At 65.8% G+C, this 88,494-nt stretch carries 88 protein-coding genes, 10 tRNA genes and 1 pseudogene; 25 read left to right on the top strand and 74 right to left on the bottom strand.

The genetic code is table 11. From position 1 onward, the window contains the following. Window positions 1-27: 27 nt before the first annotated feature. Window positions 28-118, bottom strand: a tRNA-Ser gene (locus ABE472_RS14790). A 166-nt stretch (window positions 119-284) separates the two neighbouring features. On the opposite strand from ABE472_RS14790, the gene ABE472_RS14785 reads away from it, so the two are divergent. Continuing rightward, window positions 285-989, top strand: coding sequence for a protein phosphatase 2C domain-containing protein (locus ABE472_RS14785; protein ID WP_019185793.1), 705 nt, complete (start codon window positions 285-287; stop codon window positions 987-989). Window positions 990-1,034: 45 nt separating this feature from the next. Here the strand turns inward: ABE472_RS14785 and dnaQ are convergent, their stop codons facing one another. Genes dnaQ through ABE472_RS14770 form a run of 3 tightly spaced genes read right to left on the bottom strand, consistent with a single transcriptional unit; the run spans window position 1,035 to window position 2,879 of the window. After that, the gene (gene dnaQ, locus ABE472_RS14780; RefSeq protein ID WP_313212247.1) at window positions 1,035-1,766 is read right to left on the bottom strand and encodes a DNA polymerase III subunit epsilon; all 732 of its coding nucleotides are present in this window, start codon (window positions 1,764-1,766) and stop codon (window positions 1,035-1,037) included. Between the two features lie 4 nt (window positions 1,767-1,770). After that, window positions 1,771-2,223, bottom strand: a complete 453-nt coding sequence (gene rnhA, locus ABE472_RS14775; protein ID WP_121042991.1) for a ribonuclease HI — start codon at window positions 2,221-2,223, stop codon at window positions 1,771-1,773. 11 nt (window positions 2,224-2,234) lie between these two features. Continuing rightward, window positions 2,235-2,879: a methyltransferase domain-containing protein gene (locus tag ABE472_RS14770; RefSeq protein ID WP_346466527.1), complete on the bottom strand. Its 645-nt coding sequence runs from the start codon at window positions 2,877-2,879 to the stop codon at window positions 2,235-2,237. An 11-nt stretch (window positions 2,880-2,890) separates the two neighbouring features. Between ABE472_RS14770 and gloB the strand changes: the two genes are divergently transcribed. Both gloB and ABE472_RS14760 read left to right on the top strand, forming a co-directional pair. Beyond that, window positions 2,891-3,658 carry a hydroxyacylglutathione hydrolase gene (gloB, locus tag ABE472_RS14765; RefSeq protein WP_346466526.1) on the top strand — a complete coding sequence of 256 codons (768 nt, stop codon included), beginning with the start codon at window positions 2,891-2,893 and terminating at the stop codon, window positions 3,656-3,658. After that, window positions 3,655-4,869, top strand: coding sequence for a transglycosylase SLT domain-containing protein (locus ABE472_RS14760; protein WP_346466525.1), 1,215 nt, complete (start codon window positions 3,655-3,657; stop codon window positions 4,867-4,869). The genes gloB and ABE472_RS14760 overlap by 4 nt, the downstream gene beginning before the upstream one ends. Before the next feature lie 112 nt (window positions 4,870-4,981). Here the strand turns inward: ABE472_RS14760 and ABE472_RS14755 are convergent, their stop codons facing one another. From ABE472_RS14755 to ABE472_RS14680, 16 genes are all read right to left on the bottom strand, one after another. Continuing rightward, complete coding sequence (locus ABE472_RS14755; RefSeq protein WP_346466524.1) at window positions 4,982-6,955, bottom strand: peptidyl-prolyl cis-trans isomerase; 1,974 nt, start codon at window positions 6,953-6,955, stop codon at window positions 4,982-4,984. 212 nt (window positions 6,956-7,167) lie between these two features. Next, window positions 7,168-7,244, bottom strand: a tRNA-Asp gene (locus tag ABE472_RS14750). A gap of 90 nt (window positions 7,245-7,334) precedes the next feature. Continuing rightward, a tRNA-Asp gene (locus ABE472_RS14745) sits at window positions 7,335-7,411 on the bottom strand. A 28-nt stretch (window positions 7,412-7,439) separates the two neighbouring features. Continuing rightward, a tRNA-Val gene (locus ABE472_RS14740) sits at window positions 7,440-7,514 on the bottom strand. Between the two features lie 11 nt (window positions 7,515-7,525). After that, window positions 7,526-7,798, bottom strand: a complete 273-nt coding sequence (locus tag ABE472_RS14735; protein WP_019185801.1) for an HU family DNA-binding protein — start codon at window positions 7,796-7,798, stop codon at window positions 7,526-7,528. A 207-nt stretch (window positions 7,799-8,005) separates the two neighbouring features. Then, complete coding sequence (gene lon, locus ABE472_RS14730; RefSeq protein ID WP_346463622.1) at window positions 8,006-10,480, bottom strand: endopeptidase La; 2,475 nt, start codon at window positions 10,478-10,480, stop codon at window positions 8,006-8,008. Window positions 10,481-10,622: 142 nt separating this feature from the next. After that, entirely contained in the window at window positions 10,623-11,912 is a 1,290-nt protein-coding gene (clpX, locus tag ABE472_RS14725) for an ATP-dependent Clp protease ATP-binding subunit ClpX (protein ID WP_019185803.1), read from the bottom strand. 126 nt (window positions 11,913-12,038) lie between these two features. Further along, window positions 12,039-12,665, bottom strand: a complete 627-nt coding sequence (clpP, locus tag ABE472_RS14720) for an ATP-dependent Clp endopeptidase proteolytic subunit ClpP (RefSeq protein ID WP_019185804.1) — start codon at window positions 12,663-12,665, stop codon at window positions 12,039-12,041. A gap of 66 nt (window positions 12,666-12,731) precedes the next feature. Next, window positions 12,732-14,024 (bottom strand): trigger factor, encoded by a 1,293-nt coding sequence (gene tig / locus ABE472_RS14715; protein ID WP_121042977.1) that lies wholly within the window; start codon window positions 14,022-14,024, stop codon window positions 12,732-12,734. Between the two features lie 235 nt (window positions 14,025-14,259). Next, window positions 14,260-14,344, bottom strand: a tRNA-Leu gene (locus tag ABE472_RS14710). Between the two features lie 106 nt (window positions 14,345-14,450). Beyond that, complete coding sequence (locus ABE472_RS14705; protein ID WP_346466523.1) at window positions 14,451-14,723, bottom strand: hypothetical protein; 273 nt, start codon at window positions 14,721-14,723, stop codon at window positions 14,451-14,453. Window positions 14,724-14,912: 189 nt separating this feature from the next. After that, window positions 14,913-14,988: transfer RNA gene (locus tag ABE472_RS14700), tRNA-Lys, on the bottom strand. Window positions 14,989-15,149: 161 nt separating this feature from the next. Continuing rightward, a tRNA-Lys gene (locus ABE472_RS14695) sits at window positions 15,150-15,225 on the bottom strand. Between the two features lie 81 nt (window positions 15,226-15,306). Beyond that, window positions 15,307-15,383 (bottom strand) — tRNA-His (locus ABE472_RS14690). A gap of 35 nt (window positions 15,384-15,418) precedes the next feature. After that, window positions 15,419-15,495, bottom strand: a tRNA-Arg gene (locus ABE472_RS14685). 45 nt (window positions 15,496-15,540) lie between these two features. After that, window positions 15,541-15,617, bottom strand: a tRNA-Pro gene (locus ABE472_RS14680). A 178-nt stretch (window positions 15,618-15,795) separates the two neighbouring features. Between ABE472_RS14680 and ABE472_RS14675 the strand changes: the two genes are divergently transcribed. Beyond that, a complete protein-coding gene (locus ABE472_RS14675) occupies window positions 15,796-16,554 on the top strand; it encodes a Bax inhibitor-1/YccA family protein (RefSeq protein ID WP_346463626.1) in 759 nt (252 codons plus the stop codon). A 99-nt stretch (window positions 16,555-16,653) separates the two neighbouring features. Here the strand turns inward: ABE472_RS14675 and ABE472_RS14670 are convergent, their stop codons facing one another. From ABE472_RS14670 to grxC, 6 genes are all read right to left on the bottom strand, one after another. Further along, window positions 16,654-17,562 (bottom strand): LysR family transcriptional regulator, encoded by a 909-nt coding sequence (locus ABE472_RS14670; protein WP_070426713.1) that lies wholly within the window; start codon window positions 17,560-17,562, stop codon window positions 16,654-16,656. 57 nt (window positions 17,563-17,619) lie between these two features. Next, entirely contained in the window at window positions 17,620-18,363 is a 744-nt protein-coding gene (locus ABE472_RS14665) for an isochorismatase family cysteine hydrolase (protein ID WP_346463628.1), read from the bottom strand. Window positions 18,364-18,522: 159 nt separating this feature from the next. Beyond that, complete coding sequence (locus ABE472_RS14660; protein WP_346466522.1) at window positions 18,523-18,951, bottom strand: hypothetical protein; 429 nt, start codon at window positions 18,949-18,951, stop codon at window positions 18,523-18,525. A gap of 132 nt (window positions 18,952-19,083) precedes the next feature. Then, window positions 19,084-20,091: an isocitrate dehydrogenase gene (locus ABE472_RS14655; RefSeq protein WP_346463632.1), complete on the bottom strand. Its 1,008-nt coding sequence runs from the start codon at window positions 20,089-20,091 to the stop codon at window positions 19,084-19,086. Window positions 20,092-20,425: 334 nt separating this feature from the next. Further along, entirely contained in the window at window positions 20,426-20,818 is a 393-nt protein-coding gene (locus ABE472_RS14650) for a carboxymuconolactone decarboxylase family protein (protein ID WP_256776270.1), read from the bottom strand. Next, window positions 20,815-21,114, bottom strand: coding sequence for a glutaredoxin 3 (gene grxC, locus ABE472_RS14645; RefSeq protein WP_019185813.1), 300 nt, complete (start codon window positions 21,112-21,114; stop codon window positions 20,815-20,817). Before grxC ends, ABE472_RS14650 begins: the two co-directional genes overlap by 4 nt. 141 nt (window positions 21,115-21,255) lie before the next feature. Between grxC and ABE472_RS14640 the strand changes: the two genes are divergently transcribed. The 10 genes from ABE472_RS14640 (at window position 21,256) to ABE472_RS14595 (ending at window position 36,222) form a co-directional block, all read left to right on the top strand. After that, entirely contained in the window at window positions 21,256-22,896 is a 1,641-nt protein-coding gene (locus ABE472_RS14640) for a M48 family metalloprotease (protein ID WP_313209564.1), read from the top strand. Window positions 22,897-23,018: 122 nt separating this feature from the next. Beyond that, window positions 23,019-23,708, top strand: coding sequence for a phosphate regulon transcriptional regulator PhoB (gene phoB, locus ABE472_RS14635; protein ID WP_121042967.1), 690 nt, complete (start codon window positions 23,019-23,021; stop codon window positions 23,706-23,708). 98 nt (window positions 23,709-23,806) lie between these two features. Beyond that, a complete protein-coding gene (gene phoR / locus ABE472_RS14630; protein WP_313209568.1) occupies window positions 23,807-25,147 on the top strand; it encodes a phosphate regulon sensor histidine kinase PhoR in 1,341 nt (446 codons plus the stop codon). Further along, window positions 25,144-27,225: a polyphosphate kinase 1 gene (ppk1, locus tag ABE472_RS14625; RefSeq protein WP_313209570.1), complete on the top strand. Its 2,082-nt coding sequence runs from the start codon at window positions 25,144-25,146 to the stop codon at window positions 27,223-27,225. Before phoR ends, ppk1 begins: the two co-directional genes overlap by 4 nt. 122 nt (window positions 27,226-27,347) lie before the next feature. Then, a complete protein-coding gene (gene ppx, locus ABE472_RS14620) occupies window positions 27,348-28,874 on the top strand; it encodes an exopolyphosphatase (RefSeq protein ID WP_346466521.1) in 1,527 nt (508 codons plus the stop codon). A gap of 230 nt (window positions 28,875-29,104) precedes the next feature. Beyond that, window positions 29,105-32,014: a TonB-dependent receptor gene (locus tag ABE472_RS14615; RefSeq protein WP_346466520.1), complete on the top strand. Its 2,910-nt coding sequence runs from the start codon at window positions 29,105-29,107 to the stop codon at window positions 32,012-32,014. A gap of 147 nt (window positions 32,015-32,161) precedes the next feature. Then, the gene (locus tag ABE472_RS14610) at window positions 32,162-33,301 is read left to right on the top strand and encodes a glycosyltransferase family 1 protein (RefSeq protein ID WP_346466519.1); all 1,140 of its coding nucleotides are present in this window, start codon (window positions 32,162-32,164) and stop codon (window positions 33,299-33,301) included. Then, window positions 33,282-33,815 (top strand): phosphatase PAP2 family protein, encoded by a 534-nt coding sequence (locus tag ABE472_RS14605; RefSeq protein ID WP_313209580.1) that lies wholly within the window; start codon window positions 33,282-33,284, stop codon window positions 33,813-33,815. Before ABE472_RS14610 ends, ABE472_RS14605 begins: the two co-directional genes overlap by 20 nt. A gap of 88 nt (window positions 33,816-33,903) precedes the next feature. Then, a complete protein-coding gene (gene lpxH, locus ABE472_RS14600; protein ID WP_313217347.1) occupies window positions 33,904-34,647 on the top strand; it encodes a UDP-2,3-diacylglucosamine diphosphatase in 744 nt (247 codons plus the stop codon). Window positions 34,648-34,734: 87 nt separating this feature from the next. After that, complete coding sequence (locus ABE472_RS14595) at window positions 34,735-36,222, top strand: DUF2235 domain-containing protein (RefSeq protein WP_346466518.1); 1,488 nt, start codon at window positions 34,735-34,737, stop codon at window positions 36,220-36,222. Here ABE472_RS14595 and ABE472_RS14590 read toward each other — a convergent pair. The 7 genes from ABE472_RS14590 to ABE472_RS14560 form a co-directional block, all read right to left on the bottom strand. Continuing rightward, complete coding sequence (locus ABE472_RS14590; RefSeq protein WP_313217344.1) at window positions 36,195-37,055, bottom strand: ferritin-like domain-containing protein; 861 nt, start codon at window positions 37,053-37,055, stop codon at window positions 36,195-36,197. The two genes, ABE472_RS14595 and ABE472_RS14590, sit on opposite strands and share 28 nt — an antisense overlap. A gap of 9 nt (window positions 37,056-37,064) precedes the next feature. Beyond that, window positions 37,065-38,531 carry an amidophosphoribosyltransferase gene (gene purF, locus ABE472_RS14585; protein WP_019185825.1) on the bottom strand — a complete coding sequence of 489 codons (1,467 nt, stop codon included), beginning with the start codon at window positions 38,529-38,531 and terminating at the stop codon, window positions 37,065-37,067. A 30-nt stretch (window positions 38,532-38,561) separates the two neighbouring features. Further along, complete coding sequence (locus ABE472_RS14580) at window positions 38,562-39,293, bottom strand: CvpA family protein (protein ID WP_346466517.1); 732 nt, start codon at window positions 39,291-39,293, stop codon at window positions 38,562-38,564. Window positions 39,294-39,351: 58 nt separating this feature from the next. After that, the gene (locus ABE472_RS14575; protein ID WP_346466516.1) at window positions 39,352-40,374 is read right to left on the bottom strand and encodes an SPOR domain-containing protein; all 1,023 of its coding nucleotides are present in this window, start codon (window positions 40,372-40,374) and stop codon (window positions 39,352-39,354) included. Window positions 40,375-40,472: 98 nt separating this feature from the next. Further along, on the bottom strand, window positions 40,473-41,750 hold the full coding sequence (gene folC, locus ABE472_RS14570) for a bifunctional tetrahydrofolate synthase/dihydrofolate synthase (protein WP_346466515.1): 1,278 nt from the start codon (window positions 41,748-41,750) through the stop codon (window positions 40,473-40,475). A 51-nt stretch (window positions 41,751-41,801) separates the two neighbouring features. Continuing rightward, a complete protein-coding gene (locus ABE472_RS14565; protein ID WP_313209597.1) occupies window positions 41,802-42,446 on the bottom strand; it encodes a histidine phosphatase family protein in 645 nt (214 codons plus the stop codon). Window positions 42,447-42,792: 346 nt separating this feature from the next. Further along, a complete protein-coding gene (locus ABE472_RS14560) occupies window positions 42,793-44,955 on the bottom strand; it encodes a S46 family peptidase (protein ID WP_313209599.1) in 2,163 nt (720 codons plus the stop codon). A 220-nt stretch (window positions 44,956-45,175) separates the two neighbouring features. Between ABE472_RS14560 and tdh the strand changes: the two genes are divergently transcribed. After that, window positions 45,176-46,198, top strand: coding sequence for an L-threonine 3-dehydrogenase (gene tdh, locus ABE472_RS14555; protein ID WP_346466528.1), 1,023 nt, complete (start codon window positions 45,176-45,178; stop codon window positions 46,196-46,198). 182 nt (window positions 46,199-46,380) lie between these two features. Here tdh and ABE472_RS14550 read toward each other — a convergent pair whose 3' ends face one another. Then, the gene (locus ABE472_RS14550; RefSeq protein ID WP_137190938.1) at window positions 46,381-47,082 is read right to left on the bottom strand and encodes a TorF family putative porin; all 702 of its coding nucleotides are present in this window, start codon (window positions 47,080-47,082) and stop codon (window positions 46,381-46,383) included. A gap of 191 nt (window positions 47,083-47,273) precedes the next feature. Here ABE472_RS14550 and kbl point away from each other — a divergent pair, with 191 nt between their 5' ends. After that, the gene (gene kbl, locus ABE472_RS14545) at window positions 47,274-48,485 is read left to right on the top strand and encodes a glycine C-acetyltransferase (RefSeq protein ID WP_346466514.1); all 1,212 of its coding nucleotides are present in this window, start codon (window positions 47,274-47,276) and stop codon (window positions 48,483-48,485) included. 323 nt (window positions 48,486-48,808) lie between these two features. On the opposite strand, the gene ABE472_RS14540 is transcribed toward kbl, so the two are convergent. From ABE472_RS14540 to ABE472_RS14525, 4 genes are all read right to left on the bottom strand, one after another. Beyond that, on the bottom strand, window positions 48,809-49,153 hold the full coding sequence (locus tag ABE472_RS14540; protein ID WP_313209605.1) for a hypothetical protein: 345 nt from the start codon (window positions 49,151-49,153) through the stop codon (window positions 48,809-48,811). Between the two features lie 91 nt (window positions 49,154-49,244). Continuing rightward, window positions 49,245-50,096, bottom strand: a complete 852-nt coding sequence (locus ABE472_RS14535) for a pseudouridine synthase (protein ID WP_313217335.1) — start codon at window positions 50,094-50,096, stop codon at window positions 49,245-49,247. A gap of 19 nt (window positions 50,097-50,115) precedes the next feature. Further along, a complete protein-coding gene (locus ABE472_RS14530; protein ID WP_313209609.1) occupies window positions 50,116-50,625 on the bottom strand; it encodes a hypothetical protein in 510 nt (169 codons plus the stop codon). 226 nt (window positions 50,626-50,851) lie between these two features. Further along, window positions 50,852-51,943, bottom strand: a complete 1,092-nt coding sequence (locus ABE472_RS14525) for an OmpA family protein (RefSeq protein WP_088435197.1) — start codon at window positions 51,941-51,943, stop codon at window positions 50,852-50,854. A gap of 373 nt (window positions 51,944-52,316) precedes the next feature. On the opposite strand from ABE472_RS14525, the gene ABE472_RS14520 reads away from it, so the two are divergent. The 5 genes from ABE472_RS14520 (at window position 52,317) to ABE472_RS14500 (ending at window position 57,642) form a co-directional block, all read left to right on the top strand. Then, complete coding sequence (locus ABE472_RS14520; protein ID WP_346463654.1) at window positions 52,317-53,342, top strand: zinc-binding alcohol dehydrogenase family protein; 1,026 nt, start codon at window positions 52,317-52,319, stop codon at window positions 53,340-53,342. Between the two features lie 98 nt (window positions 53,343-53,440). Next, window positions 53,441-54,052, top strand: coding sequence for a hypothetical protein (locus tag ABE472_RS14515; protein ID WP_313209615.1), 612 nt, complete (start codon window positions 53,441-53,443; stop codon window positions 54,050-54,052). Between the two features lie 105 nt (window positions 54,053-54,157). After that, window positions 54,158-56,191 carry an NADPH-dependent 2,4-dienoyl-CoA reductase gene (locus ABE472_RS14510; protein WP_313217331.1) on the top strand — a complete coding sequence of 678 codons (2,034 nt, stop codon included), beginning with the start codon at window positions 54,158-54,160 and terminating at the stop codon, window positions 56,189-56,191. Between the two features lie 291 nt (window positions 56,192-56,482). Next, the gene (locus ABE472_RS14505; protein WP_088435200.1) at window positions 56,483-56,941 is read left to right on the top strand and encodes a cell wall hydrolase; all 459 of its coding nucleotides are present in this window, start codon (window positions 56,483-56,485) and stop codon (window positions 56,939-56,941) included. Window positions 56,942-57,030: 89 nt separating this feature from the next. Next, on the top strand, window positions 57,031-57,642 hold the full coding sequence (locus ABE472_RS14500; RefSeq protein WP_313217330.1) for a glutathione S-transferase N-terminal domain-containing protein: 612 nt from the start codon (window positions 57,031-57,033) through the stop codon (window positions 57,640-57,642). A gap of 80 nt (window positions 57,643-57,722) precedes the next feature. Here ABE472_RS14500 and ABE472_RS14495 read toward each other — a convergent pair whose 3' ends face one another. The 5 genes from ABE472_RS14495 to ABE472_RS14475 all read right to left on the bottom strand — a co-directional run bounded on the left by ABE472_RS14495 (window position 57,723) and on the right by ABE472_RS14475 (window position 63,388). Next, window positions 57,723-58,784, bottom strand: a complete 1,062-nt coding sequence (locus ABE472_RS14495; protein ID WP_346466513.1) for a suppressor of fused domain protein — start codon at window positions 58,782-58,784, stop codon at window positions 57,723-57,725. A gap of 72 nt (window positions 58,785-58,856) precedes the next feature. Then, on the bottom strand, window positions 58,857-59,351 hold the full coding sequence (locus ABE472_RS14490; RefSeq protein WP_313209629.1) for a hypothetical protein: 495 nt from the start codon (window positions 59,349-59,351) through the stop codon (window positions 58,857-58,859). A gap of 228 nt (window positions 59,352-59,579) precedes the next feature. After that, entirely contained in the window at window positions 59,580-61,457 is a 1,878-nt protein-coding gene (gene prpE, locus ABE472_RS14485) for a propionate--CoA ligase (protein WP_313217327.1), read from the bottom strand. A gap of 386 nt (window positions 61,458-61,843) precedes the next feature. Continuing rightward, window positions 61,844-62,830: a malate dehydrogenase gene (locus ABE472_RS14480; RefSeq protein WP_088435213.1), complete on the bottom strand. Its 987-nt coding sequence runs from the start codon at window positions 62,828-62,830 to the stop codon at window positions 61,844-61,846. A gap of 63 nt (window positions 62,831-62,893) precedes the next feature. Next, the gene (locus ABE472_RS14475) at window positions 62,894-63,388 is read right to left on the bottom strand and encodes a peptidylprolyl isomerase (RefSeq protein ID WP_121042904.1); all 495 of its coding nucleotides are present in this window, start codon (window positions 63,386-63,388) and stop codon (window positions 62,894-62,896) included. A gap of 340 nt (window positions 63,389-63,728) precedes the next feature. Between ABE472_RS14475 and typA the strand changes: the two genes are divergently transcribed. From typA to ABE472_RS14460, 3 genes are read left to right on the top strand one after another with little or no spacing between them, the layout of a single operon-like run. After that, window positions 63,729-65,576 (top strand): translational GTPase TypA, encoded by a 1,848-nt coding sequence (gene typA, locus ABE472_RS14470; protein WP_346466512.1) that lies wholly within the window; start codon window positions 63,729-63,731, stop codon window positions 65,574-65,576. A gap of 14 nt (window positions 65,577-65,590) precedes the next feature. Beyond that, on the top strand, window positions 65,591-66,076 hold the full coding sequence (locus ABE472_RS14465; RefSeq protein ID WP_121042900.1) for a DUF2127 domain-containing protein: 486 nt from the start codon (window positions 65,591-65,593) through the stop codon (window positions 66,074-66,076). A gap of 55 nt (window positions 66,077-66,131) precedes the next feature. Further along, complete coding sequence (locus tag ABE472_RS14460; protein WP_346464614.1) at window positions 66,132-67,748, top strand: amidase; 1,617 nt, start codon at window positions 66,132-66,134, stop codon at window positions 67,746-67,748. A 78-nt stretch (window positions 67,749-67,826) separates the two neighbouring features. Here the strand turns inward: ABE472_RS14460 and ABE472_RS14455 are convergent, their stop codons facing one another. Both ABE472_RS14455 and ABE472_RS14450 read right to left on the bottom strand, forming a co-directional pair. Further along, window positions 67,827-68,966 carry a mechanosensitive ion channel family protein gene (locus ABE472_RS14455; protein WP_313219142.1) on the bottom strand — a complete coding sequence of 380 codons (1,140 nt, stop codon included), beginning with the start codon at window positions 68,964-68,966 and terminating at the stop codon, window positions 67,827-67,829. Between the two features lie 112 nt (window positions 68,967-69,078). Beyond that, window positions 69,079-70,470 carry a 3-deoxy-7-phosphoheptulonate synthase class II gene (locus ABE472_RS14450; RefSeq protein ID WP_121042896.1) on the bottom strand — a complete coding sequence of 464 codons (1,392 nt, stop codon included), beginning with the start codon at window positions 70,468-70,470 and terminating at the stop codon, window positions 69,079-69,081. 213 nt (window positions 70,471-70,683) lie between these two features. Between ABE472_RS14450 and ABE472_RS14445 the strand changes: the two genes are divergently transcribed. Then, complete coding sequence (locus ABE472_RS14445; RefSeq protein WP_346466511.1) at window positions 70,684-72,810, top strand: TonB-dependent receptor; 2,127 nt, start codon at window positions 70,684-70,686, stop codon at window positions 72,808-72,810. A 114-nt stretch (window positions 72,811-72,924) separates the two neighbouring features. On the opposite strand, the gene ABE472_RS14440 is transcribed toward ABE472_RS14445, so the two are convergent. The 29 genes and pseudogenes from ABE472_RS14440 to ABE472_RS14300 all read right to left on the bottom strand — a co-directional run. Continuing rightward, the gene (locus ABE472_RS14440) at window positions 72,925-73,434 is read right to left on the bottom strand and encodes a disulfide bond formation protein B (protein ID WP_070426690.1); all 510 of its coding nucleotides are present in this window, start codon (window positions 73,432-73,434) and stop codon (window positions 72,925-72,927) included. A 386-nt stretch (window positions 73,435-73,820) separates the two neighbouring features. Continuing rightward, window positions 73,821-74,207, bottom strand: coding sequence for a 50S ribosomal protein L17 (gene rplQ / locus ABE472_RS14435; RefSeq protein ID WP_123728453.1), 387 nt, complete (start codon window positions 74,205-74,207; stop codon window positions 73,821-73,823). Between the two features lie 201 nt (window positions 74,208-74,408). Further along, entirely contained in the window at window positions 74,409-75,407 is a 999-nt protein-coding gene (rpoA, locus tag ABE472_RS14430; protein ID WP_121042890.1) for a DNA-directed RNA polymerase subunit alpha, read from the bottom strand. 54 nt (window positions 75,408-75,461) lie between these two features. Further along, window positions 75,462-76,091, bottom strand: coding sequence for a 30S ribosomal protein S4 (gene rpsD, locus ABE472_RS14425; protein WP_019186164.1), 630 nt, complete (start codon window positions 76,089-76,091; stop codon window positions 75,462-75,464). Between the two features lie 14 nt (window positions 76,092-76,105). Further along, window positions 76,106-76,495 (bottom strand): 30S ribosomal protein S11, encoded by a 390-nt coding sequence (rpsK, locus tag ABE472_RS14420; RefSeq protein ID WP_017355427.1) that lies wholly within the window; start codon window positions 76,493-76,495, stop codon window positions 76,106-76,108. A 12-nt stretch (window positions 76,496-76,507) separates the two neighbouring features. Further along, complete coding sequence (gene rpsM, locus ABE472_RS14415; RefSeq protein ID WP_019186163.1) at window positions 76,508-76,864, bottom strand: 30S ribosomal protein S13; 357 nt, start codon at window positions 76,862-76,864, stop codon at window positions 76,508-76,510. Window positions 76,865-77,209: 345 nt separating this feature from the next. After that, complete coding sequence (secY, locus tag ABE472_RS14410; protein ID WP_019186162.1) at window positions 77,210-78,565, bottom strand: preprotein translocase subunit SecY; 1,356 nt, start codon at window positions 78,563-78,565, stop codon at window positions 77,210-77,212. 3 nt (window positions 78,566-78,568) lie between these two features. Then, window positions 78,569-79,012, bottom strand: a complete 444-nt coding sequence (rplO, locus tag ABE472_RS14405; RefSeq protein WP_019186161.1) for a 50S ribosomal protein L15 — start codon at window positions 79,010-79,012, stop codon at window positions 78,569-78,571. 4 nt (window positions 79,013-79,016) lie between these two features. Beyond that, window positions 79,017-79,208: a 50S ribosomal protein L30 gene (gene rpmD, locus ABE472_RS14400; protein WP_259261111.1), complete on the bottom strand. Its 192-nt coding sequence runs from the start codon at window positions 79,206-79,208 to the stop codon at window positions 79,017-79,019. Then, on the bottom strand, window positions 79,201-79,740 hold the full coding sequence (gene rpsE / locus ABE472_RS14395; protein ID WP_313209665.1) for a 30S ribosomal protein S5: 540 nt from the start codon (window positions 79,738-79,740) through the stop codon (window positions 79,201-79,203). Before rpsE ends, rpmD begins: the two co-directional genes overlap by 8 nt. 158 nt (window positions 79,741-79,898) lie before the next feature. Then, window positions 79,899-80,252: a 50S ribosomal protein L18 gene (gene rplR, locus ABE472_RS14390; RefSeq protein ID WP_123728451.1), complete on the bottom strand. Its 354-nt coding sequence runs from the start codon at window positions 80,250-80,252 to the stop codon at window positions 79,899-79,901. 32 nt (window positions 80,253-80,284) lie between these two features. After that, complete coding sequence (rplF, locus tag ABE472_RS14385) at window positions 80,285-80,812, bottom strand: 50S ribosomal protein L6 (protein WP_121042880.1); 528 nt, start codon at window positions 80,810-80,812, stop codon at window positions 80,285-80,287. Window positions 80,813-80,830: 18 nt separating this feature from the next. After that, a complete protein-coding gene (gene rpsH, locus ABE472_RS14380) occupies window positions 80,831-81,229 on the bottom strand; it encodes a 30S ribosomal protein S8 (RefSeq protein ID WP_019186156.1) in 399 nt (132 codons plus the stop codon). Between the two features lie 241 nt (window positions 81,230-81,470). Next, window positions 81,471-81,776, bottom strand: coding sequence for a 30S ribosomal protein S14 (rpsN, locus tag ABE472_RS14375; protein WP_121042878.1), 306 nt, complete (start codon window positions 81,774-81,776; stop codon window positions 81,471-81,473). A gap of 18 nt (window positions 81,777-81,794) precedes the next feature. Further along, a complete protein-coding gene (gene rplE, locus ABE472_RS14370; protein WP_019186154.1) occupies window positions 81,795-82,337 on the bottom strand; it encodes a 50S ribosomal protein L5 in 543 nt (180 codons plus the stop codon). An 11-nt stretch (window positions 82,338-82,348) separates the two neighbouring features. Next, complete coding sequence (rplX, locus tag ABE472_RS14365; RefSeq protein ID WP_017355416.1) at window positions 82,349-82,666, bottom strand: 50S ribosomal protein L24; 318 nt, start codon at window positions 82,664-82,666, stop codon at window positions 82,349-82,351. 16 nt (window positions 82,667-82,682) lie between these two features. Continuing rightward, the gene (gene rplN / locus ABE472_RS14360; protein WP_017355415.1) at window positions 82,683-83,051 is read right to left on the bottom strand and encodes a 50S ribosomal protein L14; all 369 of its coding nucleotides are present in this window, start codon (window positions 83,049-83,051) and stop codon (window positions 82,683-82,685) included. Between the two features lie 13 nt (window positions 83,052-83,064). After that, the gene (rpsQ, locus tag ABE472_RS14355; RefSeq protein ID WP_121042876.1) at window positions 83,065-83,334 is read right to left on the bottom strand and encodes a 30S ribosomal protein S17; all 270 of its coding nucleotides are present in this window, start codon (window positions 83,332-83,334) and stop codon (window positions 83,065-83,067) included. A gap of 11 nt (window positions 83,335-83,345) precedes the next feature. Continuing rightward, window positions 83,346-83,531 carry a 50S ribosomal protein L29 gene (rpmC, locus tag ABE472_RS14350; protein ID WP_019186151.1) on the bottom strand — a complete coding sequence of 62 codons (186 nt, stop codon included), beginning with the start codon at window positions 83,529-83,531 and terminating at the stop codon, window positions 83,346-83,348. Continuing rightward, window positions 83,531-83,944, bottom strand: a complete 414-nt coding sequence (gene rplP, locus ABE472_RS14345) for a 50S ribosomal protein L16 (RefSeq protein ID WP_019186150.1) — start codon at window positions 83,942-83,944, stop codon at window positions 83,531-83,533. Before rplP ends, rpmC begins: the two co-directional genes overlap by 1 nt. Window positions 83,945-83,949: 5 nt before the next feature. Further along, window positions 83,950-84,684 (bottom strand): 30S ribosomal protein S3, encoded by a 735-nt coding sequence (gene rpsC / locus ABE472_RS14340; protein WP_019186149.1) that lies wholly within the window; start codon window positions 84,682-84,684, stop codon window positions 83,950-83,952. 17 nt (window positions 84,685-84,701) lie between these two features. Next, the gene (rplV, locus tag ABE472_RS14335) at window positions 84,702-85,037 is read right to left on the bottom strand and encodes a 50S ribosomal protein L22 (RefSeq protein ID WP_017355410.1); all 336 of its coding nucleotides are present in this window, start codon (window positions 85,035-85,037) and stop codon (window positions 84,702-84,704) included. A 12-nt stretch (window positions 85,038-85,049) separates the two neighbouring features. Further along, the gene (rpsS, locus tag ABE472_RS14330) at window positions 85,050-85,319 is read right to left on the bottom strand and encodes a 30S ribosomal protein S19 (RefSeq protein ID WP_019186148.1); all 270 of its coding nucleotides are present in this window, start codon (window positions 85,317-85,319) and stop codon (window positions 85,050-85,052) included. Between the two features lie 6 nt (window positions 85,320-85,325). Continuing rightward, entirely contained in the window at window positions 85,326-86,153 is an 828-nt protein-coding gene (gene rplB, locus ABE472_RS14325) for a 50S ribosomal protein L2 (protein WP_038690292.1), read from the bottom strand. A 10-nt stretch (window positions 86,154-86,163) separates the two neighbouring features. Then, a complete protein-coding gene (gene rplW / locus ABE472_RS14320) occupies window positions 86,164-86,463 on the bottom strand; it encodes a 50S ribosomal protein L23 (RefSeq protein WP_019186147.1) in 300 nt (99 codons plus the stop codon). Continuing rightward, a complete protein-coding gene (gene rplD / locus ABE472_RS14315; protein ID WP_346466510.1) occupies window positions 86,460-87,065 on the bottom strand; it encodes a 50S ribosomal protein L4 in 606 nt (201 codons plus the stop codon). The genes rplW and rplD overlap by 4 nt, the downstream gene beginning before the upstream one ends. A gap of 12 nt (window positions 87,066-87,077) precedes the next feature. Further along, the gene (gene rplC, locus ABE472_RS14310) at window positions 87,078-87,728 is read right to left on the bottom strand and encodes a 50S ribosomal protein L3 (RefSeq protein ID WP_019186145.1); all 651 of its coding nucleotides are present in this window, start codon (window positions 87,726-87,728) and stop codon (window positions 87,078-87,080) included. Between the two features lie 11 nt (window positions 87,729-87,739). Beyond that, entirely contained in the window at window positions 87,740-88,051 is a 312-nt protein-coding gene (rpsJ, locus tag ABE472_RS14305; protein ID WP_010341589.1) for a 30S ribosomal protein S10, read from the bottom strand. Between the two features lie 333 nt (window positions 88,052-88,384). Then, window positions 88,385-88,494: pseudogene (locus ABE472_RS14300) on the bottom strand (elongation factor Tu); the annotation flags it as partial.

Genomic DNA, 88,494 nt, shown 5'->3' with positions numbered 1-88,494 from the left:
CCCAATGGGTGGCCTTTTTTGCGTGTCTGGCGGAGAGGGGGGGATTCGAACCCCCGAGGCGCTATAAACGCCTGCCTGATTTCGAGTCAGGTACATTCAACCGCTCTGCCACCTCTCCAGATGGTCCCGGCGAACCGGGACGCGAATGATACGGGCAGGACGCGCTGACGACAAGTCATTCCGCACCGGCGAAGTGAATTTCTTCTGTATGGATGCCTTGCCGGATGTCCGGCGGGCCGCGATCATGCCGTTATCCCTCGCAATCCTCACCGGCACGCGCCTTCATGATCGAATTCGGACACCTGACCCACCCCGGCCTGCGCCGCGACCTCAATGAGGATACGTATTACGGGGATGGCGAACTGGCGCTGTGGCTGGTCGCCGATGGCATGGGCGGGCACGCCTGCGGTGAGGTGGCCAGTGCGCTGGCGCGCGAGACCATCGTGCGCGAGATCCGCCGCGGGGCGACGCTGGCGCATGCGATCCGGATCGCCGATGAGGAAATCATCCGCACCTCGCGCCGCCGCAACGACAGCCTGCCGATGGGCACCACCGTGGTGGCGGCCCGTGTGCAGGGCAATCGGTATGAGGTGGCGTGGGTCGGCGACAGCCGCGCGTACCTGTGGCGCGACGGCAAGCTGGCCCAGTTGAGCCAGGATCACAGCGTGGTCCAGGAACTGGTCGCGCAGGGCAATCTGACCGCCGAGCAGGCGCGTGCACACCCGCATCGCAATGTGGTGACCCAGGCGCTGGGGGTGACCGATCCGGCGCACCTGAATGTGGCGACCACCACCGGTGAGCTGCGCCCGGGCATGCAGTTGCTGCTGTGCAGCGACGGGCTGACCGAAGAGGTCGAGGACAAGGGCATCGCCCGTACCCTCGCCTTCGATGATGCCAGTGCGCAGGAATGCGTGGATACGCTGGTCGCCGCCGCGCTGGATGGCGGCGGTTCGGACAACATCACCGTGATCCTGGTGCGGTGTCATTGAGGCAGGCATCCCGACCAACGGTCGGGATCTACCGGGGGCGGGCCGTCAGGCGCTGACCGCTTCCACCGCTTCAGGTTCACCATCCCAGATCGCGCGGCCGGCCTTCTTGCGCAGCTTGGCCAGGCGCGCTTCGTGCGCTTCCCGCTCCGAGGCCGTGGCGACCACGCGCGGGCGCGGCAGCAGGCGCGAGGTGTCGAAGGTCTGCGCGTGGGCGCTGCCGGTTTTCTGGTCATCGGCCGAGCCGAAGCCGATTTCTTCCTGGCCCGAGGTCAGCGCGATGTACACATCGCCCAGGATCTGCGCATCGAGCAGGCCGCCGTGCAGCTGGCGGTGGGCATTGTCCACGCCCAGGCGACGGCACAGTGCATCCAGCGAATTGCGCTGGCCCGGGAAGCGCTCGCGCGCCATCTTCAGCGTATCGATCACCGTGCAGCGGTCGGTGATCTTGCCGTAGTGGTCGCCCAGCAGCGACAGCTCGTTGTCCAGGAAGCCCAGATCGAACGCCGCGTTGTGGATGATCAGCTCGGCGCCATCGATGTAGGCCAGGAAGTCGTCGACGACCTGGGCGAAGTCCGGCTTGTCGGCCAGGAACTCCAGGGTCAGGCCCGTGACTTCCTGCGCGCCCTGTTCGAACTCGCAGTCCGGCTTGAGGTACTGGTGGTAGTTGTTGCCACTGGGGCGGCGCTCGAGCAGTTCCACACAGCCGATTTCGACGATGCGATTGCCCTTCCGCCATTCCAGGCCGGTGGTTTCGGTATCAAGGATGATCTGACGCATGGGCTCAGTGTACCGGGCCGGCGGCGCGGATCCGGATCGCGGCGTCGCGCGCCAGCTGATCCACGCGCTCGTTGTCCGGGTCGCCGGAATGGCCCTTCACCCAGCGCCAGTCGATGGTGTGCTTCAGCGTGGCCGCATGCAGGCGCTCCCACAGTTCCCGGTTCTTGACCGGCGAGCCGCCGGCGGTCTTCCAGTTCTTGCGGATCCAACCGGGCATCCACTCGGTCAGGCCCTGGCGCACGTACTGCGAATCGGTGAACAGCACGATGTTGCACGGCTCGGTGAGGGCTTCCAGCCCCGAGATGGCCGCCATCAGCTCCATGCGGTTGTTGGTGGTATGCGCTTCACCACCGCTCAGTTCGCGCTCGTGCGCGTTGTAGCGCAGCAATGCCGCCCAGCCGCCAGGGCCGGGATTGCCGAGGCAGGAACCGTCGGTGTGGATTTCTATCGTCTTCATTCCATTCCAGATCAGGTGGCCACGGTGCCGTGCCAGCGTGGCGCAGCCACCGGCGTCGGTCCCGGCAAGGCCAGAGTGCGTTTTTCAGCGGTGAACAGACAGGCGGCCCGCAGCGGGGCCAGATCGCGCCGCGCCGGCGAGCGGTCGCGCCACATCGGGCCGAGGTACTGCAGGTCTTCGCAGCTCAGGCCAGCCTGCGCGAGGGTGTGGCGCAGCCGCTGTGGGCTGCGCACGACCAGCCCGTGATGGCGCCACTGCCGGCGGTACGGGCTGAACGGGTTGAGGGTGGAAAGCCACAGGCGACCGCCCGGCATCAGTACACGGGCGCAGTCGGCGATCAACGCCTCGGCGTCCCGCGCGGTGACATGCTGCAGGACGATCGCATTGACGCTCTCATCCGGCAGCGGCAACGGCAGCCCGCAGTGCACATCCCCGGCGTAAGCCGTGCCGTCCCGGTACAGGCGCAGGCCGCGGCCGGGCAGATCCACGCACCCGAGCCAGCCAGGCGTTGGCGCCACCCACAACCAGGGGTTCACCGGGCGCTCGGCCAGCAGGCTGCGCAACCGCTCCGATTCCAACCGGCACAACGCTTGTGCCGGTTCAGTATCAAACCAGGATGCGACTGTCGCTTGACGGGGGCTCGGTGCGGGGGGCATGGTCCAATTCTATGCGACTGACCGCCCTACCCGCGTTTGCGGACAATTACATCTGGGCACTGGTCGCCGACGACGGCCGCGCCGTGGTCATCGACCCCGGCCAGGCCGACCCCGTCCTGGCCGCCGCAGCGCAGCAGGGATGGGTCCCGCACAGCATTCTGCTGACCCACCACCACAACGACCACATCGGCGGCGTGGCCGAGCTGCAGGCCCGGTTTCCCGCGGTGGAGGTCTACGCACCGGTGGAACCGCGCATCGCGGTCCCTTCCCACCGGGTGGCTGAAGGTGAATGCGTTCAGGCATTGGGGCTGGGCTTCCACGTAGTATCCGTGCCCGGGCACACCCGGAGCCATATCGCGTTTCACACCGCTGAACACCTTTTCAGTGGCGATGCGTTGTTCAGCCTGGGCTGTGGGCGCATGTTCGAAGGTACGCCTCCCCAGCTTCTGGCATCCCTGCGGAAGCTGGCGTCCCTGCCAGCGCAACTGATGGTCTGTTGCGCCCACGAGTACACCCTGTCCAATGCCGTCTTCGCGCGGCATGTAGACCCCACCAACGCTGCGTTGTCGCAGCGCCATGAGGAGGCCTTGGCCATGCGCCGCGATGACCTGCCCACGCTGCCGGTTTCACTGGCAAGCGAGCTGGAATGTAATCCGTTCCTGCGTACGAACACCCCCGCCATCCAGGCGGCCGTCAGCGCCCATCTTGGGCGTCCCGTAACCGATGAAGTCGATGTTGTCGCAGGGCTGCGACACTGGAAAGACGGATTTCGAACATGAGTCGGCGATTGTTGCCGCTCGCGCTTGGCCTGGCGATCGCCGTGGCCGGCAGCGCGGGCGCCCAGTCGTTGACCGCCGGCATGTCGCAGAACGTGGCCGGCCTGTCCTCCCTCCCCCTGACCGCTGCGGCGCTGCCGCCGGCCTCGGTGCGCAACGGGCAGGACATCTTCGCCAGCTTCCGCGATGGTCTGGCCGAACCCACCTGCAACGCCGAGGCGACCAGCCCGCGTTGGCAGAAGCAGTTCGCGCATGCCCCCTCGCGGTTGGCCAACCAGGATGACGATGCGCTGGTGCTGTTCGGCTACGTGGTCGAAGAGCTGCGCAAGTCCGACCTGCCCACCGAATTCGCGCTGATTCCCTTCGTGGAAAGTGGCTACCGGCCCAACGCCCGCAACGGCGGCGGCCCGGCCGGCCTGTGGCAGTTCATCGCCACCACCGCCAAGAACCACCGCGTGCAGATGACCCCCGGCTACGACGGTCGCCTCTCGGCCGTGGATTCCACCCAGGCCGCGGTGCGTTACCTCAAGACCCTGCACGGCATGTTCGGCGGCGACTGGCGCTTGGCGACGATGGCCTACAACGCCGGTGAGTACCGGGTGCTGCAGTCGCTGCGCAAGGCCGGCATGAACGCGCAGAACGCGCGGCCGGCCGAGTTGCCGGGGCTGTCGCCGGTCACCTATGCCTATGTCGAGAAGCTGCATGCGCTGGCCTGCGTCCTGGAAGACGCGGAAACCGAGCCGGCGGTGATGGCCTCACTGGATCGCACCGTGCCCGTGCTGAAGGGCCACACCCTGCCGGCCGGCACCAGCGTCCAACAGTGGGCCCAGCAGCGCGATCTGGATCCGGCGCGGATCGCCCGCCTCAACCCGGCCCTGGCCAGCGGCAAAGGCCGCCCGTCCGGCCAGGTGACGGTGCTGGCTCCGACCGCGCATGCACCGGTGGACGCCAGCGCCAGCGTGGCCGCCATTGCGATGGCCCCCAGCGCACCGGTGGACACCCCGGCGGCGCGCACGACGCCTTCGCCGGCAGCCACCCGCACGGTAGCCAGCGCGGATCGTCCGCGCAGCCGCCGGCACACCGTGCGCGACGGCGAGTCGCCCTGGACCATCGCCCGCCGGTACGGGATGCCGCTGAAGGCCCTGCTGTCGCTCAATGGGCTCAGCGGGAGCAGTGTGCTGAAGCCCGGTGCGGTGCTGCGCGTCGAAGACTGAGTGCGCGGATCCCATTGCGGGTAACGACACTGCCCGGTTCTGCCGGGCGGTGTCGTTCAACAAAAAGCCCGGCATTGCCGGGCTTTTTGCTGTCCAGCAGAAGCCGACCCGGTTACAGGTTGGCTTCTTCGGTCTGCACCTTGAAGTGCTTGCGCATGGCGTCGACGTAGGCCTTGGCGGCGGCCATGCCGTCGATCTGGCTCAGCTGCTCCTTGAGCTGCTGCTGCTGGGCGGCATCCACTTCGGCCACGTTGCCCGGGGTGACCTTGGTCACCGCGTAGATCACGTAGCGGCCCTGCACGGCAACCTTGCCGTAGCTCGGCTTGCCTTCGGCCGGCAGCGGTGCGCTGAACACGGCGCGGTTGATCTCCGGGGTCGGCACCGGCTGGGTACGCGGCAGGCCCGGCAGCGGGCTGATCTGCAGCTTGTCGCTGGTCGCCAGCGCCTGCAGGGTCTGCCCGGCCTTCAGCTTGGCCAGCACGGCGTCCACGGCCTTCTCCGAGGCCTGTCGGGTGCGGTCGGCATGGATCGCGGCGATCACCTGCTCACGGGCCTTGGCCAGCGGCAGCGCCTGCTCCGGGCTGTGCTCGGTCACGCGGATCATCACGTTGTGGTTCGGGCCCAGCTCGATCGGGTCGCTCACCGTGCCGTCCTGGGTCAGGATGTCGGAGAACGCCGCGCGCAGCACGGCCGGGTTGGCGGCGATGCCACTGGCGGTGGTGCGGGTGAACGGACCGATGGTCTGCACCGGCAGGCTCATGTCCTTGGCCGGGCCTTCCAGCGAGGTCGGGTTCTTGTAGACCAGATCCACCAGACGGCCGCTCAGCTCGGTGAACACACGGTCGGTGTCGGCCTTGAGCTGCTCGGCGGCCAGCTGGTCACGGACCTCGTCGAACGAACGGCCTTCGCCACCCTTGGTCTCACGCAGCTTGAGCACGTGGAAACCGAAATCGGTCTTGACCGGACCGGTGACCTCGCCCGCCTTCATGGCGAACAGGGCATCTTCGAACGGCTTCACCATCGCGCCGCGTTCCACCCAGCCCAGGTCGCCGCCGGTGTCCTTGGAGCCCGGATCTTCGGAGTTGGCCTTGGCCAGTGCGGCGAAATCGGCGCCCGGTGCCTTCGCTTCCGCGGCCAGGCGCGTGGCCTTTTCTTCGGCGGCCTTGAGCTTGGCCGGATCGCTGCCGTCGGCGCTGATCAGGATGTGCGAGGCCAGACGCTGTTCCGGCGTCGCGAAGCGTGCCTTCTCATCTTCATAGCGCTTGCGCAGGGTGGCCTCGTCAGCTGCCGCCGGGGCCGGCAGGTTCGCGCCGTTGATCTCGACGTACTCCAGCGACACCGTCTCCGGCTGGCGGAAATCCTTGGTGTGGCTGTCGTACCACTGCTTGATCTGCGCGTCGGTCACTTCGGCGGTATCGGCCGGGGTTTCCGGCAGCGCGGCCAGTTCGACATCACGGGTTTCACCCAACAGCTTCATCAGGCGCTCGGCTTCGCTCTGGGTGGTGAACCCGGAACGCTGCAGGGCCGACGGAATGATCGACTGCTGGATGCTCTCGCGCACCAGCGCTTCGAACTGCGTCGGGGTGCGCGGCGGATTGCCGCTGGCCAGCGCGATGCGGTAGTTGTCCTGGTTGAACGTGCCATCGGCACCGAGGAAGGCCGGGATCGAGGAAATGTACTCGCGTACCGCTCCATCACCGATCACGATGCCGGACTGTTCGCCGGCCAGGCGCACGACCTGCTCATCGATCATCTGATCGAGCACGGCCAGCTTGCTTTCGGTGCTTTCGAACTGGCGCGGATCGAAATCCTCGCCCTGTTCCTGGCGTGCCTGCTGGCGCGCCTGCTCGAAGCGCACGCGGAAATCATTGGAGCTGATCTCATGGTGCTGCCACAGGAACGAAACCGGCCACCACGACGGGGCGGACTTCCACCAGGTCGGCGGGGCGGCCACTTTGGCCACGTTCTGCGAGCCGACGCCACCGAGGTAGCTGGAGTCGATCACGAACAGGAACGGAATCATCAGCAGCCCCAGGATCACGGTAACGATCCAGCCCGAGGTCTTGTCGCGAAGTTTCTGCAGCATGGGAAAAATCAAGGCCTGATTGGCGAGCCCGGCAGTGTAACCCGCTTCGCGGCAGGCTCCAAAAGTGCCCGCGCCCGCCCCTGCGCGCGATCCTCCCGCTGCCGCACCTGCCGATCATGACGGACCAACGGCGTGTGCCGCACTGTCGATCGATCTGCTGGATGGAAAACAAAAAAAAAGCCCTTGGTTTTCACCAAGGGCTTTTCAAAGATTGGCGGAGCGGACGGGACTTGAACCCGCGACCTCCGGCGTGACAGGCCAGCATTCTAACCAGCTGAACTACCGCTCCGCACTTGAACTTTGCAGGCGCTCATTCTATCCGAAGATATTCAGATTGCCCACCCCGAAATACTGCTTTTTTCGAGGTTTTTTTAAAAACTGGCGGAGCGGACGGGACTTGAACCCGCGACCTCCGGCGTGACAGGCCAGCATTCTAACCAGCTGAACTACCGCTCCACATTTCAAAACTTTTACTGGCAGTGCCTGGTGGGTGCTGAGGGTTTCGAACCCCCGACCCTCTCCGTGTAAAGGAGACGCTCTACCGCTGAGCTAAGCACCCCAGCAAGCCGCTTAGTTTACGGCATCCTTCAGGGCTTTGCCAGCCTTGAACGACGGATTCTTCGACGCAGCGATCTTGATGGTGTCGCCGGTCTTCGGGTTGCGGCCGGTACGGGCAGCGCGGTCGCGGACCTGGAACGTGCCGAAGCCCACCAGCGTCACCGCGTCACCGCCCTTCAGGGCCTTGGTGACGGAAGCGATGACGGCATCAACGGCGCGGCTGGACTCGGCCTTGGTCAGGTCGGCGGCTTCAGCAACGGCGTCGATCAATTCGGTCTTGTTCATTCTCTACAGCTCCTTTGGCGGGGATTCCGCGGATTCAACATTGAGACACCCGACGACGATACGCCGTCGAATGCCAGTGAAGTTCTCAGTTCGCCGAATTCAGAATTACGCTGACTCGCGAGTGGTGCTTTTATACCAGTGCCCCCCTACCCGCGCAAGCTGAAAAGCCAATAACGACGCGGGTTTCGGGCATTTCCACAGCACGCGTCAGTGCTTGACGCGGGTCGTGGAAGCTGTCTTGGACTTGCCGCGTACCGTGACACGTTGCCCATCTTTCTTGGGCTTCGGTGCCGTCAGCGGCGTCTCCAGCGCCAGGTCGAGCACTTCCTCGATCCACTTCACCGGCACGATCTTCAGATCGCGGGTGACATTGGCGGGGATATCGGCCAGATCCTTGCGGTTCTCCTCGGGGATGATGACCGTGGTGATGCCGCCACGCAGCGCCGCCAGCAGCTTCTCCTTGAGACCGCCGATGGCCGTGACGCGGCCTCGCAGGGTGATCTCACCGGTCATCGCCACTTCGGCCCGGATCGGCACCTTGGTCAGCGTGGACACCAGCGAGGTCACCATGGCGATACCCGCGCTGGGGCCATCCTTCGGGGTGGCGCCATCGGGCACATGGACGTGCACGTCGTGCTTCTGCAGGAACTCGTTGTCGATGCCCAGCCGCTCGGCGCGCGAACGCACCACCGACAGCGCCGCCGAGGCCGATTCCTTCATCACGTTGCCCAGCTGGCCGGTCAGGATCAGCTGGCCCTTGCCCGGCACCAGGGTGGATTCGATCTGCAGCAGATCGCCGCCCACTTCGGTCCAGGCCAGGCCGGTGACCAGGCCCACTTCGTTCTGCTCTTCGGCACGGCCGAAATCGACGCGACGCACGCCCAGGTACTTGTCCAGGTTCTTGCCGTTGACCACCACCAGCGCCTTCTTCTTCGCGCTGGTCTTCTTGCCGGCCTTGGCCGGCTTGGCAGGCTTTGCCGGTGCCACCGGACCGGCGAGCGCGATCTCCTTGACCACCTTGCGGCAGATCTTGGCGACTTCGCGCTCGAGGTTGCGCACGCCGGATTCGCGCGTGTAATAGCGCACGATGTCCTGGATCGCGTCGGCCTCGATCTCCAGCTCTTCCGGCTTCAGGCCGTTGGCCTTGATCTGCTTGGGCACCAGGTAGCGCATGGCGATGTTGAGCTTCTCATCCTCGGTGTAGCCGGGGATGCGGATCACTTCCATGCGGTCCAGCAGCGGGCCGGGGATGTTGAGCGAGTTGGAGGTCGCCACGAACATCACTTCGGACAGGTCCAGATCCACTTCCAGGTAGTGATCGTTGAACGCGTTGTTCTGCTCCGGATCGAGCACTTCCAGCAGCGCCGAGGACGGATCGCCACGGAAGTCCATCGACATCTTGTCGATCTCATCGAGCACGAACAGCGGGTTCTTGCTGCCCACCTTGTTGAGGTTCTGCACGATGCGGCCCGGCATGGAGCCGACGTAGGTGCGGCGATGGCCACGGATCTCGGCCTCGTCGCGCACGCCGCCCAGGCTCATGCGCACGAACTTGCGGTTGGTCGCCTTGGCGATGGACTGGCCCAGCGAGGTCTTACCCACGCCGGGCGGGCCGACCAGGCACAGGATCGGGCCCTTCATCTGCTTCACGCGCGACTGCACGGCCAGGTATTCCAGGATGCGGTCCTTGACCTTGTCCAGGCCGAAGTGATCGGCATCCAGCGTGTCCTGCGCGGCCTTGAGGTCCTTGCGGACCTTGCTGCGCTTCTTCCACGGCACGCCCAGCAGCCAATCCAGGTAGTTGCGCACCACGGCGGCTTCGGCCGACATCGGCGACATCTGCTTGAGCTTGTTGAGCTCGGCCTTGGCCTTGGTCTCCACCGGCTTGGGCATGCCCGCCTCGGCGATCTTGCGGGCCAGCTCGTCCATCTCGCCGGGCGCGTCATCCAGGTCACCCAGTTCTTTCTGGATGGCCTTCATCTGCTCGTTGAGGTAGTACTCGCGCTGGCTCTTTTCCATCTGCGACTTCACGCGGCCGCGGATGCGCTTTTCCATCTGCTGTACGTCGATCTCGCCATCGACCAGGCCGACCAGCATTTCCAGGCGGTCGCCGATCTGCAGCGTTTCCAGCAGGCGCTGCTTGTCGGCCAGGCGCACGCTGATATGCGCGGCGATGGTGTCGGCCAGGCGCGCGGGCTCATCGATGCCGGCCAGGGTCTGCAGCAGCTCCGGCGGCAGCTTGCGGTTGGTCTTGACGTACTGCTCGAACAGCGACATCAGCGAGCGGGCGATCGCCTCGATCTCGCGCGGCTCGCGCGATTCGTCCGATTCGATTTCCATGCCCACGCCGTGTAGCGAGCCATCGCGCTCGGTCACGTCGGTGACGTTGACCCGCGACAGGCCTTCGACCAGCACCTTGATGGTGCCATCGGGCAGCTTCAGCAGCTGCAGGACCTGGGCGAGCGTGCCGACCTGGTACAGATCGGCGGCGGACGGATCATCCGTCTCGGCGGACTTCTGCGCGAGCAGCAGGATGCGCTTGTCCGCTTCCATCGCCTGCTCCAGCGCATGCATGGACTTGTCACGGCCGACGAACAGCGGAATGACCATGTGCGGGAACACCACCACGTCACGCAGCGGCAGTACCGGCAGGTCGAGAGTCTCAGTTGGGGAACGGGCCATGTGGGCTCCAGTGGAACAGTGGGGATGGCCTCCGGGCGCCTCGCCCGGATACAAAAAAAGCCGATGGCCTCGTTATGGGGCCATCGGCTTCTAGATGCAAGCTGTTCTGAAAAAATTCTTTCAATTCAACTACTTGAACTGATTATTCAGCACCAGCCGCCTTCTGTTCAGGCGCCGGTGGCGTCTGGTAGATCAGGTACGGTTCGGACTTGTGTTCGATCACCGATTCGTCCACTACCACCTTGCTGACGTTCTCTGCCGAGGGCAGGTCATACATGGTGTCCAGCAGGACCGATTCGACGATGGTACGCAGGCCACGGGCACCGGTCTTGCGCTTGAGCGCCTTGCGGGCGATCGCGGCCAGGGCGTCGGGGCGGAACTCCAGCTCGACGTGTTCCATCTCGAACAGCTTCTTGAACTGCTTGGTGATGGCGTTCTTCGGCTCGGTGAGGATGCGCACCAGGGCAGCCTCGTCCAGCTCTTCCAGGGTTGCCACGACCGGCAGGCGGCCGACGAACTCCGGAATCAGGCCGAACTTGATCAGATCTTCCGGCTCGACTTCCGCCAGGATCTTGCCCACTTCCTGCTTGCGCTCGGAACTCTTCACCTTGGCACCGAACCCGATGCCGCCCGAATCGTTCGAACGCTGCTGGATCACCTTGTCCAGGCCGGCAAACGCGCCGCCACAGATGAACAGGATGTTCTTGGTGTCCACCTGCAGGAATTCCTGCTGCGGGTGCTTGCGACCGCCCTGCGGCGGCACGCTGGCCACGGTGCCTTCGATCAGCTTCAGCAGGGCCTGCTGGACGCCTTCGCCGGACACATCGCGGGTGATCGACGGGTTCTCGCTCTTGCGCGAGATCTTGTCGATTTCATCGATGTAGACGATGCCCTGCTGTGCCTTCTCGACGTCGTAGTCGCACTTCTGCAGCAGCTTCTGGATGATGTTCTCCACGTCCTCCCCCACGTAACCGGCTTCGGTCAGCGTGGTGGCGTCGGCCATGGTGAACGGCACATTGAGCAGGCGGGCCAGGGTTTCGGCCAGCAGCGTCTTGCCCGAACCGGTCGGACCGACCAGCAGGATGTTCGACTTCGCCAGTTCGACTTCGTCGTTCTTCTGCCGGCTCTCGATGCGCTTGTAGTGGTTGTATACGGCCACGGCCAGGGTCCGCTTGGCGCGGTTCTGCCCGATCACGTACTGGTCCAGGACCTCGAGGATCTCGCGCGGCTTGGGCAGCGAACTGCGGGCCGACTGCGCCTTCTCCTCCAGCTCCTCACGGATGATGTCGTTGCACAGCTCGACGCATTCATCGCAGATGAACACGCTCGGACCCGCAATCAGCTTGCGCACCTCATGCTGGCTCTTTCCACAGAAAGAGCAGTAGAGGATCTTGCCGGTGTCCGTGGAACGACCTTGGCGGTCTTCGCTCATGCTTCGCTTACCCAGTTACCCCACCCGACTGAACGGGGGTTCGATTCGAGAATAGCACAGGGTCAGGAGGACGCCAGTCCCGCCTGACCCGGTGGAAACAAGCCGGTTTCCCGGCCTGGCACAACCTTACGCCGGCTGGATCGACTCTTCCGGACGACGCTCCAGGACCTGATCGACCAGACCGTAGGCCACTGCATCGGCCGCGCTCTTGAAGTTGTCGCGCTCGGTATCCCGGGCGATGGTCTCCAGCGACTGGCCGGTGTGCTTGGCCAGCACTTCGTTCAGGCGCGAGCGCAGGGTCAGGATTTCACGGGCATGGATATCGATATCCGTGGCCTGGCCCTGGAAACCGCCCAGCGGCTGGTGGATCATCACCCGCGAGTTCGGCAGCGCATACCGCTTGCCGGCCGCGCCGGATGCCAGCAGCAGGGCGCCCATCGAGGCGGCCTGGCCGACACAGATGGTGCTTACGTCCGGCTTGATGTACTGCATGGTGTCGTAGATCGCCATGCCGGCGGTGACTACGCCACCGGGCGAGTTGATGTAGATGCTGATGTCCTTTTCCGGGTTGTCCGCTTCCAGGAACAGCAGCTGCGCCACCACCACGTTGGCCATGTGATCGTCGATCGGGCCCACGAGGAAGATCAGACGCTCTTTCAACAAGCGCGAATAGATGTCATAGGCGCGCTCGCCGCGGCTGGTCTGTTCGACCACCATCGGAACCATGTTCAGGGCTGTGGTTCGGTTGTCCATTAGTGAGGCACCTATTTTGGGGGGAACGACCCCGCGCCGGGGCGCGGGGCGTAAAACGCGGGCCGCTTACTGGCGGATCGCGTCCTGGAACGACAGCTTCTCTTCGGTGTGCTGGGCGCGCTCGGCGATCCAGTCGATCACCTGCTCTTCCATCACACGATTCTGCAGCCCACTCATCAGCTGGGGGTCGTTGCGGTACATCTCAATGACCTGTTCCGGCTCTTCATAGGTCGACGCGATCAGGCGCATGGTTTCATTCAGGCGCTTCGGGTCCAGGCGCAGGTCGTTCTTGCGGGCCACTTCGCCGACCAGCAGGCCGACCAGCACGCGCTTGGCGGCCGCTTCCTTGAAGCCTTCATGGGCATCGGCCGGGACGTCGCCCGGGTTGCGGCCGCTGCGGCGGATCTGCTCGAGCTGCTGATCCAGCATGGCGCGGGCTTCGTTCTCGACCAGGCGCGGGGGCATTTCCACCGAGGCATAGGCGGCGATCAGCTGCTCGCCGACTTCGCGGCGCAGGCGGTTCATCAGGGCACCCTTGAGCTCACGCTCCAGGTTGGCGCGGATGTCCTTGCGGAACTGCTCCACGTCGCCACCCTTCACGCCGAAGCTCTTGATGAACTCGGCATCCACCTCCGGCAGCACCGGCGCGGACACGTCCACCGCCTTGACGGTGACCTTGACCTGCTTGCCGGCCAGCGCGGGCACGCGCCAATCGGCCGGGAACTCGACGTCCAGGGTCTTTTCTTCACCGGCGGTCAGACCGACCAGGCCCTGTTCGATCTGCTCGAACATCATGCCCTGGCCCACGATCACGCTGCCCTTCTCGGTGCCTTCGGCCGGCAGGCGCTCATCGCCGGCCTGCGACCAGGTTTCCAGGGCGACCAGATCGCCGTCCTGGGCGCCACGGGTGACCGGGCTCCAGCTGCGGCGCTGTTCGCGCAGGTTGGTGATCATCTGGTCGATGTCGGCGTCGTTGATCTCGGCGGTGTGGCGGACCACGGTCAGCTTGCTGACGTCCACGTCGCCGAAGTCCGGCACCAGCTCGACGGTGGCCACGAAGGACAGCTCGCCCTCGCCCTTGTCGATGCGCGGGGTGCCGGCGATGCGCAGCTCGTGCTCGCGCAGGGCGGCATCGAAGGTCTCACGCAGCAGGCCGTCGACGGCTTCGCTGCGGACCTGCTGGCCGAAACGCTGCTCGATCACCTTGGCCGGCACCTTGCCCGGACGGAAGCCCTTGATGCGCGTGGTGCGGGCGATTTCGCCCAGACGGCCGCTGATGTGCGTCTGCAGACGGTCTTCCGGCAGCGAGAAGGTCAGGCGGCGTTCCAGATTGCCAGTGGATTCGATCGAAGCTTGCATGTTGACTCCTGCCACCGGCGGCATGGGCCCCGGCACGATGTGATGGATGAAACGGGTTTTGGACGCGGGGTCGTGGACGCGCATGCCCGCCGCAGCCCTGTAGTTTCGCCCATAAACGCCAGTGCCGCCAGCGCGGGCCGAGAACGACCGGGGGGCCGCCAGGGGCCCAGCATGTGGCCGTCTCCCCGATCCGGGACGTGCCCATGGTCATGGTGCCGGCGAAAACGCCCTGCACTGGTGCGAAAGGGGGGACTCGAACCCCCACGCCTTGCGGCACTGGAACCTAAATCCAGGGCGTCTACCAATTCCGCCACTTTCGCGAGCCTGCAAGCTCAGGCGCACATTGTTGCAGGCGGGGCCGGAAAGCGGAAGGTCGTCATGTCGCTTAATGGGGTGAAGCGCGTGCCCCACCCCTCCGATCAGCGGCTATCGCGCAGGCAGCGTCACGCCGGGACGCAATGGCGCTTCCGCCAGGCCTTGCCGATCTTCGCCCTGGGGAGCGTCCTGCATGGAGACACGCGCAAGTGGCTTGGCCGGTTGGACATCGCCGGGAGGAAGATTGTTGCGGAATACGGTCGTGGCATAACCGGCCAGGACCGGGTCGAGCGACGCGTGGGCGGGCGTTTCGGCCGCCGTGGCGGCCGTGGCCGCGGCCGCGCAGGCGGTCAACGCCACAGCGGCAAGGATCCGGAGAGTCATGATGTGCGTACCTCGATGGGCGCCTTGGGCGCGGTCCATCGAGTGGAACCTGATTGCCGGTTGCGATCCGTGCGCTGTCGCGCAGCTTGGAAACGCAGGGTGTCGCGTTCGACCCCGGTTTCAGGAGGCTTTCAGATACGCACCCCGGAAAAGAAAAAAGCCGCCTGGCGGACCAGGCGGCTTCTGTCTTGGTGGGCTGTCAAGGATTCGAACCTTGGACCTATTGATTAAGAGTCAACTGCTCTACCAACTGAGCTAACAGCCCGAAAATCGGGAGGCGAATTATGCAGGGTTTTCTGCACGCGACGCAAGCGTTTTGTTTGAACGGACGGCCAATGCCGGCAGTAGACCGCCAACGCGCCAGCTGTTCAACGTCATGTCGCGAACAAGAAAAAAGCCACTGGGCGGACCCGATGGCTTCTGTCTTGGTGGGCTGTCAAGGATTCGAACCTTGGACCTATTGATTAAGAGTCAACTGCTCTACCAACTGAGCTAACAGCCCTGAAAAACCCAGGCGCACATTGTAGCGTGTGTGCTGCCTTTTGCAACCCTGATTCACTTTCGATGAACCAGTTTGAATCAGTGGGGTGGCTGAGGGGACTCGAACCCCCGACCACCGGAATCACAATCCGGAACTCTAACCAACTGAGCTACAGCCACCACTGAGAACTTTGCTTCCTACCGCTTGCACCGAATGGCGCGCCCGACAGGAATCGAACCTGTAACCGCCGGCTTAGAAGGCCGGTGCTCTATCCAGTTGAGCTACGGGCGCTCGATCCGGATTGTCGCATTCCAATCCCGATTTGAGCAGCGGGCTTGGTCGGGGTAGAGGGATTCGAACCCCCGACATCCTGCTCCCAAAGCAGGCGCGCTACCAGACTGCGCTATACCCCGGCGGTTTGTTTCCCTCCGGGGTTCCCCCCGAAAGAGCCGCCTATTGTGGGAATCGGTGTGGCATCTGTCAACGGTTTTCACACATCAATTCACATGTCGTCGTGACCGAGGGCCGCTTCCGCTATGCTCGGGTCAGCGGCCGGATGGCCGAACCCCTACCCCATCAAGGAGATTGGCAATGCGCAGCGGCAATCCCGCACTTTCCGAGTCGACCTTCCTCGACCTGGCCAGCGGCTCGGTCGTGGCCCGCCCCGACCAGGCGATGACCATCAACGGCACCGTCAACAAGACCGGCGTCCTGTTGCTGCTCACCGTGCTGACGGCCGCCTTCGCGTGGAGCCAGTCGGTCGATGCCTATGGGCAGGTGTCCTCCAGCGCGATGATGTACACCATCGGCGGCGCGGTGGGCGGGCTGATCCTGGCACTCGTCACCGTGTTCAAGAAGGAATGGTCGCCCGTCACTGCGCCGATGTATGCCCTGGTGGAAGGCTTCTTCCTCGGTGCGATCTCGGCCGTGTTCAACATGAAGTTCCCAGGCATCGTGTTCCAGGCGGTGCTGCTGACCTTCGGCACCCTGTTCGCGCTGCTGATGCTGTACCGCAGTGGCGTGATCAAGGTCACCGAGAAGTTCAAGATGGGCGTGTTCGCCGCCACCGGTGGCATCGCGCTGGTGTACCTGGCCTCCTTCGTACTGAGCTTCTTCAACATCAACGTGCCGGTGATCCACGATGCCAGCCTGCTGGGCATCGCCTTCAGCCTGTTCGTGGTGGCGGTGGCCGCGCTGAACCTGGTGCTGGATTTCGACTTCATCGAAACCGGTGCCGCCGCACACGCCCCGAAGTACATGGAGTGGTACGGTGCGTTCGGCCTGATGGTCACGCTGGTGTGGCTGTACGTGGAATTCCTGCGCCTGCTCTCCAAGATCCAGCAGCGCTGAGCCACTGGCCAGGCACGCATCAGGGGCGCCTTCGGGCGCCCTTCTTCATGCGCCCGCATGGCGCCCCGGCAAGCTCCGGCCGGAGCGCCTGGAAGGGTACTAGGCCGCCGCGCCGGCTTGCCCTGCGTAATGCGCAGCCAGATGCTCCACCAGCGCGCGCACCTTTGGCGCCAGCGAACGGGCGTGCGGATACAGCGCGAAGTAGCGGCGCTGCCCGGCATGCCAGCCAGGCAACACATGGATCAGGCGACCGGCGCGCAGATCGTCCTGCACGGTCAACGCGGTAAACAGGCTGATACCCATGCCGGCCCGCACTGCGGCATAGAGGGCGGGCGTGGCGTCCACGCGCAGCCGTTGGCCGGCCTCCACGCTGGCCTGCGCGCCCCGCGGGCCCTGCAGGTGCCAAGCGGTACTGGCCGCGCCGGGCTGGAACGCCAGCAGCGTGTGCGCCGGAAGGTCCGCCACCTGGCGCGGCAGGCCGTGCCGGGCCAGGTAAGCCGGCGCGGCCACCAGGATGCGCGGGCAGCATGCCAGTTCGCGGGCCACCAGTTGGCTGTCGGGCAGGCTGGCGGCAATGCGAAGCGCCATGTCGAAACCACCCCCGACCACGTCCACCAGCTGGTCGTTGGCCGACAGATCCAGGCTTACCTGCGGATAGCGGGCCAGGAACCCCGGCAGCCACTGCGGCAATTCCTGGCTGGCCACCACCTGCGGCACGCTGATGCGCAGGCGCCCGCTCGGCGCTGCCTGGCCCGCGCGGGCGCGGTCGTCGGCCAGCTCCAGCCGCTCAAGCAGGGCTACGGCATCGCGGTAATAGTCGCGCCCGGCCTCGGTCAGCGACAGCCGCCGGGTGGTGCGATCGAGCAACCGGACCTGCAGGTGCTCTTCCAGCTGCCGCAGCTGCCGCGACAGGGAGGAGTGGGTGGTTCCCTGCCGCTCTGCGGCCGCACTGAAGCTGCCGGCCTCGACGATGGCGCGCAGCGCGCGCAGGGCGGCGAAGTGATCCATCGGCAGTCAGCTCCAGGCGAGTGGCAGGACCCGCCGGATGCGGGCCTGCCCAGCTTATCAAGCGCCCTCGCCCGCCTCGCGGACCGGCAGGGCCAGGATCGCGTCGGTGGCCATGACATCGCCGAATGCATCCTCGATCTGCGCCAGGGACGCCTCGTGCAACGCGCGGTGGCCGATGCGCGTGCCATCGGCCAGGTCGAGGTCGCGACTGGCGCTGGCATCGGACGCCACGAGGACACGGTAGCCGCGCGGCGCCGCAGCCGCGTCGCGGGCGGCCCCGACGACGCAGGCATGGGTCTGGAGGCCGGTGATGATCAACGTGTCGATGCCGGCCTGCTTGAGCACCGTATCCAGCGCCGCAGCCGAGGCGCCGGCGAACACGCTGACGTTGTCCTTCTGGATGACGGTTTCGCCACTGCGCGGCTGCATGTCACGATGGAAGGCGACGTTGACACTCCCCTGCGCGAACAGCGGCGCGCCCGCCGGCAGCACATGCTGCACGTGGATGACGCGGATGCCGTGGGCATCGGCGAAGTCGACCACGCGGCGGGTCTGGCGCAGTGCGGCCATGCCGTCGGGAATGACCATGCGGCCGCCGGCGAAACCTGGCGCGGCACGGGCATCGAAGTATTCGTTCTGGAAGTCGATCACCAGCACCGCGGTCTTCGCTGCGTCGAGCGAGGCGGGCACCGGGGCACCCGCCATGTGGCGGATGGTGGGATGGGACGGTTCAGTGGCAACCACCGGGGCGGTGGCAGCCATGCCGATCAGGCTGGCCAGGCCGAAGGCCGTGAGGTTCATGGGACGACTCCTGTGCGATGGAAAGTGGGCACAGGATGCGAGGCGGATGGCGCACGAACCAGCCATGGATTGACACATGATCTGTGCAGATTTCGAACAGACCGATCGTGTGGAGTCGCGCCAGGCGCGACTGCTTTTCGTTCGGGCGCCCGTAAACGATCAGCCGCGCAGGGCTCGACTCGACGACGCCAGCGTGACGCCATTGAGCCGCACGATCACCGCGTCCTTTCGCCCTGGCACCACTTCGGCAGCGTTGCTGCCAGCGCGCACGGCACGTTCCAGGCCCGCCGGGTACTTCACCGGCACCCCTGCGAGGGTCTGCACATGCGCTGCCCCATTCTTGCCCCTGATGATGAACTCCGCGCAGGCGCCCTCCAGCCGGTACACCGGCGCCCCCGCCGGACATTCGATCAACTGCAGCGCGCGCGCTTCGCTGTGCCGCAGGTTGCGGATGGAGACCCCATGCTTGCGCAGGCGACGCAACGCGCGCTGGGAACGGGACCAGGGCCAGCAGAAGACGAAGTAGATGCCTACGCCGATCGCATAGACGGCAACAGCCGCCACCACCCACACAGCCGCATCAGGCATCTGCAAAAACCCTGTCGGTGAAAAGCCGCACTTTAAAACGCAGACGGGCCGTACATGGACGGCCCGTCTTCAACAATGCGCAGCGTTGCCTGGCTACCGCCTGGGACAGCACCCAGCAAGAGCGCCGGCCGCTTACAGGCGGCTGGCGATGGCCTGGGCGAAGCCCATGGTGTTGCCGGTGCCACCCAGGTCGCCGGTCAGCGAATCCTTGGCTTCCAGCGTGGCCACGATGGCCTTGCGCAGGCGCTCGGCGTTGTCGACCTGGCCGACATGGTCCAGCATCTGTGCGGCGGCCAGCAGCAGCGCGCACGGATTGGCCTTGCCCTGGCCGGCGATGTCCGGCGCGGTGCCGTGCACGGCTTCGAAGATCGCCGCGTTCTCACCGATGTTGGCGCCCGGGGCCAGGCCCAGGCCGCCGACCAGACCGGCACACAGGTCGGAGATGATGTCGCCGAACAGGTTGGTGGTCACGATCACATCGAACTGTTCCGGACGCATCACCAGCTGCATGCAGCAGTTGTCGACGATCATTTCCTGGAACTCGATGTCCGGGTACTTGGCTGCCACTTCACGCGCCACGGCCAGGAACAGGCCCGAGGTCGACTTGATGATGTTGGCCTTGTGCACGGCGGTGACCTTCTTGCGGCCGGTGCTGCGGGCCAGCTCGAAGGCGTAGCGCACGATGCGCTCGGAGCCCTTGCGGGTGATGCGGGTGCCGGAGAAGGCGGTCTCGCCATCGGCCGACACTTCCTGGCCTTCGGCCAGGTACGCGCCTTCGGTGTTCTCACGGACGGTGATCAGGTCCACGCCGTCGCCGAAACGCGACTTGGTGTTCGGGAACGAGACCGCCGGACGCACGTTCGCGTACAGGTCGAAATGGCGACGCAGGCTGACGTTGATCGAGGTGAAGCCGCCACCGACCGGCGTGGTCAGCGGGCTCTTCAGCGCGATCTTGTTGCGTGCGATCGACTCCAGCGTGGAGGCCGGCATCAGATCGCCGTGCTTTTCCAGCGCAGCCAGGCCCGCGTCGGCGTCTTCGTATTCAAAGCCGGTGTCCAGCTTGCCGAGCACGAACAGGGTAGCGTCCATGATCTCCGGGCCGATGCCGTCACCGCGGATGACCGTGATTTTCTGCGTCATTGATGTGTATTCCGAACCGAGGGGGAGCGCCATCCGTGAGGTGCGCAAAGCGCGGGCGCAAGGGAAGTTTCATCGGCAATTATGCCTTACCCGCCCGATGGACCCCAAATGGGCCATTGGTCTTAGGCGGGCAAGGCAGAATTGCCGCGCATGCCTCCTCTACCCCGCGCAGGCAATCACGGGGTGCTGAACGATGGGTAGCCACCGACCGTTGGTCGGTGGAAACGTGGTCCAGAACATGAACGGGAGACCGTTGCAGCACCGAGAGCGCTGGGGGCCAACGAAGCCGACCAACGGTCGGCTCTACCGCGGCGGGGCCGGGTCGGCCCCGGTCTCAATGCTCGTGAACGGCCGGCGCGTCGGCGCCACCTTCGAGCTGGTCCAGGAAATCCACCGCCCGGCGCAGGTGCGGGATCACGATCGAGCCGCCGACCACCAGGCCGACCGAGAAGGTCTCGAAGAACTCCTCGCGGGTCACGCCGGCGTCCTTGCACTGGGCCACGTGGTAGCTGATGCAGTCATCGCAGCGCAGCACCATCGAGGCGACCAGGCCCAGCAGCTCCTTGGTCTTCACATCCAGCGCGCCGGCCTGGTAGGTCTGGGTATCCAGCGCGAAGAAGCGGCGCACGACCTGGTTGGGTTCCCCCAGGATGCGCTGGTTCATGCGCTGGCGGAACTCGGTGAATTCGGCAATGCGGTCCTTGCTGCCGTCGTCGGCCGCGCTCATGCCGGGTCCTGCCCGGCCAGCAGCGGCTCCAGCTTGCCGGCACGGTGCAGCGCCATCATGTCGTCGTAGCCGCCCACATGGACCTCGCCCACGAAGATCTGCGGCACGCTGGTGCGGCGGGTCTTGGCCATCATCTTCTCGCGCTCGACCGGGTCCAGATCGATCCGGACCTCGGTCCAGTCGCGGCCCTTGCTCTTCAGGAAGTTCTTGGCGGCCACGCAGTACGGGCACACCGCGGTCGAGTAGATGGTGATGGCGGGTGCGCCACCGGGGGTGGAAACAGCATCTTGGCTCACGGGAAACTCCACAGCGGAACGTTGGTCTGTATATGGTAGCGGTCCGCTGGATTTTCCACGTCACCACCGCAACACTGTGATTTAACTGCAGGTTGCACTGGCCCTGTCACGCTGTCGTCCGTCTTCCCCCAGGAGCTCCGTTTGCGCCCCTTGCTGCTCTCTGCCGCGTTGACCCTGGCCTTGGCCGTGCCGCTGGCCGGGGCCCAGGAAAGCAAGCTGCCGGACATCGGGTCCTCGGCCGGCGAGCTGCTGACCCCGGCCCGGCAGGCCGAGTACGGCGGGATGATGCTGCGCGAACTGCGCAACTACGGCTATCTGCTCGATGATCCGCTGGTCGATGACTGGCTGCAGACCATGGGCGCCCGGTTGGGCTCCAACAGTGCCCAGCCGCGTCAGTCCTACACCTTCTTCATGCTCAAGGACCGGCAGATCAACGCCTTTGCCACCCTCGGCGGCTATATCGGGGTCAACGCGGGCCTGGTGCTGACCGCCGAGCGCGAGGACGAAGTGGCCGCGGTGCTGTCCCACGAAATCGCCCACGTCACCCAGCAGCACGTGCTGCGCGGTGTCGAACGTGCCCAGCGCGACCAGATCCCGATCCTGCTCGGCATGCTTGCCGCGATCGTGGCCGCGCAGCAGGCCGGCGGCAACTCCTCCGGTGATGCCACCATGGCCGCGATCACCTCGGGCATGGGCCTGATGCAGCAGCGCCAGATCAATTACACCCGCTCCAACGAATCCGAGGCCGACCGCCTGGGCATCCGCACGCTCGCCCGCAGCGGCTACGACGTGGATGCGATGGCCGGCTTCTTCGAGCGCATGTCGGCCTCGATGCGGGGCAACCAGGGCGGTTACAGCGTCCCGGATTTCCTGCAGACCCACCCGGTCACCACCACCCGCATCAGCGAGGCCAAGGCCCGCGCCGAGCAGATGAAGAAGGACACGGTGCTGCTCACCACCGAGGTGCCCGGCGGGGTCCGCCAGGAGCGGGTGAACCCGTCCGATCCAGCCCTCTCCGAGCCGCTGGTGCGGCGGAGCAATCCGCTGCTGCCGGCCTCGATGCAGATTTCGGTCAACGCGCTCAGCCGCGGCAGCACCGGCCAGTTCGAGTGGGCACGCGAGCGCCTGCGCGTGCTCAGCGCCGACACCCCCGGCGATGTCATCCGGGAATACGAAAGCCTGCAGCGCGCGCAGAAGAACGGGCTGACCGAGCCGCAACGCTACGGGCTGGCCCTGGGCCGGCTGCGCAACAGTGCGGCCGCGCAGGCCACCCGGGATCTGGGCGAGCTGCTGCGCGACCATCCGGACAATGTCTGGGTGGCGCTGGCGCTGGGCGAGGCCGAGTCCCGCAGCGGCCAGCCGGTGCAGGCCAACGCCCGGTTCGAAACCCTGATGCGCCAGCACCCCGGCAGCCGCCCGGTCGCGTTGACCTATGCGGCCATCCTCAATGAGCAAGGCGGGCGCGAGGCCGGCCAGCGCGCGCAGGCGATGCTGCGCCCGATGCTGTCGCAAAGCGGCAATGATCCGGTCTTCCAGCAACGCTTCGCCCGCGCCAGCGAACTGGCTGGCGACACCACACGGGCCAGCGAGGCCTATGCCGAAGCCGCGTACCTGAGTGGCCGCCCGGAGCAGGCGCTGATCCAGCTGCAGGCCTTGAAGCGGCAGCCGAACCTGGATTATGTCGGCCGTGCCCGGGTCGATGCCCGGATCGAGAGCATCACCCCCACGGTGCTGGAAATGCGCCGACAGGGAATCGACGACCCGGAGCTGGACCGCCGCTGAGGCGCGCCCGGATGACGGTGGGATGGCGGCCCACGACGGGAACGGCCCCCTCGTCACAAACCTGTCATGAAACCGTAGTCTACTGAGCTCAATCCCGATCTGATGAGCAATACGGTGGGCACGTGCAGAAACGCATCCTGATCGTCGATGACGAACCCGCGATCCGCGAAATGGTCGCCTTTGCCCTGCGCAAGGGCGACTACGACCCGATCCATGCCGGCGACGCGCGCGAGGCGCAGACCGCCATCGCCGATCGCGTCCCGGACCTGATCCTGCTGGACTGGATGCTCCCGGGCACCAGCGGCCTGGAGCTGGCCCGGCGCTGGCGCAAAGAAGCCCTGACCCGCGAAGTGCCGATCATCATGCTGACCGCGCGCGGGGAAGAGAACGACCGCGTCGGTGGCCTGGAAGCCGGAGTGGACGACTACGTGGTCAAGCCGTTCTCGGCGCGCGAACTGCTGGCCCGCATCCGTGCGGTCATGCGCCGCGCCCGCGACGATGACGAAGATGGCAGCGTCGCGGTCGGTACGATCCGCATCGATGGCGCCGCGCACCGCGTCTTCGCCGGCGACCAGCCGGTGCCGATCGGTCCGACCGAGTACCGCCTGCTGCACTTCTTCATGACCCACCCTGAGCGCGTGTACACCCGCGCCCAGTTGCTGGATCACGTGTGGGGCGGCAGCGTGTATGTGGAGGAGCGCACCATCGACGTGCACATCCGCCGCCTGCGCAAGACGCTGGAGCCGTTCGCCGCGGAGAACATGGTGCAGACCGTACGCGGCGCCGGCTACCGGTTCTCGACGTCCACCTGAGTCTCGTCGGGCCGGTCCCGGGCGCGCATGCCCGGTTCCGGCCACTCCTGCTATAACCTTGGATCGAGTCCGAGGACCGCACTTTCTGCGAGACCGCAATGCCCCGCCACATCCGTTCTGCCTGGTTGAAAACGCTGGCCACCCTCGCCGCCCTGCTGCTCGCGGCCGGCTTGCTGGGCCTGGCAGTCGGACATGTGTGGATGTGCATCGCACTGGCCTCCATCGGTGCACTGGCGTGGCATTACTGGCGGCTGCGCCGGGTGCTGCGCGGCCTCACCGCGCGCCATCGCTGGGACATGGGTGACGGCACCGGTGTATGGAACGAGCTGGACCGCCTGCTCTACCGCAACCAGTGGGAAATGCGCACGCGCAAGCGTCGCCTGCTGGACATGCTGCGCAGCTATCGCGCTGCTGCGGCCGCGCTGCCGGATGCGGTGGTGGTGGTCGACCGCAACAGCCAGCGCGTGCAGTGGTTCAACGAAGCGGCGACCTCGCTGCTCGGTCTGCACCACCCGGGCGACCTGGGCGAAGCGCTGGTTGAACGCCTGCAGCCGATGCCGCTGGCGCACTGGCTGGCCGGGGGCCGCAATGCCGAACCGATCCTGGATGTGCCCTCCCCGGTCGATCCGGCGATCCGCCTCAACCTGCGCCTGATCCCCTACTCGCCCGATTACTGGCTGCTGATCGCACGCGACGTCAGCAAGCTGCTGCGACTGGAACAGGTCCGCCGCGACTTCGTCGCCAACGTCTCGCATGAACTGCGCACGCCGCTGACGGTAGTGCACGGTTACCTGGACATGATGGACCCGGAGGACTTCCCCGGCACCGGCCCGATGCTGGAGGAAATGCGCAAGCAATCCCAGCGCATGGCGCAGCTGGTCGAAGACCTGCTCACCCTGTCGCGGCTGGAATCGCAGGAACACACCGAAGCCGAAGCCGTGGCGATGACGCCGATGTTGGCCACGCTGCGTCGCGAGGCCGAAGCACACAGCCAGGGCCGTCACCAGATCAGCATCATCGATACCGCCGGTGTGGATCTGCAGGGCTCCAACAAGGAACTGCACAGCGCATTCTCCAACCTGGTCACCAACGCGGTGCGCTACACCCCGGCCGGTGGCCGCGTGGAAGTGGAGTTCGCGCGCGAAGGCGAAGGTGTGGTGCTGTCGGTACGCGATACCGGTTACGGCATCCCGGCCAACCATCTGCCGCGCCTGACCGAACGCTTCTACCGTGTCTCCAGCAGCCGCTCGCGCGAAAGCGGCGGCACCGGCCTGGGGCTGTCGATCGTCAAACACATTCTCGGCCTGCACCACGCCCGCCTGGAGATCCAGAGCGAGGTGGGTAAAGGCAGCACGTTCTCGTGCCATTTCGATGCCGACCAGGTGCGTGCGCGCAACGAGGTCGTCTCCCTTCCTTCTTCTGAAGACTTTTCCGCATGAGCACTCCTGTTCCCGTCGCCGTGCCTGTGGACGGCGATCCGCTGCGCGATCCGGCGCTGTACATCAACCGTGAGCTGTCGCAGCTGGATTTCAACTTCCGCGTGCTGGCCCAGGCCATGGACCCGCAGGTACCGCTGCTGGAGCGCCTGCGCTTCATGTGCATCTCCTGCACCAACCTGGACGAGTTCTTCGAGATCCGCGCGGCCGCGGTGCGCCATGCGCAGGAGTTCGGCCTGCCGCCAGCGCCGGACGGCATGACGCCGCAGGCGATCCTCAACGCCATCCATGACCGTGCCGCGCAGCTGGTGGACCAGCAGTACCGCTGCTGGAACGAGACGCTGCGCCCGGCACTGCATGAAGCCGGCATCGACGTGCTCGGCCGGCACTCCTGGAACCATCGCCAGAAGCGCTGGCTGCGGGCGTATTTCCGCAACGAGATCATGCCGGTGCTGTCCCCGCTCGGCCTGGATCCGTCGCACCCGTTCCCGAAGATCCTCAACAAGTCGTTGAACATCGTGGTCGTGCTCAAGGGCACCGACGCGTTCGGTCGCGCTGGGCATCTGGCGATCGTGCGTGCACCGCGTTCACTGCCGCGCATCATCCAGCTGCCGGAAAAACTCGGCGGCCCGCAGACCTTCGTGTTCCTGTCCTCGGTGTTGTCCACGTTCGTCGATGAGATGTTCCCGGGCATGGAAGTCCAGGGCGCGTATCAGTTCCGCGTGACCCGCAATTCCGAGCTGGTGGTGGACGAGGAAGAGGTCGAGAACCTGGCCCTGGCGCTGCGCGATGAGCTGGTCGATCGTGGCTACCGCCCGGCGGTGCGGCTGGAGATCGCGCAGGACTGCCCGCGCGATATCGTGCGCACCCTGCTGCAGAACTTCGGGCTGACCGAAAACGCGGTCTACCGCATCGACGGCCCGGTCAACCTCAACCGCGTGGTCCAGCTGTACGACGTGATCCAGCGGCCGGACCTGAAGTACCCCTCGCTGAGCCCGCGCGTGCTGCGCGACAGCGATGGCATCTTCGAGATCGTCGCGCGCCGGGATGTGCTCCTGCACCACCCCTTCGATGCGTTCACTGCCGTGCTGGACGTGATCAAGCAGGCGGCCGTCGACCCGAACGTGCTGGCGATCAAGCAGACGCTGTACCGCACCGGCAAGGATTCGCTGATCGTCGATGCGCTGATCCAGGCCGCACGCAACGGCAAGGACGTGACCGTCGTGGTCGAGCTGCGCGCGCGCTTCGATGAAGAAGCCAACCTCGGCCTGGCCGACCGCCTGCAGGAAGCCGGCGTGCAGGTCGTCTACGGGGTGGTCGGTTTCAAGACCCACGCCAAGATGCTGCTGATCGTGCGCCGCGAAGGCCGCAAGCTGCGCCGCTACGTGCACCTGGGCACCGGCAACTATCACAGCGGTACCGCGCGGGCCTACACCGACCTGAGCCTGATCACCGCCGATCCGGACATCGGCAACGATGTGCACCTGCTGTTCCAGCAGCTGTCCGGGCTGGCCCCGCGGATGAAGCTCAAGCGCCTGCTGCAGTCGCCCTTCACCCTGCACCCGGGTCTGCTGCAGCGCATCGAGCGCGAAACACGCCTGGCCGCCAGTGGCCGTCCGGGGCGGATCATCGCCAAGATGAACGCCCTCAACGAACCCCAGATGATCCGGGCCCTGTACGCGGCCTCGCAGGCGGGCGTGCAGATCGACCTGATCGTGCGCGGCGCCTGCACGCTGCGCCCCGGCGTCCCCGGTGTCTCGGACACCATCCGGGTGCGCTCGATCGTCGGCCGCTTCCTGGAACACAGCCGGGTCTACTGGTTCGGCAACGATGGGGCCTCGGAGCTGTTCTGCGCCAGCGCGGACTGGCTGGAGCGCAACCTGCTGCGCCGGGTCGAGACCTGTTTCCCCATCCTGGACCCGGAACTGGCACGCAAGGTCTACCGCGACGTGCTGCAGAACTACCTGGACGACAACCTCAACGCCTGGGAGCTGCAGGCCGACGGCAGCTACATCAAGTGCACGCCCGGCCACGACGAGCCGCCGCACGCGGCGCAGATGGCCCTGCTGCAGGGTCTGTAGGTACCGACCGTTGGTCGGTACGCGCTGATTGCCTGCCCCTTCGATGCGACCGGTCGTCGCAGAGAGCCCATGTGAAGGGCGCGCGGTGACTTCGCGACCCACCGTTCGGCTAACATTCGCAAATGCCGCATACCTCCACGACTCCGCCCGCTTTGCAGGATGGCGACCTGCTCGCCGCCATCGACCTGGGATCCAACAGTTTCCACATGGTCATCGCGCGATACACCCTCGGGCAGTTGCGGGTGGTCGACCGCCTGCGCGAGACCGTGCGCATGGCCGATGGCCTGGATGGCAAAGGCGGCCTGTCCGCCGAGGCCCGTCAGCGCGCGTTGGAATGCCTGGCCCGGTTCGGCCAGCGCATCCGTGCGATCCCCTCGGTACGCGTCCGCGCGCTGGCCACCAACACGGTGCGCCAGCTGCGCTCGCCGCAGGCCTTCCTGATGCCGGCCGAAACCGCGCTCGGGCATGCGATCGAAGTGGTCAGCGGCCGCGAAGAGGCGCGTCTGATCTACCTCGGCGTGGCCCATGCGCAGCCGCCCAAGGCGGACCAGCGCCGGCTGGTGATCGATATCGGCGGTGGCTCCACGGAATTCATCATCGGCCAGGGCATGCAGACCCTGGAGCGCGAAAGCCTGCAGGCCGGCTGCATCGCCAGCACGCGCCGCTTCTTCCCGGGCGGCAAGCTGAGCAAGAAGCGCTGGAAGGACGCCTTGACCGAAATCGGCGCGGAGTTCCAGCAGTTCGCCAACAAGTACCGCGCACTGGGCTGGCACGAAGCACTGGGGTCCTCCGGCACGCACAAGGCGATCAGCGAAATCTGCGCCACCATGAAACTGAGCAAGGGCGCGATCACCGCCGAGGCATTGCCGCAGCTGCGCGATGAGCTGCTCAAGGCCAAGCGCATCGAAGACATCGATCTGCCGGGCCTCTCCGCGGATCGTCGCCCGATCATCGCCGGTGGCATCCTGGTACTCGAAGCCGCCTTCCAGGCACTCGGGCTGCAGAAGCTGCTGGTCAGCAAGGCCGCGATGCGCGAGGGCATTCTCTACGACATCCTCGGCCGCGCCAGCGAGAACGACCTGCGCGACGAATCGGTCGCGGCACTGACCCAGCGTTACGGCATCGATACCGTCCAGGCTGATCGCGTGGAAAGCACGGCCATGAACCTGCTCGCCCAGGTCGAAGAAAGCTGGCAGCTGGATCCGGACGATGCCCGCATGCTCGGCTGGTCCGCGCGGCTGCACGAGCTCGGCCTGATGATCGCGCACAGCGGTTACCACGTGCATGGCAGCTACGTGCTGGAGAACTCGGACATCGCCGGCTTCTCGCGGCAGGAACAGCAGCTGCTCGCCGCGCTCGTGCGCAGCCATCGCCGCAATATTTCCAAGTCCGCCTTCGATGCGCTGCCCGAGCGGCTGCTGCAACCGGCACGGCGCATGACCGCCCTGTTGCGCCTGGCAGTGCTGCTCAACCGCGCGCACGAAGACACGCCGATGCCGGCGCTGGAACTGACCGCCGAGGATGCGCGCCTGTCGTTGATCCTGCCGCAGGCGTACATCGATGCGCGTCCGCTGCTGCGCGCGGACCTGATCGGGGAAACCGAAGGCATGGCCGGGCTCGGTGTGCAGTTCCGCCCCTTTGTTGCCTGACGCTTTCTGCCCGCTTCCAAACGTGCGTCTGCAGCAATTCGTGGACTGAATTCGCAGAACGCACGGCCCATGACGTATTTGTGAGAACGACCTCACATGTCCTTCATGAACGCTTAACGAATCGATCTACTCTCGGGACACCGGCCTTCATTGGGCTGGATTTTTGAAGAAGGCGGTACTTGGGTCCGCCGACTTCTTGGCCGTCGTTCCGATTAGAGAGAGAGTCGATCATGTCTTCATCCACTACCCCGCTGGGGCAGGCGATCCGCCTGGCCCTGGTCGCCGGCACCGCTGGCCTGGCATCCACCGCCGTCCTCGCCCAGGACGCTACCCCGACCACCCTGGACCGCATCGAGATCACCGGCTCGCGCATCCGCCAGGTCGATGTCGAGTCCGCCCAGCCGGTGCTCGCGATCAGCCGCGCCGACATCGAGCGGCAGGGCTTCAGTTCAGTTGCCGATATCCTGCAGAACCTGACCGCGGTCGGCAGCCCGGCGCTGAGCCGCTCCAACGTGCTCGCTGCCGGCGAAAATGCCGGCGGCACCTACATCGACATGCGCAACCTGGGCGCACAACGCACCCTGGTGCTGATCAACGGCAAGCGTCTGGGCATCAACACCGGCGGCTACCAGGACATCTCCAGCGTGCCGGTCTCGGCGATCGAACGCATGGAGGTGCTGAAGGATGGCGCCTCGGCGATCTATGGCTCGGACGCGATGGCCGGCGTGATCAACATCATCACCCGCAGCAACGTCAGCGGCGTGACCGCCAACGTCTACCAGGGCCAGTACAGCCAGGGCGATGGCGCGCGCACCAGTGTCGATGTGGTGGCCGGCTGGTCCAACGACCGCGCCTCGCTGACCTTCTCGGCCGAGCACACCGAAGAGAAGGGCGTCTGGGCACGCAACCGCTGGTTCAGCGAATTCCCGAACACCACCCGCCACCCCGGCGACAACTGGACCCAGCTCAGCCAGTGGGGCCAGATCACTGGCCTGAGGGGCCCGGGCTGCACCGCCGCGGCGGGCTGCAATTATTCGCTGGATCGCGGCGCCGACCCGACCAACCCGGCCAACTACCATCTCAGCGATCTGACCCCGTTCACCGGTGATGTCAGCAACGCACAGGAGCAGATGCACCTGATCTCGCCGCTCAAGCGCGATTCGCTGTTCCTCGATGGGCGCGTGGACCTGACCGACGACATCCGCCTGACCACGCAGCTGGGCTACAACAAGCGCACGTCCACCCGCCAGGTGGCCGGCTATCCGCTGCAGTCCGCCACCGCCGGTATCGGGCGGATGTCGGCCGACAGCTGGTTCAATCCGTTCGGCAACCACCACGGCTATGACACCCCCACCGACATCGCCTGGAACCGCCGCGCCTGGGAGGTTCCGCGGGTCAGCACCAGCGAGCTGACCACCTGGCGCGCCGTGGCCGCGCTGGAAGGCAGCTTCGAGGTGGGCGAGCGCTACTTCGATTGGGAAGTGGGCTACCAGTACAACCGCAGCGAACTGCTGCAGCGGTCGACCGGCAATCTGCACAAGGAACGGGTCAAGAACGCGGTCGGCCCGTCGTATTACAACGAGGCCACCGGCAAGGTGGAATGTGGCGTCCCGGGCGCACCGATCGCGGGCTGCATGCCGTGGAACCCGCTGGCGCCGTATGGCAGCAACGACCCCAATGGGCTGAGCGGCAACCAGGCCCTGATCGACCATCTGTTCCCGCCGGAAATCACGCGCGGCAAGACCACCACCCGCAATGCGTTCGCCAGCATCGCCGGTACGGTGATGACCCTGCCGGCCGGTGATCTGGGCTTCGCCTTCGGCGTGGAAACGCGCAAGGAGGCCGGTGAGTTCATCCCCGATGCGCTGGCCCAGAGCGGCGCCACCACCAACCTGGCCGCCGGCCCGACCGGGGGCAGCTACAAGGTCAATGAGGCCTACCTGGAGCTGAGCGTGCCGATCCTTGCCGACCTGCCGGGTGCGCGCGAGCTGAGCCTGAGCGCCGCCACCCGCCACTCGGACTACAGCACCTTCGGCACCACCCTCAACAGCAAGTTCGGCTTCAAGTGGAAGCCGATCGAACAGTTGCTGGTACGCGGCACGTGGGCGCAGGGCTTCCGCGCGCCGACCATCTCCGATCTGTATGGCGGCGGTTCGGAAACCTTCACCACCGGCTACCGTGACCCCTGCGACACCGTCTACGGGGCCTCGGCCAGCAGTGCCGAGGTGCGTGCCCGGTGCGCTGCCGACATCGCCAATGCCGACGCCTACCGCCAGCTGCGCCAGGGCGGCGTGCCGATCACCAGCAGCAGCGACCAGACCCCGGTGCCGTTCACCAACGGCTCCAACCCTGACCTGCAGCCGGAAACCTCGACCAGCCGCACGCTGGGCCTGGTCTGGAGCCCGTCCTTCGTGCCCCACCTCAACGTGGCGCTGGACTGGTGGAAGGTCCGCATCGACAACACCATCGTCAACGATCACCCCAACGACATGCTGCGCGACTGCTATGAGCAGGGCATCACCTCGCGCTGCAGCGGCTTCACCCGCGATCCGGTCACCGGCATCGTGGACCAGTTGACGTACGGCAGGCGCAACTCCGGCTTCCTGGAAACCGAAGGCTACGACCTGGAGCTGAGCCACCACCTGGATACCCGCCATGGCAAGTTGAGCACGGGGTGGACGACGACCTATGTCAGTTCCTACCTCGAGCGCACCACCAACGACGCTGATGTGGTGCCCGAAACGAAAAACGGCATCGGCAGCGGCTTCCGCGTGCGCTCCAACCTGACCCTGGGCTGGGACGTGGGCAACTTCGGCGCCAGCTGGACCGCCCGCTACTACTCCGGCGTCAAGGAACGCTGCATCAACGCACGAGCCCGACCGGACGAGTGCTCCGACCCCGGCGTGCAGGCCCCGTGGTATGCCGGCTCGCGTGACTACAACGAGCGCGGCTCGGTCACCTTCCACGACGTGCAGTTCCGCTACTCCCTGCCGTGGGACGCCACCGTCTCGGTCGGTGCCAACAACGTGTTCGAGAAGTACGGCCCGATCATGTACACCCAGCCGAACTCGACGTTCTCGTACTACGGCGGTTACGACATCGGCCGCTTCCTGTACATGAAGTACCAGCAGCGTTTCTGATCGCCGCCCGGTAACCTCGCTCGATCACCACGGCCCTTCGGGGCCGTGGTTTTTTTCTGCCGGCGTGCGCGTCATGCCGGCGTCATACGGCGGTCATGTCGGCTACATCGCCCGGACCCAGCATGCGTGGCATACCGGAGGCCCGCCATGCGCTATGCCATCGTCACCGAAACCTATCCCCCGGAAGTCAACGGCGTCGCCCTGACCGTGCAGGGCCTGGAACTGGGGCTGCGTGCCGCCGGCCATCAGGTCGATCTGGTCCGGCCCCGGCAACCCTCCGATGTCGAGGCGGTGGACGGCACGGTGCTGGTCACCGGCGCCAACCTGCCGCGCTACCCCGGCCTGCGCTTCGGCCTACCCGCACCCTCCCGCCTGGCCCGCCAGTGGCAGCAGCAGCGTCCGGACGCGATCTACATCGCCACCGAAGGCCCGCTGGGCTGGTCGGCACTGCGCACCGCGCGGCGCCTCGGGATTCCGGTCGCCACCGGCTTCCATACCCGCTTCGATGAGTACCTGCCCGACTACGGCGTGGCCTGGCTGCAGGCCGCCGCGCTGCGCTGGATGCGCCGCTTCCACAACCAGGCCGATGCCACCCTGGTGCCGACCCAGGAGCTGCAGCAGTTCCTCGGCGAGCAGGGCTTTGATCGCGTGCGCCTGCTGGCGCGCGCCGTGGACAGCAGTCAGTTCGAGCCCGAGCGCCGTGACCCGGCGCTGCGCGAGGAGTGGGGCATCGATGGCAACGGCTTCGCCGCGATCTACGTCGGCCGCATCGCCCCGGAAAAGAACCTCGGGCTGGCGGTCAAAGCGTTCCGCCGCCTGCAGCAGGTGCGGCCGAAGGCGCGGTTCGTGTTCGTCGGCGATGGCCCGTCACGCGCCAAGCTGGCCCACGACAATCCGGACTTCATCTTCTGCGGCGTGCAGCGCGGGGATGCGCTGGCGCGGCACTTCGCCAGCGGCGATCTGTTCCTGTTCCCCAGCCGCAGCGAGACCTTCGGCAACGTCACCCTTGAAGCCATGGCCAGCGGTCTGGCCACGGTCGCCTTCGATTACGGCGCCGCCCGGGAATACCTGCGCACCGATGAGAGCGGCATCGCCGTGAATGACGACAGCGAGTTTGTGACCGCCGCCGTGCAGCTGGCCGGCGACGACGCCCTGCGCCACCGGCTCGGCCGCACTGCCGCCACCGCGATGAAGCGGCTGCATCCGCAGCACGTGGTCGCCGAGTTCGATGCGCTGCTGGCTGAACTGGCCCAGGCCCGGAGGCCGCATGCCGACCACGCCGCTTGATGCCCTGCGCGGGCGCGAAACCCGCTGGTGCCGCCGCGCCAACCACTACTGTCGGCACCGCCGGATCCGCCATGCCTTCGCGGTGATCAGCCGCCTGGGCGATGGCGCGTTCTGGTACGCGCTGATGGGCGCGCTGGTGCTGCTGGACGGCTTGGATGGCCTGCGTGCTTCGTTGCACATGGCCGCCACCGGCTTGATGGCACTGCTGCTGTACAAGGGCCTCAAGCGCTGGACGCGCCGCCCGCGGCCATTTGCCGCCGACCTGCGCATCCGCGCCTGGGTGGCGCCGCTGGACGAGTTCAGTTTCCCGTCCGGGCACACTCTGCACGCGGTGTCCTTCACGATCGTGGCACTGGCCTACTACCCGTGGCTGGCCCCGTTGCTGGTGCCCTTCACCGTGCTGATCGGCCTGTCGCGGGTGGTGCTGGGCCTGCACTACCCCAGCGATGTGCTGGCCGCGACCGGCATCGCCGCACTGCTGGCCGCCGCCAGCCTGCAATGGCTGCCGTTGTAGCCAGGATCGCCGCGCCCCCTTTCGACTCGACAAGGGCAGTTCACCTGTCGCGCTGCCTCGCCCCGTGATCCCGTTTTACAATGGGTCCATGACCACGCTGTTCATCTCCGATCTGCACCTGGACCCGAGTCGTCCAGCCATCACCGACCTGTTCCTGGCCTTCCTGCGCGATGAAGCGATGCAGGCCGAGGCCCTGTACATCCTGGGCGATCTGTTCGAAGCCTGGATCGGCGATGACACGCCCTCCCCGGCCGCCGATGCGGTGGCCGTCGCGCTGCATGCCGTGGCCGATGCCGGCGTGCCGGTGTACTTCATCCGCGGCAACCGCGATTTCCTGGTCGGCGAGGACTACGCGCGCCGCGCGGGATTCACGATCCTGCCCGACCCGAGCGTGATTGATCTGTATGGCCGCCCGGTGCTGCTGCAGCACGGCGACCTGCTGTGCACCGACGATATCGCCTACCAGCAGTTCCGCACGCAGACCCGCGACCCGGTGTTCCAGGCGCAGTTCCTGTCGCAGCCGCTGGCCGCGCGCATCGCCTTCGCACAGAAGGCGCGCGATGCCAGCCAGGCACGCCAGTCGGAAATGAAGCAGGGTGACCGTGCCCAGTTCGAGACCGTCACCGATGTCGCGCCGGCGGAAGTGGATGCCACGTTCGGCCGCTATGGCGTTGACACGATGATCCACGGCCACACCCACCGCCCGGCCATCCACGCGCTGCAGGCCGGCGGGCGCGACTGCACCCGCATCGTACTGGGCGACTGGTACGAGCAGGGTTCGGTGCTGCGCGTCACGCCGGACGGCTGGACACTGGATTCGCTGGCGACCTGACGCCGGCAGCGGCCTGGCCTGCCGTGCTGTTCCGGCGCGGGGCTTCCGCGCTACCTTAGCCGGGCATCCTCGGGGAGCAGGGACGATATGGTGGTGGCAGCTACCCAACCGACGACGGCGCCGACGGTGTCCCTGCACATCGGTCTGTTCTTCGACGGCACCCGCAACAACGCTGACAACCTGCAGCGCGCCTCACGCCCGGCAGGCGCCACGACGCCCACACCGCGCCCACCGGCCGTGGTCGCCGATGATGCCTCCCCGTACCAGAGCCGCTTGACCAGCAGCTACAGCAACGGCCTGACCAATATCGCGCGGCTGCATGCGCTGTATCCGGACCATCGGCAGATGCCGCCCGCAGGCAACACGCTCGCGCTGTCGCTCTATATCGAGGGCGTGGGCACGCGCACCGGTGAAGACGACGACCTGTTGGGGCTGGCGTTCGGCATCGGTCGCACCGGTGTCCGCGCGAAGCGACGCCGGGCGCTGGAGCAGATGCTGCCCGACGCGCTGCGCCAGCTCGCCCGTGCGCACCCTGGCCGCGTACTCGGCAGCGTGCGGATGGATCTGTTCGGCTATTCGCGTGGCGCGGCCAGCGCGCGCGACGCGATGAACGTGCTCAACGCACCCGGTGCCGCCGCGTGGCTGCGCGAGCAACTGGTGCGCTCGGGCTGGTCACTGGCGCCGGGATTTCCAGACGCGGTGCGGCCGGTGCGCTTCGTCGGCCTGCTCGATACCGTGGTGGCGATCGGCCGCCAGCATGGCGATGAGATGCCGGTGGTCGCCCTGCCCGCCGGCTGCGCGGACAAGGTAGTGCAGCTGGTCGCGCGCGATGAGCACCGCGAGCATTTCGCGCTGACCAGCGTGGCGCCCGAACATGAAGAGATCGCGTTGCCAGGCGTGCACGCCAACATCGGCGGCGGCTACGACCAGCGCATCGAAGGACCCAAGCTGCTGAGCCGGCCGGAGGGACAGCTGCTGCGTGGCACCGGACTGGCCGCAGGCGATGTACCGCCGCTGGCGCTGCTGCGCGCGAGCACGGTCTACCGCGCCGCACAGGCGACGTGTCGGCGCTGGCAGCGCGCACTGGGGCTGGGGGATGACGCGATCTGGGTGGATGTCTGGCACCACTGGCAGCAGCAGCGGGTCGCCGGCAGCCGCAGCGTCCTGCCGCAATTCACCCTGCGGGCGTACGCGGCGGTGGTGCTGCGCCGCGAGATCGATGCGCGTTACCAGTTCATCGCGCTGCGGCTGCTGCACCAGCGTGCGGCCGCGGCAGGTGTCGCCTGGACAACCTCACCGGACGCGTTGCCCGCACTCGCACTGCCCGCGGCACTGCAGCCCATCGCGGCCCGGTTGCTGGCCGGCCATCCGCTGGATGCCGCGCAGGAACGCACGCTTCGCCAGCATTACCTAATGCAGTCCGCGCACTGGAACTTCGATGCCCTGGGCGACACTGCGCTGCTCTATGCCGCCGATGAAGGCACGCGGGAACTGCCGTATCGGCCGGGGCCAGGGCTGTTCTACGTCAACCGGCCGACCGAAAACGGTCAGCGCGTGGTGCTGGCCAACACCTGACCGCGCAGTTCGGTCTGTTCGATCAGCTCGGCCAGTTCTTCTTCGTCGAAGCCGGCGAGCAGCCTGGCTTCGAGGTTGAACGGGCCATACAGGAAGCCGCCGGCGTACTCGCGCAGCAATGCCATGAACCGCGGGCGTGGCTCGACGTTCTCGCGCGTGCAGTACCAGCGGTACCATCGCGAACCAGCGGCCACATGCGCCACCTCTTCGCGCAGGATGATCTCCAGCACATCGGCGGTGGCATGGTCGCCTCCGGCGCGCAGCTTCACGATCATGCCCGGGGTGACATCCAGCCCGCGCGCTTCCAGCACACGCGGCACCAGCGCCATGCGCGCGAGCCCGTCATGCGCGGTCTTCTCGCACATTTCCCACAGGCCGTTGTGCGCGTCGAAATCGCCGTAGGCATAGCCGTTGGCCTGCAGCCGATCGTGCAGCAGCATGAAGTGGCGCGATTCGTCATCGGCCACGCTGACCCAGTCGGCATGGAAGGAGCCCGGCAGGCCGCGGAAACGGTAGACCGCATCCCAGGCCAGGTCGATCGCATTGAGTTCGATATGCGCGATGGCGTGCACGAACGCCGCGCGCCCTTCCACGCTGCCCAGGCCACGACGCGGCAGATCGCGCGGGTGGACGAGTGTGGGCCGGGCCGGGCGGCCCGGCATCCGGATCGGCTCCGGCGCCGGCGCATCGGCCGGTGCCTTCAGGCGACCGGCACGGAACTGCACGGCGTAGTGCTGGGTCAACGCGACCTTGCGCAACGGATCCGGCTCGGCCAGGCACTGCTGCGCGGCCTGCAGCAGATCGCCGGCCGCGCTGTCCAACACGTCACTCATGCCCTGCCCTCAGGCGCGACGCTTGTGCTTGGCATCGTCCGAACGCAGCTGCTGGATGCGCTCGAAATAGCCCGGCTCGATCCCGGTCGGGTAGACGCCGTTGAAGCACGAGGAATCGAACGACTTCAGCTCCGGGTTGCCTTCGCTCACCGCCGCTTCCATGTCCTCGATGTCCTGGTAGATCAGCCAGTCGCAGCCCAGGTGCTTCTCGATTTCTTCGATGCTGCGGTTGTGCGCGACCAGTTCTTCGGCGGCCGGCATGTCGATGCCGTAGATGTTGGGGTAACGCACCGGCGGCGCGGCGCTGGCCAGGTAGACCTTGCGGGCACCGGCGTCGCGCGCCATCTGCACGATCTGCTGGCTGGTGGTGCCGCGCACGATCGAATCATCGACCAGCAGCACCACGCGGTTGCGGAACTCCAGGTGGATCGGGTTGAGCTTGCGGCGCACCGACTTCACCCGCTCACCCTGGCCCGGCATGATGAAGGTGCGGCCGATGTAGCGGTTCTTGATGAAGCCTTCGCGGTACTTCACCCCGAGCGTGTTGGAGATCTCCAGCGCGGCATCGCGCGAGGTATCCGGGATCGGGATGATGGTGTCGATGTCGTGATCCGGGCGCAGGCGCAGGATCTTCTCGCCCAGCTTGATGCCCATGCGCATGCGCGCCTTGTGCACCGAGACGTTGTCGATCATCGAATCCGGGCGGGCGAAGTACACGTATTCGAAGATGCACGGGCTGTGCTCGACCGGTTCGGCGCAGACTTCGGAGAACAGCTCGCCACGCGCGGTGATGACCAGCGCTTCGCCCGGGCGCACATCGCGCACGCGCTGGAAGCCGAGCACGTCCAGTGCGGCCGATTCGGAGGCCACGATGTATTCGTCGCCTTCGGCGTGGGCACGCTTGCCGAGCACCAGCGGGCGGATGCCGTGCGGATCACGGAAGGCCACCAGGCCCAGGCCCAGCACCACGCTGATCACCGCATAGCCACCCTTGACGCGGCGGTGCACGGCGGCCACGGCGCGGATCGCCGCTTCCGGAGTCAGCTGGCGCTGTGCGTCCAGTTCGAACGCGAACACGTTCAACAGCACTTCGCTGTCCGAGTCGGTGTTGACGTTGCGGCGGTCCTGCTCGAACACCTGCTGGCGCAGGGCTTCGGTATTGATCAGGTTGCCGTTGTGGGCCAGCGCGATGCCGTACGGCGAGTTCACGTAGAACGGCTGCGCCTCGTCCATGCCTTCCGAACCGGCGGTGGGATAGCGCACATGCGCGATGCCGACGCGGCCTTCCAGCGTGGACATCCGCTTGGCATCGAACACATCGCGCACCAGGCCATTGGCCTTCTGCACGCGCAGGCGGGTGCCGTCGGCGGTGGCGATGCCGGCCGCGTCCTGGCCACGATGCTGGAGGACGGTCAGGCCGTCATACAACTGCCCGGCGACGTTCTGGTTGCCGACGATTCCGACGATGCCACACATGGTGCGAATTCTCCGCTGGGCTGCGCCCATCTACAGTGAAGGTGGCCGTGCCTGGCCGGAGGTACCGTTCCGTGCCGGAGCGGTGTCGTCCGGACGCGGGTGCGCCGGCTCGATATTGACTGGCAGTGTGGAAGTCGGCCCGCGCGCCGCAGCGTCGGCAGGTGCCGTCTCCCTCCCCTCGTCAACGGGACGCGGCCATCCGCGCCCTGCCACTACTTCGCCAAGGACGCCATTATCGCCTGTCGCGAGCGGCTTGCCCAAATCCATCGTCGGCAGTTGCGGCAGATTCACCTCCGGCAACGCCATCTCGGGCAGCTGCGCCTGCATCCAGCGCACCCCGGGTTGCAGCAGCGGCCGCACCTGCGAGGTCTGCCAGGCCGGCTCCTGCGGCAGCGGCGTGAAGGCGGCCAGCATCAGCAGCACGCAGCCCAGGAAGGCGCCGCGGACCAGGCCCAATGCACCGCCCAGCAGGCGGTCGGCACCGGTCAGGCAGGTCACTTTCACGGCCGCCTTGATCAGCATGCCGATCAGGCCGACGGCGATCATGACGATCAGGAACACCCCCAGGTAGCCGGCAACGTAATGGCCGGTGCCCGGTTCCAGCGGCGCCGCCCACCAATGGGCTGCGTCATTGCCGAACAGGAACGCGGCCCAGCCGGCCAGCAGCCAGGACAGCGTGCTGACCACGATGCCGACGAAGCCGCGCATCAGGCCAAGCAGGACGGAGGCCCCGATCAGGACCAGCAGGACGATGTCGATCATGCCGGCAGGCCGCGCGGTAGGCGCCGTCCAGCGGGTGCGGGGCGGCGCAGCTCAGGCATCAGGGGTGCGGGCGGACCATGCCGGCCACGCCGACCTTGGCGGCCACCTGGGCCTTGAGGTTCTCGGCATCGGCGCGGTTGGCGACCGGCCCGACGCGGACCCGGTTGAGGGTGCCCTTGTCGGTACGGACCTGCTCCACGAAGGCGCTGAAGCCGGCGGCGCGGACTTTGTCACGCAGGGCATTGGCCTCGGCCGCCTGGCCGAAGGCACCGAGCTGCACGGCGAAACCGACGCTGCTGGCGGCCGGGGCCGCCGGAGCAGCCGGTGCCGCGACGGCAGTCTCGGGCTTGGGCGCCGGGGCCGGCTTGGGCTCGGGCGCGGCCGGCTTCGGTTCCGGCTTGGCGGCCGCGACCGGCTCGGCCGGCAGGGATTCGGTTTTCACGGTATTGCCCGCCGGCGCGGCGGCAGCACTGGAGGCGGCCGGAGCCGCCGACGGGGCCGGTGCAGGGCCGGCCGGCGTGGCGGCAACCGCGGTATCGGCGCGGGCATCCAGGGTGATGACCTCGGCCTTGACGTCATTGCGCACCTTCACCGCCTGCAGGCGGCCGGCTTCGGCCAGCGCGCGATCGGCGTAGGGACCGACGCGCACGCGCCAGGCCTGGCGACCGTTGATGGTGGCCGGCTCGCGGAAGCCGGCGAGCTGGGCGCTCTTCAACGAAGCGATGACGCGGTCGGCATCGGCTTCGGTGGCATAGGCACCGAAGCTGACGGCGTAGTTGCCGGCGGCGACGGCCGGCGAGGTGTCTGCCGGCGCCGGATCGGCGGCGAGCGCAGCGCTGTCGGCCAGCGGCTGGGTCGTGGATGCCCCGCTCTGCAGGCCGGTGGCGCCACCGGTGGGGGCGACCAGCGGCAGCTCGCGGGTTTCGAACTGGCCATCCGACGGCGCGGCCGGTGCACTGATCGGCACGTTGGCGACACCACTGTCAGGTGCGGGACCCTTGACCAGCATGGGCAGGAAAATCACGGCCAACGCCACCAGGACGATGGCACCAATCAGTCGCTGTTTCAGAGGAGTATCCACGTGAAGGCAGGCAGGCGGCGCGGCGGAATGCCACGGCGATTATACGGGTGCGCGCGTGTGCGGCGGCTGATGCGGCTGAACGGCGCTGCAAAGCCCCCTCAGGCGCCGGGTTCGAGGGTCTGCAGCGCCTGCGCGGCGGTGTGGAAGGAGCCGAACACCAGCACGCGATCGCCGGCCTTGGCCTGCGCCACGGCATGCTGCAGGGCGTCCACGACGGTGGCGTGCGGTGTCGCGCCGGCCGCAGCCGTAGCGGCCAGGCGTGCCCGCAGTTCCTCGGCGCTCTGCGCACGTGCCCCCTCCAGCCCGGCCAAGTGCCACTGCTGGACCTGATCGGCCAAGGCCTCGACCACCCCGGCGGCATCCTTGTCCTGCAGGGCGGCAAACACCGCGATGGTGTCGCCGGTGACGCGACTGGCCTTCAGCGCGGTGGCCAGTTCGCGCGCGGCCTGCGGGTTGTGACCGACATCGACCAGCACCTCCACGCCGTCACGATCAAAGGCCTGCAGGCGGCCACGGATACGCGCGGCGGCAACGCCTTCGATGAAGGCGGTGCGCGGCAGCGGGCGATCCAGCGCACGCAGCGCGGCGATCGCCGTCGCGGCATTGGCGCGCTGGATGGGCCCGCGCAGCGTCGGGTGCGGCAGTTCGATACGGAAGCCGACATCGCGCCAGCGCCAGCGCTCGCCATCGATGGCATCGGCGAAGAAATCGCTGCCCCCCCGGATGGCGTTGGCACCCACCAGATAGGCACGCGCGAGCACACTCGAGGGCGGATCGATTTCGCCGAGGATGACCGGCTTCCAGCCACGGATGATGCCGGCCTTCTCGGTCCCGATCGCTTCGCGGTCCTCGCCCAGCCAGTCGCTGTGGTCGATGTCGACGGTGGTGATCACCGCCACGTCGCCATCGACGATGTTGACCGCATCCAGACGGCCGCCAAGGCCGACCTCAAGCACGGCCAGATCCAGGCCCGCCTGCGCAAACAGCTGCAGGGCGGCCAACGTGCCGTATTCGAAGTAGGTCAGCGTGGTGTCGCCACGCGCGTCTTCGATCGCGTTGAAGGCCGCCATCAGGGCGTCATCGGTAGCGTCCTGGCCATCGATGCGCACGCGCTCGTTGTAGCGCAGCAGGTGCGGCGAGGTGTACGCACCGACCTTCCAGCCGGCAGCGCGCGCGATGGCCTCGATGAAGGCCACGGTGGAGCCTTTGCCGTTGGTGCCACCGACCACGATGCTGCGCTCGGCCGGCGCGCCCAGCCCCATCGCCTGCGCCACGGTACGCACCCGGTCCAGCCCCATGTCGATGGTGGCGGGGTGCTGCTGCTCGATGTAGCTGAGCCAATCGGAGAGGGTCTGCGGGCGGGCGGTGGTGGTCATGGTCGTTGGATCGGAATCGTTGGGGCGGACGGCAGGATGGGACGCAGTGCGTTACAGCGCGCGGTGCTTGGCTTCGCCGAAGAACGGCGTGTGGTGCGCGCAGTCGTTGAGGCGGACGACTTCAAGCTGGTCGAGGTCGGGACCTTCGAGCAGGTTGAGCGTGGTCGGTGCCTGGCGGAAGGTCCACAGGCGCGAGATCGGCAGGCCGAGGATGCGGCACAGGATCACGCGGTTGACGGCGTCATGGGCGACCACCAGCAGGGTGTCGTGCTCGCCCAGGCCTTCAGCGGCACGGGCCAGGCCGCGCCAGCTGCGTTCGAGCACCAGCCGCAGCGATTCGCCGCCGGGCATCAGGACGGTATCGGGCTCTTCGCGCCAGGCGCGCAGGCGGGAGGGATCCTTGTCGTGGATTTCGCTGGCCAGCAGGCCTTCCCATTCGCCGTGGGCGATTTCCTGCAGGTCCGGCTCGGTCTGCAGCATCGGGGCGCGGTCTGCACCCAGGGCGAGCTGGGCGGTGAGCTGGGCACGCGAGAGCGGCGAGGCGACGGCGCGGGTGATGTCGACGGACTTCAGACGTTCCCCCAGCGCCTTGGCCTGGGCTTCGCCGATCGGCGACAACGGGATATCGATCTGGCCTTGGTAGCGGCCTTCGGCATTCCACGGCGTTTCGCCGTGACGGGCAAGCAGGATGCGCATGCGGACAAGGGGTCCTTGGGGGAGGAGGTTCCGGCGCTTCGTTCACATCCTGTGAAAGCACGCGGAACAGGGATGATACCCGGTCGCGGCTGTGAAGCTGTGTGGCTGTTTGGTGCACGTGATCTGCTTGCTCGGCGGCTTGGTGGCGGATGGCTCGTAAAGCATGGCGCCTGACGGCCCCGCGCAGGCTGAGGCCGGGTAGCCTCTGGCAGGACACGCCGTGAACCCAGCCCTGCCCGGCGCGCTCCCGCAGGGGAAAGCAAGACGCCACGCGTTTGGACGATAATTCGCCCATAAAAAAACCCCGCAGATGTCGCTGCGGGGTTTTCAAAACCGACGTGTCGGCTTACTTGCTGAGGTTCAGTTCTTTCAGCAGCTGCGGCGCGGGCGCCACTTCCTGCATGATCCACTGCATGTAACGGCTGTCGACCGCGATCATGCGGGTCATCACCGGATCGAACACCCAGTTCGAACTCACCGACTCCCAGTTGCCATCGAAGGCCAGGCCGACCAGCTTGCCGTTGGCGTCCAGCACCGGCGAACCGGAGTTGCCGCCGGTGATGTCCAGGTTGGACAGGAAGTTCACCGGCACCGAGCCGATGCGCTTGTCTTCCAGGCCGCCGTAACGCTTGGCCTTGACCGCATCGAGCAGCGCCTTCGGCGAATCAAACGGATCTTCGCCGGTTTCCTTGGCCGCCACGCCTTCCAGGGTGGTGAACGGGGTGTAGTTCACGCCATCCTTGCCGTAGCCCATGACGTTGCCGAAGGTGATGCGCAGCGACAGGTTGGCGTCCGGATAGACGAACTCGCCCTTGCTCTTCTTGTAGTCGGCCACGGCCTGCAGATACAGCGGGCGCGACACCAGCGACTCGCCTTCGCGGGTCTTCTTCTGCTCTTCCTGCTTGAGCAGCGCCGGCATCACCGCCACCGCGTACTGGATGGCCGGATCGGTGCTGGCCTCGAACGCCGCACGGTCGGCCTTGAACCACGTCAGGCGCTCATCCAGGCTGCCCAGCTTGGTGCCCGAGAGCTTGCCAACCAGAGCCTGCACGGCGGCCGCATCGCTGCCTGCCAGCCACTGGTTGAGCACCTCGTTGGTGCGCTGCGCGGCCGGCAGGGCCACGTACTGGCTCAGCCAGTAGGTCTGCAGCTGCTGGTCCATGCGCGGCACGTAACGGCGGTCCATCTGCTTCAGGCCGCCTTCGATGGAGGGAAGATCGCGTTCCTGATAGCCGACTTCACGCTCGGCATCGGCCTTGCTGCGCTCGATCGAGAGGCGGTACAGGGTGATCGCCGAGCCCACGGCCGAGGTGCTGTTGAACTGGCTGACGAACAGGTCGCGCTCACGCGTGGCCTTGCTGGTGTCCAGGTGCTGGATCAGCTGCGCATGTGCCGCCAGGGCCGGCTTGCCGGCGGCGCCACGCTTCTTCAACCAGGCCAGCACGGCGGCTTCTTCGGCCTGCTTCTGGCCGGCCGCGTCGATGCGCTTGAAGCCTTCCAGCTGACCGGCGTAGTTCTTGGCCACGTTGTTCATGCTGGCCGCGGTGGCCGCGTACTTCACCTTGACGTCCGGGTCGGCCTTGCCAGCCTCGTCGATCATCTTCAGCACCGCGTTGTAGTGGCGCGCGATGGTCGGGTAGGTCCAGCTGGCGGTTTCATTGAACTCGCCGGCCAGCGCGTAGCGGTTGGTGCGGCCCGGGTAGCCGGCCACCATCACGAAGTCGTCGGCACCCAGCGGCTGGTCGGCGAACTTCAGGAAGTGCTTGGGCTGGTAGGGCACGTTGTCGGCCGAGAAGGCGGCCGGCTTGCCGTCCTTGCCCACGTAGGCGCGGTAGAACGAGAAATCGCCGGTGTGGCGCGGCCACATCCAGTTGTCGATGTCGCCACCGAACTTGCCGACGCTGCCCGGAGGCGCGTAGACCAGGCGCACGTCCTTGATTTCCATGTTGCGGAACAGACGGTAGGTGTTGCCGCCGGAGAAGCTGTACAGGCGGCAGCGGAAGCCGGCATCGGCTTCACACGCAGCGGTCTGGGCCTTGTCGAAGGCATCCAGCGCGCGGGTACGGGCCAGCGGGTTCTTGCCGGCGGCGGCGATCGCGGCCTTGGCCTGGTCGGTCACGTCGGTGATCTGGTCCAGCACGAACACGCGGGCGTTGGGGCCGGCGCTCAGCTCATCCTTCAGGGTCGGCGCGTTGAAGCCGTCCTTGATCAGGTTCTTTTCGGCCGTCGAATTCAGCTGGATCGCACCGTAGGCACAATGGTGGTTGGTGACCACCAGGCCCTGCGGAGAGACGAAGCTGGCGGTGCAGCCACCCAGCGCCACCACCGCGCCCATCGGGTCGCCGGTCAGGTTGGAGATCTGCTCCGGGGACAGCTTCAGGCCGGCCTGCTTGAGCGGGCCGGCGATTTCCGGCAGCTGCTGCGGCACCCACATGCCTTCTGCGGCATGGGCGACCTGGACCAGCCCAAGGCTGGCGACGACGGAGAAAGCGAGCAGGTTCGAGCGCATAGAGCAGCCCCTGGTGAAAGAACCGCCGATTCTAGCCCAGCCGCTGCGCCGTCCCGAAGCCCGGTAGAGCCGACCCATGGTCGGCTGGCCGCACGCAGTGCGGCAATGAGGGGCATGGCCACCTCCCAGCCCACCCGCGCTGCAACATGGGAAAACCGCCAGCGGCTCTATAATCCGCGTTTTCCCCCAGACGAGTTCCACCCCGATGGCGCAGCAAACAATGAAGGCCCTGGTCAAACGCGAAGCCGCCAAGGGCATCTGGCTGGAAGAAGTTCCGGTCCCCACACCCGGCCCGAACCAGGTCCTGATCAAGCTGGAAAAGACCGCCATCTGCGGTACCGACCTGCACATCTACCTGTGGGACGAATGGAGCCAGCGCACGATCAAGCCCGGCCTGACCATCGGCCACGAATTCGTCGGCCGCATCGCCGAGATCGGCCCGGGCGTGACCGGCTATGAAATCGGCCAGCGCGTCTCGGCCGAAGGCCATATCGTCTGCGGCCATTGCCGCAATTGCCGCGGTGGCCGCCAGCACCTGTGCCCGAACACCGTGGGCATCGGCGTCAACGTCAACGGCGCCTTCGCCGAATACATGGTGATGCCGGCCAGCAACCTGTGGCCGATCCCGGATCAGATCCCCTCCGAGCTGGCCGCCTTCTTCGATCCGTACGGCAACGCCGCGCACTGCGCGCTGGAGTTCAACGTGATCGGCGAGGACGTGCTGATCACCGGTGCCGGCCCGATCGGCATCATCGCCGCCGGCATCTGCAAGCACATCGGTGCGCGCAACGTGGTGGTCACCGACGTCAATGATCTCCGCCTGAAGCTGGCCGCCGACATGGGCGCCACCCGCGTGGTGAACGTGTCCAACACCTCGCTCAAGGACGTGATGAAGGAACTGCACATGGAGGGCTTCGACGTGGGCCTGGAAATGAGCGGCAATCCGCGCGCGTTCAACGACATGCTCGACTGCATGTACCACGGCGGCAAGATCGCCATGCTCGGCATCATGCCCAAGGGCGCCGGCTGCGACTGGGACAAGATCATCTTCAAGGGCCTGACCGTGCAGGGCATCTACGGCCGCAAGATGTACGAGACCTGGTACAAGATGACCCAGCTGGTGCTGTCCGGTTTCCCGCTCGGCAAGGTGATGACCCACCAGTTGCCGATCGATGATTTCCAGAAGGGCTTTGACCTGATGGAACAGGGCAAGGCCGGCAAGGTCGTGCTGAGCTGGAACTGAGGCATCGCGCCGTTGGCGCGCCGGTCGGTGTCACGACCAACGGTCGTGACCTACCAGGCATGGTCGGTTCGGGCCTCGGCGGTGGCATGGCCCCGGTAGGTACCGGCCGTTGGTCGGTACGCGCTTCGGCAAACGAAAAAGGCGCCTTGCGGCGCCTTTTTCATGTCCATCGCAGCGTCAGGTCATTTGCCCACGGCCACGGTGAACACCACGCGGTTGTCCGCCAGCTTGCCGTTGTTGTCGCGACCAGCGCCGTCGGTACCGTGGTACCCCAGGCCCAGGTTGAACAGGCCGAACTGGCGGCTCACGCCGACGTTGAAGTCGGTGTAGTCCTTGCCGAAATCGGTCTCGAGCGAGGTACGGCCCACGTTCGCGCTCAGGGTGAAATCATTGGGCAGGCCCCACTCGCCGCCCACCGCGTAATACCAGCTCTTGGTATCGGACCCGGACAGGTCGTCGGTGTAGGCCACCGTCAGCTTGTACTGCTCGGCGAAGGTGGTGGTGGTGATCAGCTCGTTGTAGTTCAGCTCGCTGGCGCCCGGATAGGTGTAGCGGTTGAGCAGCACGTCGAAATTGACGCCGTCGGTGACATCCACCCCGTAGCCGATCAGGTAGTCGATCTCCGTGCTCGGGTCGCCCGGCCCGAAGTCCACGCCCGAGCCCCACACGCCCGCATACAGGCCCACCGGCGAGGTATAGGTGAAGCCAGCCTGCAGGGTCGGATCCTCATCGGTCTGGGACACACCACGGAACACGTAGTCCGATACGGCGGTGACGTTCCAGCTGAACGGCGATTCGGCCTCGTCCTGGGCGCTGGCGGCAAACGGGGCAAGCAGGGCGGCGCAGAGCACAGCGGCGGCGGTACAGCGCGTGGCGTGGTTCATGCGGGGTCTCTCCAGACGTGGGGTGGGCAGTGCAGCGGGTTTACGGTTTTTTAACCTGATTGATATTGCGATGCAACAATCACGTGTGCAACCGTTTCGCCCACCGCCGGCCCGGCCAGACCCCGCCTGCGCCCCCGGGCCCGGCGCCGACAGGTAAAATCCCGGGTTTCCCGTGCCGAAGACTGCCTGCCATGACCGACGCCACCACCGCCTCGCTGACCCAGCACTACCTTGAAGAACTGGAAGCGATCCGCGCCCAGGGCCTGTTCAAGTCCGAACGCATCATCACCAGCCCGCAGTCGGCCGAGATCACCTTGGACGACGGACGTACGGTGCTGAACTTCTGCGCCAACAACTACCTGGGCCTGGCCGACCACCCCGACCTGATCCAGGCCGCCAAGGATGCGCTGGATACCCACGGCTTCGGCATGGCCTCGGTGCGCTTCATCTGCGGCACCCAGGACCTGCACAAGCAGCTGGAAAAGCAGATCGCCGATTTCTTCGGCAAGCAGGACACCATCCTGTACGCGGCCTGCTTCGACGCCAACGGTGGGCTGTTCGAGCCGCTGCTGGGCGAGCACGACGCGATCATTTCCGACGCGCTCAACCATGCCTCGATCATCGATGGCGTGCGCCTGTGCAAGGCCAAGCGTTTCCGCTACGCCAACTGCGACATGGCCGATCTGGAAGCCCAGCTGCAGGCCGCCGATGCGGCCGGCTGCAAGACCAAGCTGATCACCACCGACGGCGTGTTCTCGATGGACGGCTTCATCGCCCCGCTGGATGAGATCACCGCGCTGGCGAAGAAGTACAACGCGCTGGTCCACATCGACGAATGCCATGCCACCGGCTTCCTCGGCGCCACGGGCCGCGGCTCGGCCGAGGTCAAGGGCGTGCTGGAGAAGATCGACATCATCACCGGCACCCTGGGCAAGGCCATGGGCGGCGCACTGGGCGGTTTCACCTGCGCCAGCGCCGCAGTGATCGAACTGCTGCGCCAGCGCTCGCGCCCGTACCTGTTCTCCAACTCGCTGCCGCCGCACGTGGTCGCCGCCGGCATCAAGGCCTTCGAGATGCTGGCCGCCGCCGATGACCTGCGCGATACCCTGGCGCAGAACACCGCCTACTTCCGCGAGAAGATGACCGCGGCGGGCTTCGATGTGAAGCCGGGCGTGCATCCGATCAGCCCGGTGATGCTGTACGACGCGCCGCTGGCGCAGAAGTTCGCCGAGCGCCTGCTCGAGGAAGGCATCTACGCGATCGGCTTCTTCTTCCCGGTGGTGCCCAAGGGCCAGGCCCGCATCCGCACCCAGATCAGCGCCGCGCACACGCGTGCGCACCTGGACCGCGCCATCGATGCCTTCACCCGGATCGGCGTCGAGCTGGGCGTGATCAAGGCCTGAGGGCCCCAGCCGCCCCACGGTCGGCACGGCCGTCGCACCCGCGCGTCACGGAGGTAGAGCCGACCGTTGGTCGGCTGCCTCTCGTCGCAGGTCATGAACAGCCGATACGGGGCACGTCTTGCGTGCCTCAGCCGACCAACGGTCGGCTCTACCGTCGTGGGGGTGTGGATAGCGGATGCGGGGGCACGCTTTGCGTGCCTCAGCCGACCAACGGTCGGCTCTACCGTCGGTGGGGATTGTGGACATCGGATGCTGGGGCACGCCTTGCGTGCCTCAGCCGACCAACGGTCGGCTCTACCGTCGGTGCGACGCGCGCGGCGGGGTTACTTCTTCTTTTTCTTCTTGTCCTTGGCCTCTTCCTTGCTGGCCACCACCACCGGTGCCGCAACCGGACCATCCTGGCCATTGCCCTTGGCCACCCGGATACCGTTGGCCTTCATCCAGGCATCGAACTCATCGGCGCTCATGCGCTTGTCGCCATCGCTCATCAGGAAGCGGTAGCTGCCGCGGCCATCCAGTTCGGGGATCCTGATCTCCACCACCTTGTCGGTCACCGGCGGATCCTGTTTGGCGATCTGCTTGTGGCCGCCACAGGCGGTCAGCAGCGCGGCCGGCAACAGCAGGCAGGCGCCGCGGAACAGGGAACGGTTGAGGGTACTGACGTGCATGGTCTTACTCCCGGTGTTGAACGGAACGTCCCTTCGAAGGCCATCCATTGCCCGGGTCGATTGGCCTGCCACATGCCGGCAGGCCACAAGGTCACGGTGTGGCCGCGGCACTGTCGGCCACGGCATGAAGAAGTTCCAGATCGTGTTGGCTGAGCTCGCGCCAGGCGCCCTTGCCCAGCTCGCCCAGCGGCAGCTGGCCGATCGCCACGCGCACCAGGCGCAGCACGTTGATGTCGAATGCGGCGAGCAGGCGGCGGATATGCCGGTTGCGGCCTTCCTCCAGCACCACTTCCAGCCAGGCGGTCTTGTCGCCGCTGCGCAGCAGCGTGGCGCGCCGCGCCCGCAGCAGCTCGCCTTCGTCCTCGATCCCCGCGCACAACGCCTGCAGCTGCGCCGCATCGGGGATGGCATCGATCTGGACGTGATAGGTCTTGTCCGGGCCGGTGGCCGGATCGGTCAGGCGCGCGGCCCATTGCGGATCATTGCTGAAGAGCAGCAGCCCTTCGCTGGCCTTGTCCAGGCGCCCGACCGGCGCGATCCACGGCAGGCCGGCAGCATCGAAGCAGCGGTAAACGGTATCGCGACCGCGCTCGTCCTGCGCGGTGGTGACCAGGCCACGCGGCTTGTTGAGCATCAGGTGCACGCGCTTGGGCGCATCCAGCGGCTGACCATCCACGCGCACGTGATGGCGCCCGTCGATGATCGGAAATTCGGGGTTGTTGATGACACGGCCGTCGACCGTCACCCGGCCATCGGCGATCCAGCGTGCGGCTTCGGTGCGCGAGCACAGCCCGGCTTTGGACAGCACGCGCGCCAGACCATGCCGCGGTGCGCCCGCGGGGGGGCTGGAGGCGGCGTTGCGGGTGCCTGTTGCGGGGCTCGCACGCCGCTCGGGGCGGCGTGGTCGGGACGCGTTCGCGGCGGGTGGCCGGCGTGTCGTCATCGTGCTCCGCTCAGGCGGCTTACTTCTTGTCCGCCGGCTTGGTCTCAGCCGGTGCTTCGGTGGTGGCGGCCGGCACGGCAGCCGGTACCGGGCGCGCCTTGACCACGCGCACACCGCGCGCCTTCATCCAGGCGTCGAATTCTTCGGCGGTCATGCGCTTGCCGTTCTGGCTCATGTCAAAGCGCCACGGCGTGTTGTCGAATTCGGTCTGCGGCTTGTAGGCGGCCGGATCGTTCGGGTTGATCACCGGTGCACTGGGGATCGCCTTGGCGATGTTCTGGCAGCCGTCGATGCGCAGGCGCTGCAGCACGCTGTCCAGCGACTGCTCGCGGTCGTAGCTGGAGGTCAGTACGCCGGCAGGCATGCCCAACTGGACGTTGCGGATGTACAGCTCTTCGGCCACCGGTGCGATCGCGGTGGCCGGCAGCGGCAGCGGCGATGCGCTGGCAGGTGCCGAACAGTCCACGGCAGCGTGGGCGGTGGGAACCAGGGCCAGGCCAAGCGCGGCGGCCAGTGCAAAACGCTGCATGGGATGCATCCAGGAAGGGGTCGACGCGGCGAGTTTAACAGCGCCACAACGTCTTTCAAGCGCCACCTTCAATGAATACGGCAACTTGTTGGATTTATTGTCGATTTTCAGGATTCGACCCGACCGCGCGCGCGGAAGGGCCTAAGTGTCGAGGTGAGAGAAGACAAAAAAAAACAGGGCCCGGCAATGCCGGGCCCTGCTTATTGAGACTGTACTGCCAGAAGGATTAGTTCTGGACGTTCAGCTCGGTACGACGGTTCTTGGCGCGACCTTCCGGGTTATCCGAACCATCCGGGTTGGTGTTCGGCGCAATCGGGCGGCTCTCGCCGTAACCGATCGGACCGACCAGACGCGAAGCGTCAACGCCGTTCTGGGTCAGGTAGTTGTACACCGAGGTAGCACGACGCTCGGACAGCTTCTGGTTGTAAGCGTCGGTACCCTTGGAATCGGTGTGACCGGCCACTTCAACGCGCAGATCCGGGTAACGCTTCAGGATTTCCGAAGCCTCGCTCAGGATCGCAACCGCGTCCGGACGCAGGTTCGACTTATCGAAGTCGAAGTTCACGCCCTTCAGATCGATCGACACCGGGACCGGGCAACCGTCCGGACCGATGGTCTGACCCGGCTGCGAGTTCGGGCACTTGTCATCGCAGTTGTTGACGCCGTCACCGTCGTCATCCAGATCGGCGCAGCTCGGCGCAACCGGAGCCGGAGCCGGCACGGCAGCAACCGGGGCCGGGCCCAGCGGGATCACGACGCCGACCGAAGCCAGCACGTCGCCGAACCAGTCTTCGCTCGGAGCAGCAATGCTCTGGTCGTCGAAGTCAGCGCGGTAGGCCACTTCGGCACGCACGGCGACGCGCTTTTCGAAGGTGGTCTGCAGACCGACGCCGAGCTTGGCGGCGAAGTTGCCGTCCTTGCGCTCACGCGGACCGTTGGTGTTCAGCGCTGCGTACTCTTCTTCCGACTTCTGGTAGCCCAGGCCGAACAGCAGGTACGGGTTCCAGCCGCGGCCTTCCTGGATGAAGTGGCGACGCAGGTCGAGCGAGGCGCCGTACTGGCTCCAGTTCAGATCCTGGTTGGCGTCGAAGTTCGGGTTCTGGTAGTTCAGCTCGCCATCCAGCGACCAGTTGGGGCTGATGAACTTACCGAGGCCCAGGGTAACGAACGGAGCGTCGTTGGTCAGACGGTCGCTATCCTGGAAGTTGAAGCCGGCCGAACCGGTCAGGTACCAGCGGTCGTCAAAATCCTGCGCCGATGCAGCCTGGGCGAAAGCCAGACCGCCCAGCAGCGCGGCAGTGAGGATCTTCTTGTTCATTGAGTACAGCTCCTATTTCGGGGGTATGAAACCGGTAGAGGCATGGGCCAGCACTACTGCGTCGTTTTCAGACTGCCGATTCAGCACGCCACCGCCGCGAACATTATGCTCAGGCGAGTGAAGGTGATGTTAACAGTCCCGTAACATGTGAAGACGACCGCCAGACCTCTACCGGGTCCAGCTGGTGGCACCCTATACAGGTTGATGAAATTCCGCAAGACCCAGCAATGACAAGGGTTTTGCCTAATTCAGGCGACGTAGCGACACATTTTTCACGTTAGGGTTCAAATGGCGATTGCGCCTTGATTCAGCGCAAAAACAGCAGCGTCGTGATCCGTATGATGAGGGTGATTCCCCCGTATCCGGAGCCGATATGAAAGCCGTGGGATTGACCCAGTATCTGCCGATTGAAGACCCCGCCGCGCTGCAGGACCTGCGCATTGCGCCACCGGGCGTGCCGCAGGGACGCGACCTGCTGGTACGAATACATGCTGTTTCCGTCAATCCGGTCGACACCAAACAGCGCGCGCCGCGCCCGCAGCAAGAGAATCCTGCGCGCATCCTGGGGTATGACGCGGCCGGTGTGGTGGAGGCGGTGGGCCCGGAGGTCACGGCGTTCGCCCCCGGCGATGAGGTGTATTACGCGGGCGATGTCACCCGCTCCGGTTGCAATGCCCAATACCAGTGGGTGGACGAACGCCTGGTCGGGCGCAAACCCACCACGCTGGATTTCGCCGAGGCTGCAGCGTTGCCGCTGACCACGCTGACCGCATGGGAACTGCTGTTCCAGCGCATGCCGCTGCACTTTGAAGACAGCCGCCACCGCGGGCAGCACCTGTTGATCATCGGGGGTGCCGGCGGCGTCGGTTCGATTGCGATCCAGCTCGCGCGCCACGCCGGCTTCAGCGTGATCGCCACCGCCTCGCGCGAGCAGACCCGCGCGTGGTGCGTACAGATGGGCGCCGACCACGTGATCGATCATCGCCAGCCGCTGGCAGCGCAACTGCAGGCACTGGGCATCGCGCAGGTGCAGGTGGCGCTGAACCTGGCCGACACCGACCACTACTGGGAGGCGCTGGGCGAGCTGCTGGCCCCGCAGGGACATGTGGGGCTGATCGTTGAGCCGCGCGGACCATTGCGCATCGGCGATCCCTACAAAGCCAAATGTATCGGCATCCATTGGGAGTTCATGTTTGCCCGGTCGCGCTTCCAGACCGACGACATGATCGAACAGCACCGCATTCTGAGCCGGGCCGCCAGTCTGATCGACGCCGGCGAACTGCGCACGACCGCGCATACGCATCTGGGCTCGATCACGGCAGCGAACCTGCGCGAGGCACATCGTCAGCTGGAAGGTGGCGGCGTGATCGGCAAACTGGTGCTGTCCGGCTGGGACTGACGCGCGCGGCAATGTGTCTGCGCAGATTCGCGCGCATCTGTATCTGTCGGCCATGCGAAGGGCCCCCTACAGTCAGTGGCCCTTCCGGTGAAGCCGACATGCCCACGTCCCTGCCCCTGCGCCTGCTGCAACTCCTGCTTGGTCTGTTCCTGTATGGCTTCGGCGCGGCGGTGATGATCCGCGCGGCGATCGGCGTGGCGCCCTGGGATGTGCTGTCACAGGGCATCGCGCTGCAGACGCCGCTGTCCTTCGGCGTGGCCACCAATGTGATCGGCGCGCTGGTGCTGCTGCTGTGGTGGCCGATCCGGCAGAAGCCCGGTCTGGGCACCGTGCTCAACGTACTGCTGATCGGCCCCAGCGCGCAGTTCGGGCTGTGGCTGCTGCCGCAGGTGCAGGGCCTGGTCTGGCAGATCCCGATGTTCATCTGCGGCCTGCTGATGGTCGCGGTGGCCACCGGCCTGTACATCGGCGCACGCTTCGGCCCCGGCCCGCGCGATGGCCTGATGACCGGCCTGCACGCCCGCACCGGCTGGCCGATCTGGATCGTGCGCAGCGCGATCGAAGGCACCGTGCTGCTGATCGGCTGGTGGCTTGGCGGCAACGTCGGCGTGGGCACGCTCGCCTTCGCGCTGCTGATCGGCCCGTTGTGCGGCGTCACCCTGCCGCTGTTCGGTATCCGCAAGCCCAGCCCGGCAGCTGCCACGCCCTAGCGGGCGTCCGTGCCGACCAACGGTCGGCCCCCTGGCGGACACATGCCCTTGCTCTTCAGGGGCATTCGCGGCACCCTGCGGGCTTCCGTACGCAAGCGTATCCACATGTCGCCAGCCGCCGAATCCACCGCCTATCCGCACCTGTTCACCCCGCTCGACCTGGGCTTCACCCAGCTGCGCAACCGGGTCCTGATGGGGTCCATGCACACCGGCCTGGAAGACCGGGCGCGCGATTTCCCGCGCCTGGCGGCCTATTTCGCCGAGCGTGCCGCCGGCGGCGTCGGGCTGATCGTCACCGGTGGCTTCGCGCCCAACGTGGTTGGCTGGCTCAAGCCATTCGGCGGCAAGCTGTCCTGGCCGTGGGAGGTGCGACCGCATCGCCAGGTCACCCGGGCCGTGCACGACAACGGCAGCAAGATCTGCCTGCAGCTGCTGCATGCCGGCCGCTATGCCTACCACCCCCTCTCGGTGGCTCCCTCCAAGCTGAAGGCCCCGATCAACCCGTTCACCCCGCGGGCGCTGTCGGCGCGCGGGGTGGAGCGCCACATCGCCGATTACGCGCGCAGCGCGCGGCTGGCCCGCGAGGCCGGCTACGACGGCGTCGAGGTGATGGGCTCGGAAGGCTATCTGATCAATGAGTTCATCGCCCCGCGTACCAACCAGCGTACCGATCGCTGGGGCGGTGACGCCGCCCAGCGCATGCAGTTCGCCGTGGAGATCGTGCGTCGCATCCGCGAGGCCTGCGGCCCGGATTTCATCATCATCTACCGGCTCTCGCTGGTGGATCTGGTGCCCGACGGCAGCAACTGGGCCGAGATCGTGCAGCAGGCGCAGGCCATCGAAGCGGCGGGCGCGACCCTGATCAACGCCGGCATCGGCTGGCACGAGGCGCGCATCCCGACCATTGCCACCTCGGTACCGCGCGGCGCCTTCGCGGCGGTTACCGCCAAACTCAAACCGCACGTGCGCGTGCCGGTGATCGCGACCAACCGCATCAACATGCCCGACGTGGCCGAGCGCATCCTTGCCGCGGGCGGTGCCGACATGGTCTCGCTGGCGCGGCCGCTGCTGGCCGACCCGCAGTGGGCCAACAAGTCGCGCGCCGGCCGTCCGGAGGCGATCAACACCTGCATCGCCTGCAACCAGGCCTGTCTGGACCACGTGTTCGAGAACAAGACCGCCAGCTGCCTGGTCAACCCGCGTGCCGTGCACGAGACCGAACTGGTCTACCGCCCGACCAGCGCCCCGCGCCGGATCGCCGTGGTCGGCGCCGGCCCGGCCGGGCTGGCCTGCGCGACCGTGGCTGCCGAGCGCGGCCACGCGGTCACGCTGTTCGATGCCGGCAGCGAGATCGGCGGGCAGTTCAATGTCGCCAAGCGCATCCCGGGCAAGGAAGAATTCCACGAGACGCTGCGCTATTTCCGCCACAAGCTGGGCGAGACCGGCGTCGAGGTGAAGCTGGACACCGTGGCCGACGTGGCCGCGCTGGCCGGTTTCGACGCGGTGGTGATCGCCACCGGCATCACCCCGCGCCGGGTCGATTTCCCCGGTGCCGACCACCCCAAGGTGGTCACGTATCTGGATGTGCTGCTTGGCAGGGTCCAGGTGGGCGAGCAGGTCGCGATCATCGGCGCGGGCGGCATCGGCTTCGATGTCGGCGAGTTCCTGGTCCACGAAGGGCCCTCCTCCGCGCTGGACCCGGCACGCTGGATGGCCGAGTGGGGCGTGGACCCGACGTTCGAGGGCCGCGGCGCGCTCGCCAAACCGGCACCTGAAGCCCCCGCCCGCAAGGTCTGGCTGCTGCAGCGCAGCCCGGGCAAGCCCGGCGCCCGCCTGGGCAAGACCACCGGCTGGATCCACCGCGCCACGCTCAAGGCCAAGGGCGTGACCATGCTCGGTGGCGTGACGTACCTGGGTGTGGATGACGCCGGCCTGCGCATCCGCGTGGACGGCCAGGAACAGCTGCTGCCGGTGAGCCATGTGGTGGTCTGCGCCGGGCAGGAACCGCGCCGTGACCTGCACGCCGCACTGCAGGCCGCCGGCATCAACGCACAGCTGATTGGCGGTGCGGATGTGGCCGCCGAACTCGACGCCAAGCGCGCGATCGATCAGGGCAGCCGGGTCGCCGCCGCGCTCTGATCCGCATCGACATCAACCTGAATACGGGGCTGAACCGCCGATTCAGCCCTGCCTCCGAACCTGAATGTCAAGCTTTCGGGTTCAGGATGTATTGGGAAATCCCCCCCTATCGTGCGCCAACTTTCCCGCTCACCACCCAGTTCGAGTGAGCGCGCGGACCCCACGTCTATTCGGGTCCGCCCCCGGGCGGCCCCGATGGCCGCCTCCCCATGACGCCAAGTCGTAACCCTCGCCCCGTCCGAATGATCGGATGGAACAGCCAGGTGCGGCCCACACGGAGCAAGGAGATTTATGAAACTGGCCTGGATTCTCTGGCTGTCACAGTTGTTGCCGCAGCCTGCCGCCGATTCGTTGTGCCTGAGCACGACCGTTTACCTCGAAGCGCGTGACCAGACCCTGCGCGGCCAGCAAGCCGTCGCGGAAGTGGCCCTGCGCCGCCTGGACAGCGGCCTGTGGGGCGACTCGATGTGCCAGGTGGTGACCGCCCGCAAGCAGTTCGCCCCGACCATCGTCGCGCCCGGCACCCAGCTCGGCAACGCCGATGCCTGGCAGGAAGCGATGACGGTGGCCTTCGACGCCGAGCGCAACTGGGCCCTGCCGGCCGGTGAGCGCAAGGAGATCGTGCCCGGCGCCAGCCACTTCGCCGCCCTGGCGATCGCCAACCCGAGCTGGCGCAACGCCTACCAGGTGGCCACGATCGGTGATCACACCTTCTATCGCGTGCAGAAACTCAAGCCGCGCGCGTCGTAACGATCTGTTACGGCCATACCGTTGAGGATGCGGGGCCGGCTCTGGAATAGTGGGCGGCTCACCTTCCACCCATCCGCAACGGAGTTCCCATGAAGCTGTACAGCAAGCCCGGAGCCTGCTCCACCGCCGATCACATCGCCCTGCAGTGGACCGGCCAGCCGTTCGAGGTGGAACTGCTCGACAAGGACACCCTGAAGGCGCCACCGTTCCTGGCCATCAATCCGGCCGGTTCGGTCCCGGTGGTGGTCGATGGCGATTTCGTGCTGACCCAGAACGCCGCCATCATGGGTTACATCGCCGATACCCACCCGCAGGCCGGCCTGACCGGTGACGGCAGCCCCAAGCAGCGCGCCGAAGCCACCCGTTGGCTGTCCTTCGTCAATTCGGACCTGCACCCGGCGTTCAAGCCGCTGTTCGGGCCGGCCACCTTCATCGAAGACGACACCCAGTACGACGCGCTCCGCGCCGCCGCCCGCAAGCGCCTGCGTGGCCTGTTCGAGCGCGCCGATGCGCAGCTGGCCGACCGCCCGTGGCTGGCCGGATTCCGCAGCTTCGCCGATCCGTACTTCTACATCACCCTGCGCTGGGCGGCGGGCGCGAAGATCGACCTGAGCGGCCTGGACAACCTCGCCGCCTTCAAGCAGCGCATGGAGGCCGATACCGGCGTGCAGGCAGTGCTGAAGGCCGAAGGCCTCCTGTAGAGCCACCCCATGGGTGGCTGCAGGCGGTCCGGCCAGAACACACGCGTCCGGCCGGACAAGGAGCCACGCATGGCGTGGCTCTACCCGATCGTACGCACCACAGTGCCCTCGGCATCGCGCAGCTCGCTCGGCTCCACCACCACCTGCAGCGCCGGCCAACCCGGGATCGCATAGGTGCCACGGCGTGGCATGACCGTGGCGACCAGTGCCTGCACCGTGGCCGGGGCCAACTGGCATTCCAGCGCATCGCCCTCGACCACCAGCGCATTGGCGGCCGCCGGCGACAGCGTGATCTGCCGATCGTTGCCGACCAGCGTCAATGGCTGGCCGAACAGCAACCGCGCCGGCAGCAACGCGAGCAGCGATTCCACCTGGCGCGCTCCCAGGGTCACGGTCACCTGCTGCGCATCGCCCTCGCCCTGCACCAACCCGCCCAGCTTTTCCAGGAACAGATAGGCCGTCTGCGAGCCCTCGCGCGCCGCACCTTCGGCGACCGCGGCAGCCAGTGCGGGATCGTCCAGCAGCGAGCCGCGCGCGATATCGGTGATCCACAGCGGCATCTTCGGCAGCAGCGCCTCGAGCACGCCGGTGGTCGACCAGCGCTTCACCGCCTCCATCTCGTCATCGGTCAGCCCGATCACCTGCAGGAACGCCAGCGAACCGTTGGGCGTCTCGCGGGGCGGCAGCTGCGGGTCGCGCATGAAGGCGACGTGGCGCAGCAGCGTATCGGTGTCGGCGGCGATCGGACCGCCCGCATTGAGGTAGTGGCCCTGCTGGAACACCTTGCCGTTGGCGAACACGTAGCGCGCCAGGTTCTGCAGGAAATTCATCGCCCACGCCGGTGGCTCGCTGCCCGCCGCGGCGGCAACCCGGAAGCTCAGCTCGAAGCCGTAGCCACTGGTGGACGGATCATCGCTCTCTTTTTCATAGAGCTCTGAGAAGCCGTAGCTGACGAAGTGCCAGTGCGGCAGCGGGGTATCGTTCCAGTACGCGCTGATGCCGTCCAGCGGATCCTCGCCCCCCAGCAGCGAACGCAACACCGGGCCGTAATGCTGCGGCGCCTGCGTGGGATACACCGCCTTCAACGCCGCATCGATGGCATCCCACCCGGGGGCGCCGTCGTCCTCGATCTCATCCACCATCGCTATTCTCCCGCACACGTAACAGCACGCATTCTAAACAGCGTGCTGCCCGGCCGCCGTCGACGTATCGCCTCAGGCGATCACGGGCTCGGTCTGCAGCAGCGCGCGTGTCTCGTCCATCCAGCGGTTGGCCAGCGCCGGGCTTTTTGCCTTGCTGATCGCAGCGGCCAGGTCCGGCCACAGCTTCTCCAGGCTGCCCGCATCGGTGCAGCGCTCGACTTTCAACTGCATGAAATAGCCCTTCAGACCGAGATGCCTGCGCACCGATTCGCTCATCCAGTCATACAGCCGCTTGTACAGCTCCGGATCCTGCTCGCGCCCGGCAGTCAGCGCGGCGGCGACCACCGGTGCGGCGCTGCCCCCGACGATCTCGATCAACCCCATCGCCGACAGCTGCGCCAGCGCATCGTCCGGCGCGCGCAGGCCCGGCAACAACGCGGTCAACGCGTTGTCATCGCGCTGACCATCGACCATCAGCAGCAGGGACCGCAGCGCCGGCGGCAAGCGCCGCGCACGGTCCTCGATTTCCTGACGGCCAGCGGCCGTCTTGGCCTGGATATACGCCATGTGTTCCCCCTTCACGTGGTGCCGTACCACGCGTAGGCCGGCCGTTCGCCGCTACCTGCGCGCCCCTGTGATCTTCCAGGCCCTCCGTGTCCGGCGGCCGCCCCAGGCGCGCCGTGTCCCCAGCGCGCGGCGTGCCGCCGACAAGGCCTGCAACGATCACGTCCGCAGCTTACCCGAGCGTTCGCCTCGCAGGTAATGCGCTGCAGCATCGTGCAGGGGGCTACAGCGTCAGCTCCCCAGTGCGCGCCGGATCTCGTCCAAGGCCGCCGGGTCGTCCAGGGTCGACAGATCACCCGGATCACGTTCCTCGGCCAGCGCCTGCAGCGAGCGCCGCAGCAGCTTGCCCGAACGCGTCTTGGGCAGCGCGTTGACGATATGGATGTGCGCCGGCCGTGCGACCGCGCCCAGGGTGTTGGTCACCCGCTGCATCATCTCGGCCGCCACGGCACTGCCGTCGCCCTGCAGGGCCTGCTTGAGGGTGACGAACACCAGCGGCACCTGGCCCTTGAGTTCATCCTTGACCCCGATCACGGCGGCCTCGGCCACCAGCGGATGGCCGGCGATGCATTCTTCGATCTCGCGCGTGCCCAGGCGGTGCCCGGCCACGTTGATGACATCGTCGGTGCGGCCGAGGATGAAGGTGTAGCCGTCTTCGTCCTGGATCGCCCAGTCCAGCGAGCTGTAGAGCAGCTCCTTGAAGTGGCTGAAGTAGCTCTGGATGAAGCGCGCATCGTCCTTCCAGACGGTGGTCATGCAGCCCGGTGGCAAGGGCGGGATCATGACCAGCACGCCCTTCTGGCCCGGTGCGACGGTCTCGCCGGTGTTCTCGTCGATCACCTTCATCCGGTAGCCGAGGTTCGGGAAACCGGGCGAGCCGAAGCGCACCGGTTTCATGTCCACGCCCGGCAGCAGGGTCAGTGCCGGCCAACCGGTTTCGGTCTGCCAGTAGTTGTCGATGATCGGCTTGCCGAGTGCGTCGTTGATCCAGTGCGCGGTCGGTTCGTCGAGCGGTTCGCCGGCAAGGAAGACGTACTTCAGCGCCGCCAGGTCGTGGCGGCGGATGAAGTCCGCATCGTGTTTCTTGAGCACGCGGATCGCGGTGGGTGAGGAGAACAGCGTGCGCACGCCGTACTGTTCGCACAGCGCCCACCAGATGCCCGGGTCCGGGTGGGTCGGCAGCCCTTCGTACAGCAGCGAGGTGCAGCCGCCGATCAGCGGGCCGTACACGTTATAGGAATGCCCGACCGCCCAGCCCACGTCCGAGGTGGAGAACATCACCTGGCCGGGCTTGCAGTCGAACACCGTCTCCATCGACTGCGCCATCGCCACGGCGTAGCCGCCGACATCGCGCTGTACGCCCTTCGGCTTGCCGGTGGTGCCGGAGGTGTAGAGCAGATAGCTCGGCTCGCTGGATTCCAGCCATACCACCGGCACGTCCTGGTCACCCACCTCGGCACGCAGCGTGGCGTAGTCGACGTCGCGACCGGGCACCTTCGGCTCGGCAGGGTCCAGCCCGCGCGAGACGATCAACACATGCGGTGGCGGCGAGGCGGCTTCGGCGCAGGCGGCATCGACCATCGCCTTGTACGGAATCACCTTGCCACCGCGCTTGCCGGCGTCGGCGGCGATCAACAGCTTCGGTTCGGCGTCATCGATGCGCAGTGCCAGGTTGTGCGCGGCGAAGCCACCGAACACCACCGAGTGGATCGCCCCGATGCGTGCACACGCCAGCATCGCGAACACCGCTTCGGCCATGTTCGGCATGTAGATCACCACGCGGTCGCCACGCTGCACGTCCAGCCGCTGCAGCACGGCGGCGAAGGCATTCACTTCGCGGTGCAGTTCGCGGTAGGTGATCTCGCGGGTAACGCCGGTTTCGCTGGAGATGGCGACGAGGGCGAGCTGGTCGGGACGGTCGACCAGATGGCGGTCCACCGCGTTGTAGCAGAGGTTGGTTTCCCCGCCGACGAACCAGCGCCGGAACGGCGGATTGCTGTAGTCGAGGATCTGCTGCGGCGGTGTATGCCAGTAGATGCGCTGGGCCTCTTCGCCCCAGAACGCTTCGGGTTCATCGACCGAACGTCGATAGACATCTTCGTAACGCATGACGGCCCTCCCAGACAAAGTCATGGGATCGAGCATAGTCCGATGGTGAAGCGCGGGCCGTCCGACCTTGGTCGTAGGGGCGATCGGTGGGTCGGGCGCTGGGCCCCCATATCCTTGTAGGCGAAATAAAGGAGGAGGGGGCGGCCGAAGGCCGACGCCGGGGACATTCGCCGGAAAGGGTATGGGCCCCAGCGCCCGACCCACCGACCGCCGCGCGGGAAAAGATGCGAAGAACCAAAAAAAACGCCGGGCAATGCCCGGCGTTTTTTCCAATCCGTACCGACCGACGGTATTCGCGCCGTCCTGGCGCTCACCCTCCGGGCCGGCGCTTCGCACCGTTGAGAACGGCTCCTGCCGTTCTCAACGGCACCCACCCGTGTGAGTGATCAGCCCAGCAGGTGGGCGACGCCGGAGCGCTCTTCTTCCAGCTCGGCCAGGGTCTTGTCGATGTACTTCTGGCTGAAGTCGTCGACCGGCAGATCCTTGACCAGGGTGTACTCGCCGTTCTCGGTGGTGACCGCGAAGCCGAAGATCACGCCTTCCGGAATGCCGTAGGAGCCGTCGGACGGCACGCCCATCGTGACCCACTTGCCGTTGCTGCCCAGCACCCAGTCACGGATGTGGTCGACGGCAGCATTGGCAGCCGAGGCCGCCGAGGAGGAGCCACGGGCTTCGATGATCGCCGCGCCGCGCTTGCCCACGGTCGGGATGAAGGTGGAGGCGTTCCATTCCTGGTCGTTGATCGCCTCGGCGATGGAGGCACCATCGGCGGTGGCGAAACGGTAATCCGGGTACATGGTCGGGCTGTGGTTGCCCCACACGATCAGCTTCTCCATGCCACCGACCGGCTTGCCGAGCTTGGTCGACAGCTGGCTCAGCGCACGGTTGTGGTCCAGGCGCAGCATGGCGGTGAAGTTGCGCGGGTTCAGATCCGGTGCCGACTTCATGGCGATGTAGGCGTTGGTGTTGGCCGGGTTGCCGACCACCAGCACCTTGACGTCACGCTTGGCGACCTTGTTCAGCGCCGCGCCCTGGGCGGTGAAGATCTTCGCGTTTTCCAGCAGCAGATCCTTGCGCTCCATGCCCGGGCCGCGCGGACGCGCGCCGACCAGCAGGGCGATATCGGCATCCTTGAAGGCCACTTCGGCGTCATCGGTACCGACCATGCCGGCCAGCAGCGGGAAGGCGCAGTCTTCCAGTTCCATCATCACGCCGCGCAGGGCGGCCTGGGCCTTGTCGACCGGCAGCTCGAGCAGCTGCAGGATGACCGGCTGGTCCTTGCCCAGCATGTCGCCGGAGGCGATGCGGAACAGCAGGGCGTAGCCGATCTGGCCGGCGGCGCCGGTCACGGCAACACGAACAGGTGCTTTCATGGGGATTTCCTCTGCTAAGAATCGTAAAAACGGCCCCCTTCACAGGGGGCCGTCGGGATCGGATCAGGCGCTGGGGATGAGCTTGTTCCACTCCGCCACGCGCTCGGCCTGGGCGGCCAGCACGGCGTCGGTGTCGCCTTCCAGGGTGATCGAATGGATCACGTCGCCCTGCTTGACCGAGTCCACGATGGCCTGACCGTCCAGGACCTGGCCGAACACGGTGTGCTTGCCGTCCAGCCAATCGGTCTTGATGTGGGTGATGAAGAACTGGCTGCCGTTCGTGTTCGGGCCGGCATTGGCCATCGACAGCGAACCGACCTGGTGCTTCACGCCGTTCTTTTCATCTTCGAACTTGTAGCCCGGGCCGCCGGTGCCCTGGCCCTTGGGGCAGCCGCCCTGGATCATGAAGTCCGGGATGACGCGGTGGAAGACCAGGCCGTCATAGAAGCCGTGCTTGACCAGGTTGACGAAGTTGGCGACCGTCAGCGGGGCCTTGTCGGCGAACAGCTCGACCTTGATCGGGCCCTGGGTGGTGTCGAAAGTGGCGATGAGGGACATGCAAATCCTTGGGGTACGGGGGTTTGTCGTTAGCCCCATAGGATACACCGCGCCCCCTGACCAACGGGCGCCTGTTGGACAAACGCGTCGCCACGCGCCCAGGCACCTCCGCGCCGACACGGAAACGCTTTGCTGAATGCCTCAGGGACAGCGGCAGTGCCGGCCGTTGGCCGGCAGCCAGGCAGAACCTGCCGGAGATCATGGGGCTGCCGGCCAGCGGCCGGCACTACCTGAATGCCCGTCCGGCAAGGCTTGCGAGGCACTTTTCGCGATTGGTCATCTTGGCCGTATAATGTTGGACTTCTTTTTCCAAATCCGGCGCCGACTGGCCCCCTTTCGCATGTCTATCGAAAATCTTCGCAACATCGCCATCGTCGCCCACGTCGACCACGGTAAGACCACCCTCGTCGACCAGCTGCTCAAGCAGTCCGGCACCCTCTCCGAGCGCACCGTGCTCGCCGAGCGCGTGATGGACAGCAATGACCAGGAAAAGGAACGCGGCATCACCATCCTGGCCAAGAACACGGCCATCACCTGGGAAGACAAGAAGACCGGTATCAAGAACCGGATCAACATCGTCGACACCCCGGGACACGCCGACTTCGGCGGCGAAGTGGAGCGCGTGCTGTCGATGGTCGACACGGTGCTGATCCTCGTCGACGCGATGGACGGCCCGATGCCGCAGACCCGCTTCGTGACCCAGAAGGCCTTCGCGATGGGCTTCAAGCCGATCGTCGTGGTGAACAAGGTCGACCGTCCGGGCTCGCGTCCGGATTGGGTGATCGACCAGGTCTTCGACCTGTTCGACAAGCTCGGCGCCACCAATGAGCAGCTCGACTTCCCGATCGTCTACGCCTCGGCCCTGAACGGCTACGCTGGCCTGGAAGACACCGTGCGCGACGGCGACATGACCCCGCTGTACGAAGCGATCATGCAGCACGCGCCGATGCCGGAAGTGGACCCGGAAGGTCCGTTCCAGATGCGCATCAGCCAGCTGGACTACAACAACTTCGTGGGCGTGATCGGCATCGGCCGCGTGCAGCGCGGCACCCTGAAGAAGGGCATGCAGGTCGCGGTGATCGACCGTGAAGGCAAGAAGCGCAACGGCAAGGTCGCGCAGGTGCTGGGCTTCCTGGGCCTGGAGCGCATCGAGCAGGACACCGCCGAGGCCGGCGACATCGTCGCCATCTCCGGTATTGCCGAGCTGACCATTTCCGACACCCTGTGCCACCCGGACACCCCGGAAGCACTGCCGGCACTGACCGTCGATGAACCGACGATCTCGATGACCTTCCAGGTCAACAACTCGCCGTTCGCCGGCAACAAGGACCTGTCCGGTGGCAAGTTCCTGACCAGCCGCCAGATCAAGGACCGTCTGGACCGCGAACAGGTCCACAACGTGGCCCTGAAGGTCGAACAGCTGGAAGACGCCGACAAGTTCCTGGTCTCCGGCCGTGGCGAACTGCACCTGTCGGTGCTGATCGAAAACATGCGTCGCGAAGGCTACGAGCTGGCCGTGTCGCGCCCGGAAGTGATCATCAAGCAGATCGACGGCCAGGCCATGGAGCCGATCGAGCAGCTGGTGGTGGACATCGAAGAGCAGCACCAGGGCGGCGTGATGGAAAAGCTGGGCACCCGCAAGGGCCAGCTGAAGAACATGGAGCCGGACGGCAAGGGCCGTGTGCGCCTGGAATACCAGATCCCGGCCCGTGGCCTGATCGGTTTCCAGAACGAGTTCAAGACCCTGACCCAGGGTTCGGGCCTGCTGTTCCACGTGTTCGACCATTACGGCCCGAAGGAACAGGGTTCGATCGCCAAGCGCCAGAACGGCGTGATGATCGCCAATGCCCCGGGTGCCACCCCGGCGTACTCCCTGGGCCCGCTGCAGGAACGCGGCAAGCTGTTCGCGGCTGAAGGCGACAACGTGTATGAAGGCCAGCTGGTCGGCATCCACTCCAAGGACAACGACCTGACCGTCAACGCGATCAAGACCAAGCCGCTGACCAACATGCGCGCCTCGGGCAAGGACGATGCGATCCAGCTGACCCCGGCGATCAAGTACTCGCTGGAGCAGGCCCTGGACTTCATCGAAGACGACGAGCTGGTCGAGATCACCCCGAAGGAAATCCGCCTGCGCAAGAAGGGCCTGACCGAAAGCGACCGGAAGAAGGCTTCGCGCGGCGGCTGATCGGACCCATTGTCGTGATCGACAAGCCCTACAACCCGGATCCTCACAAGCATCCGGGGCTTCACCTGATCGCCTTGCTGGAAGCCAGCAAGGCGGTTCTGGCGCTATTGGCTGCGACCGGGCTGGAAATGCTCGGTCCGCAGCCCCTGCGCGATGCGGTCAATGCCCTGATCCGCCGGTTCAGCCTGGACCCGGATCACGGCACCCTGCCCTCGCTGCTCAACATGATCAGCCCCGATGCGGTGCATCTGGCGGCTGCTGCGATGGTCGCCTACGGCGTCCTGCACCTTTTCGAGGCCTGGGGCCTCTGGCGCGCCAAAGCCTGGGCCTCCTGGCTGGGCTGCGTCACCGCCGGCATCTACCTGCCGTTCGATATCTACGCCATCCTCCGGCACCCGGGCTGGGCCTCGTGGTCGGTGCTGGTGATCAATCTGATCGTGGTCGGCGTGCTCGCCCGCGATATCCGCAAACGCCACGGCACGATCGCCAACGCGGCTTGAGTTGCCAAGCGCCGCCTGTGCTGGTTAGCCTGTCGGCCGGTTCGGGGGGACAGGCATGCGCCTGACACTGACATCACTGATGCTCATCGCGCTGGCCGGCTGCAGCCCGGGCCCGGTGCCCCTGCACGCCCGTGAATCGCCCACGCCCTCACCGACCGTGGCGCTGCCATTCGCCTATGCCGAGGCTGACATCGGCGATCTGCAGGCGCGGATGGCCAGCGGCGAGCTGGACAGCGTCACGCTGGCCCACGCCTACCTGGACCGCATCGCCCGCCTCGACCGGGCCGGCCCGCGCCTGCGCGCGGTGATCGAGCTCAACCCCGATGCACTGCGCGAGGCCGCCCAGCTGGACGCCGAGCGCCGCCAGGGGCAGCTGCGCGGCCCACTGCACGGCATCCCGCTGCTGCTCAAGGACAACATCGGCGCCAGCCCCATGAGCACCACGGCCGGTTCGCTCGCGCTGGAAGGCTTCCGCCCCGACGATGCGTTCCTGGTCAAGCGGCTGCGCGCGGCCGGTGCGCTGATCCTGGGCAAGACCAACCTCAGCGAGTGGGCCAACTTCCGCTCCAGCCAATCGATCTCCGGCTGGAGCGCGCGCGGCGGCCAGACGCGCAATCCCTACCGGCTCAGTCACACCCCGTGCGGCTCCAGCAGTGGCAGCGCGGTGGCGGTCTCGGCCAATCTGGCGGTGGCCGCGATCGGCACCGAGACCGACGGCAGCATCGTCTGCCCGGCCGCGGTCAACGGCGTGGTCGGCTTGAAGCCAACCGTGGGACTGGTCAGCCGCGAAGGCATCATCCCGATCTCTTTCAGCCAGGACACCGCCGGCCCGATGGCACGCAGCGTGGCAGACGCGGCCGCCCTGCTGACCGCCATGGCCGGCCGTGACGAGGCCGACCCGGCCACCGCGACCATGCCGGGGCGCGCCGTGTACGACTACAGCTCGCGCTTGAACGCCGATGGCCTGCGCGGTGCGCGGATCGGCGTGCTGTATGGCGACCTGATGCAGAAGCCGGGCATCGCCCCGGCCCTGCAGCATGCGGTCGCCGTGCTGCGCGACGCGGGTGCGACGGTGGTGCCGGTGCGGTTGCCGACCCAGGGCCAGTGGCAGGAGGCTGAGCAGATCGTGCTGATGCATGAGTTCAAGGCTGGGCTGCAGCGCTACTTCACCACCTACCAGGCGCCGGTACGCACGCTGGACGACGTCATCGCGTGGAACCGGCAGCATGCGGGCAAGGAACTGGCGCTGTTCGATCAGGACCTGATGGACACCGCCGCCACCATGGGCGGCCTCGGCACCCCGGCGTACATCCGCGCACGCAGCGATGCGCGCCGGTTGGCCGGTCCGGAAGGCATCGATGCCGTGCTGCGCGAGCAGAACCTCGATGCGCTGGTGGCACCGACCACCGGGGTGGCCTGGCCGATCCGGCCCGGCCGCGGCGATGACTTCCCCGGTGAAAGCTACAGCGCGGCCGCGGTGGCGGGGTACCCCAGCCTGACCGTGCCGATGGCGCACGTGAACGGGCTGCCGCTGGGGCTGCTGTTCATGGGCACCGCCTGGAGCGAGCCGCGGTTGATCGAGCTGGGCTACGCCTACGAGCAACGCACCCGCGCGCGTCGCCCGCCGCGGTTCCAGACCGACAGCCTGCTGACGAACGGCGTCGCGCCCTGAGCGGCGTGTACCGGCCAACGGTCGGTACCTACCCGAGAACGTACGCCCCGCGTTGGTAGTGCCGGCCGCTGGCCGGCATTACCGGGATGCGTCACCCGGGTCTGGCAGGAGCGCCGGCTCACCATCTTCGGCACCGGGCGAGCGCACATCGTCGGCTGGCTGCGAGCGTGCGCGACGGCTCGGCGTCACTTCCTGATTGAGCTCGGCACGGGTGCGCGGCAACGACTGAGGATGTTCGCGCGCGAGAAAATCGAGCATGCGTTCGCGCACGATGCAGCGTAGATCAAAGGCATCGCCGGAATTGCGCGCACTCACCAGCAGACGTACCTGCAGGGTGTGCTCGCTGGTTTCGGTCACCTGGGTTACGCAGACCTGGCCATCCCACAGCGCCTCGCCTTTGCAGATGCGCTCCAGCTCGGCGCGGATCGCCGGGATCGGCGCGGTGTAATCCAGCCACAGGAAGGCGGTGCCGAGCAGATCGGCGCTGCGCCGGGTCCAGTTCTGGAACGGGTGTTCGATGAACCAGGTCAACGGCACCACCATCCGCCGCGCATCCCAGATCCGCACCACCACATAGCTGCTGTTGATCTCTTCGACCCGGCCCCACTCGCCCTCGACGATCACCACATCGTCCAGCCGGATCGGCTGGGTCAAGGCGATCTGCAGGCCAGCGATCAGGTTGCCGAATACCGGCTTGGCCGCGATACCGGCGACCAGGCCGATGATGCCCGCCGAGGCCAGCAGCGCGGTGCCGATCTGGCGCACCATCGGGAAGGTGAGCAGGATCAGCGAGACGCCGACCAGGATGATCGCGCCCATCAACACACGGCTCAGCACCCGGGTCTGGGTCTGGATGCGGCGTGCTTCGAGGTTGTCGGCCACCTCCATCGGATGGTCGCGCAGGATCGCCTGCTCGCCCGCGGCCACGGCCCGCACCAGCAGCCAGATGACGCAGCCGGTCACACCGATGTGCAGCAGCCGCAGCGCCTGCTCGAGCCGATGCTCCTGCAGCGGCGTCGCTTCCAGCGCGGGAATCAGCAGCAACAGCGGCAGGGCGAACGCCAGCGGTCGGCTGATCACGCGCGCGATGCGGGCGCGGCGGTAGTCGCGGTCTTTCAGTCGCCGCGTCAACGCCATCAACAACCACCAGCCGCTGACCCCGATCGCCAGTGCGATCGAGATCGGCCATAGATACAACGCTGCCTGCTGCCAGTCCACGGTCACTGCACGCTCCTGTGTTCTCCGCAAGGAAGTGCACAGCATGCCGGTGCCGCCATGACCATCGTGTCAGGCGAATGTAAGGTGCGTGTCGAGGACACGCACCTTACATTCAGTCGGCGTAGTGCGCCTGCTTGCGCACGATCGCCATCGCGATTTCCAGCGACTGCTCGTAGTTCAGGCGCGGATCCACCGAGGAACGGTAGGCACGCTCCAGATCGCGCTCGGTCAACTCGCGCGCACCGCCGGTGCATTCGGTCACGTCCTCACCGGTCAGCTCCAGGTGCACGCCGCCCAGCCGCGTGCCGGCCGCGGCGTGCAGGTCGAAGGACATCTCGACCTCGCCACGCACGTTGTCGAAACGACGCGTCTTGTAGCCGTTGCTGGTGCTCTCGGTGTTGCCATGCATCGCATCGCACACCCACAGCACGCGCCGGCCATCGCGCTTGACCGCGTTCAACAGCGGCGGCAGTTTTTCGGCGATCTGTGCCGCCCCCATGCGGTGGATGAAGCTCAGGCGGCCCGGCTCGTCCTCGGGGTTGAGCACGTCGATCAGGCGCAGCAGCTGGTCCGGCTGCACCGACGGGCCCACCTTGATCGCGATCGGGTTGCGCACGCCACGCAGATACTCCACGTGCGCGCCATCGAGCGCTGCGGTGCGCATGCCAATCCACGGGTAATGCGTGCTCAGGTTCAACCAGCCCTGCTGGCGCGGCACCTGGCGGGTCAGCGCCTGCTCGTAGGGCAGCAGCAGCGCTTCGTGCGAGGTGTAGAAATCGATCCGGTTGAGGTTGTACACCTGCGTGCCGGACAGCGTTTCCATGAAACGCACCGCATCGCCGATCGAGGACACCATCTTCTGGTAATCGGTGGCCAGCGGCGAGTGCCGCACCCACTCCAGGTTCCAGTATTCGGGATGGTGCAGATCGGCGAAGCCGCCATCGATCAGCGCCCGCACGAAGTTCATCGTCATCGCCGAGTGCGCATGCGCCTGCAGCATCCGGCGCGGGTCCGGCAGACGCGCAGCTTCAGTGAACTCCGGCGCATTGATCACATCGCCGCGGTAGCTGGGCAGGGTCAGGCCGTCGCGGGTTTCAGTATCGGCCGAGCGCGGCTTGGCGTACTGCCCGGCAAAACGCCCGACCCGGATCACCGGCTTGCGCATGCCGTGCACCAGCACCAGGCTCATCTGCAGCAGCACTTTGAGCCGGTTGGAGATGGTGGTGGATTCGCAATCGCTGAAGTTCTCCGCGCAGTCACCGCCCTGCAGCAGGAAGCGCTTGCCTTCCTGCGCATCGGCCAGCTGCTGCTTGAGCGCCAGGATTTCCCAGGAGGTCACCAGCGGCGGCAGCCGCTTGAGCTCGTGCAGGGCGGCATCCAGCGCCAGCGGGTCCGGGTAGGTCGGCATCTGCAGCGCCGGCTTGCCACGCCAGCTCTCCGGCGACCAGGCAGCGTCGACAGCGGTCGCGGCGGGATCGGCTACAGGCGGGGCGGACAGGCTCATCACGGACTTCCGGGGTGTGGGGCCGGTCATGGTCGCAGAGCGCGCCCCCGGCGCAAAGGGGCGGGCACGCGCCCGGAGGCTGAACGCTGAAGAAAGGACACGGCGATCGGCCAGATCGCGCATGGTCCAGCGGCATCGGACAGGCGCATGATTTGTTACGGAGTAACACTTGCCAGGCCGGCCCCTCCTCCATCGCCCAGCCAAGCCATCCTCATGAAGCCCTCCCTGCTTGCTACCGGTATTGCTGTTTCCCTGGCCCTGACCGGCCTGCCCGCCCTCGCCGCCGCCGCCACCAGCGCCGCCCCTGCCGTCACCGATCTGGACGCGGTCACGGTCAGCGCCAAACTCGACCAGGCGCGCAATGCGCTGTCGCCGGATATCGGCAGCAGCCAGTACCAGATCACTGCCGAAGACATCCAGAACCTGCCGCTGGGCGCCTCCACCCCGTTGAACCAGGTGTTGCTGCAGGCGCCGGGGGTGGTCCAGGATTCCTACGGTGGCGTCCACGTGCGCGGCGACCATGCCAACCTCCAGTACCGGCTCAACGGCGTCCTGCTGCCCGAATCGATCTCCGGCTTCGGCCAGACGCTGGACGCCCGCGCGATCAAGAGCATCCGCCTGATGGACGGCGCGCTGCCGGCGCAGTTCGGCGAGCGCACGGCCGCCGTGGTCGACATCACCACCCGCAGCGGCGCCGAGCTGGGCAATGGCGGGAGTGCCGGCCTCACTGCCGGCTCCTACGGCAAGGTCAACCCCAACGCCTCGTGGTGGGGCAGCCAGGGCCGCTGGAGCTGGTACCTGACCGGCAACTACGACCAGAACCAGGTCGGCATGGAAAACCCCACCGCCTCGCGCCGGCCGGACCACGATGACACCCACCAGGGGAAGGCATTCGCCGACCTGACCTATCTGGTCAACGACGACACCCGCCTGAGCCTGTTCGCCGGGTTCTCCAACAACCGCTTCCAGATCCCGGTCAACCCCGGCCAGACCTCGCAGTTCGGCTACCTGGACACGGTCACTGCGGACTCCGCCGCGCTGGACGAAACCCAGCGCGAGACCACCCGCTTCGGCATGCTGGTGCTGCAGGGCGCGCTGGGCAGCACCGCCTACCAGGTCTCGGCCGGGCAGCGGTACAGCGACCTGTCCTTCCACCCGGACCTGGCCGGCGATCTGATCTTCAACGGCGTTGCCTCACAGGTGGAGCGCAGCAACCGCGCCAACACCGTGCAGGCCGATTCCTCCACCCCGCTGGGCGAAAACCACACCTTGCGCTACGGCCTGTACGTCAACGCCGAACGCGCCCGCGCCGGCAGCGACACCTGGGTGTTCCCGGTCGACGCCGACGGCCAACAGGCCAGCACCGCGCCCCGGCGCATTCCGGAGGCGAGCGCCTTCAACGCCACCACCACCGCGGTCTATCTGCAGGACGAATGGCGCCTCGGCGACGACTGGACCGTGAACTACGGCCTGCGCGGCGACCGCTACAAGGCGTTCGGTGGCACTGAAGGCCAGCTCAGCCCGCGGGTGGGCGTGGTCTGGAACGCCACCGACAGCACCACCGTGCACGCCGGGTACTCGCGCTACTTCACCCCGCCGGCCAGCGAACTGGTGGCCAGCAGCGACATCGCACTCTACGACGGCACCACCAACCAGCAACCGGCCGGAGGCAGCACCACGCCGCTGTCCGAGCGCAGCGACTACTACGACATCGGCGTCTCCCAGCAGCTGGGCGAACACCTCACCCTGGGCCTGGACGCTTACGACCGCAAGGTCGACCGCCTGCAGGACGAAGGCCAGTTCGGCGCCGCCTACATCTACTCGACGTTCAACTATCGCCTCGGCCACATCCACGGCGTGGAACTCAGCGCCGACTACAGCAACGGCCCGCTCAGCGCCTACGTCAACGCCGCCTACAACAAGGCCATGGGCAAGCAGGTCATCACCGGCCAGTACAACCTCGATCCCGAGGCACTGGCCTACGTCCAGAACAACTGGATCCATCTGGACCACGATCAGAAACTGACCTCGTCCGGCGGTATCAGCTACGCCTTCGCCGGCCACAACCGTCTTGGCGCCGACTACGTCTTCGGCAGCGGCCTGCGCTCGGATGCCGACGGCATCCCCAACGGCGGCGAACTCCCGGCCTACCTGCAACTCAACCTCAGCGCCGGCCACGACTTCAACGCCGATAGCGGCCACCCGCTGCACGCACAGCTCGCGCTGGTCAACGCCCTGGATCGCAGCTACCAACTGCGCGACGGCGGCGGCATCGGCGTCTTCGCCCCGCAGTGGGGTCCCCGCCGCGGCGCCTACCTCAGCCTGCAGCAGGACTTCTGACCTGAGCGAGGAAGCCCTGCCGTCTGATCAGCTCAGGAGCATCCCTGCCTGATCGCAGCACCCGGCCTGGCCGCCAGACGCGCGCCAGGTCGGGTAGCTGACGTGAAACCGGCCTCAGTGGCGACGACGCGCCCGGAACGCCGTCACCAGCGCCCACACCGCCAAGGCCGCGAACCACACCAGGCTCCACATCGGCATCGTCAGGCCCAGGAACTGCCAATCGATGTTGCCGCAGTTGCCGGTACCGGTCAGCACGGTGCGGAACACCTCGAACGGCCCCATCGTCTCACTGAGGAAACTCAGCGGCGGCCCACAGCTCGAGCCCATGTCCTGCGGCAGCAACTGCACATACACGTGGCGACCGGCAATGCCGATACCGACCGCCGCCGCGATGAAGGCCAGCACCCCATACGTCTTCCGCCCGGCCGGATCCCGCGGACCATGCAGCGCCCCGATCAAGAACAACAGCCCCAGCGCCGCGAACGCAATCCGCTGGAAAATGCACAATGGACACGGCTCCAGCCCCATCTTCAACTGCAGGAAGATCGCATACCCCAACAGTGCCGCGCAGACCAGAAACCCCAACAGGAACTGGGCGCGGAAACTCCAACGCAATGGATTCATTGCCAACACTCGTGAAAGTCCAGGCGCCAAGATTAACAGGGCCGCGACCAGCCGCCACGCAGCCGGCCAACGGCCGGCTCTACCTACGCCGCGCACAGCCCCCGCTTTACCCCATGCGCACCGACCATGTGTGCAGGCGTTGGCGCGGGTGGGTTGTCGGGACCATGAGCGCCATGGATGGCGCGACATGAGCCTCCATGGACGGATTTACGGCGTGTCCCGCCAACCCACCCGCGCCGACGCCCCACCCTCGCACGCAGCGCCATGCTCTTGCCGTGGCCGTGGCCGTGGCCTTGGCCGTGGCCGGTGCCGTTATCACCCCGCAGAAACGGAAAAACCCGGCACAAGGCCGGGTTCTTCACCGAATAACAGGTACAGCTCGAAGATTACTCTTCGACGGCTTCAGCCACAGCAGCCGGACGATCGACCAGCTCAACATAGGCCATCGGCGCATTGTCGCCAGCGCGGAAACCGCACTTCAGCAGACGCAGGTAGCCGCCCGGACGGGTCGCGTAACGCGGGCCCAGGGTGGTGAACAGGTTGCCGACGGCCTCGTTGTCGCGCAGGCGAGCGAACGCCAGACGACGGTTGGCAACCGAATCAACCTTGGCCAGGGTGATCAGCGGCTCGGCAACGCGGCGCAGTTCCTTGGCCTTCGGCAGGGTGGTCTTGATCAGCTCGTGCTTGAACAGCGACGCGGCCATGTTCTTGAACATTGCTTCGCGATGGGCGCTGGTGCGGTTGAACTTACGACCGGACTTCATATGACGCATGACGGTGATTCCTGAAGTGAATGTTGGATCGGTTGGGTATCGCTGTCGCCATCCTGGCGTTGTTGCTTGGACTGCGGATGGTCCGGTGCCAGCCGTCCTGGCTGGCCGTCACCGCAGGCTATCGACCTGTCGGTGCGGAGTGTTGCCGGTGAAGCCCCCGCACCCGAAGGTGCGGGGTCAAGCATCTTGCGTAGCGCTGGATCAGCCGAGCATGCCGTGCTGGGCGACACCGGCCGGCGGCCAGTTCTCCAGCTTCATGCCGAGCGAAAGACCGCGCTGTGCGAGGACTTCCTTGATCTCGGTCAGCGACTTCTTGCCGAGGTTCGGGGTCTTGAGCAGCTCCACTTCGGTCTTCTGGATCAGATCGCCGATGTAATAGATGCTCTCTGCCTTCAGGCAGTTGGCCGAACGCACGGTCAGCTCCAGATCGTCGATCGGGCGCAGCAGCACCGGATCCACGCCGTTGTTGGCCGGCTTCGCCGCACCGCGGTCGCGGTGGGTGAAGTCACCGAAGACCGACAGCTGATCGCTGAGGATGTCGGCGGCAGTGCGCACGGCTTCCTCGGCATCGATCGTTGCGTTGGTTTCGATGTCCAGCACCAGCTTGTCCAGATCGGTACGCTGTTCGACGCGGGCCGCTTCCACCGAATAGGCGACGCGACGGACCGGCGAGAACGACGCATCCAGGACCAGGCGGCCGATGGCACGGGTTTCTTCATCCGGACGACGACGAGCAGCAGCAGGCTGGTAGCCGAAACCGCGCTCGACCTTCAGACGCATGTTGATCGCCACATCCTTGGTGAGATGGCAGATCACATGAGCCGGATTGAGGATCTCGGTGTTATGGTCAATCTTGATATCAGCAGCGGTAACGACACCCGGACCCTGCTTGGACAGCGACAGCGTAGCGTTGTCGCCGGTATGCATGCGGATGGCCACATCCTTCAGGTTGAGCAGGACTTCCAGCACGTCCTCCTGCAAGCCTTCAAGCGTGGTGTACTCGTGCAGTACGCCATCGATTTCGACTTCCGTGATGGCGAAGCCCGGGATGGACGACAGCAGCACGCGACGTAGGGCGTTGCCCAGCGTATGCCCGTAACCACGCTCCAAGGGTTCGATCACGACCTTGGCGCGGGTATCGGTAAGGCGTTCGATCTGCGGACCGCGAGGACGCAGAACCTGGTTGGCGGTAACCGTCATGTTGCGGGTTCTCCTGCGAACCTCCGGTGTGACCCGGAGGTTCTCCAATGTGAATTACTTCGAATACAACTCGACGATCAGCGCTTCGTTGATATCCGCAGGCAGGTCCGAACGATCCGGCACGGCCTTGAAGATGCCGGCGAACTTGCCGGAATCAACTTCAACCCACGACGGACGCAGGTCATGCGTAGCAGACACGGTCAGGGCTTCCTGGACGCGCAGCTGCTTGGCAGCCTTCTCGGACAGAGCGACAGCGTCGCCAGCCTTGACCTGGTACGAAGCCAGATTGACCGACTTGCCGTTCACGGTGACACCGCGGTGCGAGACCAGCTGACGGGCAGCCGGACGGGTCACTGCGAAGCCCATGCGGTAAACGACGTTGTCAAGACGGGTTTCCAGCAACTGCAGCAGGTTCTCGCCGGTGTTGCCCTTCTTGGTCGAGGCCTTCTTGTAGTAGTTGCGGAACTGACGCTCCAGCAGACCGTAGATACGCTTGACCTTCTGCTTTTCACGCAGCTGGGTAGCGTAGTCGGACAGCTTGCCCTTACGGGCAGTGGCGCCGTGCTGGCCGGGCTTCTGCTCCAGCTTGCACTTGGAGTCCAGCGCGCGCGCCGGGCTCTTGAGGGAAAGGTCGGCGCCTTCGCGGCGGGCGAGCTTACAGGTAGGACCGATATAACGAGCCATTTCTTATCGCTCCTTTAGACGCGACGCTTCTTCGGCGGACGGCACCCGTTGTGCGGGATTGGCGTCACGTCGATGATGTTGGTGATCTTGTAGCCCACGTTGTTCAGCGAGCGCACGGCCGACTCACGACCCGGACCCGGGCCCTTGATGCGGACTTCCAGGGACTTGACGCCGTAGTCGAGCGCGGCACGGCCGGCCTTCTCGGCAGCCACCTGGGCAGCGAACGGGGTGGACTTACGCGAACCGCGGAAGCCAGCGCCACCGGAGGTCGCCCACGACAGAGCGTTGCCCTGACGGTCGGTGATGGTCACGATGGTGTTGTTGAAAGAAGCATGGACGTGGGCGACGCCGTCAGTGACGACGCGCTTGATCTTCTTCTTGGTCTTAGCGACGGGCTTAGCCATTTCTTAGGTCCCTTACTTCCTGATCGCCTTGCGCGGGCCCTTGCGGGTGCGGGCGTTGGTACGGGTGCGCTGGCCACGAAGCGGCAGACCGCGACGGTGACGCAGACCGCGGTAGCAGCCCAGATCCATCAGGCGCTTGATCGCGATACCGATTTCACGGCGCAGATCGCCTTCCACGATGTACTTGCCGACTTCGAGACGCAGACGCTCGATTTCCGGCTCCGACAGATCGCGGATCTTGGTGGTCGAGGTCACGCCTGCGGCGTCGCAGACCTTCTTCGAACGGGTACGGCCGATGCCGTAAATGCTTTGCAACCCGACCCAGACGTGCTTCTGGGCTGGCAGGTTGACGCCTGCAATACGCGCCATGACGCGGTTCTCCAGCTGAGTGATGGCCGACAGCGCACCATGGGCGCGCCAATCCGGCAGGATGGATCAAAAAAGTGAACTAGCGATTCTATCAAGGTCTCGGTTTACTGGGAAGCCCGTGGAACCTGAAGGTTCCATGGACCCGGCGTGGGGAGTGTGCCCATGCTCCGGCGCCGGATGTCGTTGACTGCAGAGGTTGCCCCCGCCGCCGCCCGCGCTACTCCCGCGCGGGACCACCACATCACACCCCCACCCGAAACCGCTGCAGGGGCCGCCCTTCGATTTGGAAGGCCAGTCCGGGAACCGGAGAGCCTTCGCAACAAGAAGACTAGTGTAACAGGTCAATCAGCCGCGGGCAAAACCGCCGCGGTTGCCGCCCTTCAGGTTGGCCTTCTTCAACAGGCTCTCATACTGGTGCGACATCAGGTGCGCCTGGATCTGGGCAATGAAGTCCATCACCACCACCACCACGATCAGCAGCGAAGTGCCACCGAAGTAGAACGAGGCGCCGAGCTGGGTGCGCAGGATTTCCGGCAGCAGACAGACGATCACCAGGTACAGCGAACCGGCCGCCGTCAGACGGGTCAGCACGGCATCCACGTAGTCGGCGGTCGCCTTGCCCGGACGGATGCCCGGAATCAGCGCGCCCGACTTCTTCAGGTTGTCGGCGGTTTCCTGCGAGTTGAACACCAGCGCGGTGTAGAAGAACGCGAAACCACTGATCAGCGCGGCGAACACGATCATGTGCAGCGGCTCGCCCGGCCCGAGGGCGTTGGCGACCTTCTGCAGCCACGTGGCCGAACTGGCCTGGCCGGACCACATGGCCAGCGTCGTCGGGAATGCCAGGATGCTCGAGGCGAAAATGGCCGGGATCACGCCCGCCATGTTCAGCTTCAGCGGCAGGAACGAGGTCTGGTTCATGTACGCGTTGCGGCCACCCTGGCGACGTGCGTAGTTCACCGTGATGCGGCGCTGGCCGCGCTCGACGAACACCACGAAGTAGGTGAAGGCCAGCACCACCAGCACGATCAGCAGCAGGGCGATGAAGCTCATGTTGCCGTCGCGGTAGGCTTCCACGGTGTGGATGACCGCGCCCGGCAGGCCGGCCACGATGCCGGCGAAGATGATCAGCGACACACCGTTGCCGATGCCGCGCTCGGTGACCTGCTCACCGACCCACATCAGGAAGATGGTACCGGCGGTCAGCGCGACGATGGCGGTGAGCACGAAGCCCATGCCCGGTGCGTAGACGACCGGGGCACCGCCCGGGGAGACCTGGTTCTGCAGCGCCAGCGCGATGCTGCCGCCCTGCACCACCGCCAGCAACACGGCGCCGATGCGGGAATATTGGGTGATCTTGCGACGACCCGATTCACCTTCCTTCTGCATCGACTTCAATGCGGGGAAGATGTGGACCGCCAGCTGCATCACGATGGATGCCGAGATGTACGGCATCACGTTCAGCGCGAAAATGCTGAAACGGTGCAGGGCGCCGCCCGAGAACATGTTGAACATGTCCACGATGCCGCCGCCCTGCGCCTGCATGAGCGCAAGCATGGCATCGGGATTGACGCCAGGCACCGGCACATAACAGCCGATGCGGTAGACGATCAATGCCCCGATGACGAACAGCAGTCGCTGGCGGAGTTCCGTGAACTTGCCGAGCCCGCCGCCGAGGTTACCAATGCCAGCTTGCGCCATGTCTTACTCCTGTACGCTGCCGCCGGCAGCTTCGATCGCGGCCTTGGCACTGGCCGTTGCAGCGACGCCCTTCAGGGTGAATGCCTTGGTCAGGTCACCCTTCATGACGATCTTGGCACGCTTAGCGGTGCTCGGGACCAGCTTGGCAGCGCGCAGCGCGGCAAAGTCGATCTCGCCAGCTTCCAGACGCTCAAGCTGGTAGGACAGCACTTCAGCCGTGTCCTTGGCGATCTTGGAACGGAAACCGACCTTCGGCAGACGACGCTGCATGGGGGTCTGGCCGCCTTCGAAGCCTGCCTTGATCTTGCCGCCACCCTTACGGGCGAACGAACCCTTGTGGCCGCGGCCGCAGGTCTTGCCCAGGCCGGAGCCGATACCACGACCGACGCGGGTACGCTCTTTACGAGCGCCCGGTGCCGGGCTCAATTCATTCAGATGCATGGTCATTGGATTATTCCTCAACCTTGACGAGGTAGTGGACCTTGTTGATCAGACCGCGAACCTGCGGGCTGTCCTTCAGTTCACGGACATCGTTCAGCTTACCCAGGCCCAGCGCACGCACCGACAGGCGATGACGCGCCTGGGCACCACGCAGGCCGCGAACCAGACGGACCTTGACGGTCTTGACGGTGTCATTAGCCATGGTTGAGATCCTCCACCTTCTTGCCGCGCTTGGCCGCGATGCGGACCGGCGACTGCATTTCGGTCAGACCCTTCAGCGTGGCGCGAACCAGGTTGATCGGGTTACGCGAGCCGACGGCCTTGGCCAGCACGTTCTTGACGCCAACGGCTTCCAGGACGGCGCGCATGGCACCACCGGCAATCACACCGGTACCTTCGGAGGCCGGCATCATGAACACGCGAGCTGCGCCGTGGCCGGACTTCACCGGGTGCCACAACGTGCCGTTGTTCAGATCGACATTGGCCAGGTTCTTGCGAGCCTGTTCCATCGACTTCTGGATCGCGACCGGCACTTCACGCGCCTTGCCGTAACCGAAACCGACCTTGCCTGCGCCGTCACCGACCACGGTCAGTGCGGTGAAGGTGAACTGGCGACCGCCCTTGACGGTCTTGCTGACGCGGTTGACCGCGACCAGCTTTTCGATCATGCCGTCGTCGACTTTCTCTTCGCGGCGATCGCGATCGCGACCCCGCTGCTGACGTTCTTCTGCCATGTTGATTCCTTGATTGATTGAGTATGTACGGCTCAATGCCGCTTATAGCTGTGGAATGAAGCGGTGGATCGAGCGCCCCTGCAGAAGAAGGACGTCGCCCGGCGCAACCCGCGCCGGCAGGCAGGCGGAAGCGGGGACCAGCCCCGCTTCCTTATCCCTTAGAACTGCAGGCCGCCTTCGCGGGCTGCATCAGCCAGTGCCTTGATGCGGCCGTGGTAGCGGTAGCCCGAGCGGTCGAAAGCGACCTTCTCGATGCCCGCAGCCTTGGCGCGCTCGGCGACCAGCTTGCCAACCTTGACGGCGGCGTCGCTGTTCTTGCCGTTCTTCAGGCCTTCCTTGACGTCGGCCTGGGTGGTGTTGGCCGACGCCAGCACCTTGGAGCCATCGGCGGTGAAGACCTGGGCGTACAGGTGCTGACCGGTGCGCAGCACCGACAGGCGCGGCACGCCGAGCACACGGATGTGTGCACGGGTCGACTTGGCACGACGCAGACGAGCGATGTTCTTGTTCATGATCTTTTTCCTTGGAAAGCTGAGGACCTGAATTAGGCCTTCTTGGCTTCCTTACGAATGATGACTTCGCCGGCGTACTTCACACCCTTGCCCTTGTAGGGCTCCGGCGGACGGAAGCCACGGATCTTGGCGGCAACTTCGCCAACGCGCTGCTTGTCGGTGCCCTGGACCAGCACTTCGGTCTGGGTCGGGGTCGAGATGGTGATGCCTTCCGGCGCCACGAACAGGACCGGATGCGAGAACCCGAGCGACAGGTTCAGATCCTTGCCCTGCATGGCGGCACGGTAACCGACGCCGACCAGCTCAAGCTTGCGCTCGAAGCCGTCGGTGACGCCCTTGACCATGTTGGCCAGGATGGCGCGCACGGTGCCGGTGAGGGCGACCAGCGAGGCATCGTTGGCGGCCAGGGTGGCAACGCCGTTGTCGACAGTGATTTCAACGCCGGCAACCTTGGCAAGCGACAGGGTGCCCTTCGGGCCCTTCACGCTGACGGATTCCGGCTGGATGTTCAGTTCAACGCCCTTGGGCAGGTTGACTGGCTTCTTGGCTACGCGGGACATAGTTGGTTCCTTCTCGCCTTAGGCCACGAAGCACAGGACTTCGCCGCCGACGCCCAACTGGCGCGCCTGCGCATCAGTCATGATGCCCTTGGAGGTGGAGATGATGGAGATACCCAGGCCGTTGAGGACCTTCGGCAGCTCGGACTTGCCACGGTACTGGCGCAGACCCGAACGCGAGAAGCGCTTCAGGGTCTCGATGACCGGCTTGCCCTCGAAATACTTCAGGACGATTTCAAGCTCGGCCTTGTTGTTCTCGATCTTGGTCACGCGCAGATCGGTGATGTAGCCTTCGGCCTTCAACACCTCTGCGATTGCCACCTTGATCTTGGACGACGGTGCTTTCACCGTCTGCTTGCCAACCGCGGCCGCATTCTTGATGCGTACCAGCAGGTCGGCGATGGGATCAGTCATGCTCATAGTCGATACCTTTGAGTGCACCGATATCCGCTTTCGCGAAAATCTTGTGTCTACCTGGAATGGGCCAGGGCCCGTCTTCACACACTGCTCACGCCTTGCGGGCGAGCAAGACGCGGGAGTATACGGCAAAAAGAGCCCGACTTGCGTCGGGCTCCCTTAATCCGGGATCAGAGCCGGGAAACCGGCCCTTCTCCCCTGCCCTGCGCCGTGAAGGCACCGGGCAGTTGAAGGGACGAATCCCTTACCAGCTGGCCTTGCGCAGGCCCGGCACGTCACCACGCATGGTGGCTTCGCGCAGCTTGTTACGGCCCAGGCCGAACTTGCTGTACACGCCACGCGGGCGGCCCGAGAGCTCGCAACGGTTGCGGTGACGGCTCGGCGACGAATCGCGCGGCAGCTTCTGCAGCTTGATGACGGCCTCGGCCTTTTCGTCGTACGACGCGGTCGCGCTGGAGATGATCTTCTTCAGCTCTTCACGCTTGCCGGCGTACTTGACGGCCAGCTTCGCACGCTTGAGGTCGCGGTTGACCATGGAGGTCTTTGCCATTTCGGATTCCTCGACGTATCAGTTACGGAACGGGAACTTGAACGCTGCGAGCAGCGCCTTCGCTTCCGCATCGGTCTTGGCGGTGGTGGTGATGGCGATATCCATGCCGCGGATCGCGTCGACAGCGTCGAAGTCGATTTCCGGGAAGATGATCTGTTCCTTCACACCCATGTTGAAGTTGCCACGACCGTCGAAGGAACGACCCGAGACACCACGGAAGTCGCGCACGCGCGGCAACGAGATGTTGATCAGACGGTCCATGAACTCGTACATCTTTTCACGACGCAGCGTGGTCTTGCAGCCGATCGGCCAACCATCGCGGATCTTGAACGATGCCACCGAGACGCGGGACTTGGTCACGATCGGCTTCTGACCGGAGACCTTGGCCATATCGGCGACGGCATTTTCCAGGATCTTCTTGTTCGTGGCTGCTTCGCCGACACCCATGTTCAGGGTGACCTTGACCAGCTTCGGAACCTGCATCGGATTGGTGTAGCCGAACTGCTTCATCAGCGCCGGCACCACTTCTTCCTTGTAAAACTTTTCGAGACGGGAATTCATCTGCTCATTCCTCAGGCGTCGAGCGCCTCACCGCTGGAGCGGAACACACGCAGTTTGCGTCCATCCTCCAGCACCTTGAAGCCAACGCGCTCGCCCTTGCCCGAAGCCGGGTTCAGCACATTCACGTTGGAGATATGGATCGACGCTTCACGCTCGACCACGCCGCCGGCAACGCCTGCCTGCGGGTTCGGCTTGGTGTGGCGCTTGACGATGTTCACGTTGGCGACGATCACACGATCGCCGTCGACGCGGACGACTTCGCCCTGCTTGCCCTTGTCCTTGCCGGTGTTGACGACAACCTGGTCGCCCTTCTTGATACGGTTAGCCATGATTATCTCCTGTCGCTCACAGCACTTCGGGAGCGAGCGAGACGATCTTCATGAACTTCTCGGAACGAAGTTCACGCGTCACCGGTCCGAAGATGCGGGTACCGATCGGCTCTTGCTTGTTGTTGAGCAGGACCGCGGCGTTGGCATCGAAACGGATCAGCGAACCATCGGCGCGACGCACACCCTTGCGGGTACGCACCACGACGGCGTCGAACACTTCACCCTTCTTGACCTTGCCGCGCGGGATTGCATCCTTCACGGTGACCTTGATGATGTCGCCAATGTGCGCGTAGCGGCGCTTGGAGCCGCCGAGCACCTTGATGCACATCACTTCCTTGGCACCGGAATTGTCCGCGACTTCGAGGTAGCTCTGCATCTGGATCATGAGTCAGATCTCCTTATTGAACCGCACGCGTGATGACTTCCACCACGCGCCAGTTCTTGGTCTTGGACATCGGAGCAATCTCGGTCACACGAACGACATCACCTTCGTTGCAGGTGTTGTCGGCGTCGTGTGCGTGCAGCTTGGTCGAACGCTTGATGTACTTGCCGTACAGGGCGTGCTTGACCAGGCGCTCCACCAACACGGTGACCGTCTTGTCCATCTTGTTGCTGACGACACGGCCTTCGACCGTGCGCAGCGTCTTGCTGTCGTTGTTATCGCTCATCGCGGCCATCCTTACTTGGTGCTGCCGAGCAGGGTCTTGACGCGAGCGATCTCGCGGCGAACCCGGCGGGTTTCGTGGGTCTTCGGCAGCTGGCCAGTGACCTGCTGCATACGGAGCGAGAACTGCTCCTTACGCAGGTCGATCAGGTGGCTCTTCAGGTCGTCAGCCGACTTTTCGCGAAGTTGTTTGATATCCATCAGAGCACCGTCCGGGTCACGAAAGTGGTGGTCACGGAGAGCTTGGCGGCAGCCAGGCGGAACGCCTCACGTGCCACGTCTTCTGCGACGCCTTCGATTTCATAGATCATGCGGCCGGGCTGGATCTGGGCTACCCAGTACTCCACGTTGCCCTTACCAGAACCCATTCGGACTTCGATGGGCTTCTTGGTGATCGGCTTGTCGGGGAACACTCGGATCCACATCTTGCCGCCGCGCTTGACGTAGCGGCTGATCGAGCGGCGAGCCGCTTCGATCTGACGCGCGGTCAGCTGACCATGAGCGGTTGCCTTCAGGCCGTATTCGCCGAAGCTGACAGCGTTGCCGCTCCAGCTCAGACCATCGTTACGGCCCTTGTGTACCTTGCGGTATTTGGTTCGCTTGGGTTGCAACATTGTCGTTACCTCGCTTCACGAGCCGGGCGCGACGGACGGTCACCGCGGTCGCCGCGATCGTTACGATCGTTGCGCGGGGAATCGTCCTGCTTTTCCTGGCCAACCTGGGAGAAATCGAAGACTTCGCCCTTGTAGATCCAGACCTTGATGCCGATGATGCCGTAGGTCGTCTTGGCTTCAGCGAAACCATAGTCGATGTCGGCACGCAGCGTATGCAGCGGCACGCGGCCTTCGCGGTACCACTCCGAACGGGCGATTTCCGCGCCGTTCAAGCGGCCACCGACGTTGACCTTGATGCCCAAGGCACCGAGGCGCATCGCGTTGCCGACCGAACGCTTCATCGCGCGGCGGAACATGATGCGACGCTCCAGCTGCTGCGCGATCGACTCGGCAACCAGCTGTGCGTCCAGCTCGGGTTTACGCACTTCGGTGACGTTGATGTGCGCCGGGACGCCCATCATTTCGCTCACTTCCTTGCGCAGCTTCTCGATGTCCTCACCGCGCTTGCCGATCACCACGCCCGGACGGGCGGTGTGGATCGTCACGCGAGCGGTCTTTGCCGGACGCTCGATCAGGATCTTGCTGATGCCGGCCTGCGCAAGCTTCTTGCGCAGCATGTCCCGCACCTTCAGGTCGGCTGCCAGATAACCAGCGAACTCGGCCTTGTTGGCGTACCACTTGGAGTTCCAGTCCTTGGAAATGCCGAGGCGGATACCAATCGGATGAACTTTATGACCCATGGTGTTTTCCTTTCCGCTTACTTGCCGGCGCCCACAACCACAGTGATGTGGCTGGTGCGCTTGAGGATGCGGGTGCCGCGGCCTTTCGCCCGCGCCATGAAACGCTTCAGGGTCGGACCTTCATCTACCATGATGGTCTGTACCTTCAGCTCGTCGACGTCGGCGCCCTGGTTGTTCTCGGCGTTTGCAATAGCCGACTCCACCACCTTCTTGATCAGGTGGGCAGCCTTCTTGTCCGAGAACTTCAGCAGGTTGACCGCACGCTCGGCCGGCAGGCCGCGCACCTGGTCAGCGACCAGGCGGGCTTTCTGCGCAGAGATGCGCGCGGAGCGCAGGATTGCTTTCGCTTCCATTGTCATCTCTCCTTACTTGCCCGACTTCTTGTCACCACCGTGACCCTTGAAGGTCCGGGTGATGGCAAATTCGCCGAGCTTGTGGCCGACCATGTTCTCGTTGACGAGCACCGGAACGTGGTTCTTACCGTTATGAACGGCGATGGTGACGCCTACCATTTCCGGCAGGATCATCGAACGGCGCGACCAGGTTTTGATCGGCTTCTTGCTACCCGCAGCGGCTTCCACCTTCTTGATGAGGTGGTGATCGACAAACGGGCCCTTCTTGAGTGAACGTGCCATGGTCGATTAGCCCCTACGATCGCGGACGATGAATTGCTGGGTGCGCTTGTTCTTGCGCGTCTTGTAACCCTTGGTCGGGACACCCCACGGGGTGACCGGATGCGGGTTGCCCTGGCCGGCCTTCGCCTCACCACCGCCGTGCGGATGGTCAACCGGGTTCATGGCAGCACCACGAACGGTCGGGCGGACACCACGCCAGCGCTTGGCGCCAGCCTTGCCCAGCTTTTCCAGGTTGTGTTCGTCGTTACCGACTTCACCGATGGTGGCGCGGCACTCGACCGGCACCTTACGCATTTCACCCGAGCGCAGGCGCAGGGTGGCGTAGATACCTTCACGAGCGACGAGCTGCACGGCAGCGCCGGCGGCACGCGCGATCTGGGCACCCTTGCCCGGCTTCAGTTCGATGCCGTGGACAGTGGTACCGACCGGGATGTTGCGCAGCGGCAGCGTGTTACCGGTCTTGATCGGCGCATCCGAACCCGCGATCACCTGGTCACCGGCCTTCAGGCCCTTCGGTGCGATGATGTAGCGGCGTTCGCCGTCGACGTAGCACAGCAGGGCGATATGGGCGGTGCGGTTCGGATCGTATTCGATGCGTTCCACGCGCGCCGGAATGCCTTCCTTGTTGCGCTTGAAGTCGATGACGCGGTAGTGCTGCTTGTGACCACCACCCACGTGACGGGTGGTGATGCGGCCGTGGTGGTTACGACCACCGGACTTGCTCTGCGGCTCCAGCAGCGCTGCATGCGGCGCGCCCTTGTGCAGATCGGGCGTGACCACGCGCACGGCCGAACGACGGCCGGGAGAAGTGGGTTTGAATTTCATCAATGGCATGGGATGGACCTCAGGCCTTGGCCGTTACATCGATGGACTGGCCATCGGCGAGACGCACGTACGCCTTGCGCCAATCGCCGCGGCGGCCGGTGCGGTTACGGAAGGACTTGTTCTTGCCCTTCACGTTCAGCACGTTGACCGATTCGACCTTGACGTCGAACAGCTGCTCAACCGCGGCCTTTACATCGGCCTTGGTGGCTTCGTTCGAAACTTCGAAGACATACTGGTTGGAATGTTCCTGCAGGCGCGCGGTCTTTTCGGAGACTCGCGGAGCGCGCAGCACGCTGAAGACTTTTTCGTTGCTGCTCATGCCAGCCACTCCTCGACCTTCTTGACCGCATCAGCGGTGATGACGACCGTGTCGGCACCGACCAGCGACACCGGGTCCAGGCCCTGCACGTCACGCACTTCCACGTAGGGAATGTTGCGCGCCGACAGGTACAGGTGCTCGGAAGCATCTTCGGTGACGATCAGCGGACGCTTGCCCACTTCCAGGCCGGCCAGCTTGGCGATCAGAGCCTTCGTGTTGGTCACTTCGACATCGAAGGACTCCACGATGGTCAGACGGCCCTGGCGGTTCAGCTCGGACAGGATCGCGCACATGGCTGCACGGTACTGCTTACGGTTGACCTTCTGCTCGAAGCTGCGCGGCTTGGCCGCGAAGGTGACACCGCCGCCGATGAAGATCGGAGCCGTCAGTGCGCCATGACGCGCGCCGCCGCCCTTCTGCTTCTTCGACTTCTTGGTGGTACCAGCCACTTCAGAGCGAGTCTTCTGTGCCTTGGTGCCGGCGCGACCGGCGTTGCGGTAAGCAACGACGACCTGGTGAACCAGATCTTCGCTGAAATCGCGACCGAACACGGCATCGGAGACCGAGACCTTGTTGTTGCTACCCGTGATAACGAGTTCCATCGTCATCTCTCCTTATGCCTTGCTAGCCGGACGAACGATCACGTCACCACCCGCTGCGCCCGGAACGGCACCACGGATCGCGATCAGACCACGCTCGACATCGACCTTCACCACTTCAAGGTTCTGGGTGCTCTGCTGCACCGAACCCATGTGGCCGGACATCTTCTTACCCGGGAAAACGCGACCCGGGGTCTGGCGCTGGCCCAAGGAACCCGGCGCGCGATGCGACAGCGAGTTACCGTGGGTTGCATCGCCCATACGGAAGTTGTAGCGCTTGATGGTGCCCTGGAAGCCCTTACCCTTGGTGACACCCTGGACGTCGACCTTCTGGCCAACTTCAAAGATGTCCGCCTTGACTTCGCCGCCAACGGCGAAATCGCCGAGCTGCGCGTCTTCAACGCGGAATTCCCACAGGCCACGGCCCGCGTCGACCTTCGCCTTGGCGAAGTGACCGGCTTCCGGCTTGTTGACCAGGGCAGCGCGACGCGCGCCGACGGTCACCTGCACGGCACTGTAGCCGTCAGCTTCGACGGTCTTGATCTGCGCGATGCGGTTCGGGGTAGCTTCAATCAGGGTTACCGGGATGGCCTGGCCATCTTCGGTGAACACGCGGCTCATGCCAGCCTTGCGGCCCACGAAGCCCAACGAATATTTCTTCGTCATGGTCGTAGTCCTCAGGTCAGCTTGATCTGAACGTCGACGCCGGCAGCCAGTTCGAGCTTCATCAGCGCGTCCACGGTCTTGTCGTTCGGGTCAACGATATCGAGCACGCGCTTATGCGTGCGGGTCTCGTACTGGTCACGCGCGTCTTTATCGACGTGCGGCGAGACGAGAATGGTGTAACGCTCGATCTTGGTCGGCAGGGGGATCGGGCCACGCACTTGCGCGCCGGTCCGCTTTGCCGTTTCTACGATCTCGCTGGCCGAACGGTCGATCAAACGATGATCGAACGCCTTCAGCCGAATCCGGATCTTTTGGTCCGCCATGACGGTGGGTTCCTTCGTTAAAAGAGCGACGGACAAGGCCTCTGGGTTGCCTTGTCCCATGAATATCCTGAATGCAGACGCCGCACATTCCTGCGCGGCGACAAGATCTTTCCGTAGACCTCAAAAATCGAGGCAGACCGGTCTCCCGATCTGCCCAGACAAAAAGTATAGCGCGCATACAAGTTGGCAGTCAACAGGGTCACTGTTGACAAAGCCTGAATGGCGCGACCCTTCCTGGTCTGGGGAACACGAGGAGCATCCTGCGCCTCTTTTCCCGTTTGGTTACACCCCGATGCCCTACCCAGGCAACATCGGGGCGCAGATTCTAGCAGATTACGCGATGATCTTGGAGACCACGCCGGCGCCGACGGTACGGCCGCCTTCGCGAATCGCGAAGCGCAGGCCTTCATCCATGGCGACCGGGTTGATCAGGGTGACAACCA

Source organism: Stenotrophomonas sp. TWI809 (assembly GCF_039673205.1).
Classification (GTDB): domain Bacteria; phylum Pseudomonadota; class Gammaproteobacteria; order Xanthomonadales; family Xanthomonadaceae; genus Stenotrophomonas.
This window is presented reverse-complemented; position numbering and strand designations above follow the sequence as displayed.

What these genes read in the sequence shown, in the direction of transcription:
- ABE472_RS14540 (WP_313209605.1), bottom strand. Translation starts at nt 49,153, where the DNA reads ATGCACGTCAGTACCCTCAACCGTTCCCTGTTCCGCGGCGCCTGCCTG.
- ABE472_RS14495 (WP_346466513.1), bottom strand. Translation starts at nt 58,784, where the DNA reads ATGGTGGATGAGATCGAGGACGACGGCGCCCCCGGGTGGGATGCCATC.
- tdh (WP_346466528.1), top strand. Translation starts at nt 45,176, where the DNA reads ATGAAGGCCCTGGTCAAACGCGAAGCCGCCAAGGGCATCTGGCTGGAA.
- ABE472_RS14565 (WP_313209597.1), bottom strand. Translation starts at nt 42,446, where the DNA reads ATGCGCATCCTGCTTGCCCGTCACGGCGAAACGCCGTGGAATGCCGAA.
- ABE472_RS14505 (WP_088435200.1), top strand. Translation starts at nt 56,483, where the DNA reads ATGAAACTGGCCTGGATTCTCTGGCTGTCACAGTTGTTGCCGCAGCCT.
- rpsS (WP_019186148.1), bottom strand. Translation starts at nt 85,319, where the DNA reads ATGGCACGTTCACTCAAGAAGGGCCCGTTTGTCGATCACCACCTCATC.
- ABE472_RS14650 (WP_256776270.1), bottom strand. Translation starts at nt 20,818, where the DNA reads ATGAGCGCGGCCGACGACGGCAGCAAGGACCGCATTGCCGAATTCACC.
- ABE472_RS14440 (WP_070426690.1), bottom strand. Translation starts at nt 73,434, where the DNA reads ATGAATCCATTGCGTTGGAGTTTCCGCGCCCAGTTCCTGTTGGGGTTT.
- rpsC (WP_019186149.1), bottom strand. Translation starts at nt 84,684, where the DNA reads ATGGGTCATAAAGTTCATCCGATTGGTATCCGCCTCGGCATTTCCAAG.
- purF (WP_019185825.1), bottom strand. Translation starts at nt 38,531, where the DNA reads ATGTGTGGCATCGTCGGAATCGTCGGCAACCAGAACGTCGCCGGGCAG.
- kbl (WP_346466514.1), top strand. Translation starts at nt 47,274, where the DNA reads ATGACCGACGCCACCACCGCCTCGCTGACCCAGCACTACCTTGAAGAA.
- ABE472_RS14655 (WP_346463632.1), bottom strand. Translation starts at nt 20,091, where the DNA reads ATGACGCAGAAAATCACGGTCATCCGCGGTGACGGCATCGGCCCGGAG.
- ABE472_RS14535 (WP_313217335.1), bottom strand. Translation starts at nt 50,096, where the DNA reads ATGACGACACGCCGGCCACCCGCCGCGAACGCGTCCCGACCACGCCGC.
- gloB (WP_346466526.1), top strand. Translation starts at nt 2,891, where the DNA reads ATGCGACTGACCGCCCTACCCGCGTTTGCGGACAATTACATCTGGGCA.
- tig (WP_121042977.1), bottom strand. Translation starts at nt 14,024, where the DNA reads ATGCAAGCTTCGATCGAATCCACTGGCAATCTGGAACGCCGCCTGACC.
- rpsE (WP_313209665.1), bottom strand. Translation starts at nt 79,740, where the DNA reads ATGGCAGAAGAACGTCAGCAGCGGGGTCGCGATCGCGATCGCCGCGAA.
- lon (WP_346463622.1), bottom strand. Translation starts at nt 10,480, where the DNA reads ATGGCCCGTTCCCCAACTGAGACTCTCGACCTGCCGGTACTGCCGCTG.
- ABE472_RS14520 (WP_346463654.1), top strand. Translation starts at nt 52,317, where the DNA reads ATGAAAGCCGTGGGATTGACCCAGTATCTGCCGATTGAAGACCCCGCC.
- rplR (WP_123728451.1), bottom strand. Translation starts at nt 80,252, where the DNA reads ATGAACAAGAACATCGCTCGTCTGCGTCGTGCCAAGTCGACCCGTGCA.
- rplN (WP_017355415.1), bottom strand. Translation starts at nt 83,051, where the DNA reads ATGATCCAGATGCAGAGCTACCTCGAAGTCGCGGACAATTCCGGTGCC.
- ABE472_RS14595 (WP_346466518.1), top strand. Translation starts at nt 34,735, where the DNA reads ATGGTGGTGGCAGCTACCCAACCGACGACGGCGCCGACGGTGTCCCTG.
- rplV (WP_017355410.1), bottom strand. Translation starts at nt 85,037, where the DNA reads ATGGAAGCGAAAGCAATCCTGCGCTCCGCGCGCATCTCTGCGCAGAAA.
- rplD (WP_346466510.1), bottom strand. Translation starts at nt 87,065, where the DNA reads ATGGAACTCGTTATCACGGGTAGCAACAACAAGGTCTCGGTCTCCGAT.
- ABE472_RS14785 (WP_019185793.1), top strand. Translation starts at nt 285, where the DNA reads ATGATCGAATTCGGACACCTGACCCACCCCGGCCTGCGCCGCGACCTC.
- rplW (WP_019186147.1), bottom strand. Translation starts at nt 86,463, where the DNA reads ATGAGCAGCAACGAAAAAGTCTTCAGCGTGCTGCGCGCTCCGCGAGTC.
- clpX (WP_019185803.1), bottom strand. Translation starts at nt 11,912, where the DNA reads ATGAGCGAAGACCGCCAAGGTCGTTCCACGGACACCGGCAAGATCCTC.
- ppx (WP_346466521.1), top strand. Translation starts at nt 27,348, where the DNA reads ATGCCGCATACCTCCACGACTCCGCCCGCTTTGCAGGATGGCGACCTG.
- ABE472_RS14560 (WP_313209599.1), bottom strand. Translation starts at nt 44,955, where the DNA reads ATGCGCTCGAACCTGCTCGCTTTCTCCGTCGTCGCCAGCCTTGGGCTG.
- ABE472_RS14480 (WP_088435213.1), bottom strand. Translation starts at nt 62,830, where the DNA reads ATGAAAGCACCTGTTCGTGTTGCCGTGACCGGCGCCGCCGGCCAGATC.
- ABE472_RS14665 (WP_346463628.1), bottom strand. Translation starts at nt 18,363, where the DNA reads ATGAACCTCACGGCCTTCGGCCTGGCCAGCCTGATCGGCATGGCTGCC.
- rpsJ (WP_010341589.1), bottom strand. Translation starts at nt 88,051, where the DNA reads ATGGCGGACCAAAAGATCCGGATTCGGCTGAAGGCGTTCGATCATCGT.
- rpmD (WP_259261111.1), bottom strand. Translation starts at nt 79,208, where the DNA reads ATGGCTAATGACACCGTCAAGACCGTCAAGGTCCGTCTGGTTCGCGGC.
- ABE472_RS14610 (WP_346466519.1), top strand. Translation starts at nt 32,162, where the DNA reads ATGCGCTATGCCATCGTCACCGAAACCTATCCCCCGGAAGTCAACGGC.
- rpsD (WP_019186164.1), bottom strand. Translation starts at nt 76,091, where the DNA reads ATGGCTCGTTATATCGGTCCTACCTGTAAGCTCGCCCGCCGCGAAGGC.
- lpxH (WP_313217347.1), top strand. Translation starts at nt 33,904, where the DNA reads ATGACCACGCTGTTCATCTCCGATCTGCACCTGGACCCGAGTCGTCCA.
- secY (WP_019186162.1), bottom strand. Translation starts at nt 78,565, where the DNA reads ATGGCGCAAGCTGGCATTGGTAACCTCGGCGGCGGGCTCGGCAAGTTC.
- ABE472_RS14705 (WP_346466523.1), bottom strand. Translation starts at nt 14,723, where the DNA reads ATGACTCTCCGGATCCTTGCCGCTGTGGCGTTGACCGCCTGCGCGGCC.
- ABE472_RS14450 (WP_121042896.1), bottom strand. Translation starts at nt 70,470, where the DNA reads ATGAGCCTGTCCGCCCCGCCTGTAGCCGATCCCGCCGCGACCGCTGTC.
- ABE472_RS14445 (WP_346466511.1), top strand. Translation starts at nt 70,684, where the DNA reads ATGAAGCCCTCCCTGCTTGCTACCGGTATTGCTGTTTCCCTGGCCCTG.
- rpoA (WP_121042890.1), bottom strand. Translation starts at nt 75,407, where the DNA reads ATGACGGTTACCGCCAACCAGGTTCTGCGTCCTCGCGGTCCGCAGATC.
- rpmC (WP_019186151.1), bottom strand. Translation starts at nt 83,531, where the DNA reads ATGGATATCAAACAACTTCGCGAAAAGTCGGCTGACGACCTGAAGAGC.
- ABE472_RS14760 (WP_346466525.1), top strand. Translation starts at nt 3,655, where the DNA reads ATGAGTCGGCGATTGTTGCCGCTCGCGCTTGGCCTGGCGATCGCCGTG.
- rpsH (WP_019186156.1), bottom strand. Translation starts at nt 81,229, where the DNA reads ATGAGCATGACTGATCCCATCGCCGACCTGCTGGTACGCATCAAGAAT.
- ABE472_RS14580 (WP_346466517.1), bottom strand. Translation starts at nt 39,293, where the DNA reads ATGATCGACATCGTCCTGCTGGTCCTGATCGGGGCCTCCGTCCTGCTT.
- rpsM (WP_019186163.1), bottom strand. Translation starts at nt 76,864, where the DNA reads ATGGCGCGTATTGCAGGCGTCAACCTGCCAGCCCAGAAGCACGTCTGG.
- prpE (WP_313217327.1), bottom strand. Translation starts at nt 61,457, where the DNA reads ATGCGTTACGAAGATGTCTATCGACGTTCGGTCGATGAACCCGAAGCG.
- ABE472_RS14670 (WP_070426713.1), bottom strand. Translation starts at nt 17,562, where the DNA reads ATGGATCACTTCGCCGCCCTGCGCGCGCTGCGCGCCATCGTCGAGGCC.
- ABE472_RS14490 (WP_313209629.1), bottom strand. Translation starts at nt 59,351, where the DNA reads ATGGCGTATATCCAGGCCAAGACGGCCGCTGGCCGTCAGGAAATCGAG.
- rnhA (WP_121042991.1), bottom strand. Translation starts at nt 2,223, where the DNA reads ATGAAGACGATAGAAATCCACACCGACGGTTCCTGCCTCGGCAATCCC.
- ABE472_RS14510 (WP_313217331.1), top strand. Translation starts at nt 54,158, where the DNA reads ATGTCGCCAGCCGCCGAATCCACCGCCTATCCGCACCTGTTCACCCCG.
- rpsN (WP_121042878.1), bottom strand. Translation starts at nt 81,776, where the DNA reads ATGGCAAAGACCTCCATGGTCAACCGCGACCTCAAGCGTGCGAAGCTG.
- rplB (WP_038690292.1), bottom strand. Translation starts at nt 86,153, where the DNA reads ATGCCATTGATGAAATTCAAACCCACTTCTCCCGGCCGTCGTTCGGCC.
- phoR (WP_313209568.1), top strand. Translation starts at nt 23,807, where the DNA reads ATGCCCCGCCACATCCGTTCTGCCTGGTTGAAAACGCTGGCCACCCTC.
- ABE472_RS14615 (WP_346466520.1), top strand. Translation starts at nt 29,105, where the DNA reads ATGTCTTCATCCACTACCCCGCTGGGGCAGGCGATCCGCCTGGCCCTG.
- ABE472_RS14675 (WP_346463626.1), top strand. Translation starts at nt 15,796, where the DNA reads ATGCGCAGCGGCAATCCCGCACTTTCCGAGTCGACCTTCCTCGACCTG.
- ABE472_RS14460 (WP_346464614.1), top strand. Translation starts at nt 66,132, where the DNA reads ATGCGCCTGACACTGACATCACTGATGCTCATCGCGCTGGCCGGCTGC.
- clpP (WP_019185804.1), bottom strand. Translation starts at nt 12,665, where the DNA reads ATGGACAACCGAACCACAGCCCTGAACATGGTTCCGATGGTGGTCGAA.
- rplX (WP_017355416.1), bottom strand. Translation starts at nt 82,666, where the DNA reads ATGGCTAACCGTATCAAGAAGGGCGACCAGGTTGTCGTCAACACCGGC.
- ppk1 (WP_313209570.1), top strand. Translation starts at nt 25,144, where the DNA reads ATGAGCACTCCTGTTCCCGTCGCCGTGCCTGTGGACGGCGATCCGCTG.
- folC (WP_346466515.1), bottom strand. Translation starts at nt 41,750, where the DNA reads ATGACCACCACCGCCCGCCCGCAGACCCTCTCCGATTGGCTCAGCTAC.
- ABE472_RS14515 (WP_313209615.1), top strand. Translation starts at nt 53,441, where the DNA reads ATGCCCACGTCCCTGCCCCTGCGCCTGCTGCAACTCCTGCTTGGTCTG.
- rpsQ (WP_121042876.1), bottom strand. Translation starts at nt 83,334, where the DNA reads ATGAGCGATAACAACGACAGCAAGACGCTGCGCACGGTCGAAGGCCGT.
- typA (WP_346466512.1), top strand. Translation starts at nt 63,729, where the DNA reads ATGTCTATCGAAAATCTTCGCAACATCGCCATCGTCGCCCACGTCGAC.
- ABE472_RS14525 (WP_088435197.1), bottom strand. Translation starts at nt 51,943, where the DNA reads ATGAACAAGAAGATCCTCACTGCCGCGCTGCTGGGCGGTCTGGCTTTC.
- ABE472_RS14590 (WP_313217344.1), bottom strand. Translation starts at nt 37,055, where the DNA reads ATGAGTGACGTGTTGGACAGCGCGGCCGGCGATCTGCTGCAGGCCGCG.
- ABE472_RS14530 (WP_313209609.1), bottom strand. Translation starts at nt 50,625, where the DNA reads ATGCAGCGTTTTGCACTGGCCGCCGCGCTTGGCCTGGCCCTGGTTCCC.
- ABE472_RS14550 (WP_137190938.1), bottom strand. Translation starts at nt 47,082, where the DNA reads ATGAACCACGCCACGCGCTGTACCGCCGCCGCTGTGCTCTGCGCCGCC.
- rplQ (WP_123728453.1), bottom strand. Translation starts at nt 74,207, where the DNA reads ATGCGTCATATGAAGTCCGGTCGTAAGTTCAACCGCACCAGCGCCCAT.
- rplF (WP_121042880.1), bottom strand. Translation starts at nt 80,812, where the DNA reads ATGTCCCGCGTAGCCAAGAAGCCAGTCAACCTGCCCAAGGGCGTTGAA.
- ABE472_RS14660 (WP_346466522.1), bottom strand. Translation starts at nt 18,951, where the DNA reads ATGCCTGATGCGGCTGTGTGGGTGGTGGCGGCTGTTGCCGTCTATGCG.
- ABE472_RS14605 (WP_313209580.1), top strand. Translation starts at nt 33,282, where the DNA reads ATGCCGACCACGCCGCTTGATGCCCTGCGCGGGCGCGAAACCCGCTGG.
- ABE472_RS14755 (WP_346466524.1), bottom strand. Translation starts at nt 6,955, where the DNA reads ATGCTGCAGAAACTTCGCGACAAGACCTCGGGCTGGATCGTTACCGTG.
- ABE472_RS14735 (WP_019185801.1), bottom strand. Translation starts at nt 7,798, where the DNA reads ATGAACAAGACCGAATTGATCGACGCCGTTGCTGAAGCCGCCGACCTG.
- ABE472_RS14475 (WP_121042904.1), bottom strand. Translation starts at nt 63,388, where the DNA reads ATGTCCCTCATCGCCACTTTCGACACCACCCAGGGCCCGATCAAGGTC.
- ABE472_RS14500 (WP_313217330.1), top strand. Translation starts at nt 57,031, where the DNA reads ATGAAGCTGTACAGCAAGCCCGGAGCCTGCTCCACCGCCGATCACATC.
- rplP (WP_019186150.1), bottom strand. Translation starts at nt 83,944, where the DNA reads ATGTTGCAACCCAAGCGAACCAAATACCGCAAGGTACACAAGGGCCGT.
- dnaQ (WP_313212247.1), bottom strand. Translation starts at nt 1,766, where the DNA reads ATGCGTCAGATCATCCTTGATACCGAAACCACCGGCCTGGAATGGCGG.
- rplC (WP_019186145.1), bottom strand. Translation starts at nt 87,728, where the DNA reads ATGACGAAGAAATATTCGTTGGGCTTCGTGGGCCGCAAGGCTGGCATG.
- rpsK (WP_017355427.1), bottom strand. Translation starts at nt 76,495, where the DNA reads ATGGCTAAGCCCGTCGCTAAGACCAAGAAGAAGATCAAGCGCGTCGTC.
- ABE472_RS14770 (WP_346466527.1), bottom strand. Translation starts at nt 2,879, where the DNA reads ATGCCCCCCGCACCGAGCCCCCGTCAAGCGACAGTCGCATCCTGGTTT.
- rplO (WP_019186161.1), bottom strand. Translation starts at nt 79,012, where the DNA reads ATGACCATGCATCTGAATGAATTGAGCCCGGCACCGGGCGCTCGTAAA.
- rplE (WP_019186154.1), bottom strand. Translation starts at nt 82,337, where the DNA reads ATGAATTCCCGTCTCGAAAAGTTTTACAAGGAAGAAGTGGTGCCGGCG.